A 111,949-nucleotide genomic window follows, 5' to 3' on the forward strand; every position below is an offset into this window, starting at 1 on the left:
CCCAGGATGTGCTTGGCGCAGTCCGCCAGGCTACGTCCCAGGTCCCCATGTGCAATTATCAGAACACCTACCATGCCCGAGTCTTCGATTTGGTGGGCCGGAACCAGTCCGGCCGCTTGATTTGAACCGCGCGGCGACGCCGGACAGACCGGCGCGCCGCGCATCCGCGAAATCAATCTTCCTGAATTGTAACAGCTGAATTCTCGCTGCGGCGGTACCAGGCCAGCTTGTCCGCCAATTCCACCACTTCTCCGACGATGATCAGCGCCGGCGACGCGATGCCGTGCGAGGCCATCAGACCGGGCAGCGTGGCCAAAGTGCCGCACACCGTGCGCTGGCGCTCGGTGGTGGCCCACTCCACCGCCGCCGCCGGCGTGGCCGCCGCGCGGCCGTTGTCGACGAAGGCCTGGCACAGCTCGGCCGCGGTGGACACGCCCATGTACACCACCACCGTCTGTTGCGGGCGGGTCAGCGCCTGCCAGTCCAGGTCTATGGTGCCGTCCTGCTTGTGGCCGGTGACGAAGGTCACCGACTGCGCGTAATCGCGGTGGGTCAGCGGGATGCCGGCATAGGCGGCGGCGCCGCTGGCGGAAGTGATGCCGGGCACCACCTCGAAAGCGATGCCGCTCTCGGCCAGCGTGGCGATCTCCTCGCCGCCGCGGCCGAAGGTGAACGGATCGCCGCCCTTGAGCCTGAGCACCCGCTTGCCCTGCCGCGCCAATTCCACCAGCAGCTGGTTAATGTCGTCCTGCGGCAGCGCGTGATTGGCGCGCGCCTTGCCGACATAGATCCGTTCGGCGTCGCGCCGCACCAGCTCCAGCAGTTCCGGCGCCACCAGCTTGTCGTACAGCACCACGTCGGCCTGCTGCATCAGCCGCAGCGCGCGGAAGGTCAGCAGGTCGGGGTTGCCGGGGCCGGCGCCCACCAGATAGACCGCGCCGGCGCGATCCGCGCCGCCGGCGGCGATGCGCGCTTCCATTTCGACCCGCGCCGCCGCCTCGTCGCCATTCATCACCGCGTCGGCCAGCGGTCCTTCCAGCACCGTTTCCCAGAAGCGGCGGCGGGCGTCGACGTCGGGAAAGCGCGCCTTGACCGCGTCGCGGAACGAGGAACCGAAACGCGCCAGCCGGCCGTAACCCGCCGGGATCAGGCTTTCCAGGCGCGCGCGGATGGAGCGCGCCAGCACCGGCACGCTGCCGCCGCTGGCCACCGCCACCATCAGCGGCGAGCGGTCGATGATGGCCGGGCTGATATAGCGCGACGCTTCGGCGTCGTCGACCACATTCACCAGAATGCCGCGCGCCTCGGCGTCGGCCGCCACAGCATGGTTGACCTCGGCGTCGTCGGTGGCGGCCACCACCAGCCGCAAGCCGTCCAGCAGCGCGGGCGAGTAGCGCCCGGGCAGATGCTCCAGCTCGCCGCTCTCGGCCAGGTCAGCCAGCTCCGGCGCCAGCTCCGGCGCGACCACCCGCAGCAACGCGCCGGCCGCCAACAGCAGCCGCGCCTTGCGCAAGGCCACTTCGCCGCCGCCCACCACCAGGCAGCGCTGCTGCCGCAGCTTGAGAAATATCGGGAAAAACTCCATGCCACACTCCATGCCAGGGGCGATTGCCGCCTTGTCCGCGCGCCGCGCGCCAGGCGCGCCAATATCGTCCAAGCATACTGTATTTGTTGCATAAATACGACGCTAAACCGCGGCAAAGCCGACTCATACGAGGGCCTACGGTTCGCTGATGTCAAAATTCCCGTTTCGATTCGCCGCCGTCGCCGTGGAGCGCAGTTTGATTCCCCGTACCTTTGTCCGCCAATCGGCCATTTCCGCCCTGCTGTGCCTGCCGCTGCTGCTGTCCGCGCTGGCGGCCGACCAGCGCGCGCTGCTGCTGGGCCAGACCGGCTGGCTGGCCGCGCTGTGCTGCGGCGCGCTGTGGCTATACGGCCGGAATCAGCGGCGCAAGGCGCGCGCCACCCTGCAGGATGCCTGCCTGGGATTGCTGGAATTCGATCTGGCGCAGCAATACGTGCGCGGCAGCGTCCACACCCTGCAACGGCTGCTGGGGCTGCCCGCCCATACCCGCGGCATGAATTGCGCGCGCTGGCTGATGCTGCTGCACCCCGAAGACCGCCAGCTGTTCTCCAATCTGCTCCAGCATCCCCCCGGCACGCCGGAAACCGGCTACGAAATGCGCATCCGCCATCACAGCGGCCACTGGGAATGGCTGGAGATGAACCTGCAGCCCACCTGGCGCAACGGCAAGGTGCAGCAGCTGACGGCGATCTGCCGCGTGATCACCGCGCGCAAGCACGACGAAGCGGCGATGCTGCAGCGCGAGCAACAATTCCGCACCCTGGTGGAGAACGCCGAGGACATCATCGCCCGCTACGATCTGGAGCTGCGCTGCCTGTTCATCAACCGCAGCGTCAGCCGCTTCTCCGAGCTGCCGCTGGAAGAGCACCTGGGCAAGACGCCGCGCCAGAAGGGCTGGTCGGACGAGGCCAGCGCCCGCTTCGAGCAGGAATGCCAGCTGCTGATCAACAACTGGGAGGCGCGCCGCTTCGAGCTGGAGCTGCAGCACGGCCAGCAACGCCACATCTTCGAAATCCGCCTGTTCCCCGAGTTCGACAAGGCCGGCATGCTAAAATCCATCCTATCGGTGGATCGCGACGTCACCGCCACCCGCCAGGGCGAGCGGCTGCTGGCCGAGGAAAACGAGGTGCTGGAAATGATCGCCGGCAACCATCCGCTGCCGCAAACCCTTGAACAGATCTGCCAGATGATGGAGTCGCAGCAGCCCGGCGCGATGTGCGCCGTGCTGCTGCTGGAAGAAAACGGCCAGTCGCTGCGCTTCGCCGCCGGCCTGAGCCTGCCGCCGGCCTACCGCAAGCTGTCCGAGCGCGTGGCGGTCGGCCCCAGCGTCGGCTCCTGCGGCACCGCCGCGCACTGGAAGCGCACCATCGTCGTCGACGACATCCTGAACAGCCCGCTGTGGGCGCACGCGCTGCACAAGGTGCAGCCGTTCGGCCTGCGCGCCTGCTGGTCCATGCCCATTTTCTCCAGCGACCGCCAGTTGCTGGGCACGCTGGCCACCTACTACCGCGAACCGCGCAGCCCGTCCCAGGAAGAATTGGCGCTGGCCCAGCGCATCACCCGCATCATCGCCATCGCGCTGCAGCGCGACGGCCACGAAAAACAGCTGTACCGGCTGGCCACTCAGGACGGTTTGACAGAACTGAACAATCGCCGCCAGTTCATCGAGCTGGCCGACCGCGAGATCGAGCGCAGCCGCCGCCACGGCGGCCGGATGAGCGTGCTGATGATGGATCTGGACCGCTTCAAAGATATCAACGACCACTACGGCCACGCCATCGGCGACGAAGTGATACGCCATTTCTCCCAGGTTTGCCGCGAAGTGCTGCGCGCCAGCGACCTGTGCGGCCGCCTGGGCGGCGAGGAGTTCGCCGCGGTGCTGCCGGACACCGGCCTCGACGACGCGCGCCAAGTGGCCGAGCGCCTGCGCGGCCTCGCCTCCTCCGCCAGGCTGGCCACCGTCACCGGCACGCTGGGCTACACCGTCAGCATCGGCGTCGCCGAGCGCCGCGCCGATGAAACCAACATCGATGAAGTGCTGGGCCGCGCCGACAAGCAGCTGTACCAAGCCAAACGCGACGGCCGCAACCGCGTCAGCGGCGCGGCGCTCGCCCATTCGGGCTAGAATGCCGGCTTCAACCGCTCATCCCCGCTTTACCGTGAACCGCTGGCATACCGATTACCTGTCCCATCCGCTGTACCGCCCCGCGCGGCGCTTCGTCCCTCCGTTCGCAGACTGGCCGGACCAGGCCGGCTACGATGCGCTGCGGGACCGCGCCCGCGCCGCCGGCGCGCCGCTGCCAGCCGGCCTGCGCTTCGTCTGCGAACTGGAGCCGGACGCCTATTACGAGACGCATATCGGCGCCACCGGCGAAGTCCCCACCCGCGCGCGAAACTGGCACGACTGGTTCAACGCGCTGGCCTGGCTGGCCTGGCCGCGCGCCAAGGTGGCGCTGAACCGCCGCCACGTCCGCGCGATCGCACGCGGCGAGGCGAAGCGCGGCCCGCTGCGCGACGCCGCCACCCTGTTCGACGAATGCGGCGTCATCGTGGCCGTCGCCGATCCGCGGCTGGGCCAATTGCTGGACGATATGCGCTGGCGCGAGCTGTTCATCGAACGCCGGAACGACTGGGGGCGGCGCATCGCCGCCCACACGCTGGGACACGCGCTGATGGAGACGGGGTTGGCGCCGCACCTGGGCTGGTGCGGCAAAGCGCTGATCATGGAAGTGGAGGCAGGTTTTTTCGAGCTGCCTAGCGAAGAGCAAACGGACAGGCTGGACGCCGAACTGGCCGCGCGGCTGGACGACGACGGCTTTCTCGCCAGCCCGCGCGCGCTATGCCCGTTGCCGCTCCTGGGCATTCCGGGCTGGTGGCCGGACAACGAAGACCCGGCCTTCTACGACAATACCGATTATTTCCGGCCGACCCGCCGCGCCAAATCGGCCACCGTCACCGCCTGAAGCTGGTCGGTCAAGGGCCCCAAAAGTTCGGCCAGGGTCTGGTCCAGCGCGTCGCCGCCGCTGGCGTCGCGGCGGTAGACGAAGATCTGGAACAGGTCCGACAGATTGATGGCCGACGCGCGCCGCATCAGCACCCAGGCGTCGCCATGGCCCTTCTGCACATAGCCGCGCAGCGCCAGCCGGTCCAGCACCAGGCCCAGTTCGTCGTAGCCCACCTTCACCTGCTCCCGCAGCTGGCGCGGCGTCATCGCCTCGCCGCGCTCGTGGGCGGCGTCCAGCAGCAGCAACAATTCCAGCGCGTCCTGGAAGCGGCGGTGCGGCTCGTTGCGGCGGCGCCACGCGCCGCCTTCCCAGTAGGACAGCGCCGAGGTGAACACCGCGCCGGCCAGCACCACCAGCCACAGGCAATACACCCACAACAGGAAGATCGGGACGCTGGCGAAGGCCCCATACACCAGCTGGTAGCTGGCCACCTGGCCGATGTAGAAGCCGAAGCCCATCTTGGTGAGCTCCAACAACACCGCGGTGACCAGCGCCCCCCACACCGCGTGGCGGAACGGCACGAAGCGGTTGGGCACGATCCTATACAGCAGCGCCAGCACCAGCGCGGTCAGCACGATGGTGCCGCCGGCCTCCAGCAGGCTGGCCAGCAGCGGCAGGTTCTTTTCCAGCCGGGTGGCCTTGAACAGCCAGCGCCAGGACAACAGGCTGCCACCCAGCACCAGCGGGCCCAGCGTCAGCACCGTCCAGTACACCATACTCTGCTGCAGCCATGGCCGGCCGCGGCGCACGCTCCAGATCGCGTTGAAGGTGCGCTCGATGGTGGACATCAGCATCAGCGCGGTGACGCCCAGCATCACGATGCCGGCGGCGGTGAGCTTTTCCGCGTTGTCGGCGAACTGGCGCATGTAGACGGTGATCACCTTGCCGGCGAACTCCGGCACCAGCGTCGACAGCAGCATGATCTTGAAGCGCGCGCTGTAGTCGGAAAACACCGGAAACGCCGACAGCACCGTCAGCGCGATAGTGAACAGCGGCACCAGCGCCAGCAGGGTGGTGAAAGTCAGGCTGCCCGAGATCTGCAGCACGCGCAGGCAGCTCATGCGGCGGGCGAGGAAGCGGGCGAAGCCGAAATAGGGTTCTAGGCGTTGGACTTGCATGGCGGCAAAGGTAAAGCCAAAGAGCCGATGAGGCAAGAAATGGCGCTTTGCCCTATCATGCGGCGATCAAAACCGACACACGAGGTCAAGCATGCTAGACATCCTGGTGCTGTATTACAGCCAGCACGGCGCCACCCGCGAACTGGCCCGGCTGATCGCCCGCGGCGTGGACGGCGTGCCCGGCTGCCAGGCGCGGCTGCGCACCGTCCCCAAGGTCTCCTCGGTATGCGAGGCGGTCGAGCCGGCCATCCCCGACGGCGGCGCGCCTTACGTCGAGCGGCAGGACTTGATCGATTGCGCCGGCCTGGCGCTGGGCAGCCCCACCCGCTTCGGCAATATGGCGTCGGCGATGAAGTACTTCCTGGACGGCACCAGCGGCGAATGGATGCAGGGCGCGCTGTCCGGCAAGCCGGCCTGCGTGTTCACCAGCACCTCCTCGCTGCACGGCGGCCAGGAAGCCACGCTGCTGACCATGATGATCCCGCTGCTGCACCACGGCATGGTGATCGCCGGCCTGCCCTATTCCGAAGCCGCGCTGCTCGCCACCCAGACCGGCGGCACGCCTTACGGCGTCAGCCATCTGGCCGGCCCGCAGAGCGACCGGCCGATCAGCGAGCATGAGAAGGCGCTGGCCTTGGCGCAGGGGAAGCGATTGGCGGAATTGGCGGTAAAACTGGCCGAGAAATGATCTGGGGCGCGGGAGCAACCTCAAGCGGCGGACGCCGGGACAAGTGACGCTGTGCGGGCATCGCCATTCCCGGCCTGCTGGAAAGCAGGCAACTTGAAGCGGCTACGGGTCAACGATGTCTCGGACAACGAGACGATCCGCCAGCGGCCAAAGACAAGCGGCCCTGGTTGTCGCGCGCGGCGGAGGCAACGCTCATCAACGCGGCAAGCGCGCCAGGCATAGCGCGGCCAGCCGCAGCCCATGGGCGGCGATTGGTGCAATGACGCGGACTCAAGCTGCTGCGGGAAAGTGCTTGGACTTTCCCCTGCCAAGCCTGCGCGCTCAGCAATGGCAAAGGCATAAAACTTGATCGATCCCGAACCATTCTTATGATAATGTGATATTCCATCAAAATCGCAAGGCTGCTCGCATGAAGAGCTTGGAAATCCATCTGATACGCCGCCCCGCCGGCATCCCTACCGCCGATCTATTCGCTCTCGAAGAAATTCCGCTTCCCAAGCTTCAGGCCGGACAAGCGCTTATTGAAAACCTGTACTTATCCGTTGATCCCTATATGCGGGAGTGCATGGATCTGGAAGAAGAATGGCCATTGCATGCCCCGCTGGAAGGCCGCAGCATAGGCCGCGTCATCGACGCCGGCAGCAGCGGCCTGAATGTCGGCGAGCTGGTCTTCCATCGCGAAGGCTGGCGCAGCCATGCGGTCGTGGCAGCGGAGGAGCTGCGGGTATTGAAGGAATATCGCGGTGTTTCTCCCAGCGCCTTCCTGAGCATTATGGGAGGCACCGGACTCACCGCCTATGTGGCGCTTACCCGTATCGCCAAACTGCAGGCTGGCGAAGACATCTTCGTCTCGGCGGCTGCCGGCGGCGTCGGCAGCGCCGTCGCTCAATTGGCCCGGCTAATGAATGCAGGCCGCCTGATAGGCAGCACCGGTTCCCCGGCCAAGGCTCGCTATCTGACCGAAACGCTGGGCTATGACGTGGCGATAGATTATCGCAGCCAAGACCTATCCCAAGCCCTGGGCCAAGCCGCGCCGGACGGTTTTGACATCTATATCGACAATGTCGGCGGCAAGCATCAAGAGGCGGCGATCCGACATATCCGCGAGAATGGCCGGATCACCTGGGTAGGCGCGGTTGGGCAATACAACCATTCGGAATCACCCGAGCTGGCGCGCAATCTCTACGATATCGTGGGGAAAAGCCTGCGGCTGGAAGGCTTTCTGGTACGAAACTACCGCCACCTGCAAGACGAGCTGGAAGCCTTCATCGTTCCGCATCTGCAATCGGGCCGGCTCCAGCCGCAGCAGACTGTCAGAGAAGGGCTGGAAAATATGGCCCAAGCCTTTGTCGACATGTTGGCAGGATCCAACCAAGGCAAAATGCTGATCAAACTGGCTTGATGAAAAACGCCGCGCTTCGCCCCGGTCTCGGAGCGCGGCGCGGCTCTATTCATGGCGTTTTCTCAAACCCGGGTATCGATTACCGGCTTCACCTTGCCGCTGACGCTGTTGCGCGGCAACTCTCCCTCTCCCAACGACTCGACAATCACTTCCAGCTGAGCATTGATGTCGGCATCGCCGCGCAAGGTCTCGAAACGCTCCAGCAGATGCAGGCGCATGGCGTCCGCGTCGGCGCGCTGCGGCGACTCCGTGCGCAAGATCAGCGATTCGCAGCGCGCGACGCTGGCGATCTCCACTTGCAATAGAGAAACGCCAAACGGCTGCAATGACTCGAGCAGTTCGCTGTACAGCACCGTATTGGTCTGAATCTTGATCAGGCCATCGCTGCGGCCGATATAGTCCAATACCCGCCCCGACGCGCCGCATGCGCAATCTTCGTGGACGATGCGGCCGTAATCGCCGATGCGGTAGCGGATCAGCGGACCTTCCTGTTTCTGCAGGCTGGTGATCAGGATATGGCCCGGCTGGCCATCCGGCAGCGGCTGGCCGTCGTCATCGACGATCTCCAGCAGATTGTAATCGTCGCACAAGTGATGAAGGCTGCCCTTCAGGTGGCCGCACTGGTAGCCGATCTGCGCGCCGTCGTTGGCCGCCAGAACGCTGGTGATGATTTGCGCGCCCAACTCCTCGCGCAGCCATTGCTTGTCCACCTCCGCCATCGGCGTGCCGCCATACAGGATTTTTTCCAGCCGCAATTGCGGGCGCTGCGCCTTGGCTTCGCGCAGCAGAGGCAGGATCAACGCGGGAATGCCGATGATGGCATTGGCCTGGAAGCAGTCGGTCAACATCAGCAGAGTATCCAGCGTAATCGCCTGGCCGGTGCTGTAGGTTTCCAGCGGCATGCGGGAGAATTCGCAGATGGTTGTCGTGAGCCCTCCGTACATGGCGCCGCCATACAGCGTATTGATCAGTTTATCGCCGCGCCGCAGCCCCAAAGAATAGAACAAGGGAATCGCTTCGCGAATCATATTGTTCCAATCCGTCTGCGAATAAACGATGTAACGCGGCTGGCTGGAGGTGGCGCCGCTGCGCAGCACTTCGCCGCTGGGCGCGGCGCCGCTGCACAGGTTTCGGCTGAATGGCAGCGACTGCGCCTCCAGCGCGGCCTTGTCCAAAATGGGCAATTCGCGCAAGGACTGCGCGCCCTGGATATCGGGCAAAGCCAGGTAATGCGGCGTGCGCTTGGCCTGTTGCACCAGATAGCGCAATTTCGCGTCCAGCCTCGCGCGCGATCCCTCCTCCCCCTGTTCGGCGCGCGCGCGCGCCAAGGTCACGCCAGGGCGGTGGCGGCGACGGTAAAGCTGCCCCAGCCACGCGTCGTGGCTATCCAGTTGCCAGACGCGGGACAAGCAATCCGCAGGCGATGGCTGCGCCGCTCCGGCCAACACCAATTGCCGCTCCGCCTCGCCACCGGCAGGCGCGGCGATCTCGCTCCAGCCCTCAGCCGGCGATTCGCCTTCCAGCGCCAGATCCGGCACGCTCACCGCTAAAGCCGGCGCCGGCGCGGCAGCCGTCCCGGAAGCTATGCGCGGCAACGGCCAGCCTCCCGCGTTCAACAATGCCGCCAATCCCAACCAGAAGGCCGGCCGCTGGCTGCGGATGTATACCTCATTGCCGAAAGCCAACGCCCAGATCAAGCCGCGCAGCGTGCTGGCGGCCACGCCATCCTCCAGCGATACGCTTCCCGCCGGCAGCCATTCGGACACATCGTTGCTATGCGGATGGGCCTGGAATGGATATTGGGCGACGCCGTCCAGCAACGCGTCCAGCGCCTCCTGGAAGGCCTCGGCATCCAGCAGCGGGGCGAGCTCGGTCAATTGATGGCTGGCCAGCAAGCCTTCCCAATCCGGGCGCTGACGGTCGAGCGAGCCCAGCGCCAGCAGCAAATCGCTTGGGAAATGAATCATGTCGGTTTCCTGTCTATTTGGATGCGTTGCATGCAATCGCTGAGAAAAGCCGCCAGGGCCTGGGGAGTTTCCGCCGAGGCCTCGACAAACACCGGCACCTGCCATTCGTGGTAAGTGATGTTCTGGTTCAGCGCCTGGCCGGCTGGCAGGGTGTGCAAACGATCCACCCTGCGGTCATTGGCCAAATCTTCCGGCACGCGCAGGTCCGCCTCGCCTTCTCCCAGGTGATGGCCGGGGAAAACCAGCCAGCCATGGAAACGGCCGCTGCCGGGCTGCGGCTGCGGCCTGGGCAGCCCGAGGCGGATGGCGATTTCATGGCTGGGCAGATGAATGCCGCCATGCCGCCAATGCGCGTCGACCACCCCCGCCCCGCCCATGCGGTTCGCCACCTCCAGGAAAACCAGCCGCTGATCGGCGGTTTCAAAAAACTCCAGATGCAGACAGCCGTCGCGGATGCCCAGGGCTTGCACCACATCCGCGGCAAAAGCGAGATGGCGCGGATCCGTCGGCAGCTGATAGGAGCCGAGCGGATGCCCTTTGGCAAAATCGACAGGCTTGTTGAGATAGCGGCTGACGGTCAGATCAAGCAGCTGGCCGGCTTGCACCAAACCATCCGCGTGATGGATGCTGCCTTCTATGTATTCCTCCAGCTGCCAGTCGTCGCCATCCTGCAGCTCGGCAAAGGCGGTCCAAGCCTGATCCCGCTCAGGGAAAATCATCACCCCGTCGCTAGAGGCGCCTTGCCGCGGCTTGAGCACCGTCTTGCCTTGCCAGTCCGGCGCGGCCAAATCCTGCGCGGGAAAGAAGCGCGGAAAGGCGATGCCAGAGCCGCGCAGCGCGGCCTTCATCGCCACCTTGTCGCGCACTCGCTGCAGCATGGCCAGATCGTCGCCCGGCACGCCCAAATGCAGGCGCACCCGGTGCGCCTCCAGAATGCCGAATTCCGATAAAGACAGCACCGCCTGGTAACCATCCTGCGGCGAGGTCCGCCGAATGACGCCTTCGGCTAAATCCTCGCCCTCATCCAGCAACAGGCGCTGCGCCCGCAATGAGGCGGGCAGATCCGCCATCCGCGCCGGATAGCCGATATACGTGATGTCATGCCGCTCATGATCCAAACCCAAGTGGTACTGCATTTTGGGATAGGGCACTTGGTGGATGATCAGGATTTTCATGCTTGGTACTCCACTGCGCTAATGCCCCAGCTGAAACCCATCGCGCTGCTGGCCAGCAAGATCAGATCGCCGGCCTGCAGCCGCTGGCCGCGCTCGAGTTGCTCCAGCGCGATCAAGGTATCCGCGCTCCCCATATGGCCCAGCCGGTGATAGTTGAAGACGGTGCGCTCCTCGCCCAGGCCCAGCCGGTCCAGCAAGCTGCGATGCATGTCTTCGTCGCCATGGTTGATAAGCAGATAGCGCACATCGGACATGGACTTCCCCAGCGCCGCCAGCGTGCGCTGGACCAGCGCGGCGAAATTATCCAGGTAGGCCTGGGCCAGGCCGCGGCGATGCGGCTGCCGCTCGATCCGGACCTTGCCGTCCCGCCAGGCGCCGGCATAGTAATCCACCCACTCCGGATCGGTTCGCATGGCGCTATGCAACAGGCGATATCGCCCCTCACTCTTCTTCACCAATACCGCCGCCGCCGCATCGCCAAAATTGAACAGCGACAGCGAATCGGCGCTGTCGCGGTCCACTAGACGGCTGAGCTGATCGGCGGTGACCACCAGCACCAGATCGGCGCGGCCGGCCTCCAGCTTGTCGCAGGCCAGGCTGATCGCCGTCCAGGCGGCATTGCAAAAATTGGTGACCTCGAAACAATGGGCACCATGAATGCCGATGGCCTGGGCGATTTTCGCCGCCGGAGACCAAAACGGCTGGTCCCAACAGCCGGTGCCGGCATAAATGACATGGCTGATCTGGTCAGGCGCGACGCCCTCTCTGCGCAGCAGGTCGCTAGCCGCCTCGGCGGCCAGCTGCCAGCTTTGCTCTGCGGCGTCCAAGGCCGGAAATCCATCGCAGCGGGTGATGTTCAGCACCTCGTCCAGCGGCGCTCCGCTGGACAGATGCAACTGCCTGGCATCGACTCGGCCCTGCGGATAGCGTATGGCCGGCGTAACGATGCCCGGCATCAGGCGCGCGCCTTGATGCTGGCCCGGTGAACCGTGCGGCTGAACCCCGGCTCAATGGCCGTGGCGGCATGCAGCGCAACGCGGGTCTTCCAGATCAGCAGGTCGCCCGGCTGCCAGCGATGGACGTAAACATGCTCAGGGTCCTGCGTCAGTTGATCGATCAGATCGAGAAACTCATCGCTGCTGGGCCGATCCAGCCCCACAACCGCATCCACATATTCCTTGGACGCATAGAGATAGGGGTCGCCGGAGTCCTGATCGATCTGCACCAAAGGATGCAGCACATTGGGATGCTCTTGGGCGATCACCTCCTGCAGCTCCGCAACCGACAAGCCGACATGCTCTGCGCGGATGCGGAAACGCTTGCTGACGGTATGGCGCGCTTGCAAGCCCGCGATGCGCTGCTTCCACTCCTCGGGAATGCGGCGATACACATCAATGGCGCTGGCAAACAGCGTGTCGCCGCTGCGCGGCGGGATATTGATGCCGTACAACATGGTGTAAGCCGCGGGGTTCTGCGTAAAAGTGGAATCCTGATGCCAGAAATTGCCAACACGCGCCACGCCCAGCGGCTTGCCGTCTTGCACTTCGTTAGACGAGATCATCAACTCGGGATGATCCGGGTGGTGATAACGGCTCATCACGAACGGCACCGGATGGCCGAACTTCCGCGCCAGGGCCAGCTGCTGCGCCGGCGTCAGCTGCAAGCCGCGGATCACCAGCAATTGATGCTGCTGCAGCGCCTGCTCCGCTTCGGGAAACAAAGCATCGGACAAAATATCGTTGAAGGTCGCGCCGGTCAGTTCAGCGCCGATAGTCGGGGAAAGCGGGGTGAATCGCATGGTGTCGTGTCTCCGGAAGCCATCAGGCCAGGCAATGTTTCAGGGCTGCAACAAAACGCTGAATCTCTTCATGACTGCGGCGAGGCCCAACGGTCAGACGGAAGCGTTCCCCGCCTCGCGGCACGGAAGGGTAGTTGATCGGCTGCACATAGATATCAAACTCTTCAAGCAAGCGCCGAGCGACTGCTTTGATGCGCTCCGCCCCCGCCACCGGCACCAGCACCAGGTGGCTTTGAGCCGGCAGATAGGGAACTCCCGCCGCATCCAGCTGCGCGCGGAAGTAAATGACGTTGTTGTGCAAGTCCTGCACCAGCTGCCGGTCCGCGCGCACTCTCTCGAAGCTGCATAGCGTGGCATCCAACAAGGCTTGCGGCAGAGCGGTGGTGAAGATGAAACCAGGCGCGCTGGAGCGGACAAAATCCACCACCGAGGCCGGACCGGCGATATAGCCGCCCAGGGTGCCCATGGCCTTGCCGAATACGCCTTGAATGAATGTGGCCCTGGTTTCCTCTATCTCCTCGCAAAGACCGGCGCCGCTTGCGCCATACAGGCCGATGGCATGGGTTTCGTCCAGGAAGGTCCAGGCTTGATAACGATCCGCCAAATCCAGGATGGCCTGGATTGGCGCGACATCGCCGTCCATCGAATAGATCGACTCGAAAACGATCAGCTTGGGTTGCGATAGCGGCACGCTGGCCAACTGCTTTTCCAGCGCCTCCACGTCGTTATGCGGGAAAATGAATTTCTGGCACGGATGACGGCGTATGCCCTCGATCAGCGAGCGGTGATTCAAGCTGTCGGAAAATATCGCCAGATCAGGCGCGGCGGCGATCAAGGTGCTCAAGAACTCGAAATTGGCGGTATAGCCGCCATTGAAAACCAATGCCTGCTCCTTGCCGTGCCATTGCGCCAGCTGACGCTCCAGCTCGACATGGGAAATGCTGGTGCCGGCTATATTGCGGGAGCCGCCAGTGCCCGAGCCGTGCAAGGCCGCGGATTCGCGCAAGCGCTCTATCACTTGCGGATCCTGGCTCAGCCCGAGATAGTCATTGCTGCACCAAACCTCAACCTGACGTTGCTGATAGCGCGTAGTGCCAGGATGGCTCGCATCATGCTCGCAGGGCATGAAACTGCGGTACAGGCCTTCCGACTTAAGCTGCGTCAGTCGATTTTCAAAAAGGACGCGCAGTTCCCGGTCCAAGTTCAGCTCAATCGTAGCGTTGTCAGTGCTCATCACAGACTCCCGTCATATGGATTTTTGGATTGCCGATCATGCGTTTCCTGATTGACGGCGCCACGATAATGACAAATGCAAGTACAGTCAAATATAAAATTCGTATTAGATAATTATCTTGACGGACCTTCTTTGCATGGATACACTCCGCGCAATGCAAATGGCATCAAATATATAAATTATGTCAATATTCAAAAACCGTTCAGCAAAGAGCCTTTTATTCGCGATTCTGTGCTCCAGCATTGGCGTTGGCGTGCATATCCTCGCAATGGGACAGTTGCTATTCGAACTAACTGGCAGCATTACCGCCATGGCAACGATTTTGAGCTTCCAGGGCTTGGGAGCCATCTGCGTTTTGCCCTTTGCCGGTCCGCTGGTCGATCATCTGGATGCTAAAAAGGTTTATCTGGCGTGCGACCTGTCCCGCGCCGTTACCATGGCCATCATCATCCTGCTGGCCGCCTCCAGAATAGATGGCATGGTCCTGCTGATTACCATGGCCGCGATCTTTCTCGCATTGATAGACAACGTCCATCGCAGCGCCTTATTCAAATTCACGGCGCTGAATATTCCAGATGAATTGCAGGGGGAGTTAAACGCCAAGATCGGGGTAATGTTTCAAATTGGCGTCTTGAGCGGCATGGCATTGCTCGGGATCATCCTGTATCGCTCCAGCCCTATTTACGCGCTGATTTTCGATGTCCTGGGCTCGTTGATTTCCGCGTGGATCATGGCCCGGCAACCGTCGGCCTCGGCAGTTACGCGGCACAACGCAACGCAACCCAGCTGGCGGCCTGGCGCGCTGTTGCAGCAAGTGCTGCATGGCTGGCTGCGCCTGCTTAAGCAAGCAGCGAAACAGACGACCGTGCTGATCATGCTGGCGCTTTGCTCTGCAGACTTCATTTTGTCCTACAGCCTCAACGTATTGGTCGTGCCCTTGGTGGCGAAATATTACGCCGGCGCGAGCTGGCCTATTTCCGCCATGGAAGGAACCATGGCGATCGGCATGATCGCGGCCTCATTCTTCACTCGGCACACCTTGACGCAAAAAATGCTGCCGGTCTGGCTATTTCTGCAAGCCGGCTCGACTTTGCTGCTATCGTTCGCAACGACTCCGCAGTGGCACTTCGCCGCTTTCTTCATCGTTGGTTTCGCCAGCCTGAACAGCATCACCTGGCTTTTAACCGCCCTGCAACGGCAAGCCTCGGAAAGCGACAAAGGGAAAATGGCCTCGTTACGCTTGCTTTCGATCGGGGTGGGAACCGCCGTCTCCATGCCCGTGGTCAGCAATATGTCGCACGTGTCCTTCACCTTCGCCTTGCAAGGGTGCGCGCTCATCATGATGTGCTTTTTCATTCTATCGCTATGGGTTGCCTACCGATTTCAGCCTATCCGCGCCTGAAACCACATAGCCATCAACAAAACCCCGCCAATCGGCGTCCTTGGCGGGGGGTGCTTATCTCCCCCAGCCAAATATCGAAATGGGGATATACCCCCCGGCCAGGAAGGCCGCACTCTTTAAACACATGCATATGGCAAGAATCAGGAATCAGATTTTGAAATCAAAACTCAATTCCATAACGGTTCATATCGCAATAGTACGCAACCAATAAAACCAAAACTTGCTCGCCCGCACTCTTCAGCTTTATTTCCTGGCCGCGTGGCTTCCATTCGAAACCTGGGAAAAGCGCGAAACTTTCCCCTCAACCCGTCCCTGACAGGAGCCCCTTCATGAAGGCCTCGCCGTCCCTGTTGTTTCTCATTGCGCTCATCGCCATGCCCGCGCCAGCCGCCGTCATTCCTGCCGGCGTCAGCTTGGCGGAGCGCCAGGAACTAACCCGCAGCAACGGATCGGAACCCGCGACGCTCGATCCGCAACTGGCGGAAGCCCTGCCTGACAATATGATCACCCACGACCTATTCGAAGGTTTGACCTCGATAGACAATGCCGGCCATCTTCAAGCCGGCTTGGCGACGTCATGGGAGAGGAAAGGCTCGAATACGTGGATCTTCCATCTGCGCCCGGATGCGCGCTGGAGCGACGGCGTCCCCATCCATGCCTCCGACTGTGTCTACAGTGCCCGACGATTGCTGGATCCGGCCTTGCACTCGCCTTACGCCAGCGGCTTTGGCAGCGTGCTGAAGAACGGCCAGGCGGTAGCGGATGGAAAAATGCCGCTGGATGCCCTCGGCGTGCGGGCACTGGATGACAATACCGTTGAGTGGGTTACGGCCTACCCCGTGGCGATCTTTCCCGAGTTGCTGGCCAATGCGCAGTGGGGACCGGTACCCCGGCATACGATCCAACAATGGGGCAAAGACTGGCTCAACCCAGGCAAACTGGTTTCCAGCGGAGCCTTCCGGCTAAGCGCATGGACGCCAGGACAAAGCATCGTTCTGGAAAAGAATCGGCAATACTGGGATGCCGCATCGGTCGTATTGCAACGGGTGAACTATCTTCCGGTGGAGGATTTGAACCAAGATGTCGCGCTCTATTTCGCAGGCAAAACCGATTTCGTATTCCAGCTGCCGCCAGGCGACTTCAACAAGCTGCGACTATCCCATCCCGATGAAGTCAAGAATAGCCCGCTGCTGAGCTTGCGCTATTTCAGCCTCAATCTACGGGACCCGCTACTCCGCGATGCGCGAGTGCGGCAGGCTTTGTCCATGGTGGTGGACCGCGACAAGCTGGCGCAATCCATCACCGCCGATGGCCAGTCCCCTGCTTACAGCGTGATCCTGCAGGGGCTGAGAGGCGCGACGCCGTCGCGCTACGACTGGCAATCATGGCCTATGGCCCAAAGAGTGGCGACCGCCAAACAGTTGCTGCGAGATGCGGGCGTGGCGCCGCATACCCCATTGCGGATGATTTACAACACCAGCGAATACCAGAAAACCTTAAGCGAGTATCTCGCCAGTGAATGGCGAACCAAGCTGGATCTGGATGCCACGCTGGAATCCACCGACTACCCCACCCTGATGCAGAAGCGGCATCAAGGACAATTCCAGATCGCCCGCAATGGCTGGACGGCGGATTATAACGATGCGATCTCCATGCTCAGCATCGTGCGCTGCGGCGACGCCGAGAATGTGTCCGGCAGTTGCAACCAAGCCGCCGAAGCCTTGATCGAGCGCGCCAACCTCTCGTCAGACTCAGAACAGAGAAACACCCTGTTATCAGAATCCAATCGCCTGATCATGCAGGACTACTCCATTATCCCCTTGCTGCAGTATTCCGACTCCCGCCTGGTAAAACCTTATGTGGGCGGCTACGGCCAGAATCCGCTGGGACGATATCGCAGCAAGGACATCTATATAACCCTCCATTGACGACATCCAAGCCGCTATCGTTCTTACGTCGCCAGAACCAAAGCGCGATTTACGAAAGCGCGAAGAAGCTGCTCGGCGGCGCGCCCAGCTCGCGCTTGAACATGGTGGCGAAGGCGCTGGGGCTGGCGTAGCCCAGGTCCAGCGCCACCTTCAATACGCTGTCGCCGCAAGCCAGCCGCTGCAGCGCCAGCATCAGCCGCGCCTGGCGCCGCCACTGGCCGAAGCTGAGGCCGGTTTCGCGGCGGAAGCGGCGCTGCAGCGTGCGCGGGTCCAGCGCCAGCTCGCGCGCCCACTCGGCCGCGCCGCGCGCGTCGTCCGGATGCACGAGCCACACGTCGCACAGCTGGCGCAGCGCGGCGGATGCCGGTTGCGGCAGCGACAGCGGCAGCACCGGCGCTCGGCCGATTTCCGCCAGCAGCAGATCCATCACCTTCTCGTCGCGCGACCCGGACTGGCAAACGCGCCCCACCGCCACCGCGGCCACGATCAGCTCGCGTAGCAGCGGCGACACCTCCAACACGCAGCAATCGGCAGGCAGGCCCTCCAGCCGGTCGCCGCGCACGTAGATGCTGCGCATCCGCACCGGGCTGACCATGCTCACCTGGTGCCAAGTGCCGATCGGCAGCCAGATGGCGCGCGTCGGCGGCACCACCCACTGGCCGCGCTCGGTGCCGACCAGCATCAGGCCCTCCACCGCGTACAACAATTGGGCGGTGGGATGGCGGTGGCGTTCGGTTTCCTTGCCGGCCGGGTAGTCGCGCGGCTTGCCCACCACCGGCTCCTCTCCCAGGTCGAACTCGTCTCGGGGCTCCAGGCTGTCCACTCTGCCTCTTTCGATAAGATGGTTGCCTCATTTTCGCAGGACTGGCGGGAATGTGCTTGCTAGCATGGTTCCACCACCCCGAATGAGTATCGCACGATGACCACCAGCAGTCCCACGCTCGCCGCCCCGCAGGACACCCGCTTCCGCGTGCTCGGCGCGATCAGTTTTTCCCATTTTCTCAACGACATGCTGCAGTCGCTGCTGGTGGCGCTATACCCGCTGCTGAAGGGCAACTACCACCTCAGCTTCGCCGAGATCGGCCTGATGACCTTCACCTACCAGTGCACCGCCTCGCTGCTGCAGCCGCTGGTGGGCATCTATACCGACAAGCGTCCGCAGCCCTACTCGCTGGTATTCGGCATGAGCTCGACGCTGATCGGCCTGCTGTTGCTGTCCAGCGCCTCCAGCTTCCCGCTGCTGCTGCTGGCCGCCGCGCTGGTGGGCACCGGCTCGTCCATCTTCCATCCGGAATCGTCGCGGGTGGCGCGGATGGCGTCCGGCGGCCGTCCCGGCCTCGCCCAGTCCATCTTTCAGGTGGGCGGCAACGCCGGCAGCGCCACCGGACCGCTGCTGGCGGCGTTGATCGTGATTCCGCTGGGCCAGCGCAGCGTGGCCTGGTTCGGCCTGGCCGCGCTGCTGGCGATGTACGTGCTGTTCCGCGTCGGCCAGTGGTACGCGCATCAGCAGCGCCAAGCCAAGAAAGCCAGCGTCGTCGCCGCGCCCGACCTGTCCTCCGCCCGGGTCAAGCTGACGCTGCTGCTATTGCTGCTGCTGGTGTTTTCCAAGCATTTCTATCTGGCCAGCATCACCAGCTACTACACCTTCTACCTGATCCACCATTTCCAGGTGGGCATGCAGTCGGCGCAGCTATATCTGTTCCTGTTCCTGTTCGCGGTGGCCGCCGGCACCGTGCTGGGCGGCCCGATCGGCGACGCCATCGGCCGCAAGCGGGTGATCGGCTTCTCCATCCTGGGCGTGGCGCCGCTGGCGCTGGCGCTGCCGCACGCCAACCTGTTCTGGACCGCCGCGCTGTCCATGCCCATCGGCTTCATCCTGGCCTCGGCCTTCCCGGCCATCTTGATCTACGCTCAGGAACTGCTGCCGGGCAAGGTGGGCATGGTGTCCGGCATGTTCTTCGGCTTCGCCTTCGGCATCGGCGGCATCGGCGCCGCAGTGCTGGGCGAACTGGCCGACCTCAGAGGCATCGAATTCGTCTACCAGCTGTGCGCCTTCCTCCCCTTGCTGGGCATCGCGGCGGTGGCGCTGCCGGACCTGCATCGCAAGGCCAGGGTTTGACACCGTCCGGCGGCGCGCCGGATACTGCGCGGCATTGAAAACCCAAGCGGGGCGCCTGGCCGCCCCGCGCGTTTGGAAACGCAGTCATCATGTGTGGAATCGCCGGTTTTTTCTCGCGCCGCCCCGTCAATCCCGCCGTCCCGCAAGCGATGCTGGACGAGTTGCGCCGCCGCGGCCCGGATGACGCCAGCCGGCTGCTGCTGGACGCGGCGCTGAATCCGACCGGCGACGACACCATCCACAACGCGATGCTGCACGCCCGCCTCGCCATCATCGACCCGCGCCCGGCGGCCAACCAGCCGATGGCCAGCGACGACGGCCAGGTCTGGATCTGCTACAACGGCGAGGTCTACGACTGGGAGGCCGGCAAGGCCGAACTGGAAGCCGGCGGCGCCGTTTTCCGCACCCATTCCGACACCGAATTCATCCTGCGCGGCTACCAGGCCTGGGGCATCGAGGGCCTGCTCGCGCGGCTGCGCGGCATGTTCGCCTTCGCCATCCTGGACAAGCGCAGCGGCAAGGTCCACCTGGCCCGCGACCGCATGGGCGAGAAGCCGCTGCTGTACTCGCTGCGGGATGGAAACTTCGCCTACGGCTCGCTGGTGCGCGCGGTGCTGCCTTTCCTGCCGGCCGACCAGCGCGATTTCAACCCGGCGGCGATAGACGCCTACCTCGCCCACCGCTACATCCCCTCCCCGGCCACCGTGTTCAGCCACATCCAGCGGCTGGAAAACGGCTACCGGCTGGAATTCGACCTGAACAGCCGCCAGTTGAGCAAGCAGCGCTACTGGCAGCCGAAGGCGGAATCCGGCGACTGGCTGCCGGAGCTGGACCGCGCGGTGGCGATGCGCACCGTGGCCGACCGGCCGCTGGGCGTGCTGCTGTCCGGCGGCATCGACTCCACCGTGATCGCCAGCCGGCTGGCCACCCAGCAGCTGACGCAATTCTCCAGCTTCACCGCCGCCTTCCCCGGCTCCAGCCTGGACGAATCCGGCGACGCCGCCGACTCCGCCCAGTGGATGGGCCTGCCCAATGTGCGAGTGGAAATGCCGGAAAACCTGGCCGCCGATTTCGATCGCATCGTCGCCGACCTGGACCAGCCCTTCGCCGATCCGTCCAGCTTCCCCACCTGGTATCTGGCGCGCGAGGTCACCAAACATGTCAAGGTGGTGCTGGTAGGCGACGGCGGCGACGAGATGCTGGCCGGCTACAAGCGCATGGGCAAGCATCTGCGCACCCGCTGGCGGCGCAACATCAAGCTGCCGCTGCCGATCCAGCCGCAGCTGGACAGCAAGCGCGGCAAGCTGGCCACCGAGCTGGCGATGGACTGGAAAAGCGCCTATTCGCTGCGTTTCTCCGGCTTCACGCCGGGACAGCGCAGCTTCCTGCAAGGCGGCCGCAAACTGGAAAGACTGTGCCACTGGCGCGCGCCCGACGACATAGGACCGGAGCCCAAAGACGGCGCGCCCGGCCTGCACCAGCTGCTGGAGCTGGACTTCGCCAACTATCTGCCCGACTACATCCTGCAAAAGTCCGACCTGTGCACGATGGCCCACGGCCTCGAAGGCCGCGCGCCGCTGCTGGACCACGGCTTCTATCAACGTCTGCTGGCGACCTCCTCCGCCGAACGCTACACCAAGCCGGCCAAGCTGATCTTCCGCCGCGCGATCCACCCGGCGCTGCCGGCCGACTTCTTCCAGCGCAAGAAGCGCGGCTTCAACCCGCCCTTGTCCGGCTGGCTGCAAACCAGCCTGGCGCCGCGCTTTGACGGCCTGGGCGCGCGGCTGGCCGCGGCCACCGAGGGACAGCTGGACGCCGCGGCGGTGGGCGCCTTCGCCCAAGCCTATCGCGACGGCGCCGGCCATCTGGCCGAGCAGATGCTGCAGCTGCTGATTCTGGACCAGAGCCTGGCCCAGCTGCGGCAGCTGCGCCTAACCCTGCCCTGATCATCTCCCCTCCTCCCGGCGGCGGCCAAATCCGGCCGCCGCCGTAGTCGACAAGACATCCGGGACGCCATTCAGGAAATAAATTGACGAAGTCATATATATTGATGATTTTTCAAGCCATTTCCAGCCGGTCAAGGTTTGCAAACGATAATTACTAGCATTATCATGCAGTTCAGCGGCCGGTACTGCCGCCCTACTTAATAAGGAAAACATGATGCGTCGCTTTGTCTGCCAGCTGGCTGTCGCCAGCATCGCCCTGTCCGCCTCCTTCGCCGCCATGGCCAAGGAATACCCGATCGGCAAGCCCGCCCTGAAAAACGGCATGGAAATCGGCGCCGTCTACCTGCAGCCGACCAAGATGGAGCCGGAAGGCATGATGCTGAAGCCGGAAGCGTCCGACGTGCATCTGGAAGCCGACATCCACGCCACCAAGAACAATCCGAACGGCTTCGAAGAAGGCGCCTGGATGCCGTACTTGGTGGTCAAGTACGAACTGACCAAGGTAGGCGGCAAGACCCAGAAAGGCGAACTGATGCCGATGGTGGCCAACGACGGCCCGCACTACGGCGACAACATCAAGCTGCAAGGCCCGGGCAAGTACAAGCTGAAGTACACCATCATGCCGCCGACCGCCAATGAGCACGCCCACTTCGGCCGCCACGTCGACAAGGAAACCGGCGTCGCCGCCTGGTTCAAGCCGTTCGACGTCAACTACGAGTTCACCTTCGCCGGCATCGGCAAGAAGGGCGGCTACTGATCCGCATAGTGAGAATGTGAACGCAAAGCATTCTTGACTGCGATACAATTGGAGACGGCGCGGGCCTGCCGCGCTGTTTCTCATTCCGGGACTCCGAAACGATGACTGTTCTGCGCCTGATGGCCGCCGCCCTGCTGGCCGGCCTGCTCTCCTCCCCGGCGTTCGCCGAAGACATGCCGGTGTTCAAGCTGCAAATGAAGGACGGCCAGTTGATTCCGGCCCGCCTGGTGGTGCCGGCCAACAAGAAATTCAAGATCGAAGTGATAAATATCGGCAAGACGCCGGCCGAGTTCGAGAGCACGCCGCTGCGCAAGGAAAAGGTGCTGGGCCCCGGCGCCGAATCCTTCCTGGTGTTCCAGCCGCTGGCGCCAGGCGAATACAAGTTTTTCGATGAATTCCACATGAAGACCGGCCAGGGCGTGATCGTCGCCAAGTAACACAAAAGGTAAACGCGAATGGGACAGGTACTCTTCATCGTCTGGCGCGAAAGCGTCGAGGCGCTGCTGGTGGTCGGCATCCTCAATGCCTGGATGAACCACAACCCGGCCGGCCGCGCCGGCAAGCCCTATCTGTGGGGCGGCGTGGCGCTAGGCCTGGCGATGGCCGTGGCATTGGCCGTGGCGCTGTTCACCGCCGGCAGCCTGATGGCCGGCGCGCAGGACTACTTCCAGACCGGCATGGTGTTCATCGCCGCCGCGCTGATCGTGCAGATGGTGCTGTGGATGCGCGAGCACGGCCGCACGCTGAAGAAAGAGCTGGAAAGCGGCTTGTCTGAAAAAGCCGCCAGCAACAACTGGTGGGGCGTGACCGTGCTGGCCGCGCTGGCCATCGCCCGCGAAGGCAGCGAAGCCGTGGTCTTCCTCTACGGCATGCTGGCCGAGGCCCAGGGCATGGAACTCGCCAAGATGGGCGCGGCCGGCCTAATCGGCCTGCTGCTGGCCTTCCTCACCTTCTACCTGCTGCAGCTGGGCGGCAAGATCCTGTCCTGGCGGCTGTTCTTCCGCGTCACCGAGATCATGCTGCTGCTGTTGGGCGCGTCGCTGTTCCTGTCCGGCGTGGAGAAGCTGATCTCGATGGACGTGCTGCCGGCGCTGGTGGACCCGCTGTGGGACAGCTCGGCGCTGCTTGACGACATGAGCCCCTTCGGCGGCGTGGTCGCCGCGCTGACCGGCTACCGCTCGCACCCGGCGCTGACCAGCCTGATCGCCTACGCGCTGTTCTGGGCGGCGATCTGGTCGCTGTTCCAGTGGCGCAACCGCCGCCAGGCCGTCGCCGCATGAAATCCGGCCGCGCCCAGCGCCCGCCGCAACGGGTGATTCCCATCGTCGCCGCCCCGTCGGGCGGCGGCTCCTGTAGCCCTGAGCGGCAGCCGCGCGGCCTGCTGGCGCTCGCGGGCGCCTGGCTGCGCGACCACGCCGCCCTGCTGCGCAAGCTGCAATGGGCGGTGGTGCTGGTCTACGCTTTCCTGCTGATCGTCCCCGCCTGCCTGTCCTTGCCTGAAGACACCGCGCGGATGTGGGACAACCTGACCATCTTCGCCCAATTCGTGTTCTGGGGCATCTGGTGGCCGTTCGTGCTGCTGTCGATGGTGCTGTTCGGCCGGCTGTGGTGCGGCGTGCTGTGCCCGGAGGGTGCCTTGTCGGAATGGGCGGCGCGCAAGGGCATGGGCAAGCCGATCCCGCGCTGGATGCGCTGGGGCGGCTGGCCTTTCGTCGCCTTCGTCCTCACCACCGTCTACGGCCAGCTGGTCAGCGTCTACCAATACCCGAAAGCCGCGCTCTTGGTGCTGGGCGGCTCCACCGTAGCCGCCATCGCGGTGGGCTTCGTCTACACCCGCGGCAAGCGCGCCTGGTGCCGCCACCTGTGCCCGGTCAACGGCGTGTTCGGTCTCTTGTCCAAGCTGGCGCCGCTGTACTACCGCGTCGACGAGGCCGCCTGGAAAGCCTCCCATGAGCGGACCCCGGCCGTCGACTGCGCGCCGCTGCAGCCGCTGCGGCATATGCAAGGCGGCAGCGGCTGCCATATGTGCGGCCGCTGCAGCGACCACCGCGGCGCGATCGAACTCAGCCTGCGCTCGTCCAGCGACGAAGTGGTGCGCGTGGCGGAGAAAGAAGCCGATGGCTGGCAGACCGCGCTGATCGTCTACGGCCTGCTGGGCGTGGCGATGGGCGCCTTCCACTGGACCATGAGCCCCTGGTTCGTCGCGCTGAAACAGGCCGCGGCCGAATGGCTGGTGGACCGCGACATCATGTGGCCGCTGGACACCGAAGCGCCGTGGTGGCTGCTCACCCATTATCCGCAACACAACGACGTGTTCTCCTGGCTGGACGGCGCGTCGCTGATCGCCTACGTCGCCGCCACCGCGCTGGTGCTCGGCACCGGCATCCTGGCTTCCCTTGCCTTGTCGGTGGCGGTCTCCGGCCGCTGGCGCACGCAACGTCTGCACCACCTGGCGCAGGCGCTGATTCCGCTGGCCGGCTGCGGCGTGTTCCTCGGCCTGTCGGCGCTGACGGTGACGCTGCTGAAGGCCGAAGGCTTCGGCATGCACTGGGTCAACGACGCCCGACTGGCCCTGCTCGCCGGCGCCAATCTGTGGGCGCTGCGCCTGGCCTTCGGCATCCTGTCGCGCTGGAACGGCGGCCTGCGCCGCTGGGCCGCGCTGCTGCCGTTCTGCGGCGCGCTGGCGCTGGTCGACTGCGCCTGGGGCTTCATGTTCTGGTGGTGGTGAGCGCTTGGTTGAGGCGGGAGGCTGTGCGATAACACAGTATCCCCGCCTCTTCGAGGAGTCGCCATGCGGCGTCTGCTGTTGTCCGCTTTTGCCCTCCTGCTGGCGCTCCGCGCGCCGGCGGCCGAGCAAACCGTGGATCTGGCCACTGGCGAATGGCCGCCTTATGTCTCCCAGCAGCTCCCCGCGCAAGGCGTGTTCACCGAAATCGTCCGCGAAGCCTTCCGCCGCGCCGGCTACCGGGTGCAGCTAACGTTCCAGAGCTGGCCGCAGACCGAATGGCTGACCAAATCCGGCAAGGCCGCCGCGGCCTTCCCCTACCGCCCGACGCCGGAGAGGGAAAAGGATTTCGACTTTTCCGCGCCGCTGATGCGCGCCAACAGCTACCTGTTCTATCACAAGCCCCACCTGCCCCATCCCCCGCAACAGTTCAAATCCCTGGACGAATTGCGCGGCTACCGCATCGCCATTCAGCTGGGCTACTGGTATATCCCGCTGTTCCAGCAACACCGGCTGAACACGCTGCTGACCCCGGACGAAGTCAACGCGCTGCGGCAGTTGCAGCTGGGACATATGGACCTGGTGCCGATGGTGCTGGAGCGCGGGCTATACCTGATCCACAACACCATGCCTGAACACGAAAAAGAGTTCGGCTACATCCCGACGCCGATGGACAAGGATACGCCGCTGGGACTGATGTTCTCGCGCAGCTATCCGCAGGCGGAGCGCATACGCGAGGACTTCGGCCGGGCGCTGGCGCAGATGGAAAAGGATGGTAGCCTGAAAGCGATCTATCAGCGCCACTTTCCCGAGGCTACGCCGCCGCGTTGACCAGGGTGGGATTCAGCACGCGGATCACGTCGCGCGGGCTGACGCCGATCAGGAAGCCGCGCTTGCCGCCGTTGATGTAGATGGTATCGAGCTCGGCGATGCCCGCCTCCATATACACCGGCATCGGGTGGCGGGTGCCGAAGGGACTGGTGCCGCCCACCTGATAGCCGCTGTGCTTGTCGGCGGTTTTGGGATCGCAGGGATGGATCTTCTTGGCGCCGATCTGCTTGGCCAGCATGCCGGTGCCCACCTCGCGGTCGCCGTGCATCAGCACGATCAGCGGGCGCTTGTTCTCGTCCTCCATGATCAGCGTCTTCACCACGCAGTGCTCGTCGACCCCCAGCTCGCGCGCCGACACCGTGGTGCCGCCCTTGTCCTCGTACTTGTACAGGTGTTCGGTGTAATCGACCTTATGCTCGCGCAGCACGCGGACGGCCTGGGTGACGGGGGCCTTGCTGGACATGACGTTCTTTCCAATGCGAAACGCCACACTTTAAAACCCGGCCGCCCCCTTGCCAAGCGGCGGGATCAAGCCTTGCGCGCGCGCCACCACAACCGCAGCCCCAACAGCGCGGCCAGCGCCGCGGCGTAAATCAGCGGCTGGGTGATGTCTTTCTTCACCAGCCACCAATAATGGGTGACCGCCAGGATGGCCACCGGGTAGACCAGCCGGTGCAGCTTGCCCCAGTTGCGCTTCAGGCGCCGCATCCAGCCCTGGGTGGAGGTCAACGCCAGCGGCGACATCAGCACGATGGCGGCGAAGCCGACGGTGATGAACGGCCGCTTGGCGATGTCCTTCAGGATGTGATGCCAGTCGAAGAACTGGTCCAGCCAGACATAGGTGGTGAAATGCAGGCTGGCGTAGAAAAAGGCGAACAGGCCCAACATGCGCCGGCATTTCAGCGGCCAGGCCTGGCCGGTGAGACGGCGCAGCGGCGTCATCGACAGCGTGGCCAGCAGCCACACCAGCGTCCAGGTGCCGGTGGAGCGGGTGATGAACTCCACCGGATTCACCGCCTCGCCCGACAACACGATCCACGCCGCGCGAGAGAGGGGCAGCAGGCAGGCGATGAATAGCAAAACCTTGCCGACGGCGAGGCGGCGGTCTGCCGCGGAGGCAGGCAGTTTCATGCGCAGCGTCGTCATCAAAAGTTCTTCCTCAGGTCCATGCCGCGGTACAGGCCGGCCACCTGCTCGGCGTAGCCGTTGAACGGCAGCGTCTTGCGCTTGAAGAATTCGCCGATGCGGCGCTCGGAAGCCTGGCTCCAGCGCGGGTGGTCGACATCCGGATTCACATTGGAATAGAAGCCGTACTCATGAGCGTTGGCCATATTCCAGCTGGTGGCCGGCATGGTTTCCTGCAGCCGGATGCGGACGATGGACTTGATGCTCTTGAAGCCGTATTTCCACGGCACCACCAGCCGGATCGGCGCGCCGTTCTGATTGGGCAGCGCATTGCCGTACAGGCCGACGGCGAGGATGGCCAGCGGATGCATCGCCTCGTCGATGCGCAGTCCCTCGCGGTACGGCCAGTCCAGCACCGCCTGGCGCTGGCCCGGCATTTCGCTGGGCCGCTGCAGCGTCTCGAACGACACGTACTTGGCGCGCGAGGTGGGGTTCATCTGCTTGATCAGGCTGGCGAGCGGAAAACCCACCCAGGGAATCACCATGCTCCAACCCTCGACGCAGCGCAGCCGGTAGACGCGCTCTTCCAAAGGAAACTTCAGTAGCTCCTCGATGGAGAAGCGGCGCGGCTTGGCCACCTCGCCGTCCACCAGCACGCTCCACGGCCGGGTGCGCAGCGTATGCGCGTTCTCCGCCGGATCGGACTTGTCGGTGCCGAACTCGTAGAAATTGTTGTAGCTGGTGATGTCTTTCAGCGGATTGGGCTTGTCGTTGGCGGCCAACTGCGACAGCGGACTCTTCTTGGCGGCCAGGCCGGCCAATGTCTCCGCCGACAGCAGCAGGCCGGCGGCGCCGGCCATGAACTGGCGGCGATTGAAATACACCGATTCGCTGGTGATGTCCGACGGCAAATGGTCGGCGGGTTTCCTGATCAGCATGACGGCTCTCCTGTCGTTTCCATTTGGTCGGATCATCCTCCGGATTCTGACAGTAGCGCATGTAAACAGTTTTGTCCGGCCAAGCGCCGCTAACACAAGCTCGCAAAATACTTGAGCCAAGGCCAGCCGGTACGAGCCAAGCGCGATGCTAAGGCCGCCACTCGCGGCCGAGCGCGCTGCCCTGGCCGCCGCTCCGCGCCAAGCGCTTGCCTATCGCCTGCAAGGCCGCCCAGCGCGGGCCGCACCAATCGGGCGCGATCAGCGTCGGCGCCTGGGCGGTGGCCGAAATCCGGTGATAGACCACCTCCGGCGGCGTATGGCGGATCAGATCGGCCGCGAGATCGGCATAGGCGTCCAGATCCATCGGCGCGATCTCGCCGCGCCGGTATTGCGCGGCCATCCGGCTGCCGCGGACTATCATCAGCGGGTGCAGCTTCAGCCCCTCCGCGCCGATGTCCAGCACCGTCCGCAGAGTCTCATGCGCGTCATCGGCACTCTCTCCGGGCAGACCCGCGATCAGATGCGCGCACACCTTGAGGCCTCTTGCGTGAGCGCGGGCGACGGCGTCGCGGTAGTCGGCCAGCCCATGGCCGCGGCGGATCAAGGCCTGGGTGCGGTCATGCGCGGTCCGCAGCCCCAGCTCCAGCCATACCTCGGCGCCGCCATCCTGGTACGAGGCCAGCAGGTCCAGCGCCGCGTCCGGCACGCAGTCCGGCCGGGTGCCGACGCACAGGCCCGCCACATCGACCGCCGCCATCGCCTCGTCGTACAAGGCCCGCAGCGTCTCCACCTCGGCATAGGTGCTGGTATAGGCCTGGAAATAGGCGAGATAACGCCGGGCGCGGCCGGTCTTGCCCTTCTCCCGCTCGATCTGCGCGGCGATGGACAGGCTGGCGGCCTCGCGGCCGAAGCTGCGCACATTGCAGAAGGTGCAGCCGCCGCGCCCCAGCGTGCCGTCGCGGTTGGGACAGGTGAAATCGCCGGCCAGCGACAGTTTGTGCACAGTCTCGCCGAAGCGGCGTTTCAGATAATGGCCGAAAGTGTGGATATCGCGGGTGAGGTCCATCGCGCTGCCGACAAAAGGCCGCAGTCTAGCGCCGAGCCGCCGGCGGCTGAATGCGCGCGATCAAGGACTGGTTGATTCAGATATTGTGCCAGCCCAGCCAGTACAGCACGCAGAACAGGCCGGCGCTGATCAACAGCGCGATGGCCAGCGCGGAAATGAGCTCATGCAGGTTGCGCCGCTGGCTGGGCTTGAGGAACCAGCGGGCGACCACCCAGGCCAGCAGGCACAGCGCGAAGAATTTGAACAGACGTCCGAACATGATGGGGACCGTGGCGGAAACCCGGCCGATTATCCCGGCGCGCCATACTCCCGCGCAAGCTTATGTTATGGATATAATCGACCGGTAGCCGCAGGAGACCGCATCCAGACCAGCCCCGGCAGAGGGCGGCGGACGCGGACAAATAGAAGAGGCCCTAATGACCGACACCAACTGTTCGGTAGGCATCGTCGCGGCCCAGGATGCCGCATTCGATGCCCCCTTGCCGCTCGCCAGCGGCGCCGCGCTGCCCGGCTATCAGCTGCGCTTCGAAACCTATGGCGAACTCAACGCCGACAAGAGCAACGCCATCCTGATCTGCCACGCGCTGTCCGGCCACCACCACGTCGCCGGACGCTACCGCGACGACGACAAGGCGCTAGGCTGGTGGGACAATATGATCGGCCCCGGCAAGCCGATAGACACCCGCCGCTTCTTCGTCGTCGGCGTCAACAATCTGGGCGGCTGCCATGGCAGCACCGGCCCCTCCAGCGTCAACCCGGCCACCGGCCAGCCCTGGGGCTCGGCCTTCCCGGTGGTGACGGTGCCGGACTGGGTGACGTCGCAGGCGCGGCTGGCCGACCGCCTGGGCATAGACCGCTGGGCCGCGGTGATAGGCGGCTCGCTGGGCGGCATGCAGGCGCTGCACTGGAGCATCGCCTATCCGGAACGCGTCGCCCACGCATTGGTGATCGCCTCTGCCCCCAAACTGTCGGCGCAGAACATCGCCTTCAACGACGTCGCGCGCCAGGCCATCCTCACCGATCCCGAATTCCACGGCGGCGACTTCTACCAACACAGCGCCATCCCCCGCCGCGGCCTCAGACTGGCGCGGATGCTGGGCCACATCACCTATCTGTCCGACGACGGCATGGGCGAGAAATTCGGCCGCATGCTGCGCTCTGGCGAATACCGCTTCGGCTACGACGTGGAGTTCGAGATCGAGAGCTATCTGCGCTATCAGGGCGACAAGTTCTCCGACTACTTCGACGCCAACACCTATCTGCTGATGACCAAGGCGCTCGATTACTTCGACCCGGCCAAGGACTGCGGCGGCGACCTGGCCGCGGCATTGAAGCCGGCCCAGGCGCAATTCATGGTGGCCAGCTTCACCAGCGACTGGCGCTTCTCGCCGGAGCGCTCGCGCGAAACGGTGAAGGCGCTGATCGCCGCCGGCAAGCGCGTCAGCTACGCCGAGATCGAATCAGCGCACGGCCACGACGCCTTCCTGATGACCGATCAACCCTATGTGGACCTGATGCGCGCCTACCTGGACCGCGTGGCCAAGGAGGTGAACGCATGAAACCACTGACTCTCCGTCCCGATCTGCGGATGATCTACGACTGGATATCGCCCAGCAGCCGGGTGCTGGACCTGGGCTGCGGCCGGGGCGAACTCTTGGCGGCGCTGCAGGACGGCAAGCAGGTGCAAGGCTACGGCGTCGATTTCGACGTCGCCAACGTGGTGCGCTGCGTCGCCGCCGGCGTCAACGCGGTGCAGGGCGATCTGGAAACCGGCCTGTGCGAGTTCGGCGACCAACGTTTCGACCACGTGGTGCTGTCGCAGACCATCCAGGCGATGCGCCACACCGAGGCCATCCTCAACGAGATGCTGCGCGTCGGCCGCGAAGCCATCGTCACCTTCCCCAATTTCGGCTACTGGCAAAACCGGCTGCAGATCCTGAAGGGCCACATGCCGGTGTCCGACACCATCCCCTACCAGTGGTACGACACCCCCAACATCCACTGGTGCATGCTGGGCGACTTCGAGGAACTCTGCGCCAAGAACAACATCCGAGTGGTTCAAAGGGTGGTCATGGACAAGGGCAAGCGGGTATCCTTGCTGCCTAACCTGCGCGGCAGCCTGGCGTTTTACCGGGTGGCCCGCGACTGATCCCGCCTCGCACAAGGAGAGACGCATGCGCCTGTTGCTGGCCATTTTCCTGCCCTGGCTGCAGTTTTTCACCATAGGCCGGCCGTTCGCCGGACTGATCTGCCTGGTCCTTCAGCTGACGCTGATCGGCTGGATTCCGGCCGCGCTGTGGTCGGTGTACGCGCTCAGCCAGTACAAGACCGACCAAAAGATAGCGCAGGCGCTGCGGCGCTGAAGCCATTCCCGACGGGCTCCGCGCCCGCTCCGACCTCCGCCCGCTCGTCAGCGCGGGCGGCCCGTCCACCACCACGACAACAAGCACATGACCCTGGCCACCATCAATTGGCGGCGCGACGTGTTCTCGCGCACCATGCTCGTCTGCGTGTTCACCGGCTTTGCCTCCGGCCTGCCGCTGTACACCCTGATCAACCTGCTGCCGGCCTGGCTGCGCAGCGAGGGCGTCGATCTCAAATCCATCGGCCTGTTCGCGCTGATCGGCCTGCCCTACACCTGGAAATTCCTGTGGTCCCCGCTGCTGGACCGCTACGCGCTGCCGCTCTTGGGCCGCCGCCGCGGCTGGATGCTCGCCACCCAGCTGGCGCTGCTGGGAAGCCTGGCGCTGCTGGGCCTGTTCGATCCCAAACAAGACATCTGGAGCATCGCCGGGCTGGCGCTGGCGGTGGCTTTCTTCTCCGCCAGCCAGGACATCGTGCTGGACGCCTTCCGCCGCGAGATCCTCAGCGACGTCCAGCTGGGTCTGGGCAACACCGTGCACATCAACGCCTACCGGCTGGCCGGCCTGGTGCCAGGCTCGCTGTCGCTGATCCTGGCCGACCACCTGGACTGGGGCAGCGTGTTCGTGGTCACCGCGCTGTTCATGCTGCCCGGCGCGCTGATGACGCTGATGGTGAAGGAGCCCGCCCAGGCTCCCGGCAGCCCGAAAACGCTGCGCGAAGCGGTGGTGGAGCCCTTCCACGAATTCCTCACCCGCCAGGGCTGGCAGGGCGCGCTGTGGATACTGGGCTTCATCTTCCTGTACAAGCTGGGCGACAGCATGGCCACCTCGCTGGCGACGCCGTTCTACCTCGACATGGGTTACGCCAAGTCGCAGATCGGCCTGGTAGCCAAGCACGCGGCGCTGTGGCCGGCGGTGATAGGCGGCCTGCTGGGCGGCCTGTGGATGATCAAGCTGGGCATCAACCGCGCGCTGTGGGCCTTCGGCGTGGTGCAGGTGGTGTCGATTCTGGGCTTCGCCTGGCTGTCCAGCTACGGACGCTTCGGCAGCGTCGGCGCGACGGAGCTGTCCATGCTGGCGGTGGTGATCGCCTTTGAGGCGCTGGGCGTCGGCCTCGGCACCGCGGCCTTCGTCGCCTTCATCGCCCGCAGCACCCATCCGGCCTACACCGCCACCCAGTTCGCGCTGTTCACCAGCCTGGCGGCGGTGCCGCGCACGCTGGCCAACGCCGCCACCGGCTACATCGTCGACTCGGTGGGCTGGACCTCGTTCTTCTTCCTGTGCACGGCGCTGGCGCTGCCCGGGATGATGCTGCTGGTCAAAGTGGCGCCGTGGGGCGATGACCCCGAACCGCAGAAAGCCTGAGCCGCCGGGCTACAGCCTGCAAGTCTCGGCGCCATCCTCCTGCCGGCACTGGCGGATGTTGCCGTCCTGGTCCAGCTTCAGCAGCCACTCCTCCAGGCCCGATCCGGTTTTGGGCCTGGCCTCGATGATGAAGCTGGCCTGATCGATATTGTCCGAGGACGGTCCGGCGCTGCTGAAGCCGATCACGAAAGCGCCGGTCTCCAGCACTGGCAGCGGCGGCCAGGACAGCGGTCCCTCCTGGTGGTAAACGCCGCGCAGCTGGTACCAGCGCTGCATGAAATGGCCATTCTCCAGCAAGGCCGCTCTGGCCTCCTCCATCCGCGCCCGCTGCAGATACTGCCGATAGCTCGGCACCGCCAGCGCCAGCAGGATGGCCAGAATGGCCATGCAGCCGGCCAGCTCCATCAGGCTGAACCCCTGCCCCAGGCCCCGCTTCACTCCGCCACCTCGCGCCAGTCCAGCCGCCGCCCTTCGTCCGCATCCTGGCCCACCCGGTACCAGCTTTGCAGCGTCACCACGCTGAGCGGATGATGGCCCCAGGCGCGCACCGTGATCCTGTACAGCCTGTCCTTGGCCGCATCGCCGAAACGCGGGTCGACCAGTTCCACCACGTAGCGCGGATTGGCCCAGCTGAGCGCGCCGCCGCGCACCCGCTGCGGGCAGCCGGTTTGCGGCAGTCCCGGCTCCAGCGCGTACTCGCGACTGTTGCCGCAGGGATGCAGCAACGGCTGTCCGCCGACCAGGCGCCGGTGAGGCGGAGCCATCGGCTCGCACAGGCCCTTGCCCTCGGTCCCCTCGCAACTGGGCGGGAACAGCCTGCCCTCCCCATATAGCTTCGCCGGATCCGCGGCATCCAGCCCCAGGCGGCGGTCCATCCGCCACACCCACTGCTCCGCGCCCGACAAGGCCTGGCGGGCCTGCATTTCGGCTCGCTGCCTGTCCTGGGCGTTGGCCGCCAGCCGGCCCGCGCCGGTCAGCTGGCGCGACGAAGTCAGCACCAGCAAGCCCAGCACAGCCAGCAGCGACATCACCAGCGGCAGCGCGCCGCCGCCCTGGCGCCGCGCGTTCACCGCGACACCCCGCAGGGCGGAACCGGCTCCAACGCCAGATCCAGACTCAACAGACTCACCTCGTTCTCCTTGTCGTCGGGATACCATGCCAAACTCACGCGTGCGGCCTGCGGCGATAGCCCGGAAGGCCACTGCGACGCTTCCAGCCAGCTCCAGCGGGCGGACTCGCCGCAACCGTCCCGCGCCAACAGCTGCAAACCCAGGCGCTGCACGCCGTCCAGCAAAACCCTCTCCTCGCCATCGTCCAAACCGCCCTCGGCGTCCCGCGCCAGCAACCGATGGCCGCGCGCAGCCGCCTCCAGACGGTAGCGCCGCTCCCGCGGTAGCCACAGCTGCAACGAGGCCAGGTGCACGCCCTCCGCCCGCGGCGACACCGGCAACGGCGGCGTCAGCGCCAGTTCCGGCGCGCCGGCTCCGCCCTTCCAGTGGGCGCGGCTCCCCTGCAGCGCATAGCCGCCGCCGCAACTGCCCAGCCAGACGCTGGACCACGACCGCCAGGCCTCTGACGGCTGCGGCGCCACGCTCACGCCGGCCAAGTCGTCTCCGGACCGGTTGACGCGGATGATCTCCAGTTCCCGCCCCGGCAATTGCAGTCGCCATTCTCCGGCGGCGAAATCGCCGGCCCGCCACGGCCGCGATCGGCAGCCCAAACGTCCATGGCCGGCGAGATCACGCGCCAGTTGCCCCAACGCCCAACGCGCGTCCTGGCTCCGGCCCAGCCGTTGATCGGCGACATGCACGCTGCGCTGCACCGCGGCCACCGCGATCAACGACAGGGCCAATACCAGCGAGGTCAGCGCCAGCCCCAGCAGCACGCTCAGCAACAGGGCGCCGCCTTGCCGCTCACGGCCGCAGCGGCCAGACACCCGCATGCTCCTGCCAGCCGCCATCCAGCCGGGTGCGCCAGGCCACCCGTATCGCCAACTCTCCCTTTCCGTCACAACCCGGCCTGTCCCGCGTCGGCCGAATCCGGCTGTCGCCGCGGCAAACCACGCCGCGCGCCTGCTCACTCCTGCCCGCCTGGCGCAGCTCGCGTTTGAAGCGGACGAGATTGGCATCGGCAAGCTGTTGCGCGGAGCAGCCCGCCTCGCACGCACCGCCGGCGAGATGGTCGTCGTAACCCTGCTCCAGATACAGCGGCCACAGGTTTTCCGGACTAGCTAGGATGGCGCTGGAGAGGTTGGCGACCGCGTCGCCGATGCGGCTGCCCAGCTCGGCTTCCCGCGCATGGAGCAAGGCGCGCGCCTGAACGCCGCTGAAGGCCAGTACCGCCATCATCCAGATCAGCAATGCGACCAGCGCCTCCACCAGGCTGAATCCCCGCTCAGGCGCAGGCATCGCCCACCTCCCCCAGCCGAGCCCGGCCATTGGCCGCCACGGTCAGCGTCAGACACTGGCTGCGGCCGCGGAGATAGAAATGCATCGCCTTCGATGCCTGCAGCCGTCCCTCCGCCGTCAGCGCCAGTTGCCTGGCGTCCGCGCGCACCGCCACCCGCTCGCCGTCGAACATCGCCAGGCGCAAGCGCTCGCCGCTGTCGTAATAGCCATTAGCCGCGCCCTGATCCGCATACACCAGCGCGCCCTCGGGCCAGGATTGTCCGCTGCCTCCCTGCTGCGGCAGGCAGCCCTGCAACTCGCGGTTCACTTTCAGATTGGCCGCGCACAGGTATACCGGCCGGTTGAGCCGCAAGGCCTCCGCGCGCGCATGCTCCAGGCAGCCCATCAAAGCCATCGCCTGGCCGCGCAGTCGTTGCCGCTCCACCGCCTGTCCCAACGCGGGCAGCGCCAGGCAGGCGCCGATGGCGGCGATCGCCAATGCGATCATCATTTCCAGCAAGCTCAGTCCATCCTGACGCGGCTTGTCCATCGCGCGCCCCGTTCCGATATGGGAAGTCGCCAGTCTGCAAGCTCGGAACCCCGCCTTCCCACGCCTCCTGTACCAAAGCCGGAGCAGCCGCGCGCGCCCATATCCGAAAGTGCAGGTCGGCGCTGACGCAAAAACAAAACGGCGCCATTCGGCGCCGTTTCAAACAAGGTCGATCCCACTATCAGTGCGCGGCTTCCCAGCTGTCGCCGGCGCCGACCTCGGCCAGCAGCGGCACCTTCAGTTCAGCCGCTCCGGCCATGATTTCCGGCAGCCGGCGCTTGACCAGCTCCAGCTCGGCCTGCGGCACTTCCAGCACCAGTTCGTCGTGCACCTGCATGATCAGCTTGCTCTGCAAACCGTCGCGCTCCAGCCAAGCCTGCACCGCGATCATCGCCAGCTTGATCAGATCGGCGGCGGTACCTTGCATCGGCGCGTTGATCGCCGCGCGCTCGGCGCCGGCGCGGCGGCCCGGGTTGCTGAGTTTGATGTCCGGCAAATACAGGCGGCGGCCGAACACGGTTTCGACATAGCCCTGCTCGCGCGCCTTCTCGCGCGTGGTCTGCATGTACTCGGCCACACCCGGGTAGCGCATGAAGTAGCGGTCGATGTACTGCTGGGCGGCGCTGCGCTCGATGTCCAGCTGAGCGGCCAGGCCAAACGCGCTCATGCCGTAGATCAAGCCGAAGTTGATCGCCTTGGCGGCGCGGCGCTGGTCGGACGTGACCGCGCCGAGATCGACGCCGAACACCTCAGCCGCGGTGGCGCGGTGGATGTCCTCGCCGCTGGCGAAGGCCTTCAGCATGCCCTCGTCGTCGGACAGGTGGGCCATGATGCGCAGCTCGATCTGCGAATAGTCGGCCGACACGATCTGCCAGCCGGCCGGCGCGATGAAGGCTTCGCGCACGCGGCGGCCTTCTGCGGTGCGCACCGGGATGTTCTGCAGATTAGGGTCGTTGCTGGCCAGCCGGCCGGTGATCGCCACCGCCTGTGCATAAGTCGTGTGCACACGGCCGGTCTGTGGATAAATCAGCGTCGGCAACTTGTCGGTATACGTGGACTTCAGCTTGGCCAGCCCACGGTATTCCAGGATGCACTTCGGCAGCGGGTGGTCCAGCGCCAGCTGTTCCAATACCGACTCGTCGGTGGAATAACCGCCGCTCGGCGTTTTCTTGACGCCCTTGGTCGGGATCGCCAGCTTGCCGAACAGGATTTCCTGCAGCTGCTTAGGCGAGTTCAGGTTGAACGGCTGGCCGGCCAGTTCGTAGGCCCGCTGCTCCAGCTCCAGCATCTGGCTACCCAGCTGGTGGCTCTGCGCGACCAGCTTGTCGCGGTCGATCAGCACGCCGTGCCGTTCCATCTTGAACAGCACCTCGGCCACCGGCAGTTCGATGTCGCGGTAGACCTTTTCCAGATCCCCGGACAATTCGCCGGCGAAATACTGGTTGAGCCTGAGCGTGATGTCGGCGTCCTCCGCTGAATAATTGCCGGCGATGTCGACGTCCACCTCGCCGAAACCGATCTGCTTGGCGCCCTTGCCGCAGATGTCTTCGTAGCTGACGGTGTTCTCGCCCAAATGGCGGCGCGCCAGATCGTCCATATTGTGGCGCTGATGGCTTTCCAGCACGTAGGAAGCCAGCATCGAATCATCGGCGATGCCGCGCAGGGCGATGCCGTGGTTGGCCAGCACGTGGCTGTCGTACTTCAGGTTCTGTCCGCACTTTTTCTGGCTTGCGTCCTCCAGCCACGGCTTGAGCTTGGCCAGGGTCGCGTCCAGCGGCAACTGCTCCGGCGCGCCGGCGTAGTGATGGTCCAGCGGCAGATAGGCGGCATGGCCGGCCTCCACCGAGAAGCTGACGCCGACGATGCGCGCCTGCATGGGATCGAGGCTGGTGGTTTCGGTGTCGAACGACACCACTTTGGCCGCCGCCAGCTTGGCCAACCAGGCGTCCAGCTGCGCGTCGGTGAGAATGGTTTCGTAGTGGCGCGCCAGCGCGCCTTCGGCCAACGCGGCTTGGACCGACGGCTCGGCGAACATGTCGCCTTGGGCCTGATCGCCGCGCGGCGCGGCGGGCGCGTCCTCGCCGCGCTGGGCGACAGCCGGCATCTCCGAACCCTCGGTCACCTCGCGGTAGAAGGTGCGGAAACCCAGGTCCTGGAACAGCTCGGCCAGGCGCGGCTTGTCCTTCCGGCCATGCTGCAGGCCCGGCAGGCCGTGCGGCAAGTCAGTCGCCAGGTTCACCTCGCAATCGATGGTGATCAGCCGCTTGCCCATCGGCAGCCAGTCCAGCGCCGCGCGCAGATTCTCGCCCACCTTGCCGCCGACGCTATCGGCCTGGGCGACGATGGCGTCCAGGCTGCCGTACTCCTCCAGCCACTTGACCGCGGTCTTCGGCCCGCATTTGTCGACGCCAGGCACATTGTCGACCTTGTCGCCGATCAGGGTCAGGTAGTCGATGATCCGGTTCGGCGGCACGCCGAACTTCTCCTTCACCCCGGCCTCGTCCAGCAGCTCGTTGGTCATGGTGTTGACCAGGGTGACGTCCGGCGTCACCAGCTGCGCCATGTCCTTGTCGCCGGTGGAGACGATCACCTTCATGCCGGCCGCCTCCCCCAGCCGCGCCAGCGTGCCGATCACGTCGTCAGCCTCCACGCCCGGCACCACCAGCATCGGCCAGCCGGAGGCTTGCACCACGTCGTGGACCGCCGTAATCTGGGAAGCGAGTTCCTCGGGCATCGACGGGCGATTGGCCTTGTATTCGGGATACAGGTCGTCGCGGAAGGTCTTGCCCTTCGCGTCGAAGACGCAGGCGCTATAATCGAATTCAACCTCCTTCTCCAGCCGCCTGAGCATGTTCACCATGCCATAGACAGCCCCCACCGGGCGGCCATCCGGGGAACGCAAATCGGGCATCGCGTGAAAGGCGCGGTACAAATAAGAAGAGCCGTCGATCAATAACAATGTTTTCATAAAGAGGCAGAAGTATGAGCTTGTCCGATAAGTTGCCGCAGACCAGTGACCGTCACGCCATGATGCAGCGCTTCCGTTCCCGCGAGGCCTGGCACGTGATGAAGATATTGTCGGAGTTTGTCGAGTCGGCCGAGGAACTGCAAGGCATTACCCCGGCGGTGAGCATATTCGGCAGCGCGCGCACGCCGCGCGATCACAAATACTACAAATTGACCGAGGATGTGGCGCGGCGTCTGTCCGACTCCGGCTTCTCGGTGATATCCGGCGGCGGCCCCGGCATCATGGAAGCCGCCAACAAAGGCGCATTTTACGGCAGAAGTCCGTCGGTGGCGCTCAACATCGTGCTGCCGCACGAACAAAAGCCCAACGACTACCAGGACCTGTCGGTCAAGTTCAACCACTTCTTCAGCCGCAAGGTGATGTTCGTCAAGCACGCGATCGCCTATGTGGTGATGCCCGGCGGTTTCGGCACGCTGGACGAGATGTTCGAGGCGCTGACGCTGATCCAGACCGGCAAGAGCCGCAAGATTCCCATCATCCTGTGCTGCAGCGAGTTCTGGACTGGTCTTCTGGACTGGGTGAAAGACCGCCTGGTCAGCGAAGGCATGATCAATCCCGACGACCTCAACCTGATCCAGCTGATCGATGATCCGCAGCAGATCGTCGACACCATTTTCAAACACTACGAAACCCGCGGCTTCGACGCGCTGCCCGAAGAACGCGAACAACTGCTCAACCTGTAGTCTGCTTGCGGTCTTTTTCCGACAGCGGCCGTTTGCCGCCAAACACGGGGTTCTAAAACGCCCGTCCGCAGTATCATGGGCGTCTGACGTAGCCACGCGCCGACGAACCACCGCGGCCCAGCCATCAAAACCAGGCGGCTGGGCTGCGCCGCTGGCGACAAAGACCGTAAACAAACGCCAAGAATCGCATACGAAAAAGGATAAACCATGCGCCGTCTCACCGCCCTGCTTCTCCTCCTGCCATTGGCGCCCGCCCTGGCCGCCGAAGCGCCCACCGCCCCGCCCAAGGCCATAGTGCCCCCGCCGCCTGCGATCAGCCCGTCCAATGCCGCCGAGGCGGAACCGGAAGTGCGCCTGATCCAAAAGGGCGATGAAAAGATCGAGGAGTACCGCCTGAACGGCCAGCTGTACATGGTCAAGGTCACGCCGGCCCATGGCGTGCCCTACTACCTGATAGACGACAACGGCTCCGGCAACATGAGGCAGATCGACCCCGCCACCCGCATCGTGATCCCCCGCTGGGTCTTGGTGCGATTCTGACGGAGGCGGCATGTCGGTTTACACCACGGTCAGCCGGGAATCGCTGCAACACTGGCTTCAAGGCTACGCGCTGGGACAATTGCAGGAGCTGCAAGGCATCGCGGCGGGCATCACCAACACCAATTACTTCGTCACCACCACGCACGGCCGCTACGTGCTGACGCTGTTCGAAACGCTGCATCTGGACGAGCTACCCTACTACCTGACGCTGATGAGCCATCTGGCCAGGCACGGCGTCGCCTGTCCGGCGCCAATCGCCGACCACACCGACAGCTTCGCCTCGATGCTCGCCGGCAAGCCTGCCTGCCTGGTCAGCTGCCTGTCAGGAAAAGACGTCGGCCATCCCAACCCCGATCAATGCCGCGCGGTTGGCGAGATGCTGGCGCAGATGCACAAGGCTGGCGCCACCTTCCCGCTGCAGATGGCGAATCCGCGCGGCCCGCGCTGGTGGAGCCGGACCGCGCAGCAACTCTATCCGCACATGCAGGCCGATCAGGCCGCGCTGCTGAGCGAGGAAATCCAGTTCCAAGATGGCCATCGCTTCGACCATCTGCCCAGCGGCGTGATCCACGCAGACCTGTTTCGCGACAATGTTTTGTTGGATGGAAACCACATCAGCGGCTTCATCGACTTTTATTACGCTTGCAACGACATCCTGCTGTATGACGTGGCCATCGCCGTCAACGACTGGGCCCGGCGCGACGACGGCGGACTGGATGATGAGCTGGCGAAAGCCTTCCTGGAAGGCTATCAGTCCGAGCGGCCGCTGGAAGCAGCCGAACGCGCCTGCTGGCCTGTCATGCTTAGGGCTGCCGCGCTTCGGTTCTGGGTATCGAGGCTGCAGGACCTGTACCAGCCTGCAAGCGGGGAGCTGACCTACACCAAGGATCCGGCCGTGTTCCAGCGAGTGCTGCTGGCTCACCGCCAGCGGCAGGATTTCTGGCTGTCTTGACACTGTCCAATCGCCGTATTGCGCGAAGCCAGCATGGGATTCACGATAACGTCATCAGATCCTCCTTGAAAAATGTGAAGATTCACATATCATCAAAGACGAGTAGTAGCCTGATAACTGAATTTCTGTGGCTCAACTTTTGAACAAAGGGTTCACCATGCTGCTGAAAAAAATCGTCATCCTCGCCCTCGCCTCCATGTTGGCCACCTCGGCTTTCGCAGCTGAGGAAACCGGTGCCGCCGGCACCACCGGCACAGCCGGCACGGCCGGCACCGCAACTGCCGGCACCGCTGGCGTCGCAGGCACCACCGCCGGCATCGCCGGTCTCAGCGTAGGCACCATCGCCGCCATCGGCGCCGCCGTCGCCGCTGCTGTTGCCGTTTCCAGCAACAGCAACTCTTCGTCGAGCCACTCGGCGGCTACCCACCACTAAACGGCCAAGCTGTATCGGCAAGTCAAGCGGCCCGACTTGAGAAAGTCGGTTCGCTTGGCTTGGTTTGGCTTTCGCTTTAAAACCCTTCTCCTTGATTGGCTTGCCCTGCAAAAAAATAATGGCAATGTCATAAGAAATAATAAATCAGTCCGTACTTATAAAACCGCCAAACCTTGTATCTAGCTTCACTTGGCATTAGGGGGCCGCCTTTGGGCGCGCATATTAAGTAGCACCAGCTACATCCAAGCTTGGACCGCGGTACATGCATAATAAATCCAGGTTTTATCTGGTCACGGGGGCTTTATGGGGAGGACTGCCGTTATTCCTCGCCTGCAACGCGTTTGCCCAACCATCGCTGACAGGGCAAATCGGCTATATCAATATGCCATCCGCCAGAGTTGGAGAGGACGGCACTTTCAGTCTCGGCTATGGCTACGACAAACCATATGGCATTCTCTGGACCTCCACTACCGTATTGCCATGGCTTGAAGTGTCGGGGCGCTATACATCCATTGCAGGCGTGCCTGGCTTTGCCGATCCGCAATATGGCAGCGGTTACGGTCGTTTTAAAGACAAGGCGATCGATCTGAAATTCCGGTTGCTGGAAGAATCGTCGTTCCTGCCTGAAATTGCACTTGGCACTACCGATATTCAAGGCACCCGGCTATGGAAAGGCACTTACCTCGTAGCGAGCAAAAATGTGTTGCCTGGGTTGGAAACCTCTGTTGGCGTGGGCTCAGGCCGCATCCAGGGCGCATTCGGCGGTATCCGATTCACTCCGTCCATTCTGCCCAGCTGGTCGTTGGTTGCAGAATACGATGCCAATAATTACCGCCAGGACCCCGCACCCTTCGGTATCGAGTCCTTTGCGGCACAACGCAACAAAGGTCCCGCTGTCGGCGTGGAATACCAATGGGGTTGGCTCGGTTTGCAGGTTGCACGGCAAAAGACTCACTCCAGCATCAATGCCAGAATAGATATCCCACTCAATCTCAAAGAATTCGTTCCGAAAATACAGGAGCCCGCCTATTTCAGCGGCGGCCCGGATCTTCCTGAGCGTCCCACGCTCGCCCAATGGAAAAACGAGCCCGATCGAGCCCGGAACCTAGCTACCGCGCTTGGCAAGCAAGATTTCAAGAACATCCGTATTGCGATGCAGCGCGACAGTCTGATCATGGAACTGAGCAACAGCCGCATCTCCAATGTCGGCCGAGCCGTCGGCCGGGCCGTGCGGACAGCACTCTATTTCGCGCCTTTGGAAACTCGCGAAATCAAAGTGGTTTACACCGAGCTGGAGCAACCCGTCGCAACTTACAGCTTCTACGATCTGGCGACGCTTAACGACTATCTGCTGGGAAAAGTAGACCGCACCCGCTTCTTGCAGACCGTCAACATCAAACCGGGTCGTGACGAGGAAGTTCAGCCTTTGGACAGCAGTACACTGGCGCAAACTCTCCGGGAAAGCATCGATGTCAGTCTTCTCACCAATCCAGAAGGCGATTTGATTCAAGTCACCAGCGACGATACCGAAGACAACCGCTTCCACCTCGCGCCCAAAATGGGCGCCTATTTCAACGACCCCAGCGGCGCATTCCACTACGACATCATGGCGGAAGCCACCTATAAACGCCGCTTGGGCAAAGGCCTGTATCTGGACAGCGCCCTGAGCGCCGACCTGTACAACACCATCACCGAGGTTAAACAACCTTCAAACAGCCTGTTGCCCCACGTCCGCTCCGATATTGCCGATTACAAGCGCGTCAAAACTCCCAAGCTCAACCGTCTGCTGTTGAACCAATACATGAGCATGTCGCCGAATACTTACGCCCGCGTCTCCGCCGGCCTGTATGAGGAAATGTTCCGCGGCGCCGGCGGACAGATTCTGTACTACCCCGGTTTCAACAAAAACTGGGCAGTGGATCTGGCAGTGGACGCACTGCAGCAACGCGGCGTGCAGGGCTGGTTCGATAAACGCGACTATCAAACCGTCACGGCGTTGGCCTCGCTGCATTACCAACTGCCGATGGGTGTCACGGCGACGATGCGCGCCGGTCGCTTCTTGGCCAAAGACGATGGCGTCAGGCTGGAAATCAAGCGCCGCTTCCGCTCCGGGATCGAAGCAGGCTTTTGGTACACCAAAACCAATGGCAACGATATAACCAACCCTGGCTCGCCGGCCCAACCCTATAACGACAAGGGATTATTCTTTTCCATCCCGCTGAACAGCCTGCTGACTCTGGACAACCGCACCGTCGGAAGCTTTTCTCTTGCGCCATGGACCCGCGACGTAGGGCAAATGGTGATGTCGCCGGGCGATCTCTACGAGATCATGAGCGACCCCAAACGCGACATCGACAGCTATGACGGCCTTGGCAATTTCGCTGAGCGGCCAGACGAGCAGAACCTGCCGCAAATCACGCCGCCTCAGCCCAGCTACCAACCCTGGCCTGCGATCCGGCTGCGGCTGGAAGACAGCGGCAATCGCTGGCTGGAATTGGACGACAAGGGCGCAGCGCTGGCCGCCGCTGCCGTCGCCACCTTCGCCGCCGCCGGCCTGGATCGTCCAGTGGACCGGTTCTTCAGCAAACGCCAGGACAATCGCCTGGTGCGGGACTGGGGCAAGTTGGGCAAAGGTCTTCCCATCGCCACAGTCGCGCTGTCCGGCGCCGCGTTCGCGCTGGGGGACGATAGATTGAGCAATACCGGATTGATCGCCCTGGAATCCAGCGTCGCCGCCGTCGCCGGCAGCTCGGTGCTGAAAATGGCCGTCAATCGCGCTCGTCCAGGCAGCGGCGGCGACAGCACATGGCGCTCTCAAGAGCCGGGAGAGTCACGGCTGCAAAGCAGCTTCACCTCCAATCACTCCGCCGTGCTGTTCGCATCCGTCACGCCTTTCGCCAAGGAATACGATCAACCCTGGCTGTACGGCGTGGCCGCGCTAGGCGCGGCGGGGCGCACGGCCAGCCGCGACCATTGGCTGTCGGATGTCGCGGCTGGCGGCCTGCTCGGCTACGCAATGGGCAGCTGGCTGTGGCAAGCCCAGCGCAATGACAGCCGATACCACAGCAGCCTGATCGCAACACCCAAACAGCTGGGCATGCAAATAGAAGTCCCTCTCCGATAAGTCTGAACAATAGGAACTCCGACCATGACTGCGCATATTCTGAAATCGAGTGGCAAACCCCTTCTGGCGCTCTGGCTGCTGAGCTGCAGCCTTCACTTACATGCGGCCGGATCCGGAACCGTCAATTATCCGAACCCCAGCATGCCCAGCTACGAGACAGACAGTTCCAACGGCCTGCCATCCATAAACAGCCTCCCCTCTCAAAACCAGACTGACAGGAAGGCCGCCGACAGCCGCTCGATGCCGGGCTACCCCCAGGCCGGCTACCCGCAACAGGCTGGCCAACCCTGGCGTCTGCTGGACGACAACGACTACACGATCAATCCTCTCGACGGCAAACCCAAGCTTCCCCCGTTCACTGACTATGTCCGAAAAGCCACGGAACAGACGCTGCCGATATTCGGCAGCCGTCTATTCCGCAACCCCGGCAACGCCTTCGAAGCATCGGACGGCGTGCAGGTCAATCCAGACTACATCATCGGCAGCGGCGACCAGTTGCAGGTCAAAGGCTGGGGCATGGTCGACATCGATCTGACGCTGACGGTCGATCGCAATGGTTCGATTTACCTTCCTCGAGTCGGCAGCGTCGCCGTGGCTGGCGTGCGTTATCGGGATCTTCAGGCAACGTTGAAAAAAAGCGTCAGCCGCGTCTTCAACAATTTCGACCTCAGTGTCAGCCTGCTGCAAACCCGGGCCGTTCAAGTCTATGTCGTCGGCCACGTGCGCCAGCCCGGCAGCTATACGCTGAACGCGATGAGCACGCTGTTCAACGCGGTGCTGAAAGCGGGAGGTCCCGACGACAGCGGCAGCCTGCGCAGCGTGACGCTGATGCGGGATGGCCGCGCCGTATCCAAAGTCGACTTGTACGGCATTCTGGTGAACGGCGACAAGTCAGCCGATCAGACCTTGCGCGACGGCGATGTGATCCAGATCCCGGCGACCGGTCCGCGTGTCGCGCTGCTGGGCGACGTCAAGACGCCGGCCATCTACGAATTCCGCCCCGGCGAAACCGCAAGCGACCTGCTGCACTGGGCTGGAGGCCTCGAATCCGCCGCCGAAGGCAAAGAGTTGCTGCTGGAAAAGAACGTGGACAACCGCTTCGTCAACCTGGTTCGCAACCAGAACTCCACTCAAGGCTTGGGCGCCATCGCCCTGAACGCGGGGGACATCTTCCGCCTGCATGTTCCAGGCGCGCAGGCTGTCGGCGTGCAGAGAGGAGATGAGTTCGTCACCGTCGGAGGAGAGGTCAAGCAAACCGGCACCTTCCAGATCCGCCGTGGCGAAACGCTGCGCCAACTGATCATGCGATTGGGCGGCGCGGACGACGACGGCTATGTCTTCGCCACTTCCATGAAGCGGGAAAGCATACGCCAGATGCAGCAGCAGAAACTGGATGAAGTCGCCAATCGCTTTGAAAAGGAATTGGAACAAACCGCGTCCTTGAAACTGGCCAAGCTCACCGACAAGGACACCATCGCCGCCGTCAACGCCGAAGTCGAAGGCCAACGCCAGATCGCGAAAAAAATGCGCGCGATCAAGTCGGAGGGACGCGTGGTGCTGGAGCTGAAAGACGCCGATGCACAAACCAAGGATTTGCCCGATCTGGAACTTCAGGACGGTGACCAAATCGAGATCCCCCGCCGTCCAGGCACCGTCTACGTGCTGGGGGCCGTCTATCAGAACAACGCCTTCATCTATCGTCCCCAGCGTTCGGTCGGCGATTACCTTTCGCTCGCTGGAGGCGTGACCAACTCGGGCGACAAGTCGTCCACCTATGTGCTGCGCGCCGACGGCACCGTAGCCAGCAACGATAGCGGCGGCTGGTTCTCCGGCGTCAGCGGAAAACGGGTCAATCCGGGCGACACCATTGTGGTTCCAGAAGAGCTCAACAGCGGTAGTTGGACCCAATCCCTGAAGGAATGGACCAGCATTCTGTACCAGTTCGGTCTCGGCGCTGCCGGCCTGAAGGTATTGAAATAAGTCCCAATATCCAGCATGAGGGAAAGAAAATGACGAACACGACAAATATTCAGACCGGCGATGAGATCGACCTGCCGGCACTGCTGTCGATGCTGCGTAAATACAAGTTTTGGATCACCCTCAGCACCTTGTTGTTCGGCAGCGCCGCATTAGCCTACTGCCTGCTGGCCAAACCTGTCTTCACCGCCACCAGCTCCATCATGCCTCCCCTGCAGCAAAGCAGCGGCATGAGCTCCCTACTGGGGCAATTGGGGGGTCTGGCGAGTATAGCCGGGGCCGGCAGCGGCTTGAAAAACCCCAATGACCTCTATATCGGCATGCTGCAAAGCCGCACCGTTGCCGACCATCTGATCAAGCGCTTCCAATTGAAGGAGCGTTATGAGCAACAGACGCTGGACGGGACCCGCAAGACCCTGAAAAGCCGGGTATCCATCGTTACGGGCAAAGATGGGCTGATCAACATCAATGTCGACGATCCCGATCCGCGATTCGCGGCTCAGCTCGCCAACGCCTACATTGATGAGCTGAAACAGTTGAATCAGGTTCTGGCCATGACCGATGCTGCCAAACGACGCCTATTTTTCGAACAGCAGTTGAAACAAACCAAGGAGCAATTAGCCAACGCCGAAACCGCTCTGCGCCAGACCCAGGAAAAAACCGGCCTGATCCAACCGGAAGGCCAATTGTCGGCCATCGTGGGCTCGGTGACTCAGCTGCGCGCCAACATCGCCGCCAAAGAGGTTCAACTGGAAGCGATGCGCAGCTACGCCACGCAACAGAATCCGCTATATATCCGCACAGAACAGGAGTTGAGCGGACTGCGCGAGCAACTGACGAAACTGGAAACCGGGAGAGAAGGCAGCGGCGATCTGTTGGTTCCCACCGGAAAAGTCGCGCAAAGCGGCCTGGAATACCTTCGCCGCCTGAGAGAGGTCAGATATCAGGAAACCATTTTCGAACTATTGGCCAAGCAATACGAACTAGCCAAGATAGACGAAGCCAAGGACTCGTCGCTGATCCAGGTATTGGACAGCGCGGTGCCTCCTGAGCTGAAAAGCAAGCCCACCCGCAGCCTGATCATGGCTGCAGGACTGCTGCTAGGCTTTCTGTTCGGCGCCTTGGGCTCCTTGCTGCACGCCAAGCTCTTCGACAGACAAGCTTTCAAACGCCTGGGACCCACACCTTCCCTAGCGCTGCGCAACGAGCATTGAAAGGCGCAACCGGCCGTTTCGCCGGCTCACGCCCTCTCCGCCGCCTGAATCCGCCGCCGGTACCCCATCCGGCAGATGAAGCCCAATACCAGCAGCAGATTCATCACCAGGGCCAGCCTCAAGGGGCTGGCCCAGGCCAGGGGCGCGACCACGCCGGCCACCAGGCTGGACACCATGGTCTGGCAGAAGCCTTGCAACGACGACGCGGTTCCGCGCAACTCCGGAAACTGGTCCATCAGATTCAGCGTGATCGACGGCGCCGCCAGCGACATGCCCGTGGTGTACAGCGCCAGCGGCAGCACCGCCCACGGCAGCGTCTGCTCCGGAGCCAGCAGGTTGTACGCCAGATTGGCCAGCGCCGCGGCGAACATCAGCCAATAGGCGCGCGACACCACCTCCCGCGACGAGAAATGCCCGGCCATGCGCCCCGACAGGTAAGCGCCGAACATGATCCCCGACACCGCCGGCCCGAACAGCCACAGGAACTCGGTCGGCCCCAGATGCAGATGCTGCATCAGGAACACCGGCGCCGACGGCACATACAGGAAAAACCCGGCGAAATTGAACGACACCGCCGCGGTCAGCAACTGGAAATTGACTGTGCGCCCCACCCTCCAATAACTGGCCAGCAACGGGCGCGGATGCAAGGGCTGCCGCGCCGCCTTCGGATGGGTCTCCGGCAGGCCGAACCAGCACAGCGCGAACAGCGCGAAGCCGATCAGCGCCATGAACGCGAAAATGGAATGCCAGCCGAAAGCGCCGAACAGCCAGCCGCCCACCACTGGCGCGATCGCCGGGGACAGCGAAAATAGCATGGTCACCTGCGACATCAGCCGCTGCGCCGCCGCGCCTTCCAGCCGATCGCGGATGATGGCCCGTCCGACCACCAGGCCGGCGCCGCCGCACAGCCCCTGCAACGCGCGGAACAACAATAGCTGACCCAGAGTATTGGACAGCGCGCAGCCGACCGAAGCCAGGCCGAACAGCAGCGTGGTCGCCAATATCACCGGCCGGCGGCCCACCGCGTCGGAAATCGAGCCATGCCACAGCATCATCAGCGCGTAGCAGAACAGATAGACCGTCAGCGCCTGTTGCATCTCCAGCGGCGACGCGGACAGCGAAGAACCGATGGCCCGCATGGCCGGCAGAAAGGTGTCGATGGAAAACGGGCCCAGGGTGGACAAGCCAGCCAGCAGCGCGGCCAAGCCGAAGTGTGTGCGGGAAGTGCGGGACATGACGTAAGAATCTCGGATAATGTTCGAATGGTAACGGTTGATGCCGCGCTTGCCAAACCCTGTCGGGAAACTTGGCAGGCCGGCGCTTTCATGCCACGATGCGCGCCCCTTCCCAACCCACCAGCAGCGGGTTATGCTGCCCATCATGCCGCAGCAGCCCGGATCAACGACAAGGGAGAAGCCACATGATCCGTCTCTATCACAATCCCAAGTGCTCGAAGTCCCGCGCCGCCCTCAGCCTGCTGGAGGAAGCCGGCGCCGATATCGAAGTCATCGAATATCTGAAGCATCCCCCCAGCTATGAAGAACTGGACCAGTTGCTGGGCATGCTGGGCCTGGAGCCTCGCGAACTGATGCGCCAGAAAGAGGAAGAATACGCCGACCTCTATCTGGACGACATCACGCTGGAGCGCAAGCATCTGATCGCCGCGATGGTGGACAATCCCAACCTGATCGAACGCCCCATCGCCATCGCCGGCAGCCGCGCCGTGATCGGCCGCCCGCCGGAGCAAGTCCTCAAGCTTCTAAGCGAGTAAATCCGCAGCCCAAACCACGGCGGCGTTTCCGATCGCCGCCGCTCGGCCTTTCCCCCTTCCGCTCCTCCCCCTTTTCCATCAAACCCATTGTCATTTCGCCACACTTTCCCCGCCCACTTCATTAGCAGGATTATTATTACTTGAAAAATAATACCGCACGTTACTAAAATAGCGGCATGAGTCCAAACAAGTCCTTTTCCCAGTTGGAGCAAGCGATCAGCCGCGTCGAGGCCCGCTTCCCCGGCGTGCCCCGCCAGGAAGTGATCCTGACCCGCCTGATCTTCCACATCGTGCCGCGGCTGACCTCCCATCTGTGCGAGTGCCTGAAGCAGCATGGCCTGAACGAGACGGTGTGGATGGCGATGCTGGCCTTGTACGCCTGTCCGAACCAGATGCTGAATCCATCGGATATCAGCGAGACGCTGGATTCCTCGCGCACCAACGCCACCCGCATCGCGGACGAGCTGGTGAAAAACGGCTGGGCCGCCCGCTCGGCCAGCGCCGAGGACAGGCGCAAGATCGTCCTGGAGCTGACCCCCGCCGGCGTGGCGCTGGTGGAAGGCCTGCTGCCCTACTCGCGCGAAATCCATCGCTCGCTGTGGACGGACTTCGACGCCGATGAGAAAGCCGAACTGGAACGGCTGATGCGCAAGCTGCTGAGCAAGCTCGGCGGCTGAGCCTGCGCTTTTTCGCTCACATAATAACTTGGGTGATTATCTACTGGATTAATCAGCCCAGGACCGACACGCATCATTGATGGAGACCGACAAGGTGAACAAGAAATCCTGGCCACAAGCCGCCGGGGTGTTGCTGATCAGCGCCGTGCTGAGCGGCTGCGCCAGCTTCGGCCCAGACGCCGCCCCCGACCAGATGGTGGGCGCCGACCAGCTCAAGCTGGCCGTCGCCGGCCAGCAGAATGTCCGCGCCGACTGGTGGCGCCAATTGAACGACCCCGAGCTCGACCGCCTGGTGGAGGCGACGCTGAAAGATTCTCCGTCGCTGAAGCTGGCCGACGCGCGCCTGCGCCAGGCGCGCGCCGCCGTCGGCATCGTGGAAAGCAAGGACGGCCCGCAGCTGGACGCGCTGGCCAACGCCGTGCAGATCCACGCCGACCCGCTCAAGGCCATCCCGCACAACGACAAGGACTACATCAACGCCTACACCGCGGCGCTGATGGGCAGCTGGGAATTCGACTTCTGGGGCAAGAACCACGCCGCAGTCAGCGCCGCCCTCGGCCAGCAGCAGGCCATCGCCTTCGAAGGCCAGCAGACCCGCTTGCTGCTGACCCAGGCCGTGGTCGCCCAATACACCCAGCTGCAACGCGGCCTGGCCCAATCCAAGCTGCTGTCCCAGCGCCTGGCCATCGCCCAGAGCCGCCAGAAGCTGACCCAGGCCCGCATCAACGCCGGCCTGCTGCCGGGCGACAACCAGCGCGGCAACGAAGTGTCCATCGAGCGGCTGCAGCAGCAGCAAAGCGCGCTGGATAACGACATCGCCCGCAGCCGCCACGCGCTGGCCGCGCTGACCGGCCAGGCGCCGCAACAGCAGGACGGCCTGAATCCCGGCCTACTGGACGCCGCGCCGGAGCCGGTGCTGGACAAGCTGGACGCCAACCTGCTGGGCCGCCGTCCCGACATCGCCGCCCAGCGCGCCCGCGTCGAATCCATGTCCGCCTCGGTCAAGGAGGCGCGCGCCGAGTTCTACCCCAACGTCAAGCTGACCGTGTTCGCCGGCCAGAGCTCGCTGCAGATGGACCAGCTGTGGAAGAGCGAATCGTCGCTGTGGGGCTTCATGCCGGCCATCAGCCTGCCGATCTTCCACTCCGGCCAGCTGCAGTCCAACCTGTCCAAACAGCAGGCCGGCTACGACATGGCGGTGCAGCAATACAACCAGGCCGTGTTCGACGCGTTGCGCGACGCCGCCGACGCGGTGTCCGGTTGGCAAAACAGCCAGCGCCAGCTGCGGCAGACCGAACGCGCGCTGCAAAGCAGCCGCAAAGCCAATGACTCGATGGCCGCCCGCCTGCGCGCCGGCCTGATCAACAAACTGTCGCTGCTGGACTCCCAGGACGCGCTGCTGAGCCAGCAATCCTCCAGCATCGACGCCAAGGCCGCCAGCCGCCTGGCCTGGGCCACCCTGAACACCGCATTGGGCGGCGGTTTCGACAACCAGACCGCCACCCGCTAAGGACACACATCAAATGGATCAGAAACTGGAAACCGCGAAGAGCCGCAAACGCAACCTGCTGGTGGCCACCACCCTGTTCGCCGCCATCGCCATCGGCTACGGCGCCTACTGGTCGTTGGTGCTGAGCCACCAGGAAGACACCGACGACGCCTATGTCGGCGGCCATCTGGTGCAAGTCACCCCGGAAGTGGGCGGCACCGTCGCCAAGATCCTGGTCGACGACACCGTGGCGGTGAAAGCCGGCCAGGTGCTGGTCAGCTACGACAACAGCGACGCCCAGCTGGCCTTCGAGCGCGCCCGCAACGAATTCGCCCAGACCGTGCGCCAGACCCGCCAATTGATGGCCAACAGCCAGCAATTGGACGCCCAAGTGGCGCTGCGCCAGGCCGAGCTGTCCCGCGCCGAATCCGACCTGAAACGCCGTAAACAGCTAGCCGGCAGCGAAGCGATGTCCGCGGAAGAGCTGGGACACGCAAGCGACGCCGCCGCCGCCGCCCAGGCCGCGCTGGCCGCCGCCCAGGAGCAGGCCAAGGCCGGCCTGGCGCTGGTGGGCAAGGACGAGCTCGCGCACCAGCCGGCGGTCAAGGCCGCCGCCAGCCGCCTGAAGGAAGCCTGGCTCGCGCTGCAGCGCACCGAGATCAAGTCGCCGGTGAACGGCACCGTCGCCCGCCGCAACGTGCAGGTGGGCCAGCGGGTCGCCGCCGGCACGCCGCTGATGGCCGTGGTGCCGCTGGAGCACCTGTGGGTGGACGCCAACTTCAAGGAAGGCCAGCTGGCCAAGATCCGCATCGGCCAGCCGGTGGAGCTGAAGTCCGACCTGTACGGCGGCAAGGTGGTCTACCACGGCAAAGTGCAGGGCCTGTCGGCCGGCACCGGCAGCGCCTTCTCGCTGCTGCCGGCGCAGAACGCCACCGGCAACTGGATCAAGGTGGTGCAGCGCGTGCCGGTTCGCATCGCGCTCGACCCCAAGGATCTGCAGGAGCACCCGCTGCGCGTCGGCCTGTCTATCGACGCGGTGGTGGACACCAGCAACCAGGATGGCAAATCGCTGGCCGAGGCCGCCCCGGCGACCGTGGTCAGCGAACACAACGGCACCCTGCCCGACCTGAAGCAGGCCGACAAGCTGGTCGCCGAAATCCTGGCCGCCAACGCCGGCAAGTAAGGACCCCCACCCATGAACCATCCGCCACTGAGCGGCTCGAAACTGGTCTGGATCACGCTGGCGCTGTCGATGTCGGTGTTCATGCAAGTGCTGGACACCACTATCGCCAACGTGGCGCTGCCCACCATTTCGGGCAACCTCGGCGCCGCCACCAGCCAGGGCACCTGGGTGATCACCTCGTTCGGCGTCGCCAACGCCATCGCAGTGCCGCTGACCGGCTGGCTGGCCAAGCGCTTCGGCGAAGTGAGGCTGTTCACCGCGTCCACGCTGCTGTTCGTGCTGACCTCCTGGCTGTGCGGCATGTCCAACAGCCTGGAAATGCTGATCTTCTTCCGCGTGCTGCAAGGCGCGGTGGCCGGTCCGATGATTCCACTGTCGCAGAGCTTGCTGATGTCATGCTACCCGCCAGCCAAGAAGAGCATGGCGCTGGCACTATGGGCGATGACGGTGATCGTCGCGCCGGTGTTCGGCCCGATTCTGGGCGGCGTGATCAGCGACAACTGGCACTGGGGCTGGATCTTCTTCATCAACGTGCCGGTGGGCCTCGCGGCTGCCTTCATCTCCTGGCGCATCCTGAAGAGCCGCGAAACCGACACCTTCGACCTGCCCATCGACAAGCTCGGCCTGGCCTTGCTGGTGATCGGCGTCGGCTCGCTGCAGATGGTGCTGGACCGCGGCAAGGAGCTGGATTGGTTCAACTCCGCCGAGGTCGTCACCCTGGCCGTGATCGCCTTCCTGGCGCTGACCTATCTGGTGATCTGGGAACTGGGCGAGGAGCACCCCATCGTCGACCTGTCGCTGTTCAGCCAGCGCAACTTCACTGTCGGCACCGTCGCCATCAGCCTGGGCTTCATGCTGTACTTCGGCGCCGTGGTGCTGCTGCCCTTGATGCTGCAGACCCAGCTGGGCTACACCGCCACCTGGGCCGGCCTGGCCGCCGCGCCGATCGGCCTGATCCCGGTGGTGCTGTCGCCGATCATCGGCAAGAATGCGCACCGCTGGGATATGCGCTGGGTGGTGACGGTGAGCTTCAGCGTCTACGCCATCTGCTTCTTCTGGCGCAGCAACTTCAACACCGACATGGACTTTTCCTACGTGGTGTGGCCGCAGGTGGTGCAGGGCATAGGCGTGGCCTGCTTCTTCATGCCGCTGACGACGATCACGCTGTCCGGCCTGCATCCGTCGCGGATCGCCAGCGCGTCCAGCCTGTCGAACTTCCTGCGCATTCTGGCGGGCAGCATCGGCACCTCGATCACGACGACGATGTGGGACCGCCGCGAGGCGCAGCACCACTCCAAGCTGACCGAGCATGTGACGCAGTACGATCCGGCTTCGGTGTCGTGGTTCGACACCATGGGCAAACTCGGTCTGGGGCCCAGCCAGCAACAGGCGCTGACCCAGCTGCAGATCACCAAGCAGGGCTACATCATGGCAGCCAACGAGATCTTCTGGATCTCCGGCATCCTGTTCGTGCTGCTGATCGCGCTGGTCTGGTTCGCCAAGCCGCCGTTCACCGCCTCCGGCGGCGACAGCGGCGCGCACTAGGACAAGCCAAGCAAAGCCCCGATGCCGCGTTGCGCCGCCTTGGAGCTTTCTTGGTCCCTGGCGATGATGAAAACGGGCAGGACCTGACGGTCCTGCCCGTTTTTCATTGCAGGTGCCGGCCGAAGGCCTCCATGCCGCGGCCTATCGCCTTGTCCCGGTGCTGGATGCGGTACAGCGTCCGGGTCAGCCGCGGCAGATCGGCATCCACCTCGACGATGCTGCCGGCCGCCAACAAATCGGCCGCCACATGCCGCGACAGGCAGCTGACGCCCAGCCCCGCCGCCACCGCGTGCTTGATCGCCTCGGAATGGCCCAGCTCCATGCTGATCGATAGCCGCATCAGGTGCGGCAGCAGCACCCGCTCCACTTCCTCCCGGGTGCCGGAACCGGCCTCGCGCAGTATCCACTCCGCTTCGGCCAGCTCCGCCGCCGCCACCTTGCGGCCGGCCAACGGATGCGACACGGCGGCGAACACCAGCAGCTCATCCTGCCGCCAAGGGCTGGCCAACAGCTCCGGATGGTGACAGGGCCCTTCTATCAGGCCGAAATCGACGCGAAACGCCGCCACCGCCTCGACGATGTCGCGGGTATTGGCCACCTCCAGCTCCAGCCGCGCCTGCGGCCAATCCCGGCGGAAAGCGGCCAGCAGCGGCGGCAGCAGATAATTGGCGATGGTGGTGCTGGCGCCGATGCGCAAGGCCAGCCCGCCGCCGTCGAACAGCCCCTGGACATCGCCGGCGGCGTCCAGCAGCGCGCGGGCGCGCGGCAGCAACAGGCGGCCGTGCTCGTTGATCAGCAGCCGCCGCCCGACGCGATCGAACAGCTTGGCGCCCAGCCCCTGCTCCAGCTTGTCCAGCGCCTGGCTGGCGGCAGACTGCGTCAGCGCCACCCGCTCGGCCGCGCGCGTCACCGTGTCCAGCTCCGCCACCGCGACGAACACCTCCAGCTCTCTCAGGCTGATGCGCAGGCTCATGCCGGCTCCTAAGCAGTTTTATTAATGATATCTATTAATTTTATCCGTTTTTTTACTTATCAACAGTGGCGTATCTTGGACATATACTAAAGAGGCATTAGCATATGACTAATTATCGCAACCTGATTCCCGGCCTGGCGTTGTCGCTGGGCCTGGCCGGCGCGGCCATCTGGGCCGCGGAGCTGCCGGCGATGAAAAGCCTGGGCCTGTCGGCCCTCACCCTCGCCATCGTCGGCGGCATGATAGTCGGCAACACCGTCTATCGTTTCATCGCCGAGCCCAGCCACCATGGCGTGACTTTCTCCAAGCAGAAGCTGCTGCGCGCCGGCATCATCCTGTTCGGCTTCAAGCTGACTTTCCAGGACATCGCCGCCGTCGGCTTTTCCGGCGTGCTGATCGACGCGCTGGTGCTGACGTCCACCTTCTTCCTCGCCTTCTGGCTGGGCCGCAAAAAGCTGGGACTGGATGAGCAGAGCGTGATCCTGATCGGCGCCGGCAGCTCGATCTGCGGCGCGGCCGCGGTGCTGGCCACCGAGCCGGTGATCAAGGCCCATGCGGAGAAAGTGGCTGTCGCGGTGGCCACCGTGGTGGTGTTCGGCACCGCCGCGATGTTCCTGTGGCCGCTGATGTACGACGCGGTGCGCCACCTGGGCATCTCTGAGTTCAGCTATGGCCTGTTCGCCGGCTCCACCATCCACGAGGTGGCGCAAGCCGTCGCCGCCGGCAAGTCGGTCAGCGACGCGGCGATGAATACCGCGGTGATCACCAAGATGATCCGCGTGATGATGCTGGCGCCGTTCCTGATCGCCCTGTCCGCCTGGCTTGCGGCCAAGCACAGCGGCGGCAAAGCGCAGAAGCAGCCGATCTCCATCCCCTGGTTCGCCGTCGCTTTCCTCGTCGTGGCCGGCTTCAACTCCTTCGACCTGCTGCCGCGCGCGCTGCTGCAACAGATCATCTCGCTGGACAACCTGCTGCTGGCCGCCGCGATGGGCGCGCTGGGCCTGACCACCCACATCTCGGCCATCCGCCAGGCCGGCGCCAAGCCGCTGCTGTTGGCCAGCGCGCTGTTCGGCTGGCTGATCGTCGGCGGCGGCCTGATCAACGCCGGCGTCGCGGCGCTGCTGCACTGACGCCCCTCCACGCCAAGGAAGCACGCATGAAAAAACGCCCGGCAAAACCGGGCGTTTTTCTATGCAGAACCATCAGGACTCAGCACGGACACTTCTTCACGCTCTTGCCGCCGTAACGCTGCTCCTGGCAGTAGCGGAAGAACGCCTCGCGGCTCATCACCTGGGCCTCGGGGTCGAAACGGCGGCGGCTGCTGACATAGACGTCGTAGTCGCGCTGCCCCACCATCAACCGGGCGGTACGCACCGCCGCCCGCCACAATTCAGCCATTGGCGCCTCCCTGTCGGTATACCGCCGGCACTTCCTTGGCCGTCACCCACTTCACCGCCAGCGACTTGCGGATCACGTGGATGCCGAACACCAGCATCGCCAGCACCACCGCCATGAACAGCGCGGTCAGCGTGGCGTCCACATAATCATTGAAGATGATCTGCTGCATTTGCGCCATGTTCTTGGCCGGCGCCAGCAGCTCGCCCTTGGCCGCGGCGGCGGAGAACTTGTCGGCGTGGGCCAGGAAGCTGATCTTGGGGCTGGCGTCGAACAGCTTCTGCCAGCCGGCGGTCAGCGTGGCCAGCAGCAGCCAGACGGTGGGCAGCGCGGTCACCCACACGTAGCGCGTCTTCTGCATTTTCACCAGCACCACGGTGGCCAGGGTCAGCGCGATGCCGGCCAGCATCTGGTTGGCGATGCCGAACAGCGGCCACAAGGTATTGATGCCGCCCAGCGGGTCCACCACGCCCTGGTACAGGAAGTAGCCCCAAGCCGCGACGGCGAGGCCGGTGGCGACGAAGTTGGCCGCCCACGACTCGGTGTCGGCCATCGGCTTGATGAACACGCCCAGCAGGTCCTGGATCATGAAGCGCAGCACGCGGGTGCCGGCGTCGACGGTGGTGAGGATGAACAGCGCTTCGAACAGGATGGCGAAGTGGTACCAGAACGCCATCATGGTCTTGCCGCCGATCACGCCGGACAGGATGTGGGCCATGCCCACCGCCAGCGTCGGCGCGCCGCCAGCGCGCGACAACACAGTGTGCTCGCCGACGTCGGCCGCCAACTGGGTCAGCGTGTCCGGGGTGATGACGAAGCCCCAGCCGGAGATCACCTGGGCGGCGTCCGCCGCGGTCTTGCCGATCAGGGCCGCCGGGCTGTTCATCGCGAAATAGACGCCCGGGTCCAGCACGCAGGCGGCGATCAGCGCCATGATGGCGACGAAGCTCTCCACCAGCATGGCGCCGTAGCCGATCAGGCGGGCGTGGGATTCGTTCTCGATCAGCTTGGGCGTGGTGCCGGAGGCCACCAGCGAGTGGAAGCCGGACACCGCGCCGCAGGCGATGGTGATGAACAGGAAGGGGAACAGGTTGCCGGCGAACACCGGACCGCTGCCGTCGATGAATCGTGTGACCGACGGCATGTGCAGCGGCGGCGCCACCACCAGGATGCCGATGGCCAGGCCGACGATGGTGCCGATCTTGAGGAAGGTGGACAAGTAGTCGCGCGGCGCCAGCAGCAGCCACACCGGCAGCACCGAAGCGATGAAGCCGTAGCCGATCAGCAGCCAGGCCAGCGTGGTACCCTTCAGCGTGAACAGCGGCGCCAGCGTCGCGCTCTTGGCGACATCGCCGCCATAGACGATGGCCAGCATCAACAGGATGAAGCCCAGCACCGACACCTCGCCGATCTTGCCCGGACGGATGAAGCGGGTGTACACGCCCATGAACAGCGCGATCGGAATGGTGCAGGCGATGGTGAAGGTGCCCCACGGGCTGTCGGCCAGCGCCTTGACCACCACCAAGGCCAGCACCGCCAGCAGGATCACCATGATCATCAGCACGCCGATGGAGGCGATCACGCCGGCGATGTCGCCCATTTCCTGGCGTATCATCTCGCCCAGCGACTTGCCGTCGCGGCGCATCGACAGGAACAGAGTCAGGAAGTCCTGCACCGCGCCCGCCAGCATCACCCCGACCAGGATCCACAAGGTGCCCGGCAGGTAGCCCATCTGCGCGGCCAGCACCGGGCCCACCAGCGGGCCGGCGCCGGCGATGGCGGCGAAGTGGTGGCCGAACACCACCCACTTGTTGGTGGGCACGTAATCGAGCCCGTCGTTGAACTTCTCGGCCGGCGTCAGCCGGCGCGCGTCGAGCTCCAGCACCTTTTCGGCGATGAAGCGGCCATAGAAGCGGTAGGCGATCGCGTAGACCGACAAGGCGGCCACCACCAGCCACACCGCGTTGATCGTCTCGCCGCGGTTGAGCGCCACCATGGCGAAGGCCGTCGCCCCCGCCAGCGCCACCAGCAGCCAGACCACGCACTGTTTGACCTGTTGCATAAGGAAGTCCCTGTTCTCTCTCTATTTCTCCCGGCGCTTGCGGCGGCAGCCCATCTGTCCGCCGCGATCCGGCTTGGGTACTGCTGCTTTGATTCTGTCGGCATAGCGGCCGAAACACAAGCCTGCCAGCCCGAACGGCCCGTGTTACTATTTTTGCTGGGAAATCGGGATACCTCGCAATGCCACAACACATTCTGATTGTCGAAGACGACGCCAGACTGGCCGAACTAATCGCCGCCTACCTGACCAAGCACGGTTACCAGGTCAGCCTGCACGGCCGCGGCGACACCGCGCCCGCCTTCATCCTGGAGACCCGTCCGGACCTGGTGGTGCTGGACGTGATGCTGCCGGGCAAGGAAGGCTTCGACGTCTGCCGCGATGTCCGCCCCCACTACGGCGGCCGCATCCTGATGATGACTGCCCGCGACGAAGACGTGGACGAGATTCTGGGCCTGGAGCTGGGGGCCGACGACTATCTGGCCAAGCCGGTGGAGCCGCGCCGGCTGCTGGCCCGCATCCGCGCGCTGCTGCGCCGCAGCGGCGGCGCCCGCCAAGAGAGCGGCGGCGTCGCCATCGAAAACGACGGCATCACCTTCGGCCAGTTCAGCATCAGCCAGGCCACCCGCGAAGCGTTGTTGGGCGACGAGCAGATCGAGCTGACCACCGCCGAGTTCGACCTGTTGTGGCTGCTGGCCACCCACGCCGGCCAGGTGCTGTCGCGCGACGACATCATGAGCGAGCTGCGGGGCATAGGCTTCGATGGCCTCGACCGCTCGATCGACGCCCGCATCTCGCGGCTGCGCCGCAAGCTGGGCGACAATCCGGACGCGCCGGCGCGGATCAAGACCGTGCGCGGCAAGGGCTATTTGTTCTCGCGCAGCGACTGGGAATAGGCAATGCCGTCCAAGAACCTGCGCGGCTGGCTGCGCCCATCGCTGGGAACGCTGTTCGCCCGCTACTTTCTGATCACCATGCTGATACAGCTGTTGATCATCATCGGCTTCGGCTTCCTGGTGACCAAGCTGTACGAGAAAAGCGACCAGGCCGGCAAGACCCTGTTCATGCGCGGCACCGTGACGCTGATCCAGGACAGGCTGCGTGAGCAGCCGCCGCAGCGCTGGAACGCGGAGCTGGCCTCCATCGCCAGCCGCTTCAGCTACCCGATCCGGCTGCTCGACCAGCCGCCCGCCGAGCTGGACGACAAGGCGCTGGCGGTGCTGGGCCACGGCCAGCCCTATCTCGACGCAGACAATCAAATCCTGTACGCGTCGACGCCGTCCCGCCCCGGGCTGCTGGCGCTGGGCCCGCTGGACATGCAGTCCAGCGACAACACCTGGATCAGCGAAGACATCGAGGTGCTGCTGATCTGGATGCTGCTGTCCGGCGCCACGCTGGGCACCTTGCTGTACTTCATCCTGCGCCCGCTGTGGACCGACTTGCTGGAAGTGCGGCGCACCGCCGAAGTGTTCGCCGAGGGCGACTTCAGCGCCCGGGCCCGCTCGGCCAAGAGCCGGTTGTTCGCGCCGCTGCCGCTGGCCTTCAACAGCATGGCCTCGCGGCTGGAGCGCCAGCTGGAAACCCGCCAGGCGCTGTCGCACGCCATCGCCCATGAAATCCGCACGCCCATCGCCCGGCTGCGCTTCGGCCTGACCATGCTGGAAGAGGAAGAAGACCCGACGGAATGGAAGCGCTACCGCGACGGCATGGAGCGCGACATGCTGGAGCTGGAGGAACTGATCAGCACCAGCATGGAATTCGCCAAGCTGCGCCGCAGCGAGGTGCCGCTGCATCTGGAAACCGTGGACCTGTTCGACTGGTTCGACGACCTGATCGACCTGGTCACGCCGCTGAAGCCGCCGCACTTGTCGCTGTCGCTGGAATGTCCGCGCGAAGACGGCGCCTTCGACCGCAAGCTGATGTACATCGCCACCCGCAACCTGCTGCTGAACGCGTTCAAGTACGCCCACTCGCAAGTGAGGATGCGGGTCTATCACCAGGGCTCTCAATTGATCATGGAAGTGGATGACGACGGCTGCGGCATCCCGGAGGAAGACCGCGACAAAGTGTTCGAGCCCTTTCTGCGGCTGGACCGCAGCCGCGACCGCGCCACCGGCGGCCACGGCCTGGGCCTGTCCTTCGTGCGCTTGATCGCCGAGCACCACCACGGCCACGCCAGCGCCGGCTCCAGCGAGCTGGGCGGCGCGCGTTTTCGCATGATCATTGCGCAGCCGGCCCCTTGCGGGCAATAAGTCACTCATTGTCACAAAGCATCGACAGGAAGCCCACAGACCGCTTGCCGCCATTTGCCGATAATCCCCATCATTAGTAATGATAGGAATATGCAGAATGGTTTCCTCACGACCGGCGGCGTTGCTGGTGCATGGACTCGGCGGCACTGCCTATGATCTGGGCGCGCTGGGCCGCACGCTGGAAGACGCCGACATCGTTACCCACTCCCCGGTGCTGCCCGGTCACGGCGGCACGCCGGAAGACCTGCTCGGCGTAGGCTGGGAGGATTGGGTGGAAAGCATTCGCGCCGAATACCGCGCGCTGAAGGCCAAGCACAAAGTGGTGCACCTGGCCGGCGTCTGCCTGGGCGGCCTGGTGGCGCTGGAAGTGGCGCGCCGCGAGAAGCACCAGGACAAGCTGGCCCTCTACGCGCCGCCGGTGTTTCTGGACGGCTGGAGCCTGCCCAAGCTGACCTGGCTGCGCCACGCCGTGTATCACGTCCCCCGGCTGGCCAAGAAAATGCGCGTGCCCGAGGTATCGCCGTTCGGCATCAAGAACGCCCGCATCCGCAAGGCGATCCAGCAGCGCTTCGAGCGCGGCGACCGCTTCCACTACGCCTACATCCCGCTGATGTGCATCCGCGAAGTGGACCGCCTGCGCCGCCAGTTGCTGCCGCGCCTGGCCGAGATCACCTGTCCGACACTGATCGTCCACGCCGACGAGGACGACATCACCAGCCCGCGCTCCGCCCACCACCTGATGCAATATCTGGGCGGCCCGGTGGACTTCATGCCGCTGTCCAACAGCTATCACATGGTGATGGTGGACAACGAGCGCGCCGAAGTGCTGCAGCGCAGCCTGAAGTTCTTCAACAGCCAGCCCAAGCCGACGCAACCGGTCGAGCAGGCCTGCGGCTGGACCGCGTTCGCGGCGGCCTGAGGCCTCCTTTCCCTGTCAATCAAACCGCCCGCCACCCGCGGGCGGTTTTGTTTGCGGCCGGATCCTAGAGACAAGTTCCGGCCAACCTCTTCATGACAAATTATTCATGTAAGTCCTGTTTTACATTTAGTTACAGAACCTACTCTCACCCCCATCACAAGCCAGACAAATCAGCCGCGCTCTTCCTAGAGAATGTTTACTCTATTAATAAAACCTAATGATTAAAATGAAACACATCATTATCGCATCCGTGTTGAGCCTGTCCGCCCTGACCGCCCACGCCGCCGACAACGGCGCCTACGTGTTCGGCAATCTGGGATACAACACCAGCAAAATGAAAATGTTCGGCGATACCGGAGGCGCGCAACTGCAAAACAACAAAGCAGCCGGCACCAGCTGGGAAATCGGCGCCGGCTACCGCATCAACCCCTATCTGGCGACTGAACTGTCCTACGCCGATTTCGGCAAGATGCAAGGCGACATCTCCGGCAACGGCGACAAAACCACTGCGTCGATGGCTCTGCGCGCCGAGCGCGTGGCTGTCCTCGGCATTCTGCCGGTGGCGGACAATCTGGAAGTGTTTGGCAAACTCAGCCTGAACAATGTACATGCCAACGCCAAGTTCCAGAACTCCGAAGGGTCAGGCTCCGAAAAGAAAAGCAATGTCAAAGCCGGCGTAGGCTTCGGCGCCAGCTACGCCGTCAACAAGAACTTGTCCGTGCGCGGCGAATACGAATACATCGCCGCCCGTTACCAGGCAGGGGACGATGCCGGCCTGAAAACCAATGGCATCAATCTGTTCAAAGCCGGCCTGAGCTACCAGTTCTAATAAGCCATACCGATTGCCCGCCGCCCGGCGGGCAATTTTCATTGCCCCTCCGCCTCATCGCCGCGATGTCGCCTCTGCTACAATCTGCTCCAACTTTCTTGCGAGACAGATCCCACCATGAGCCATCCGCACAGCGACGCCGTGAAATCCTTTCTGCTGGACCTGCAAGACCGCATCTGCGCGGCGCTGGAACTGGCCGACGGCAGGGCCCAGTTCGCCGAAGACGCCTGGAGCCGCGAGGCCGGCGGCGGCGGGCGCAGCCGGGTGCTGAAGGATGGCGAGGTGTTCGAGCAAGCCGGCGTCAATTTTTCCCACGTCCACGGTGACGCGTTGCCCGCTTCCGCCACCGCGCACCGGCCGGAGCTGGCCGGCCGCCGCTTCGAGGCGATGGGCGTGTCGCTGGTGATCCATCCGTCCAATCCGCACGTGCCCACCAGCCACGCCAACGTGCGCTTCTTCATCGCGGAAAAGGATGGCGAGGCGCCGGTGTGGTGGTTCGGCGGCGGCTTCGACCTGACCCCGTATTACCCGCAAGAAGAAGACGCCGTGCACTGGCATACGGTGGCGCGCGACCTGTGCGCGCCGTTTGGCGGCGAGGTCTATCCGCGCTACAAGAAATGGTGCGACGAATACTTCCACCTGAAGCACCGCAATGAGGCGCGCGGCATCGGCGGCCTGTTCTTCGACGACCTCAACGAATGGGGCTTCGACAAGAGCTTCGCCTTCACCCGCGCGGTCGGCGACGGCTATCTGGACGCCTACCTGCCCATCGTCGCGCGACGCAAGGAACAAGCCTGGGGCGACCGCGAACGCCAGTTCCAGCTATACCGTCGCGGCCGCTACGTCGAGTTCAACCTGGTCTGGGACCGCGGCACGCTGTTCGGCCTGCAGTCGGGCGGCCGCACCGAGTCCATCCTGATGTCGATGCCGCCGCTGGTGCGCTGGGAATACGGCTACCAGCCGGAGCCGGGCAGCCCGGAAGCCAGGCTGCACACCGACTTCCTGCCGCCGCGCGATTGGGTGTGATCAGGCCGGCGTGGCTGGCGGCTTGGGAATTTGCCGCAGCCAGCGCAGCGTCCTGTCTTTCTCCTCAGGCGAGCACCCCCGGCGCGCTCCGGTAATCGTGATGACGCAGCCCTGCTCGGTCCATTGCAACTCGCTGCGCCGCCCATTTTCCTCCACGCTCATCGCAAGCCAGGCGCCAGTGCCAAACCGCGGGGCGGCGCCTGCGGCGTCCACTTTTCCCTGCACGGACAGCGTGATCTGCCGGCCATCCGCCTGATAACGGTACTCCTGACTCGCGGCGCGCTGCTCCGCGGGCACCGGCGGGGGCAACGGGGGGGGATTGCCGATTGCGGCCATCTATCTCTCCTTGTCTTATGCTTAAAAAACGCCCAGGCGATCAAAGCCCAGATTGAACTTGGCGAACAACACATGGCTACGGACGGCGCTTTCCGCTCCGCCCATTCCGGCCTGTACGCCATCCAGGCCTTGCCCCACGCCCAAATACAGCGATGAGCGCGGTGTCGGCAACCAGGTCAGCATCACTTGCCAATCCCGGCTACGCTCGCTGGCATTGAATCCGCCCGGAGCCTCGTAGCGGGATAGAGAGCGCTCTAGTTGCCACCATCTGACAATTGCGCGCAGATACAGCCTGGGGCCCCAGAAGTAATAGCCGCGCACATCATTCGCCGTTTCGCGGCTCACCTTGCTGCCCGCCACGTGGAGCTCGCGCCAGTTGCGCTGCCATTCCAGCCGCACCGACTGCCAGGGGGCGACGCTCAGATCGAACTTCCATCGCTGCTGTCGTCCCTGGCGCGCATTTTCGCGGTCGATATCCCCGCTGAACACCGCCCCACCGCTCAGGCTCCAGTGTTCGCTGGGCGCGGCCGCCGCAGCCCACTCCACACCGCTGAGCGAATAATCCTGCCCCTGAAAACGGCGCCGCTTGTCCATCAACCATACCGTGGCGTTGCTTTGACCTATGCCTGACATTGACAGCCACAACTGCGCGTTTCGCTCGATAGGCTCATCCTCCAGCGTCCGCCGCCGCGACCAATCCAGGCCGGCATCGTACTCATTGATCGCCGCGCCAGGCTGCTGCCTGAAAATGCGCTTGAGCGCCATGCCTTGCTGCTGCATGTCCACCCGGGGCATATACCCCAGGTCGGCACGGAAGTCCGGCGTGATGCGCTGCCACCACAGCTTGTTGTCCCAGTCATCCGTCGAGTAGCCCAGCCGGGCATGCCAGGCCCTGCCTGCATGGCTTTGCGCATCTCGCCACGGCTCTTCGCTGCGCGAAGCCAGCACAGAGCCGTCCACCCAGAGCGAACGACCCAACCCTGCTTTGCCATCCATGCCCAACAGCCGGTTGCTGTAATCCCCGGCCTCTCGTCCCGTCAAGGTCAGCCCGAGCCAAGCGTCGTTATTGACAACCTGGCGATAGCGCACGGCCAGGTTGCGGCTGGCCTGCTCAGTGCCGTCCATTTTCCGGTAAGCAAAATTGTTGGAGCCAAACGGCCCCGGCTGCAGCATCTGGGTATGCTTGTCATCGGCGTAAAACCAGGCGAGCGATTGCCTCTGCAGATTCAACTGCCCGGACAAGGCCAGCTCTGGCTCCCCGATCGCGCGCGAGTAAAAAGGCCGCAGCAGCTGCGCGAACGGCTGGCCGGCATCGACGAAAAAAGCCCGTTTCTCGTCATAATCGAAGGCATCGATCGCACCGCCCGATAAACGCAAGGAGTCCGACTCGATCTGCGAAAAATCCGGCCGCCAAGTCAGCGCCGCATTAAAACCGGGTCGAGGCCGCCAGTTCAGGTCAAGCCCGCCATGCCAACGATTGCTCGCTCCCATGCCGGAACCGTCGTCTCCGCGTTGGCCCAGCAAGGAAAGCCTGCCCTCAACCTGCCCCATATCCCAATCATCGCCAAGCCGGACCGGCACGGACTGCATGGCACAGACAAAACAAGAGTCACCCGGCTGCCGGGATATGCTGGATAGGCGATGCCGCACTTCCCGCGGCCACCAGCGGACCAGCTCCACAGCCCACTGCGGTTCTGTTTCCGCCGTTAACGGCAGCTGCGACAAGGGTATGCGGAAACTAGCCCGCCAACCGCTGGCTTCGCGCTCCACGCCGGACCACCACTTGCCATTCCAATCGGCGTTCCACTCCCGGCGCGCCTCGCTCCAATGCTCATCCATCTGCACACCGCCCGCCGATACGTAAAAAGCGAACGCCTCTCCGCCGGTGCGGCCCGCAGGCGCGAGCACGATGCCTACCGCATCTTCTCCATCGATGTTGTCGCGCTCCCGCGGATGGGCGCGCAGCAAAGCCATGTCGCGCTCCTCCGCCTGGAAACGCAGCCACAGAACCCCATCCTGGACCTTGAACTCCCCCCGTGTTGCCACGGCTGCCGGAATATTGACCCCCGGCTCAGTCTCGTAGGCCAGATCGAACGAACGGGCATCGGACCAATCGACAGCCAGCCCCGGGGCCTCCTCCCCTTGGACAGCACAAGATAAAAGCGACATAAGCATCAGCGCGCGCCATTGCAGGCCGCGCCTCACCCATGCCCCCCCGCATCCGCCACTGCGCACCGCTGCTTATCGCAGAATGCCCTCAACAGCGCATCGAATCGCCCTGTATCCCAGGTGCTGGATATGAAATGGCTGAACGAGGCAAAGCAAACGCTTTCGCCATTGATAAAATAGAGAATTTCCCCGAAACAGCCGCCCAATGCGCGCGTGATCGCCACACTCGCCTCGCCAAGCCAGGAAGGAATGGCGATGTCACCGCAAGGCTGGAATAAGACGCCGTCGCCCAGCACCGCGCATGCCACCGGAACGCCTTCGGGACGCTCTACAGAAAAGGTATGCCACAAGGCATCCGGCTGCTTATTCGGTTTCCAGCTGCGCGAATCGAATGGCGACTTGTACACCACAGAAGAAAAATCACGGACCTCGGGATACGATCTGCCAAACGCATAGTCATATCGCGGCGTGGCCAAAGGAAACGGCAGGCTCCGCGCTCGCTTCCACTGCAGGAATAACGGCAAATAATCCCCGCACAGCGCATACATGCCGGGACGGGAGGAACAAGACGCCACCTCGGCCAACGCCTGCCGAAAATACACCTCGATTTCCGTCTGCGCGGCCACCGCATCGCCCGACGCCAACTCAAACAGCTTCTGGCTCATGAAAAGCCGGTTGATCAGAAAGACGCCATCCGGGACGACGGCTCCTGAACGCGCGCCCCGCAGGAAAGACAGCCCGCGGTCGTCAACCTCGCATGACACGCCTGCCAGCATGTCCTCCGCCGCCAATGCTTCCAACTCCCACGCGACATCCATCCGCAGCAAGGAATTGACTACCTCATCCTGCGCATGCCGCGAGAAAAGAACTGCCATTCTTTTCATACCACGTCCTCTTTCAAGATTTCATTCAGGCATACGCGGCGCGGACATCGTCAGACATCACCCGGTACAAATCAAACAGCCAGGAAGGAGACTTGCCGCACTCGCGCAGGCAAGCATCCAGATGCTCCAGACGGAATCCGCGCGCGCATTTCGCCAGCAGGCTTTCCACCCGGCGCCTGTCGAATTCGGCGCTCGTCCGATACAACTTGAGATAAAAATGGAACAGCGCGAAGTAAATCAGAATGGCATGCGTGAACGCATTGTAAGGAATGGGGTTGCCCGACCAAGGCGAAACCGGTCGCAACTGCGCGGACTGCTCGTAAGCGACGAAAGAGCCATGCTGCAGCTCATACATCGCAAAAAAATTATGCAGCGACTCATGAATCAACGTATCCACAAGATCCACCACGGTATAGCGATCAAGCTGCGGATTCAGAATCCTCAACTCGCCGATATCGTTCGGATCGGTTTCCGCCGCCAGGATATCCAGTGAATGCTTTCTGCAAATGATTGTCCGCGTCGCATTGCGAATCAAACGCCCAGCCAAGGGGGCCGCGGCATCGATCATCGCCAGCGCGGCTTGCAGCTTGTCAAAAACCCGCTCGCGCTGTTCATCGCTGAACGCCTCGGCCGGCAATGACATTGTGCTGCTGCCTATTTCCATTCGACGGCAGATGTCGCTATCGAAATCCACCTCTATCGAATCGCCCAGCATCCGTGGCGCGCGATCCCGCTTCTCCGCGGCGGCAATGGCCTGGATCGCCGCCCGGCAACCATGCTCGTTCAGCCCTGATGTCGCCTCCTTGAGCTGATGGAATACCCAAGGATCCAATAGCGTTCGCTCATCAGGTTCGACATCGCGATTCGTCTGCCAGGCATGGTCCAAACCATTGCAGGATGCGAACCAGAAGAGCTCTCTGGTCCAAGAACGCATCTTATGCAGATGCGCGACCAGCACATCGTCCACCATAGGAGGTGTGCCCGCCTCCCATTTCAATAGGTAAAACAGCTGCGTAGCGCTCAAGTTCCAACGTCTCCAGCCTAAGAAATCAAATGGGCCACATGAAGGTGGCCCACTCTCAGTTACTTCTCGGCCTTAGGCGTCAAAGCCGCTGTTGCTGACGGATTGCAACAGCACGCCGCCGTCCTCTCCAATCAGCGATTGCTGCTGCTGTTGTTGCTGCTGTTGCTGGTTTTCCTGAGCGCCGTGGTGCACGGCTTGCTCCACCGAGGCGACCACCGTGCTCTTCGCGGCAGCTTGCGCCGGGGCAACGCTCATAACGGATGCAGCCGCCAGCAATGCGGGAATCAGTACTTTTTTCATGTATTTCTCCTAAGTTTTTCGAATTATTCACACTGTGCGCAATCAATAGCGCAAAAAAATACTAATTTATGACATATGACTAAGTCAACGAATTTCTTACTGCTTCAAACTGCATCAGTGCGGAAAGCCTTCACCCTTGAAAGTGCAATCCAGTTACTCCAGGCAAAGCAGCAAGCCGGCAGCAACGACAACTACGATCGCATCGCCATGCGCCGCCGCCAGAAGCAACGAACCCAAGCGCAAGCTTGTCTCGTCACACAGCGCACACTTACAAAGGGTGGGGGATGAGGTATCCTAGCGGATTGGTACAACCACTAAGCACACGCCATCCTCTCATTTACGATGAGCCAGACTTCCGCTATTCATCCCTGCCCCATTTCCCGCAAGATCGAGACCGCGCTATGGCTGCTGTTCGCGCTGATCTGGTTCGGCAGCCTGGGCTACCGCGGCCTGATCCATGCCGACGAGGGCCGCTACGCGACGATCTCGCTGTTCATGCTGCACAGCGGCGACTGGATCACGCCCCGCCTCAACGGCCTGCTCTATTTCGAAAAACCCATCCTGCAATACTGGATGGGGGCGTTGAGCTTCGCCGCCTTCGGCGTCAATGAATTCGCCGCCCGCTTCTGGCCGGGACTGACCGGCTTCCTCAGCGTGGCGGCGGTGTCGCTGACCGCGCGGCGGATGTGGGGAATCGACGCCGGGCGCTACGCGGCGCTGGCCGCCGGCGGCATGGCCTGGATCGTCGCCAACAGCCATTTCCTGTCGCTGGACATGGGCGTCAGCTTCTTCCTGACCGTGGCGCTGTGCGGCTTCCTGCTGGCGCAACGCGAGGAGGCCGGCCGCGAGGAAACCCGCTGGGCGATGTGGCTGGTATGGGCCTCGATGGCCGGCGCCACGCTGAGCAAGGGCCTGATCGGCCTGTTGATCCCCGGCGCCACCCTGGTGCTGTACAGCCTGGTCAACTGGCAATGGGCATTCTGGAAACGGATGCACTGGCTCAGCGGCCTCACGCTGTTCTTCGCGCTCACCGCGCCGTGGTTCGTGCTGGTTTCGGAGCGCAATCCGGACTTCGCCCACTTCTTCTTCATCCGCGAGCACTTCGAGCGCTTCCTCACCACCGAGCACAAGCGCACCGGCGCGCCGTGGTACTTCGTGCCCTATTTGATCCTGGGCCTGCTGCCGTGGACCACGCTGCTGCCGCGCATGGTCAAGGATGCCTGGACCGACCGCGCCGCCGGCCTGCGCATCGGCCGCCTGCTGCTGATCTGGTGCGTGTTCATCTTCGCCTTCTTCAGCAAGTCCAGCTCCAAGCTGCCGTCCTACATCCTGCCGATGTTCCCGGCGCTGGCGCTGATGCTGGCCCATAGCCTCAGCCGGATGCAGCCGGCCGAGCTGAAGAAACACATTCTGCTGCCTGCGCTGCTATGGCTGGCGTTGCTGGCCGCCTGGCCGTTCGCCGGCCGCTTCGCCAGCGTCGACTCGCCGCCGGACGTGATCCTGCCCTTCGCCCATTTCATCGCCGCCGGCGCGGCGGCGTTCCTGATCGCGGCGGCCTTGGCCTGGCGCGCGCTGGGGAAGAAGCGGATGCTGGCGGCGCTGGCCGCGCTGTCCTTCGGCAGCCTGATCGCGGTGACGCTGGCGGCCAGCGGCCACGACAGCTACGGCCGCCTGAAGGGCAGCAAGGAAATCGTCGCGCAGATCCAGCCCTACCTGACGCCGGATAGCGAAATCTACTCGGTCCGCTACTACGATCAGACCTTCCCTTACTATGTCGGCCGGCCGGTGACGCTGGTGGACTTCGTCGACGAGTTCGAGTTCGGCGAGGGGCAGGAGCCGCAACGCTGGATGCCGCGCCTCGAACAATTCGCCGAACGCTGGCGCGCCGCGCCCAAGGCGGTGGCGATGCTGGGCGACGACACCTACCGCGAGCTGCAAAAGCAGGGCCTGCCGATGAAGGTGATCTACCAGGATCCGCGGCGGATGGTGGTGGCCAAGCCTTAACTCCTCTCGGAGAGGGGAGTCTGTTCTGGAAATGAATGCATGAAACTGATTGAATTCGGATTGATACTGTTCGGCGTGCTGCTCAACGCCGCCGCGCAGCTGTGTTTGAAAGCCGGCGTGCGCCAGATCGGCCACTTCGACTTCTCGCTGGCCAACGCTTGGCCGACCGCCTGGTCGCTGGCCACCAACCTGCCCATCATCGGCGGCCTGTCCTGCTACGCGATCAGCGTAGTGGTGTGGATCATGGCGCTGTCGCGGGTCGAGGTCAGCGTCGCCTACCCGATGCTGTCCATCGGCTACGTGGTCAACGCGCTCCTGGCCTACTGGATGTTCGGCGAAGCGCTGGCCGCGCAAAAACTCGTCGGCATCGCCGTCATCATCGTCGGCGTGGTGCTGGTCGCCCGCAGCTGATTTTCGCAAAGGTCCGACATGGAATTCCTGCCCTTTACCCGTCCCGCGATAGACGAGGACACCATCGCCGCCGTCGGCGAAGTGCTGCGCTCCGGCTGGATCACCACCGGCCCGCGCTGCCAGCAGCTGGAGGCCGAATTGTCCGCCTTCTGCGGCGGCCGCCCGGTGCGGCTGGCGGCATCGGCCACCGCCGCGCTGGAAATGGCGCTGCAAATCGCCGGCATCGGCCCCGGCGACGAGGTCATCACCTGCCCGCTGAGCTGGATCGCCACCGCCAACGTCATCCTGAAGGTGGGCGCGACGCCGGTGTTCGTCGACGCCGATCCCGCCACCCGCAACATCGACCTGGCCAAGATCGAAGCCGCGATCACGCCGCGCACCCGCGCCATCATCCCGGTGGACCTGGCCGGCCTGCCGGTGGACCGCGACCGGCTGTACGACATCGCCCGCCGCCACAAGCTGCGCGTGGTCGAAGACGCCGCCCAAGCCATGGGCGCCAGCTGGAACGGCCAGGCCATCGGCCGCGGCGGCGACCTGGTGTCGTTCAGTTTCCACGCCAACAAGAACATGACCAGCGGCGAAGGCGGCTGCCTGGTGCTGAACAATGCGGAAGAAGCGCGGCTGTTCGAGAAACTACGGCTGCAGGGCGTCACCCGGCTGCCGGACGGCACCATGGACGTGGACGTGCTGGGCGGCAAGGCCAATATGACCGACATCGCTGCGGCGATCGGCCTCGGCCAGCTGAAACAGCTGGACGGCTTCAACGCCCGCCGCCGCGAGCTGGCCCGGCTGTATTTCCAGCATTTCGACCGCTCGCTGGGCTGCGAACTGCCGCCGGAAGACTTTGTGAACAGCAACTGGCACATGTTCCAGCCGCTGTTGCCGCTGGAGCGGATGAGCGTCAGCCGCGGCGAGTTCATCGCCCGGATGAAGGCGGAGAACATCGGCGTCGGCGTCCACTACCCGGCGATGCACCTGTTCGCGCTGTTCCGCGACAAAGGCTACGCCGAAGGACAATACCCTGCAGCCGAAGACATCGGCGCGCGCACCGTCACGCTGCCGCTGTTCCCCGCGATGAAAGACGAAGACGTGCTCCGCGTCTGCCAAACCTTCAGCGCCGCGCTGCGCGCCGTTTTACACTGAGATACATGAATACCGACATCCACCTTTCCGTCGTCATCCCGGTCTACAACGAGCAGGACGTGCTGCAGGCGCTGTTCGACCGCCTGTACCCGGCGCTGGACGCGTTGAACCTGCGCTACGAGATCGTGTTCATCAACGACGGCAGCCGCGACAAGAGCGCGGCGATGCTGGCCGACCAGTTCGCCCAGCGCCCCGACGTCACCCGCGTGGTGCTGTTCAACGGCAACTTCGGCCAGCACCGCGCCATCCTCGCCGGCTTCGAACACAGCCGCGGCGAGCGCGTGGTGACGCTGGACGCCGATCTGCAGAATCCGCCGGAAGACATCCAGCTGCTGCTGGCCGAGATGGACAAGGGCCACGACTACGTCGGCTCCATCCGCCGCCAGCGCAACGACAGCATGTGGCGCCACCTGGCCAGCCGGGCGATGAACCGCCTGCGCGAGAAGCTGACCCGGATCAAGATGACCGACCAGGGCTGCATGATGCGCGCCTACAGCCGTCGCATCATCGACACCATCAACCAGTGCAACGAGCTGCACACCTTCATTCCGGCGCTGGCCTACCAGTTCTCGCAGCACCCGACCGAGATCGTCGTCGGCCATGAGGAGCGCTTCGCCGGCGAATCCAAATACTCGCTGTACAGCCTGATCCGGCTGAACTTCGACCTGATGACCGGCTTCTCCATTGTCCCGCTGCAATGGTTCTCGCTGATGGGCATGGCGGTGTCGGCCGGCTCCGGCCTGTTGGTGGTCTACCTGCTGCTGCGCCGGCTGATCCTGGGTCCGGAAGTGGGCGGCGTGTTCACGCTGTTCGCCCTCGCGTTCTTCCTGATCGGCCTCGCGCTGTTCGGCATCGGCCTGCTGGGCGAATACATCGGCCGCATTTACCAGGAAGTGCGCTCGCGTCCGCGCTATGTGATCCAGGCGGTGCTGGAGCGGAAAGAGGGCCAGGCATGAGCCGCGCCGTCGTCTTCGCCTACCACAACGTCGGCGTGCGCTGCCTGAAGGCGCTGATCGGCCGCGGCGTCGAGGTCGCGCTGGTGGTCACCCATCAGGACAACCCGAACGAGAACATCTGGTTCGCCAGCGTGGCTCAGACCGCCCGCGACTACGGCATCCCGGTCATCACGCCGGACGATCCCAACGCGCCGGAAGTGGTGGAGCAGGTCCAGGCCTGCCAGGCCGATTTCCTGTTCTCCTTCTACTACCGCCACATGCTGAAGGCGCCGCTCTTGGAAGCCGCGCGGCGCGGCGCGTACAATATGCACGGCTCGCTGCTGCCCAAGTACCGCGGCCGGGTGCCGATCAACTGGGCCGTCATCCACGGCGAGACCGAAACCGGCGCCACGCTGCACCAGATGAACGTCAAGCCGGACAACGGCCCGGTCGTCGACCAGATGGCGGTGCCCATCCTGCCGGACGACTCCGCCGACGAGGTATTCGCCAAGGTGACCGTCGCCGCCGAAATGGTGCTGTGGCGCAGCCTGCCCGGCCTGATCGCCGGCGACGCGCCGCACGTCCAGCAGGACCTGAGCCTGGGCGGCTACTTCGGCGGCCGCAAGCCGGAAGATGGCCGCATCGACGCGCTGGCCTCGGCCGAGCGGCTGCACGATTTCGCCCGCGCGCTGACCCGGCCGTTCCCCGGCGCTTTCGCCGACACCGCCGCCGGCCGCCTGCTATTGTGGAAAACGCTGCGGGCGGGCAGCGCAGTACCGACAGAACGCGCCGAGCTGCGCTGCGCCGACGGCCGCCTGTGGCTGCATTGCGCCGACGGCGGCCGCCTGGCGGTGCTGGAGGCCGAGCTGGCCGGCCAGCCGCTGACCGCCGACAACTTCGCCGCCCGCGTCGCCGCCGACGCGCTGGCGTTGTGAACCGATTACCGAATTCGATTTTCCGCCCGCGGGCGGTTGAGGACATCCAATGAAAAAAGTACTGATCCTGGGCGTGAACGGCTTCATCGGCCACCACCTGACCAAACGCATCATCGAGACCACCGACTGGCACATCTACGGCATGGACATGCACGATGACCGCGTGGCCGAGTGGAAGGACCACCCGCGCTTCCACTTCTTCGAGGGCGACATCACCATCAACAAGGAGTGGATCGAGTACCACGTGAAGAAGTGCGACGTGGTGCTGCCGCTGGTGGCCATCGCCACCCCGTCCACCTACGTCAACAACCCGCTGCGCGTGTTCGAGCTGGACTTCGAGGCCAACCTGCCCATCGTCCGCCAGTGCGTGCAGTACAAGAAGCACCTGGTGTTCCCGTCCACTTCGGAAGTCTACGGCATGAGCCAGGACGCCGAGTTCGACCCGGAAAACTCCCAGCTGATCTACGGCCCGATCAACAAGCCGCGCTGGATCTACGCCTGCTCCAAGCAGCTGATGGACCGCGTGATCCACGCCTACGCGATGGAAGAAGGCCTGAACTACACGCTGTTCCGCCCGTTCAACTGGATCGGCGGCGGCCTGGACAACATCAACACGCCGAAGGAAGGCTCCAGCCGCGTGATCACCCAGTTCCTGGGCCACATCGTCCGCGGCGAGACCATCAAGCTGGTCGACGGCGGCCACCAGAAGCGCGCCTTCACCTATGTCGACGACGGCATCAGCGCGCTGATGAAGATCATCGAGAACAAGGACGGCAAGGCCTCCGGCCAGATCTACAACATCGGCAACCCGGTCAACAACTACTCGATCCGCGAACTGGCGCAAATGATGCTGGATCTCGCCCGTGTCTATCCGGAATACCAGCTGAACGCCGACAAGGTGCAAGTGGTGGAAACCACCTCCGGCCAGTACTACGGCAATGGCTACCAGGACGTTCAGAACCGCGTGCCGAAGATCGCCAACACCATGGCCGATCTGGACTGGAAGCCGACGGTGACGATGGCCGACGCCTTGCGCGGCATCTACGACTACTACCGCGACCAGGTGGCGGCCAGCCGCGACCTGTCGGAGTAATATCGAGCAGGCCGAACTTCGGCCTGTCGAAATGCCGCTCATTCCCGCAAGGGGTGGACGGCATTTTTCATGCCTGAACAACCCCTATTGTGTCCGCTGCGCGGACAGATATTTGTATGGCGGGGCTACCCGCCAGGCAGGTCAGGGAGCTGTCTCGCCAGCTCCCCGACACTCTGGCCTAGGGCTGCTAACGCGGCCTGCCAAGACAGTCAGTCCCGGGAAACGCCGCCGCTCATGCCATGCTCGGTATAACAAGCGGTTGATCGGCCCGCCAATTGATCCCCTTCGGCCCGTGCCGGCGAAGCAATCTTGGGCCAGGGGCTGTTAAGCCGCCGCTTTTTGATCGGCGGCGCCTGGCGCAAGACTGGTTCGCCGGGGTTTCTCGGGCCGCAGGGGTCGCCTAGGGGTGCCGGGGAGCTGGCGAAACAGCTCCCCGGCCTGCCTGGCGGGCAGCCCCGCCGTGAAAATCATCATCCGCGCAGCGGATTCCATTTCGTTCTTCCATCAAGCGGGCAATCGTTTACCCTGCTGAAAGCAGGCTCACCACACCGACAGAAACGCTCCTTCATGACTCGCCGTATCCACGTCGCGCCCTACTCCCCAACCTGGCCGCAACGCTTCCAAGCCGAGCGTCAGTCGATCCTGTTTGCCCTCGGCCCGCTAGCCGACGCCTGCGTGATCGAGCACATCGGCAGCACCGCCGTGCCCGGCCTCGCCGCCAAACCCATCATCGACATCATGCTGGGACTGCCCGCTCTCAACGACATCCCGCCGTATATCCAGGCTCTGAAATCGGCAGGCTTCCATCTTCAGCCGCAGATGGCCGCCGCCATGGCGGATCGGCATTACTTCGCCAAACCGGCCGCCCATCCACGCGCAGTCCATCTGCACGCGGTGGCGCTGGGCAGCGCCTTCCGGCGCGACAAGCTGGCCTTCCGCGACGCGCTGCGCGCCGATGAACGGCTGGCCGGGCAATATGCCGATCTGAAGCGGCGACTGGCTTACGATCACAGTGGCAACCGCGCCGCGTACACTGACGCGAAGAGCGGATTTATCGCCTCCGTGTTGGCGATGGCGGCCGGAAAACCGCACGGCAAGCCCGCCGCGCGGTAAACTCGCCAGCGATTCCGAATACTTGAACCTGCCATAACAATGAAAAAACTCGCCCTGAAGATAGACGTCGACACCTGGCGCGGCACCCGCGAAGGCGTGCCGCGGCTGATGGAGGCGCTAAAGCGGCATGACGCCGGCGCCACCTTCCTGTTCAGCCTGGGACCGGACCACACCGGCCGCGCGATCAAGCGCGTGTTCCGCCCCGGCTTCCTGTCCAAGGTGTCGCGCACCTCCGTCGTCGAACACTACGGCATCCGCACGCTGCTGTACGGCACCGTGCTGCCGGGCCCGGACATCGGCCGCCGCGAAGCGGCCCTGCTCCGCGGCGTGCGCGACGCCGGCTTCGAGGTAGGCATCCATTGCTGGGACCACATCAAGTGGCAGGATCACGTCGCCGGAAAGGACGCGGCCTGGACCCGCGCCGAGATGCACAAGGCGGCCAGGCGCTTCCGCGAAATCTTCGGCGAAGAGGCCCGCACCCACGGCGCCGCCGGCTGGCAGATCAACGACGCGGCGCTGGCCTACCAGCAGGAGCTGGGCATGCGCTACGCGTCCGATGGCCGCGGCAGCCACCCGTTCCAGCCGCTGGATGCCGCCGGCCGGCCGCTTGGCGTGCCGCAGCTGCCCACCACGCTGCCGACGCTGGACGAGCTGATCGGCCTGGACGGCCTGAGCAACGACAACGTCCACGAGCATCTGCTGAAACTGACCGAGGCCGAGACCGCCACCGGCCATGTCTACACGCTGCACGCGGAGCTGGAAGGCATGCGGCTGATGGAAGTGTTCGACCGCCTGCTCGACGGCTGGAAGCGGCAAGGCTACCAGCTGGTCAGTTGCGTCGATCTGTTCGACAGCCAGGATCTCGCCAATCTGCCGTCCGGCCGGGTGGTGATGGGAGAGATTCCCGGCCGCAGCGGCACGCTGGCGCTGCAGGCCTGAGCCATCGTCCCGAACGCCCCGCCCGCGCGGGGCGTTTCGCATGGAAGGGCTATGCTGAAAGCCTCCTCCAGTCGGAAACGCCGCCATGGACATCCTCTACGCCGAACGGCTGCTGCTGGCCAGCCTGGCCTTCCACTACGCCGTACTGATTCTCTGGTTCTGCCTGTTTTTCTTCCGCCGCGGCTGGATGTACCGGCTGCACTCCCGCTGGTTCAACCTATCCGAGCCGGCGTTCGACCTGCTCAACTACGGCGGCATCGGCCTGTACAAGATCCTGGTGTTCGTGTTCAACCTGGCGCCGCTGCTGGCGCTGTGGCTGGCATCCCGCTGACATCCGCCCCACTGGCATCGCCCAAGCCAAGCCCTTGCATCCATTCGCGGGCCGAGCCGCTCGCGCCATGGAGGACGCGGACGCCGGAAGGCGCGGGCCGACGGTGGTCTACACTTCAGCCATGTCCTTCGGTCGAGCACCGCCGATGCGCGCGCTTTGCGGCTTCCTCCTCTGCCTGGCCGGCCCCGCCGCCCACGCGATCTCCCTGCTCGGCGGCATCGCGCCGCCGTATGTTCTCGCCGCGCCGCCGGCTCAGGGCTTTGCCGTGGCGGTGGCGCAGGAAGCCGCCAGACGCCTGGGCCAACCGCTGCAAATCTCGGTGCAGCCGCTAAGCCGGGTGCTCACCATAGGCTCGGCCCAGGCCCGCGCGCTGATCGTGCCGCCCTGCCGCACCCCGCAGCGGGAACCGCTGCTGCGCTGGGTCGCTCCGCTGGTCGACGAGGAGTTTCTGCTGATAGGCCCGGCCGTCGGCAAACCGCCATCCGGCGGCGGACACATCGGCGTGGTGCGGGACTCCGTCGGCCTGGAACTAGCGAAGCAGCTGCCCGGCGCGACGATAGAATTGGCCGGCGACGAAACCCTCAACGCCCGCAAGCTGGCCGCCGGCCATATCGACGCCTGGCTGGCGGCATGGAACAGCGCCCGCTACGCCCAGCAGCAAGCCGGCCTGCCGCCGAGCGGATTGCGGCGCGGCCAGGTGCAGCTGCGTTGCACCACCTATCTGGCTGCCACCCGCAATATTCCCGAAGCCGAGCTGGCACCCTGGCGGCTTGCCATCGAGGCGATGCGGCGCGACGGCACCTTGCTGAGACTGGCCCAACGCTACGACATCGTCACGCCAACCCGGCTGCCGGCCGGGGACGCGGCGCGATAGCCCCGACGCTCCTCCGTCTCCCGCAGATACCTGCCCCAAACGCCAAGATCCCACGCGGCCGGCCAGCGCTCCTGTTCGCCAGATTGCAATATTCACAAAAGCTAAAAATGCTTAATAATTTATGACAAAATGGTCATTGATGCTCAAAACCATCATGAGGCCCGCCATGATCACGCTCAATACCGTCCGCGCCGAATCCGCGTCGTCCGCCACGCAGGCCCCCAACGCCCCGCGCCCGCAGACGGATGGCGCCGCTCCGCCGGCCGCCATCGCCGCCGCCACGGTCGGCATCTCCCCCTTGGCTCGCTTGCTGGCCGACAGCGCGCAACTGATGGAAAGCAGAGCGGCCGGCATGAGCGCCGCGGAGAGGCAAGGTCTGGCCGAGCAAGCGATGAACGAGATCAGCGGGCCCGCCTATCATGCCCGCCAGGACGAATACAACAGCCAGACGCCCAAAGGCGGCGATGCGGAACGGCTGCAACTGGCCGCCTCCTCCACGGCCTTCCTGCAGGCCCGCCAGGGAGGCGCCATGAGCGCCGCCAATCCCTTCTCCGGCCTGAGCCGCGAGCAGCTGGCCGCCATCGTCAACGACGACAGCGGACGCTATACCGTCAATGAGCGGCGCGCCGCCGACTATGCCGCTTCCGACCAGGAACAAGCCTGGCGCCGCCAGGCCGTGCAGGCCGCCCGCGCCGAATACGCAAGCACCGGCACCCGCCGCGGCTTCTTCGAAGAAGTACTGCGCCACTACCAGGGGCTGCCGCTGTTCGAACAGGCGCGCTATCCGTCCGACTACGCCGAGCAATTGCAGAACCGCATCCGCCAGGAGCCCAAGCTCGGCAATGCCGAACAAGACGACGCCCTGTGGTTCCCGGTCCGCCAGCTGGACACCCCGCCGATTTCCAACCCGCAAGCCACACAAGCATGACACTCAAGCACATTCTGACCGCGCTCGCGCTGTCGTCCGTCGCCGCCGGCGCGCTGGCCGGCCCGGCCGTCACCATCACCTTCAAGAACCTGGGCCAAAAGGACGTGACCTACCAGCCCATCGGCAAAAACGAGAACGAAACCTACGCCAACGCCGCGCCCAAGCCCATCAAGGTGGTCAAAGCCCAGTCCAGCGACACTTATCTGGTCAGCAGCCCGCTCAGCCCCGACGTCAATTACGCGATGGTCCGCTATACCGACGGCGCGCGCCGCTGCGAGTTCGGCACCACCTTCGTCAATATGCCCAAGCCGGGCGGCCTGTTGAACAATGGCGTGATTCCGAAGGTGCCGCAGTGGAACAAGACCGCCACCGGCAGCGGCGGCGCGTTCTGCAATGCCGAGATCACCTACTACAATATGGCCACGCTGGAGTGGTCGGTCGAGCTCACCATGCGTTGAGGCGCATCGCCGAGCAAACAAAAACGGCGACGGTCTCGCGACCGCCGCCGTTTTTGTTGTCGCCGGAACCGGCTTACAGCTCGCGCTTGTTCAGGAACAGGGTCAGGCTGAGCCCGCCCTCGCCATCGTTCTGCGACTGGATATTCTTCAAGGTGATGCCTGAAGGCAGCAGCACGCTGATACCGTGGCCGACGCCGTAGCGCGACAGCGTCTTCTCCAGCTGCTTGGCCACGCCCTTGGCCGGCAGCCTGGCTTCGTCGTCCAGCTCGAAGCCGTACGATTCCGCCGCGGTGCCCAGCGCCACCTCCACCTGCTCGCGCGGCACGAAGCGCTCGGCGGCGGCGGTCAGCGCCTTGGCCTGCACCTCCTCCGGCTGGCTTTCCACCAGCGTCAGCAGCTCGTCCTTGAAGCGCGCCTGCTGCATCGGATCTTCAATCTCGCCCGACAGCTGCTCGACCACGCTGGCCAGCATCTTGCTGCTGGACGCCTTGTCCGGCACCCGCAGCGCCTTCAGGAAATCGTCCAGCCAGAACTTGGCCTCGCGGCTCAGGCGGTCCACCGCGTACACCGTCGGGCCGTGCTCCAGGATCAGCGCGCCCTTGTCTATCAAACGCGGATTGATGCCGGAGGCGTGGCTGATGTCGAACACGCCGGCGCCGTCGATGATGGTGAGGAAGTCGTCTCGGATCTCGGACTTGAACACGCCCAGCGCGCGCATGTCGCGGTCGCCGTCGGACAGCCCGGCGAACTGGATCACCAGCAGGTCGCCGGCGCTGATGTTGGGATGCTGCGAACGGCCGTACAGATGCTTGGCGATGCGCTGCGACACTTCGAGAAAATCCACCTCGCCGCGGAAGAACTGACGGGTGTAATGGTAGATCTCGTTCAGGTTGAGATCGGTCTCGTGGACGAACTGGTGCTTCTTGCGATCGGAGACGATGCCCTTCAGATAGCCGTCCAGCAGCAGGCCGGAGACGGCCTCGTCCACCATCGTGGTGCGCTCGGACAGCTGCAGCGGCTCGCCGCGCGTCGGGTTGCCCACCCGGTGCACCACCATGCATTCCACTCTAGATTCCGCTATCACCATCGCCGCGCTCCCGCAAAAGAATGCGCGATTATTGTCGCGCCCCGCCGGCTTGGCAAGCGCCGCCGGCCAGACTGTCGGCGAGAAAATCCACCAGCAGCCTCACCTTGGGGCTGAGCTGGCGGTTGTGCGGGTACAGCGCCCAGATGCCCTCTTCCGGCTCCGCGTAGTCGGCCAGCACCTCCACCAGCGCGCCGCTCTCCAGGTAGGCCGCCACGTAGTAATCGGGCAGCTGCGCCAAGCCCATGCCCCGCATCGCGGCCTCGGCCAGCGGCGCGGCGGTGCTGCAGCGCATCCGGCCCTGCACCCGGAAGGTCTGCCGGCGGCCATTCACCTGCAGATGCCAGCCGTCGTTGCCGATCTGCAGGCACTGGTGCTGCAGCAGCTCCTGCGGCCGCCGCGGCGCGCCGTGGCGGGCTAAGTAATCCGGCGACGCGCAGACGTGGTGACGCCGCTGCCCCAGCTTGCGCGCCATCAGCGAGGAGTCGGTCAGGCGGCCTATCCGTATCGCCAGATCGTAGCCGTCGTGCACCAGGTCTTGCACCTGGTTGGACAGATCCAGGCTCACCTCCAGCAGCGGATAGCGCTGCATGAACTCCAGCACCAGCGGCGCGATATGGCTGTGGCCATAGGCCAGCGGCGCGGTCAGCTTCAACTGGCCTTGCGGCTCGGCCTGCAACTGCGACACCGCCTGCTCGGCGTCCGCCAACGATTCCAGCAGCTGGCGGCAGTGCGTCAAATACAACTCGCCGGCCTCGGTCAGGCTGAGCTGGCGGGTGGTGCGGTACAGCAGCCGCGCGCCCAGCCGCTCCTCCAACTGCCCCACCTGGCGGCTGACCTGGGCGATGGAGATGCCCAGCCGCCGGGCCGCCCGGGTAAAGCTGCCGCTGTCGGCCACGGCGGCGAATTCCTGTATCCCTTCCCAACTGGCCATTTTTTCTCCATGGAAAAAATCATTTACCAATCTGGCCGATTATCGACAACCGGCAAAAAAATACAATGGTCGATTACCCAGAAACCCGTCAACGTGGAAAAGGAATCGCTGATGAGCCAGGACATCATCCGCTGCAAGGCCGCCGTGGCCTGGGCCGCCGGCCAGCCGTTGAGCATCGAAGAAATTGAAGTGCATCCGCCCAAAGCCGGCGAAGTGCGGGTGAGGATGGTGGCCACCGGCGTCTGCCATACCGACGCCTTCACCCTGTCCGGCGCGGATCCGGAAGGCGTGTTCCCCAGCATTCTCGGCCATGAAGGCGGCGGCATCGTCGAATCGATCGGCCCCGGCGTCACCAGCGTGGCGGTGGGCGACCATGTCATTCCGCTGTACACGCCGGAATGCCGCGAGTGCAAGTTCTGTCTGTCCGGCAAAACCAATCTGTGCCAGAAGATCCGCGCCACCCAGGGCAAGGGCCTGATGCCGGACGGCACCAGCCGCTTCTCCAAGGACGGCAAGCCCATCTACCACTACATGGGCACCTCCACCTTCAGCGAATACACGGTGCTGCCGGAAATCTCGCTGGCCAAGGTGAACCCAGCCGCCCCGCTGGAAGAAGTGTGTCTGCTGGGCTGCGGCGTCACCACCGGCATGGGCGCCGTGGTCAACACCGCAAAAGTTAAAACCGGCGACAGCGTGGCCATCTTCGGCCTGGGCGGCATCGGCCTGTCCGCCATCATCGGCGCGCGCATGGCCGGCGCCGGCCGCATCATCGGCATCGACATCAACGAGAGCAAATTCGAGCTGGCGAAGAAGCTGGGCGCCACCGACTGCATCAACCCCAGCCATTTCGACAAGCCGATCCAGGACGTGATCGTGGAAATGACCGACGGCGGCGTCGACTTCTCCTTCGAATGCATCGGCAACGTCAAGGTGATGCGCGCGGCGCTGGAATGCTGCCACAAGGGCTGGGGCGAATCGGTGATCATCGGCGTGGCCGGCGCCGGCCAGGAAATCTCCACCCGCCCGTTCCAGCTGGTGACCGGCCGGGTATGGCGCGGCTCCGCCTTCGGCGGCGTGCGCGGCCGCACCGAGCTGCCGGAATACGTGGAACGCTATCTGAAGGGCGAATTCCGCCTGGACGATTTCATCACCCACACCATGCCGCTGGAGCGCGTCAACGAGGCCTTCGACCTGATGCACGAGGGCAAGAGCATACGCTCCGTCATCCATTACGCGCCGGTGCCGGCATGAGCGGGCTGGAGAAGATAGCCGACAACCTGGCCTTCGGCGGCCGCCAGCAGCAATGGCAGCATGACTCGGAAACGCTGTCCTGCCGGATGCGCTTCAGCGTGTTCCTGCCGCCGGCGGCCGAGCACGGCAAGCTGCCGTGGCTGCTGTGGCTGTCCGGCCTCACCTGCACCGACGAGAACTTCAGCCACAAGGCCGGCGCTCAGCGCCTGGCGGCCGAGCTCGGCATCGCGCTGGTGATGCCGGACACCAGCCCGCGCGGCGAAGGCGTGGCCGACGATCCGGCCTACGATCTGGGCCAGGGCGCCGGCTTCTACGTCAACGCCGAGCGCGAGCCGTGGCGCGGCCACTATCGGATGTACGACTACGTCAGCCAGGAGCTGCCGGCGCTGCTGCGCCGCCATTTCCCGCTGAACGGCCGCTGCGCGATCGCCGGCCATTCGATGGGCGGCCACGGCGCGCTGGTCTGCGCGATCCGCCGTCCGCAGGACTACGTGTCGGCATCGGCGTTCAGCCCGATCTGCCAGCCCACCCAGGCGCCGTGGGGCCGCAAGGCCTTCGCCGCCTACCTGGGTAACGACGAGGCCGCCTGGGCCGAGTGGGACGCCAGCCTGCTGCTGGCCGAGCGCGGCTGCCCGCTGCCGCTCAGGGTGGACATCGGCCTGGCCGACGCCTTCCTGGCCGAGCAGCTGCGCCCAGACGCGCTGCAACAGGCGGCGCGCCGCGGCGACGCGCGGCTGGAGCTGCACCGCCACGCCGGCTACGACCACAGCTACTATTTCGTCGCCAGCTTCATCGACGAGCACCTGCGTTTCCACGCCCGCCACCTGCTGGCCTGAGGCCGGATCCGGAACGCAAAAAAGCCAGGCTCGAGAGCCTGGCTTTTTTGTTTGAGTCTGGTGGAGGGAGAAGGATTCGAACCTTCGAAGGCTTAGCCGCCGGATTTACAGTCCGGACCCGTTGACCGCTGGGGTAACCCCTCCAGAGCCGCGCATCTTATCGGCTCGCAATATAACTGTCAACCATCCGCGGAAAATGGCAAGCGCGACAATCTCCCAGCCCCGGCGACTTCTGCCGTGAACCAACCGCGCAGCGCCCCGCCCATTGCCAGGAATGCCCGGCGGAATGGATAAAGCGCGCAGCAGCTTCTAGGCAAAACCAGCAAGACATCCGCCCTCCCCGGCAAGCATGCCATGGCGGAATCCAAATTTTCCCATAGCCCAGTCCTTTGCATGTCGCGCCCCCATCAGGCGAGTCGCCTGAAAATGATCACGTCATCCATTCACATTCCCCCTTGCCCTCCGTTTTCCCATTAGCCACCGCCAAAAAAATGCCGTCAACATTCACCAAGGGCTTTATCGCCGCGAAGTTGTCGCCGTCATGCTCGCCGACTCGCGCCCTTAGGCCCATCGCGGAAAAAAGATGCACAGCCATATCGATGTTTCGAACGGCCGGCAACGGCCATCCACCCGGCTTGCCGACTTCCCTCTATTGGACAATCTGTCCCCCGGCCTGCTGCGGCATATCGAACTTCACGCCGCGCCCATCAAGGGCAAGCAGCGCAAGCTGCTTTTTCTGCGCGGCGACCCGGAAGACTTCATCGGACTGGTGCTGCAAGGCAGCGTCTACCACACCCTGCAGGAGCCGGATGGACATGAGGTCATCATCGACTACTCATGTCCCGGGGAACTGGTGGGGGAGAGCGCGCTGCTGCATCCCGGCCTGCGCAACTGTACCGCCCAACTCAGCCGAGACTGCCTGCTGCTTGCGCTTCACCGGCAGCATTTCCGCGATCTGCAGAACGATCCGCTGCTGATGTCCCGCATCCAGCAACAACTGTGCAGGCGGCTGCAACGCATCAGCAGCTTCGTCGAAACCGTCTGTCTGTATCGGCTGGAAGCCAGGCTGGCCCGCCACCTGCTGACTGAAATCGACCAGCACGGCCATCCTGGCCCCGATGGCCCCACTCTTCCATTGACCATCAATCAAACCATTCTGGCGGCCATGCTCAACGCCAGCCGCCCCCGGCTGAACGCGCAATTGAAGCAATGGCAGCGCGCAGGGCTGATCCAGCTCACCCGCCATGCGCTGAAAGTGTGCGATCCGGCCCGGCTGCGCCAGATCGCCCAACACTCAAATTAGTCCAAATAAGTATTTTTAATAGAAAATATATTCAGATGTCACAAAGGTAACAGATCAATTTCCGCGCCTTCGCCATCCTGCAATCCCGATTGTCATGACATGAATGGATGGCGAAATGCTGAACCACAATACGGTTTCTCCTTCCGACCTCGGCCGCTGCCTGGAGCCGGTGTGGCGCGAGGTCTACTCCAAACTGCAGCGCCGGGCGCGTCATTTGTGCAAAGGCGATGTCCACCGCGCCGACGAGCTGTTGTCGGATACCGCCCTCAAGGTCCATCTCTACCTTCAGCATTCGCCGGGCAAAGTGCAGAACCTCGCCGGCTTCCTGTTCCTGGCGCTCAACCACGCCTTCCTGGATTTCGTCCGCCGGCAGCGTCGGGAAATCCGCGTTCTGGATCCGGATGCCGACCTGGACAGCGATTCGATACATGCGCGCGCGGGCAGCGCGCCCACCCCGGAGCAGTGGCTGACTTTGCAACAGCAACTGGCTCGGCTGGAGGAAATCGTCCACGCCTTGAAACCGGAGCAACAGCGCTTGTTTCAACTGAAGTTCGAACAGGACCTGCCCTACCCGCAAATCGCAGCGCAGCTGGGCATCAGCGAAACGCTGGCCCGCAAGCGGGTGGAACTGCTGCGCAAGGCGCTGCGCAAGCAGCTGGAAACCGGTTTCACGGCGGCGGCGAACGGCCGTTCCTCAAGCAAGCATTCAGCGGTTAACCGTAAGCAAAGGATTGCAGCGCCATGACTAATCCGTTCCCCGCCTCGCTCCCCGGCATCCTGGCTCTATGCGCTTTGTTGGCGCTGCTGCTGGAGCGAATGCTCATCGTGATTCCTTCCCGCGCCGCCTTGAAGTTGCCGCTATTCGACCTCTGCTGCATCGGCGCCGCCTTCCTGCTGTGCGATCTGCTGCAATTGCGCCCAGTCGCCGCGCTGCAACCGGCCTTACTGCCCGCGGCGGCGGATAGCGGCCTGGCCGCCTTGCTCGTCGCGGGCATGGCCTTATTGCTGAGGCAGGCGTCTGGCCGAGAAAAAACAATGCCGCGCCCTGCAGCGCCTCCCCCGCGTCGCGCCTTCCGGCTCGGCAATCTGACCACGTCGCCGTACCACGCTCCCCCGGGCCGGGGAGCGAAGAAATGACAGCCACGCTGGGCAGGCTGATCAGCGGGCTGAAGCGAGCCGTGATCGAGGCGCAGCGCAGCGTCTGCCATCAGCACATCGAGGAGCTGCAGCAGTTCTTCGTGCCGGATCAAGAACAAGACCCCTCGCTCAGTTTCCCGGAAGGCGCCTGGACCGCCCGCATGGTGGGCATGAACGTGCCGCGCGAAGTCAGCCGCAACGGCGCCATCGCGCTGGAGCATCACGAAGTGCAGGTGCCGCTGATCACGCTGCTGCCGCTGAAAAGCTTCGCCATCGAACGGGTCGAGATACTGACCACGCTCAACCTGGCGCTGGCCGAACCATCGGATGGCGAGGAAAACGGCGACGCGGCCGACGTGCTGGTTTCCATGCGCCGCCAGGACGAACAGACCGCCGAGCTCAAGATCGTGATCCAGGGGCTGGAGCCGCCAGCCGGCTATCAGCGCGTGGTGGCCGCCTACGAAAAGCTGCTGAACGCCCAGTTGCCCACCTGAACCTCATAAGAAAGCCAGGAGAAAACCATGCCCAACCCATCCGACGACGCGCTGCTGAGCATGGCCCAGCAGTTTTCCGGCCTGCCGATGAAAGCACTGATAGGCGGCCCCTTGCAGGCGGCTGTCCAGGCCCAGCACAGCCTGGCGTTGACCCAGACCCAATCCATGCTGGAAAGCGGCTTCAGCCGCGTCATCGGCAGCGACGGCAAACTGGCCGGCTACCGGCCGCTGACCGTCGCCATCGAACTCTCCGCCGGACGCCCGCCGGAGAATGGCGCGCCGGCGCAATCGGCGCTGACGCTGAACCTGCCGGTGCTGACCCTGCTGCAACTGCCGGCGCTGGCCATCCGCTCGGTGGACATCGCCTTCGACATGGAGGTGAAGTCCAGTTTCGAACGCGCAAGCGACGAACAAAGCGCCAGCAAGCAGGAGGCCGACGCCAGCTGGGACGGGCGCGCCGGCTGGGGGGCGTTCGGCGTGGAGCTGAAAGGCTCGGTCACCCATTCATCCTCCCAATCGCGCGCAGACAAACAGGGCAGCAGCCAGGACAACAACGCCCACTACCACGTGGAGATCAAGGCGGAACAGCAAACCATGCCGGAGGGCATCAAGCTATTGCTGCAAGCGTTCGCCAGAAACATGGAAGCCTCCCCGCAGCCCATAGGCGCCAAATCCTAGCCTGGACGCCGTCCAACTGCGCCCACCCGCCGCCGGACCTTCCGCACCGATTCCCTGGCCCCTAGCCATGGAGACATCAAGGATGAACTTCATGCTGTTGCACTTCATTTCCATGCCATCATCGCTGCAGATCGCGGCCTGGGCCGCGTCCGGCTGCGCGCTGGCTGTCGCCATCCACTTCTTCATGCGCAAGCTGGCGCCGTCGCACATCACCCAGCTGCAGAGCGCGGAGGTTGGCGTCATCATCGCCGTAGTCGGCATTTTCTATGGCCTGATCATCGCCGCGCTCCTGGTGCGCGCCATCGCCCATTTCGACACCTCGATTGAAGTCGCCGAACGCGAAGCCGGCCTCGCCGCCTCGCTATACCGGCTGAGCGCGCAAGGTCTGCCCGGCTCCCGCCTCAAGATGCAGGACGGGCTGCGGGATTATCTCGACGTCGTCATCCAGCGCGAATGGCCGCTTCAGCAACAAGGCGAAACGGTGCCGGTGGCGTCTCCGCAGCTGGGGCGCCTGAGCCAGGCGCTGTCCACGGTCTATCCCGCCAACCGCAAAGAAGCCCAATACCTGGCCCTGGCGCAAGGCGCGCTCGACGAGCTCTACGCCAGCCGCCACACCCGGCTGTTCAACCAGGCGATGACCATTCCATGGGAGATCTGGTGCATCAGCCTGATAGGCGAAGTGCTGCTGGTGTTCTTCGCCTGGCTGATGCACGTGCCCAGCAAAGGCGTGCATTTCTTCCTCAGCTGCGCGATGGCCACCTCCATCTCCATCGTGCTGGCCATCATCCTGATCTACGACACCCCGTTCTACGGCGACATCTGCGTGTCGCCGGAGCCCTACCTAAAAGCGCTGGCAGCCATCCGCGCCGGCAGCCTGGATTTGTAACGCCGGAAAAACTTTTCACACGCTTCCTGACGGCGCGTCCCTATGGCAAGCGCATGCCGCGCCCTCATCAACCTCACCCGCGATCCAGGAGCAAACATGGCAGACAACGCCTCAGTCAACGGACAAATCACCGACGCCGTCACCCAGACCAACGTCAAGGTCGTGGCCGAAGCCCCAGCCCAGGCCATGGCCGCGCTATACCAGGTGGCCAGCCACTCCGCCGGCCTGGCGCTGCAAAACTCTGTGCACAGCCAGCAGGCGCTGAACCAGATCAACAGCGCGGTGATTTCCAAGGCGGTGGCGATGATTCTGTCCGTCGGCGAGAAGAGCTGACCCGATAAACCAGGGAGGATGGAAGCATGGGCCTGACAGACCTGATCAAGAACAAGTTTGGCGGCGGCGACAAAACGCCGGCGTCGCCAGCGGACAGCCCGCAAGCCGCAGCGGATGCCGCGCCCCCCACCGCCGGCGCAAGCGACGCGCAAGCCGCGCCAGATGGAGACAAGGCGGCAGCGGCATCTCCCGCCGACGCGGCGAGCCCCAAGGCACCGCCATCCGCCTCCGCGCCCGAACCGCCGCCCCAGCCCGCCTCCCCGCCCCCTTCCTCCAGCCCGCTGCGCGGCTTCACCGAAAAACTCAGCACCGCGCCCGCCGGCGGCGGCGGCGGCACCGACGCATTGAACAGCAAGATCGTGCAGGCGGTGCAGCTCACCAACAGCGAAACCGCCGCCTACGCCGGCAATCAGATCGCCGTCGCACCCAACATGATGATCACCCAGGCCAGCGGCTTGGTGGCCCAGGCCGGCGCCAACTACTTCGACGGCGCCAGCAAACTCGCCCTGGCCAGCAAGAGCGTGCTGCTGAAAAACATGACCGAGAAATTCGCCGCCGAGGACGTCAAGGGCGGCATCGAGGACGCGCTGGGGATATTGATCACCGATCTATTGGTCGGCACCGCCGCGGCGGTGGCGGCGGCGGCCGGCGCGATGGAGGGGGAGGCGGCGCATTTTGCGCTAGATAAGATTGATCAGAGTTTGATTAAATACCAATCCTTGCTAGATAAAAAGTAATACTTAACTAAAACTGAAAATTCCGTAAAAACAGAATAACGACCACCAACAAATAGCATCAAAAAAGCTCAATTCAAAAAAACATGACAAACATATCAAACTTACACACAAATCACACAATAAAATTCATCTCTCCATCAGAGTTAAATTAACCCAAGGAGTGTTGTTTACCACTAACACCATGCAAACACCCCATCAACTATCTCAACTCAAAAGGGAAATAAAATGGCCATCTACGTTTTCGATGCTCATGGCTCCATAGACAGCAGAACTGAAAAATTCGAAATCCCCTTAGGTGTCAACTTAGTCACTTTTGCAAAACCTGCAGCTGCGATAGCAGAAGAAATACCCGACTACATTTGGAATCACAAAAATAGGCTAATCACAAGCCCAGAGCAATTCCTTGCCGAAATTCAAATCAGAGTTGAAGGAAGAACTAGCAAAGGATTATCACGCGATGATACTCCTGAAGTCGGATATATTGAAGGCCCATTAATACTCCCAGGCCCCCGAACAATACCAAACCTCATACTGACAGGCGATTCAAAACTTTCAAGGTCTAAGATTTACAAACTACATGGAAACAACCAAATTGAGGAGTTGGAAATCCCCGACAACCAAGCATGCAGTTTAAATACTTACTTCCAAGGAAGAACATTAAATGCGGGGGACTATATCATTTGGGCATCATGCCTATCTGTACACTTTGATGGCCCCATAACAAGAGGAAACGTAGCTGGACTTGGAAATGAAGGACCAAATAGAACTGGAACCGGTGGAACCACCTATGGCTTCAAATCTAGATTAGAATGAACGTAATTATTCACGGCCTTACGGTGCAATCGTAGGGTGCGACACCCGGCTTCGATCTTTCCTACCTCCGACCTTACCCACCGGGCATCGCACCGCGCCAACGCCATACGGCCATCGGTGCGATGCCCGCCGGGTGGGTGGTCTCGGTTGATACGGCGGTTGCCGGGTATCGCACCCTACCTGTTCCATTGGCCGGTTGGTGGGTACGGAGTGGCGGTTGAAAATGGCGCTTTCCTTGTCCCGGGGGCTGTATGCCGAACTACCGCCGCACCAGAATGCCGGGAGCCAGGTAGCACGGGTTGGCTCAACGGGCCATACCCGCGATCCACACGATCACCGCCCTTCATCGCCTTTGCTCCCTTTCCACGACGCCGGTTACCCACCACTTCTCCGTCGCATCCCGCGGGTATGGCCTTTGGCCAACCCGCGCTACGGTTTACCGCCCCAATCGGCGGGATATCGTCCGGCCTGGACGTAACGATGGAAGGTGGAATACGGCCATGCCGCCACGTTGGCGACCAAACCATGTTTGACCGGGTTGAAATGCACGTAATCCAAATGCGCGGCGAAATCGGCCTCGTCGCGGATGCGGTGTTCCCAATAGCGGTGCTGCCACAAGGTGCCGCATCCCTTGGCGGCGCGGCGGGCGCTATGCCATTCGACCCGAAAATACCGTTGCCCTACCGCGCGGGTGACACGCCGCTTGATCTCGCGCCACCGCATCGCGTAATCGGCGTCGCCGTCCGGCAAGGTCCAAATCGCGTGCAAATGGTCCGGCAATAACACCCAACCATCGATGGCGAATGGCCGCTCTCGCCGCACCGCCTGGATGGCCTCGCGCAAGGCGGCGCGTACATCGGGCTCCAGCAGGATGCGCTGCCGGCGCTCAGCCACCACGGTGAAGAAATAGCACCCTCCGGGCAGGCGTTCTCGACGAAAGCGGGCCATATATTGATCTCGGCAAAAGAGTCCACTCTCGCACGCCATATGCGCCGGCGCGCCGGGCCGATAGACCAGCCTCGGCGCAGCGCGGCTTGGCCCAGCTGGCCATACCCGCGATCCTTCGCCGCCACAACTTATGCACCTTGTCCGCGGGTATGGCCTGCGGCCAACCCGCGCTACGGGTCCGACACCATTCACGACAAAGCCTAATCGCCGTCCCATCAACACCCACGGCGCGGCCAGGCCGCCGCTTGCGCCGCGCTCTTCATCAACCGAGACGCCATGCCATGGAAACCGCCGATCAGGACACCCGCTCCGCCACCCCGCAACCGGGCATCCTGCGCGGCAATATCCCGGAGTTGGGCAAAAGCCCGGTCCACCTCTTGTCCGCCATCGTGGCGCTGGCGTCGGACAAGTTGTGGGACGTGATGCTGCTGGACATGGCCAAGACGATGCCGTTGCCGGACAGGATTCGCTTCTTCCTGCTGGCCGGGCTGCTGCTGCTGCTGTTCACCACCCTCAGCGCCGCGCTGACCCAGCGCTGGGTGGACAAGGACGAGCCAGGCGCGGCCCTGGCCAAAGGGCTAGCCATGGGAGTCCTGGCGGGTCTGCCATACTCATTCGGTTCCACCGAACTAGGGCTGATCTTCATAGGCTGGTCAGGTATCAACGAGTTGCAGAAGTTGGAAAAGTAAGCTTCGCCACCACTCAGGAGAACCACACCATGCATCCTCATCACCCATTTTCCCTGCTATTGCGCGCCGCGCCGCTGCTGGCAGCCCTGGCCGCGGGACAGGCGCTGGCCGCCAGCGCGCCGCCTTTGCCGGCCTTGGGCGCCGATCCGGCGCAAAACACGGTGTCCGGACTGTCCTCCGGTGCCTTCATGGCCGCCCAGTACAGCGTTACCTATTCCGCCAGCGTGGCCGGCGCCGGCATCGTCGCCGGCGGCCCGTTCTATTGCGCCGGCCTGAACAAGCTGGGCGGCGCCAACCGCTTCATGATGACCGCCAGCAACCAGTGCATGCGGCCGCAGGGCGCGGCGCCGTCCGGCGCGGCCGCCTGGAAAGAAGCCCAGCAATTCGCCAAGCAGGGCGCGATCGACCCGGTGGACAATATCAAGCGCCAGCGGCTGTACATCTTCACCGGCGCGTCCGACAGCGTGGTCTATCCCAAAGTGGTGGCGCAAACCCGCGCCTTCTACCAGAGCGCCGGCGTGCCGGACGCGCAGATACGCTATGTGGACAACGTCAACGCCGGCCATGCGCTGCTCACGTCCAACCCCGGCGACGAGGCCTGCCCGGTCAATGTGTCTCCCGCCGCCGGCAGCACCAAGACCAACCTCAACAACTGCGGCTTCATGCAATCGCAGGACATTCTGCGCCAGCTGTACGGCAGCGATCTGAAACCGCCGACAAGCAAACTGGCCGGCGAGCTGCTGGACTTCGACCAGGCCGAGTTCTCCAAGGGCCGCTATACAGGCCTGTCCAACATCGGCCACGTCTACGTTCCGGCCGACTGCCGCAAGCAGAGCTGCCGCGTGCACGTGGTGTTCCACGGCTGCACGCAGGAAGACAGCCGCATCGGCAACCGCTACTACACCAGCACCGGCTTCAACGAAATGGCCGATCGCAACCGCATCATCGTGTTGTACCCGCAAATCCGCACCGACCCGAAACGCAACCCGCAAGGCTGCTGGGACTTCTGGGGCTATAGCAGCAAAGATCCGGCCCAGCCCGATTTCTACGCCAAAACGGCGCCGCAGATGTCCGCCATCCGCGCGATGGTGGAACGTCTGGACAGCCCACGCCAATGAAAGGAAAACCCGATATGGACGCGCATCCGCTCAATGCCTGGCTGCAAAACGGCGAAACCGGCTGGCAAGCCTGGCATCCGATGTTTCGCCAATTCTTTTTCGCCGGACTCCCCGCCCATGGCGACTGGAAAGCCAAATTGCAAACCGGGCTGGAGCAACGCCAGCGGCTGGACGAATGGCAGCAGGGCGAAAGCAGCCAGTGGCGCCAGGCCTGGAGGCAGCACATCGACGCCGACGGCTGGCTCGACTATTGCCAGCAATGCCAGGACATCAGCCAGCAGTTCGGCCACCAAGTGCTGAACTGGCAGTTGAAGCTGATCACGCTGTGGCGGGAACAGGGCTTTGAGCTGTTGCGCAATCTGCTGGACTCGCGCGGCGGCGCCGACGACTTGCTGGCCTTCAACGCCGTGCATCAAAGCGCAAAACAAAGCATGGGCGTTCACCAGGAAGACCTGCAGCAGCTGCTGACCGGCTTCTCTCCCGCGCTGATGGACTGCCTGCAGCAATTCCTGACGCCCAAGACCGACACCCCCGCCGCCTGACGCCTCCCCATCACGCCCAACGGTCACCGCTCGCGGTGACCGGCTTCAACTGCTCCGTCCCATCCTTCCGCGCCACACTCAAGCCTGCCCGCGGGCCCATCCGCGTTCACGACGCCCCTCCCTCCCCGTACCAGTAGGTATCCGCCCGCCGCCTGGCGGCGCTTCCCCGCGCAAAGGACATGACCATGAAAACCAATACCGCCGGCATCAATCTGATCAAGCAATTTGAAGGCGTTCGCCTGCAGGCCTACCAGGACGCCGTCGGCGTCTGGACCATAGGCTACGGCCATACCGGCCCGGAAGTGAAAGCCGGCATCCGGATCTCGCAGCAACAGGCGGAGCAGCTCCTGGCCGCCGATCTGACAAAGTTCGAGACCGGCGTCGGCAAGGCGGTGACCGTGCCGCTGAACGCCAACCAGTTCTCCGCGCTGGTCAGCTTCAGCTACAACCTGGGCCTGGGCAATCTGCAAAGCTCGACTCTGCTGCGGCTGCTGAACAAGGGCGACTACGCCGGCGCGGCCGGCCAGTTCCCGCTCTGGAACAAGGCGGGAGGAAACGTTCTGCCTGGCCTGAGCCGCCGCCGGCTGGCCGAACAAACCTTATTCCAGCTGCCGGTCGTCGCCTGACTCTTCACGCTGAGCCCTCCCGGGCGTTCCAGCAAACAGCCTGCCGGCCAAGCCGCGCAGGCTGTTTTCGCATTCATCCCCCGGAGAAACGCCATGCCAAACCATACGAACCCGCGACTCGCCAAGCCCGCCCATCCCTGCGGCAGGCAGCGATCCATCCTGTCCGCGCGCGCCGCGGCGCGCCGTCTCGCCATTTCATTGACCGCCGGAGGCTGCCATGGCTGACGGCACGCTTAATCCCAATCTGCGCCAAATCGCCGAGCAATATCTGGAACGATCGCTCGAACCCTCAGAAGAAGAGCAGCTGCTGACCCTGCAGCAAAACATCCAGAGCCAGCCGCCCGCCCCGCTGGGCGCCACCCAGCAGGCCAAACAGCAAGCGCAGCAAGCCATCAGCCAGAGCCAGGCCAAAGCGGGCGCCAGCGTGAAAGACATTCTGCAAACGATCCAGACCAGCTCGTCCAAGGCTTTGCAAGTGCAGGAGGCGGAGGAACAGGCCATTCTCAAGTTGCTGGAAGGCAGCAAAACCCTGTCCGAGCTGCGACCCGCCGCGATGCAGCCGATGGGCAATGGTTTGAAGCCCGGCAGCCAACTGGCGATGGCTCAGATCGCCGACCATCTGTCCAACTTGGCGCGCAAGGAAGTGGAGAACTGCTTCAACCAGTACTTTGGTCCGCTGAACCAGCAGCTACAGGCGCTGGTGGCGCGGCTGGAAGCGAAAGAAGCCGCGGAAGCGGCCGCGCCCGATGCGCCATCCACAGCCGGCGCCGCTCAAGCCGACGCGCAGAACGTTCACAAGCCGCAAGACCCGCCGTCCACAGAGCAGCACTGACAATCAGGGGCAAACCGCAGCAGCGCCCCGATTCATGTGCCTTTCATTCCCAATCCAAAGGAGTCAAACACATGGCTACCGTCGTAAGCGAACAAATCACCGATGCCGTCACCCAATCCAACGTCAAAGTGCTGGGCGAAGCGCCCGCCATGGCGCTGGGCTCCCTGTATCAAACCATGGCCCACTCCACCGGCATCCTGTTCGAAAACGCCATCTCGGCGCAGCAACAGCAAAACACGCTGGCGCAAGCCGCCTCCAATATGGGCGTGATGCAGATCTACAGCATGGACACCATGGCCGATGCCGCCGGCACCGAGAAGATGTCCCAAGCCGGCGTCGCCGACAATCTGACCAGCCTGCTGACCGTGCTGCAATCGTTCCGCCGCTAAGCTCCGAATCCATCCACCGAAAGGAATCCCGTTAAATGGCAAACACCGTCAATCCGCAAATCACCGACGCCGTCACCCAGGCCAACGTCAAGGTGCTGGCCGAAGCGCCCGCCATGGCGCTGGGCTCCATCTACCAGACCATGGCCCACTCCACCGGCATCCTGTTCGAAAACGCCATCTCGGCGCAGCAACAGCAAAACACGCTGACCCAGGCGTCCAGCAATATGGGGGTGATGCAGATCTACAGCGTGGACACCATGGCCGACGCGGCGGGCACCGAAAAGATGGCCCAGGGCGGCGTGGCCGACAACCTGACCAGTCTGCTGACCGTGCTGCAAAGCTATCAGCGCTGATCCCTTCCACCGCTAAACCAGGAGCTGTGCAATGGCATTAGACCAAATCACCGACGCCGTCACCCAATCCAACGTGAAAGTGCTGGGCGAAGCGCCGGCCATGGCGATGGGTTCCATCTACCAGACCATGGCCCACTCCACCGGCATTCTGTTCCAGAACGCGGTGGCGGCCCAACAACAACAAAACACGCTGGCGCAAGCGGCGGCCAACCAGGGCATCCTGCAGATCTACAGCATGAACACCATGGCCGCCGCCGCCGGCTCGGAAAAGATCGGCCAGGGCGGCATCGCCGACAACCTGACCAGTCTGCTGGCCGTGCTGCAAAGCTTCCAGCGTTAACCCCCTTCCCCGACTGTTTCTTACAGCCTCCATCGCCCCGGCAACGGGGCGTCTTTTTTATCATCCCCCCGCATCAAACACCGCCGCAATCGCCTCCACCGCCGCCCTCACCCGCGCCACCTGTTGCAGGTCCGGATGCAGCACCAGCCACATGTCCACCGGATCTACCCGACTCGGCCACACCCGCTCCAGCCCGGCGTCCTGATCGGCGATGAAGCAGGACAGCATGGCGATGCCCATGCCGGCCAGCGCGGCCTGTCGCAGGGTCAGCTGCGAATTGGCCTGCAGCGCGATGCGGGCCTGGTCCACGCTTTCGCCGCACAGCCGCTGCCAGTGGCGCGGCACGGTGTCGCGCGGGAACATCAGCAGCTCGTGGCCGGCGAAGCCGTCGCCGGGCAGCGGCCGCCCGCGCCGCGCCAGATAGTCCGGCGACGCGTACAGGCTCATGTCGATGGCGGCCAACTTGCGCACCAGCACCTCGCCCTTGTCCGGCCGCAGGCTGCGAATGGCGAAATCCACCTCGCCGGCCGCCACGTCGCTGAGCGACAAGCCGGTCAGCAGCGTGAACTCCAGCTCAGGATGCCGCCGCGACAGCTCGGCCAGCGCCGGGATGACGAAGGCCTCGGCCACGGTGTCGGTGGCGGCGATGCGCACCGGCCCGGCCAACTGGCGGTCGCTGTGCGCGGCCTTGCGGCTGAAGGCATCGGCGGCGGCTTCCATCCGCTCGGCGTCGGCCAGCAGCATCGCGCCGGACTCGCTCAGCTGGTAGCCCTGCGGCGTGCGCAAAAACAGCCGGCCGCCGATCTCGGCCTCGAAAGCCTGCAGGCGCCGGCCCACCGTGGCCTGGTCCACGCCCAGCTGCTGCGCGGCGGCGCGCAGCGTGCCCGCGCGGGCGAGGGTGAGAAAGAAACGGGCGTTGTCCCAGTTCATGCTGCGCCTGCCTACGATTGAATAGATGCGAAATTGCATCACGATTAATCATATTTGTCTATTTTTTCGCATCACATTATTGCTTAGCATGGCCGACATGATTCTTTACGGACAATCCATCCATGCCTGACTCCAAGCCTGCCCGGACCGGCCTGCCCACCCTGCTGGCGCTCAGCGCCGGCATGTTCATGGCGGTGCTGGACACCAATATCGTCAACCTGGCGCTGCCCGCGCTGCAACGCAGCCTGGACGCCAGCCTCAGCCAGCTCACCTGGATCGTGGACGCCTACGCGCTGGGCTTCGCCGGCCTGATGCTCAGCGCCGGCTGGCTGGCCGACCACTTCGGCCCCAGGCGGATGCTGGCCTGGGGGTTGGCCCTGTTCGTGCTAGCCTCGCTGCTGTGCGGACTGGCGCCCGGCGCGCAAACGCTGATTCTCTTCCGGCTGCTGCAAGGCATGGCCGCCGCGCTGTTCATCCCCAGCTCGCTCGGCCTGCTGCGCCACGCCTTCCCGCATCCTGCCGAACGCGCGCGCGCAGTCGGCCTGTACGGCGGCCTGTCCGCCAGCGCGGCGGCGGCGGGTCCGGTGCTGGGCGGCCTGCTGCTGGGGCCGCTGGGCTGGCGCGGCGCCTTCCTGATCAATGTGCCCATCGGCCTCGCCGCCTTGCTGGCCATCCCCTTCGTAGTGCCGTTCCGGGAAGCGTCGCCGTCCTGCGGCGCGGACCTGCCGGGCCAGGCCGCCGGCATGCTGACGCTGTCGCTGGCCAGCTACGCGCTGATCGAGGGACCGCGCCTGCCGGCGCCGGTCCTGTTCGCCCTGTTGCTGGCCGTCGCCGCCGGCGCCCGGCTGTTCTGGCGGCTGGAGAGCGCCAACCCGCAGGCGATGGTGCCGCCGGCGGTGTTCCGCCATCCGGCCTTCGCCGCCGCCAACTGGGTGGGCTTCGCCATCGGCGTCGCCTATTTCGGCAGCCTGCTGTTGCTCAGCCTCTATCTGCAGCAAGGGCTGGGCCTGGATGCGCTGCATGCCGGCCTGGCCATGCTGCCGCTGGCCGCCTGCCTGATCGCCGGCAACATCGCCGCCGGACGCCTGTTGCCGAGGCTAGGGGCCCGTCGCCAAATGCGCGGCGGCCTGCTGCTTTCCTCCGCCGGCTATCTGCTGCTGGCCCTCGCCGACGGCCACGCGCTGGCCTGGCCGCTGCTGGCCATGCTGCCGCTGGCGCTGGGCACCGCGCTCGCCATCGCGCCGATGACCGCCACCGTGCTGGAAAGCGCGCCGCCACATCTATCCGGCACCGCATCCGCCGTGCTGAACGCCATCCGCCAGACCGGCGCGCTGGTCGGCACCGCCGGCGCGGCGCTGGTGGTGGGCCACAGCGCCGACCCGCGCCAGGCGCTGCCGATAGGGCTCGCGCTCGCCGCGCTGGCGACGCTGGGCGCGGCCTGGGCGGCCAGCCGGATTCCCGCCGCGGAACGGGAGGCATCGCCGCTCGCAGCGACACGCTGACCGCGATGTCAAAACATCACGCGCCTCGCCTCCGCCTCCCAATGCCGGCGCCGGCTGAAACGGCAGCGCAAGGCAATCTCGCGTTGGAACAGCCACGGATATAAACGGTACAGATAACGCATCATGCGGCTCGCTTTCGAAATGCCGTTGGTATGCGTGTTAGGATAGTTCTCGAATTCTTGCGAATAAACACGCCATTTCGGAAAGATTGTCCTGATATGAAAACAATGCCGTCGCCAGACAACTTGCTGGCCTTCGACGCGCTGGCGCGCGCCGGCAGCTTCACCGCCGCCGCCGATCTGCTGGATTGCCATAAAAGCCTGGTCAGCGCGCGGGTCAAAGAGCTGGAGCGGGAAATGGGCGCGGCGCTGGTGTTGCGCACCACCCGCAAGATGGCGCTGACCGAGGCCGGCGAGCGGCTGCGGCCGCACGCGGCCAGGTTAAGGGAGACGATGGCCCAGGCGCGGATGGCGGTGGACGAGACCCAGCAAGACATGGCCGGCCCGTTGACGATCAGCACCACCTCGTCGCTGGCCCAATACGTGTTGGGCCCGATACTGGGAGACCTGGCCACGCTCCACCCGGCGCTGCAGCTGTCTCTGCAAGTGGACAACCGGCTGCAGGACCCGGTGGCGGACGTGCTGGATTTCTGCCTGCGTTCGGCGCGTTCCCATACCATTCATGATGACCGGCTGGTGGCGCGGCTAGCCGGATACGCCAGCGAGAATCTGTATGCGTCCCCCGCCTATCTGGCGCGCCATCCGGCCATACGGCAACCCTCGGATCTGGCAGCCCATCGGCTGCTGGTGACGGAGTCGGAGCATCAGAGCGGCCTCAAGCTCTCATGCGGCGAGCAACTGCTGCATCAGTCCGCAGGTGTGCTGTTTTACCTGAACCACTACCCTCTGCAAACGCATCTGGCGCTGGCCGGCCATGGCATCACCCTGCTGACCGACTACACGGCGAGCCAATATCTAGAACGCGGCGAACTCGTCAGAGTGCTGCCGGAATGGCTTTGCGATTATTGGCCGATTTATCTGGTCCACCCGTTCCGCTCGCCGCTGGCTCGCAAATACCAGGCCTTCATCGATTTCGTCCTCCCGAGAGTGGCGGCGGCTCTGCCGGAAAACCGCGCTCAAATAGGCAGCGACGGCCGCGCCAGCAGCACCCGGTAGAACTCGACGAAGGCACGCGCCGCCGCCGGCGCGTGGCGGCCCGGCGGAAACACCGCGTAGACGCCGCCCTTGGGCAAGGTCCATTGCGGCAGCAGATGGACCAGCCGGCCCTGGCGCAGATCCTCCTGCACGCTGAACGAATCCAGCACCGACATCCCCGCCCCGGCCAGCAGCAGCGAACGCAGCGAGGCGGCGGAATCCACCTTGATCCGCGCGCGCATCCTCACCATCTCCTCCTCTCCTCCCTTGCCGGCGAAGCGCCAGGTCAGCGGCGTCTTCAGCAGCGTCAGCGCCACCCAGTCGTGCCCGGCCAGCTCGCCGGGATGCGCCGGCATGCCCCGATCGCGCAGATAAGCCGGCGACGCCACCAGCTGCTGGGCGAACTCCCCCAGCTTCAGCGCCCTGAGCGAGGAGTCGCGCAGCGTGCCCAGGCGGATGGCCAGATCCATGCCCTCGGCCACCAGGTCCACCATGCGGTCGATCGCGTGCAGCTCCAGCTGCAAGCCGGGGTGCTGGCGGATGAACTGGGTGGCCGCCGGCGCCACCGATTCCGCCATATGGCTGACCGGCGCGGTCAGCCGCAGCGTGCCGGACAACTCCGCCGCGCCGTGGCCGGCCTGCAGCAACGCGTCGCGCAAGGCGGCCAGCGCCGGCTGCGCGTCCAGGTACAAGGCCTGGCCGGCCTCGGTCAGCTTCACCCGCCGCGTGGTGCGGGTGAACAGCGTCGCGCCCAGCTGCGCCTCCAGCCTACCCACCTGCAGGCTGACGTTGGCCTTGGTCATCCCCAGCCGCTCCGCAGCGGCGGTGAAGCCGCCAGCCTCCGCCACCGCCACGAAAATCTGCAGCCCTTCCAGATTGCCCTCTACGCCTCTCGCCATATCAACTGTCAATTTTTCAATAACAATCAATTATGGTTTCAGCCGTTTATCGAATCAATCGAAAAGCGCATGATGCATTCCATCAGCGCTGCGACGCGGCGCCTCAATCCGATATCAAACTAGGAGTCTCACCATGAAAATCGCACTGATCGGCGCCAGCGGCTATGTCGGTTCCGCCCTGTTGAAAGAAGCCCTGTCCCGCGGCCACCACGTCACCGCGCTGGTTTCCCGCCCGGAACGCATCGAAGCGCAAGCCAACCTGGCCGCCGCCAAAGTCGACGTGCAGGACAGCGCCCAGCTAGCCGAACAACTGAAAGGCTTCGACGCCGTGCTCAGCGCCTTCAGCGGCCACGCCCAGGCCGAACAGCTCGACTACTTCGTCAAGGGCATCCGCTCCATCATCGCCGCGGCCAAGGCCGCCCAGGCTCCGCGCCTGTTGGTGGTCGGCGGCGCCGGCAGCCTGGAAGTGGCCCCCGGCGTGCAGCTGGTGGACACTCCGGAATTCCCGGAACAATGGAAGGCCTCGGCGCTGGGCGCCCGCGAAGCGCTGAACCTGCTGCGCGCCGAGACCGAGCTGAACTGGACGCTGCTGAGCCCGTCGGCGATGCTGCAGCCGGGCCAACGCACCGGCCAGTTCCGCCTGGGCAAGGACCAGCTGCTGGTCGACGCCGAAGGCAACAGCCACATCTCGGTGGAGGACTACGCCGTCGCCATGATCGACGAGCTGGAAAAAGGCGAGCATCAGCGCAGCCGCTTCACCGTCGGCTACTGATCGCCCATCAACGGGGAGGCCAGACAGCCTCCCCGGTTTCCTGCAGATGGCGCCAGCGCCAGTTGGCGCCGTCCCGGAACAGCACGGCCGTCGCGTGGCGGCCGTTGCCGCTGCCGTCGCCCAAGGTCTGCGTTTCGTAGTAGGCCACCGTCGCGGCGTCTCCATCTCCCATCAGCAGCGTCATCCGCTCCAGCGCGATTTCCAGTCCCGGCCGGCTGCCTGCCGCGCCCTGGAAGAAGGCCCGCAGCCCCTGCCAGTCCAGCCGCGCGCCGCTTGGCGCCACCATGGCGAAGCCGGCGTCGAAACCCGCCATCAATTCCGCCAGCGCCTCCTCGCCATGCGGCCCGTCGCCCAGCCAGCCCGCGATCTGCGCCAAAGTGCCGCGAACCTGCGCCCATACCGCCAATTCATCATTTCTCATCATGCTTCTCCCGTTTGAGGACGATTCAATAAACGCAATACCTCCGCATTGCCTATCCGGCTGCCCAGCCACAAGGGCGGCAACATGGCCAAGGCGGCGGCCAGAAAACACAGATGGAAGGCCCGCGCCGCCAACTCTCTCGCCGCGGGCGCCGCCGGATCGGCGATGCCCTGCCCGGAAAGCAGCAGATTCAGCAGCACGCAAGCCAACGCCATGCCGACGCAGAAGCTCACCTGGCGATTGATGTTCCACAAGGCGCTGGCCTCGCCCATCCGCGCCGGCGCCACCCTCAGGAAGGCCGTGCTCTGGCTGGCGCTGCTGCACAAGGTGCCGCCCAGGCCCATCAACGCGTAGCTGCCGGCCAGCCAGGGCAGTTGCCCGGAGCGGTCTATCGCCAGCAAGCTCAGAAAGCCGATGCCCTGCGCCAGCGCGCCGGCCATCAGCAGCGGCCTCGGCCCCAGGCGGCGGTAGCCGCGCCCGGTCAGCGCGATCGCGGCGAACGCGCCCAGCGACCACGGCAGCATCAACAACCCGGCCGCGGAAGCCGACACGCCCAGCACCTGCTGCAGATACAGCATCGCCACCAGGCTGACGCCCATGAAAGCGCCCGGCACCAGCAGATACATCAGCATCGACATCCGCAGCAGCGGATCGCGCAGCAATTCCAGCCGCAGGATCGGCCGCGGATGCCGGCGGCTGTGCCGCGCGTAAGCCGCGCCCAGCGCCAGGCCCGCCGCCAGCAGCGCGCCGCCGCGCCCCCAGGTGGACGGCTGAGCCAGATCGCTCAGCCCCTGCAAGACAGACAGCAAGGCCAGGCTGCCCAGCAGCAGGCCGAGCCAGTCCAGGCCGGCGGCCGGCTCCGGCTCGCGCTCGTCCCGCAGCCAGCGCAGCGCCAGAACCAGCGGCACGGCGGCCAGCGGCAGGTTGAGCCAGAAAATCCAGCGCCAGCCCAACGCGTCCAGCGCCAGCCCGCCCAGCGTCGGCGACAGGGCCGGCGCCAGCTGGCCCACCAGCAAAATCATCGCGGTCAGGCCGGGCCGCTCCGCCGGCCGGTACAAGCGATAGGTCATGGTCTGGCCCAACGGAATCAGCAAGCCGCCGCCCAGGCCTTGCAGCGCGCGCCAGGCGATCAGCGCGCCGAGCGAGCCGGCCTGCGCCGCGCCGGCCGAGCCCGCCATGAACAGCAGCAGCGAGGCGATGAACACCCGCTTGCCGCCCCAGCGCGCCGCCAGCCAGTTGCCCAGCGGGATCACCGCGGTCAGCCCCAGGATGTAGGCGGTGCCCACCCAGGCCAGCTCCGCCACATCGCGATGAAAGGTGAGGGCGATGTCGGGAAAGGCGACATTGCCGACGAAAAGATTGGCCAGATCGATGAAAAACCCCAACAGGTACACCGCGGCCACGCGTTTGCGATACTCCATGCATCCAACCTCCTTGCTTGACGGAGGCCAGCTTAGTCTCGCCCGATCACCGGAAAAACCACCGACAATCGATTAAACTGTCAAAATCATTTTGACAATAAAGCCCACTCGGACATGAGCCTGCAACGCTTCCGCATCTTCGCCGCCATCGTGGAAAGCGGCTCGCTGACCGCCGCCGCCGAGGCGCTGGGCCACAGCAAGGCGGTGATCAGCTTCAACCTGAAACAGCTGGAGGCGGAGCTGGGCGTGGCGCTGCTGACCCGCAGCACCCGCCGGCTGCAGCTGACCGAAACCGGCAGGCGCTTCTACCAGGACTGCCTCCACGTGCTGCGCATGGCGCAATCGGCGATGGACGACGCGCGCCGCGGCCACGGCGGCCTGCAGGGCACGCTGAGCGTGAGCACCACGCCGGAATACGGCCGCCGGCGGGTGATACCGGCGCTGGCGGCCTTCTCCCGGCTGCATCCACGGCTGGCGGTGCGGCTGGAGTCGTCGTCGCGGCATGCCGACCTGATTTCTCAACAAGTGGACGTGGCTATCCGGCTGGGCTCGCTGAGCGACTCCAGCTACCGCGCGCGGCTGCTGGAGGAATTCGACATCTGGCCGGTGGCGTCGCCCGGCTATCTGGCGCAGCCGGGAAAGCAAGTGGAAAGCGTGGACGACCTCTCCCGCGCCGACTGGCTGGCGCACAGCCGGCTGGCGGCGCCGTTGCGCTGGAAGCTGGCGGGAAAAAATGGCGAGGCGATGCTGGACGCCGGCGACGCGCCGCGCATCGTCGCCGACACCTCGGGCGCCTTGCTGGACTTCGCGCGCCAGGGCTGCGGCGTGGCGCTGCTGCCGGACTGGCAGGTAAAAGACGATGTCGCCGCCGGCGCGCTGGAGAGCTTGCTGCCGGATTGGAAATTTCCGCGCCAAGGGGTGTACGCAGTCTACCCGGACACCCGCCACCTACCGGAAAAAGTGCGCGCCTTCATCGATTTTTTCGCCGACTACCTCGCGGCGCGGCAAAGGGAGAGCTGAACCTTCCCCCCTCCTACAACCTGTCTACGATCTTCATGGTTATGAATCCGCTACGCGGATGATGATTTTCATAGCCAGGGCTGCCCGGCGAGCAGAGAGGGGATATTTGCTTGGCCAAATATCCCCTCCACCCCTAAAAGCCACCCTTGAAGCCTGGCCTTCGGCTACCCGCCGGGTCCCGTCAGGCCCGAGGCGCGGCTGAACTCTCTGCGTGCGAATCTTCCAGATTCTCTCAGCCATGCGCGCTAACGTCGCGGGGCTCAAACAAACAGCCGCTTAAAACCTCGGGCCTGCCACCCGGCGACAGGCTTGAAGGGACTGGTGGCGCATCGGATACGCGGTTTCTAACCAGCCAAGCCTAAAAAACGGGCAGAAGATCGTTAGCAGATTCTTATAGCTTGAAGCGCGACACCACGCCCTCCAGCGACTGCGACAAGCGCTCCAGGTCGGCCACCACCTGGCCGGCGCGGCCGATCTCGGCATCCGACTGCAACGCCTGCGACGACATCTGCTCGGCGGTGCGCGCCATGTCCTCGGTGGCCTTGGACTGCTCGCTGGCGGCATCGCGGATCTCGGCCGCCTGGCGCACCACCAGCTGCATGCTGGACTGGATTTCGGCGATCTGGCGCTGCGCCTCCTCGGCCAGCTCCACGCCGTCCTGCACCGCGCCGTAGGTCTTCGCCACGCGCTCGCGCGCCTGGCCCGAGCCCTGCTGCATGCCGCCGACCATGTCGTCGATCTCCACCGTGGCCTGGCTGGTGCGCTCGGCGAGCTTCCTCACCTCGTCCGCCACCACGGCGAAGCCGCGGCCCTGCTCGCCGGCGCGCGCCGCCTCGATCGCCGCGTTCAGCGCCAACAGATTGGTCTGGTCGGCGATGTCCTTGATCACGCCGGCGATGCTGCCCACCTGGGCCGAGCGGCGCTCCAGCTCCTCCATCACCGTCTTCACCTCGTCCATCGACGATGCGACCGAGCCGATCTCGACGCTGACCTTGCCCACCGCCTCCGCGCTCTGCGACGACAGCGCGCCGGCCTGCTGCACCGCCTCGGCGGTGCCATGGCAGTTGCCGGCGATGTGGCTGACGCTGACCGACAGCTGCTCGATGGTGGCCGCCGTGGTTTCGCTGAGGTCGGCGTTGTGGCGCGAACCGGCCGACAGGCGCTCGGTCATCCGCGCCAGCTCGCCGGCGCTGCGGTGCAGCTGGCCGCTTTGTTCGCGCACCTGCTGGAACATGGCGCGCAGCTGCTCCATGAACTGGTTGAACGCCGCCGCCACCTGGCCGGTTTCGTCGCGGCTGTCGGCCGGCAGCCGCATGGTCAGGTCGCCATGGCCGGAGCTGAGCGCGCGCATCGCGTCGCGCAGCTGCACCAGCGGCCGGCTGATGAAGCCGGACACCTGCCAGATCACCAGCAGCGACAGCAGCAGCACCACCGCGTCAATCGCCGCCACCCACCAGATGGTGCGCGTCACCGCGCCGTACACCTCATTGGCGTCCATCTCCACCACCACGAACCAGTCGGCGTTGGGCATATAGCTGGAAGCGGCGATGGTCGGGCCGTTGGGACCGTCGAAATGCGCCAGGTTGAAGCCGGATTTGTTCAGCAGCTGCGGCGCGATCGCCGACAGGCCGGGCAGGTCGGCCAGCAGGGTTTTCTTCTGCATCGCCGCCGGATCGCGGTGCAGCCGCACTTGGCCGGAGGCGTCCACCACGTAGACCTGGCCGCGCTCGCCCACCGCCATCTTGCGCACGCGCTCGGCCATCTGGGTGACGTCGAAGCCCAGCGCCGCCACCGCGCGGTGGCCGGCCTGGCCCTTGTTGGCCAGCACGTTGACGAACATCATCACCTGCTGCTTGCCGGTTTCCGAACCCAGCGTGAACTGGCTGTCGCGGCCGGAGGCCAGGAAGTCGGCCAGCCACTTGTCGTTGCCCTTGGGATCGGCCTTGACGGTAGTGTGATCAATGTAGATGTTGAGCGTGGCTTCGGAGGTCCAGGAGATGATGGACGCGCCGGAGGTCTGCATCAGCGCCTTGGCGTAGCGCTGCCAGGGGCCGACGCCGGACTCGGGCTCGCCGGCTGCGGTCCAGTCCAGCAGATAGGTATTGGCGGCCAGCTGGCGGGTCTGGCTCAAGGGCAGCGCGATGGAGGCGTCCAGCTCGTTGCGTATGCCCTCCACCGTCGCCTTCAGTTCATGCTGCTCCAGGCGCTCGGTCAGCGCCGACTGGAACATGCGGGTGGACACCGTGCCGGCGATGGCCAGCGCGATGAGCAGGATCAGCGCGACGCTGACCAGGATTTTCTGTTTGACCGACCAGTTCTTGAACATGCTTGCTGGCTTTCCAGGAAGAGACGAAAAATGTCCGGCGCCGCCGGACCGCATATCCGCGCACGCTGCGCCCGCCAGACGGCGGCAACGCGAGCCGGAGCGGATTCCGTCTCTATCTGAAAAGCATGCCGCCGTAATGGCGGCGGCAATTGTAACAAGCCCTTATGTTTTCGCCATGAAGAATATTTTCAGCAACACATCTTCATGTGGAGTAATTGCCACAGCTCAGCCTGGCTGCCGACGCGCCGGCTGGCTGTCGTGCAGAAAACGGGTGTAGAGGTCGCGCGGCGGCTGCAGGCCGCATTCGGCCAGCACGCGCCCCGCCGCGCCGCGGTGATAGCCGCCGTGGGTGATCACCTGCATCAGCATCTCGGCCCGGCTCATCCGGCCATGGCCGCCGTCGGTGAAGGCGAAATCGACGCTCTCGGCAAGTTCGGCATCGCTCAGGCCGCTGGCATAGCCGATGTACCAGGCGTCGGTTTCGCGCGCCGCGGCCAGCAGGTCGGCCAGCTCCGGCGTGTCCGGCGTATTGGTGCCGGCGTAGCCGTGCGGCCGGCCGGTCAGATTGCCGGCGAAGATGCGATCCACCACATGGATGTGGTTGAGGATGCGGACGACGAGATGGCGCTTGTCCGGATGGGCTTCGCCATCCAGCTGGGCCGTCAGCGCGTACAGCTCTTCATCGGCCCAGGCCTTGTAGCGGAACAGCGAGGGGAACAGATCGGGAAGACTCATCTTGCGGCCTTTCGCGCCGGACGGCGCCTGCGTGGGACAAGTTTCCCATTGTCTCACAGCAGACTTCCCGATGTCATTTCACGCCATAGGCCGCCAGGAACACCCTGACCGCGTCCGCCACCCTGCCCGGCCGCTCCGACGCCGGCGCCAGTTCGTCGATCAGGCCGGTCATCATCGCCGCCTGGCATTCCGACTGCAGCAGGCCATGGAAATGCATGGCGGCGGTCCATGGCGACACCTCGCGCAGCCGGCCGGCCTTCATCTCCGCGGCCATGAATTCCGACAGCCGGGTCCAGCCGGTCTTCGGCCCGTTCTCATAAAACAGCCGCCCCACCTCGCTGCGGCTACCGCTGCCCATCACGATCGCGTGCAGCGCGCGCAGCTCGGGGCTGAACAGGCTGTCGAGAAAGGCGATGCCGAAAGTACGCAGCATCTCCTCCAGATCGCCGCCCGGCTGCAGCTTGACATAGGCCGACGACAGCTCCGCCGTCAGCGAGCGCATCACGTCCAGGAACAAGGCTTCCTTGGACGGAAAATAATTGTACAGCGTGGCCTTGGAGCCGCCGGCCCGGGCCGATATCTCGGACATCGACGCCGCCTCGTAGCCGCGTTCGACGAAGACTTCGGTCGCTGCCGCCACCAAGCCCTGGCGCTTGTTTTCGCTTTTTGTGCGCATATCCATCCTTAAAACTGAACCGTACGGTTCAATTTTTCTTGACAAGAAATCTCGCTCCGCCATATAACTATACCGTACCGTACAGTTAAATCAAACCATTACCGGACAGAGACGATGAGAACCGCATATTTTCGCTGGCGGCCGCTGCCAGCAGCCGGCCTCTCCGCAGCGTTGGCGCTGCTGGGAGGCTGCGCGATGGTGCCGGACATGGGCCCGGCGCCGCAGATCAAACCGCTGCAACAATACCAGAATACGCAAAGCCTGCCCGCCTCGGACGGCGTTTGGGCCAATGAGCAATGGTGGAAAAAATACGGCGACGCGCAGTTGAACGCGCTGATGGACGAGGCCCTGAGCCAGGCGCCGGACCTCGCCGCCGCCCGCGCCCGCATCGAGCGCGCCGAGGGCCTGGCCCAGCAGGCCGGCGCCGCCAGGCTGCCCGGCGTGGACCTGAACGCCTCGCTGAACCGCGACAAGCAAAGCTACAACAACGGGATGCCGGCGCCGGCTGGCTTCAACACCAGCGCCCGCGGCACGCTGGATTTCAGCTATGAGCTGGATTTCTGGGGCAAAAACCGCGCGTCTCTGGCCGCTGCCACGTCCGACCTGACCGCCGCCCGCGCCGACGCGGCCCAGGCCAGGCTGCTGCTGACCGCCTCGCTGGCCGCCGGCTACGCCGAGCTGGCGCGGCTGTTCGCCGAGCGCGACGCCGCCGCCCAGGCGCTAGACGTGCGCGAGCACACCGCCAAGCTGATGCTGCAGCGCTGGCAGCAAGGCATGGACACCCGCGGCGTGCTGCGCCAGGCGGAATCACGCGAGGCCGCCGCCCGCGCCGATCTGGCCGCCGCCGATGAAAGCATCGTCCTGCAACGCCACAGCCTAGCGGCGCTGATGGGCGCCGGACCGGACCGCGGCCTAGCCATCGCCCGCCCCGGTTCCGGCCTGTTTCGCGAGCAGAAGCTCCCGGCCGCGCTGGCGGCCGAGCTGCTGGGCCGCCGACCGGATCTGGCCGCCGCCCGGCTCCGCGCCGAAGCCGCGGCCAAGCGCATCGACGTCGCCGAGGCCCAGTTCTACCCCAACGTCAACCTCACCGCCTTCGTCGGCGCCCAGTCGCTGGGGCTGGGCCTGTTCGACAAGGCCGGTTCCGGCATAGCCGGCGTCGGCCCCGCGATCAACCTGCCCATTTTCCGCGGCGGCCAGCTACAGGGCCAATACCGCGCCGCGCGCGGCGACTACGACGCCGCCGTCGCCAGCTACGACGCCACGCTGAGCCAGGCGCTGCGCGAAGTGGCCGACGCCGTCTCCAGCCAGGCCGCGCTGACGCCGCAACTGCAACAGCGGCAGGAAGCGCTGACCGCCGCCGACGAGGCCTACCGCGTCAGCCAAGACCGCTTCGATGGCGGACTGGCCAATTACCTGGACGTGCTCACCGCAGAAGACAGCGTGATCGCCGCCCGCCGCGGGCTGGCCAATCTGCAAGCGCGCCGCTTCTCGCTGGACATCGCCCTGGTCAAGGCATTGGGCGGCGGCTACCAGCAAACCGAACAACAGGCCGCCCGCTGAGACCGCTGGCAAACCCACATCTGGACTACCCATCATGAGCGAAAACGCACAAGCCCTGCCGGCTTCCGCCGCGCCCGCCGCCGGCCATCCCCTGCAACGCAAGAAGCTGTTCACGCTGCTGTTCGGCGCCGTCGCCGCGGCGGCCGTCGCCTACGGCGGCTACTGGACGCTGGTCGGCTCCCACCATGTCAGCACCGACAACGCCTATGTCGCCGCCGAGATCGCCCAAGTGACGCCCGAAGTGGCCGGCACCATCCAGCAGGTGAAGGTGGTCGACACCCAGGCGGTGAAGGCCGGCGACGTGCTGGTGGTGCTGAACGACAGCGACGCCAAGCTGGCATTGGCTCAGGCCGAAGCCGACCTCGCCCGCGCCGAGCGCCGGGTGAAGGGCTACTTCGCCAACGACGAGGGCCTAAGCGCCCAAGCCCAGGCCCGCAGCGCCGACGAGGCCCGCTCCGCCGCGCAGCTGGCCTCGGCCCGCGCCGACCTAGAGCGCGCGAAGCTCGACCTGCAGCGCCGCCAGGCGCTGGCGAAAAGCGGATCGGTGTCCGGCGAGGAGCTGAGCAATGCGCAGAACGCCTACGCCACCGCGTCGGCCAGCCTGAAGGCCGCCGAAGCCGCCAGCCGCCAGAGCGAAGCCAACTACCGCGCCGCCGTCGGCAGCCTGAAAGCCAATCAGACGCTGACCGCCGACACCACGGTGGATGACAACCCGGAAGTGGCGCTGGCGCGCGCCAAACGCGATCAGGCCAGACTGGATCTCTCCCGCACGGTGATCCGCGCCCAGGTGGACGGCGTGGTGGCCAAACGCCAGGCCCAGGTGGGCCAGCGCGTCCAGTCCGGCACGCCGCTGATGTCGGTGGTGCCGCTGCAGAACGCCCACGTCGACGCCAATTTCAAGGAAGTGCAGCTGAACAAGGTGCGCGTCGGCCAGCCGGTGGAGCTGACCGCCGATCTCTACGGCAGCAAGGTGGTCTACCACGGCAAGGTCGCCGGCCTGTCCGGCGGCTCCGGCTCCGCTTTCGCGATGATTCCGGCGCAGAACGCCACCGGCAACTGGATCAAGGTGGTGCAGCGGCTGCCGGTGCGCGTCGCGCTGGACCCGGCCGAGCTGAAGGCCCATCCGCTGCAGGTCGGGCTGTCGATGGAAGCCACCATAGACGTCAGCGAGTGAGGCCATCATGTCTAGTGCGAATCCGGCAGCCGGCGAAATCCAGCGGCCGCTGACCGGCAATATGCTGTGGCTGGCGGCGCTGGTGCTGGCCGCCGCCAACTTCATGGTGGTGCTGGACACCACCATCGCCAACGTGTCGGTGCCCAATATCGCCGGCGGGTTGGCGGTGTCGTCCAGCCAGGGCACCTATGTCATCACCTCCTACGCGGTGGCCGAGGCCATCATCGTGCCGCTGACCGGCTGGCTGGCGGCGCGCTTCGGCACCGTGCGGCTGTTCGTCGGATCGATGCTGCTGTTCGGCCTGTTCTCCATGCTGTGCGGCCTGGCCGGCTCGCTGGAGACGCTGGTGCTGTTCCGCGTGCTGCAAGGCCTGGCCGGCGGCCCGCTGATGCCGATGTCGCAGACGCTGCTGCTGCAGATTTTCCCCAAACAGAAGGCCGGCGCGGCGATAGGCCTGTGGAGCATGACCACGCTGATCGCGCCCATCATGGGGCCGATTCTGGGCGGCACGCTGTGCGACCAGGCCAGCTGGCCGTGGATCTTCTACATCAACGTGCCGATCGCGCTGGGCTGCGGCCTCCTTGGCTGGAACCTGCTCAAGCGCTACCAGAGCCGCATCGTCAAGCTGCGCGTCGACGCGGTCGGCCTGGCGCTGCTGGTGGTGTGGGTGGGCGCGCTGCAGCTGATGCTGGACAAGGGCAAGGAGCTGGATTGGTTCGGCTCGCCCATCATCGTCGGCATGGCCATCGCCGCGTTGGTCGGCTTCGCCGCCTTCCTGATCTGGGAGCTGACCGAGGCCCAGCCCATCGTCAACCTTCGGGTGTTCCGCCACCGCGGCTTCTGGGCCAGCGTGCTGACCATCTCGGTGGCGTTCGGATCGTTCTTCGGCGCCACCGTGCTGACGCCGCAATGGCTGCAGGCCTATATGGGCTACACCGCCACCCAGGCCGGCTACGCCACCGCGATGAGCGGCGTGCTGGCAGTGATGGTGGCGCCGATCGCCGCTCAGCTATCCACCCGGATGGACCCGCGCAAGCTGGTGTTCTGCGGCGTGATGTGGCTAGGCTGCGTCACCCTGTACCGCAGCTTCTCCACCACCGACATGGGCTTCTGGCAAGTGGCGCTGCCGCTGCTGTTCCAGGGCCTGGGCATGCCCTTCTTCTTCGTGCCGCTGACCGGGCTGGCGCTGGCCAGCGTGGAGCCGGCGGAAGTGGCGTCGGCAGCCGGCCTGATGAGCTTCATGCGCACGCTGTCCAGCGCCTTCGCCACCTCGCTGGTCACCACCGCCTGGGACGACAAGGCCAATTACAACCATGCCGAGCTGGTCGGCATGGTGGACGGCGGCGGCGACGCGCTGCGCGCGCTGACCGGCGGCGGCCTGTCCGACAGCGTGGCCTGGGGCACCATGGAACAGACGCTGCAGGCGCAAAGCATCATGCTGTCCACCAACCAGATCTTCTGGCTGGCCGGCCTGTCCTTCATCGTGGCCGCCTGCGCCATCTGGCTGGCGCCCCGGCCCAGCCGCGTCGCCGACACCAGCCAAGCCCACTGAGTTTCTCAACCCGTGTTTCACCACTTGCCCCGCGCCCTTGTGGCCGGGGCCTTTTTTCGCCCTG

112 protein-coding genes, 1 tRNA gene and 1 pseudogene (1 of these 114 only partly in view) are annotated in these 111,949 nt (G+C 64.5%); 73 read left to right on the forward strand and 41 right to left on the reverse strand.

The features are described 5' to 3' along the window. Both ACX17K_RS03590 and cysG read right to left on the reverse strand, forming a co-directional pair. Positions 1–164: the 5' portion of a PTS sugar transporter subunit IIA gene (locus tag ACX17K_RS03590; RefSeq protein ID WP_493773726.1), read on the reverse strand. It extends 334 nt beyond the left edge of the window; 164 of the gene's 498 nt are visible here — the first part of the coding sequence; it begins with the start codon at positions 162–164; its stop codon lies off the left edge, out of view. A gap of 8 nt (positions 165–172) precedes the next feature. After that, positions 173–1,585, reverse strand: a complete 1,413-nt coding sequence (gene cysG, locus ACX17K_RS03595; protein ID WP_493773727.1) for a siroheme synthase CysG — start codon at positions 1,583–1,585, stop codon at positions 173–175. Between the two features lie 196 nt (positions 1,586–1,781). Here cysG and ACX17K_RS03600 point away from each other — a divergent pair, with 196 nt between their 5' ends. Beyond that, on the forward strand, positions 1,782–3,710 hold the full coding sequence (locus ACX17K_RS03600; RefSeq protein WP_493773728.1) for a sensor domain-containing diguanylate cyclase: 1,929 nt from the start codon (positions 1,782–1,784) through the stop codon (positions 3,708–3,710). A gap of 34 nt (positions 3,711–3,744) precedes the next feature. After that, positions 3,745–4,548, forward strand: a complete 804-nt coding sequence (locus tag ACX17K_RS03605) for a DUF3025 domain-containing protein (RefSeq protein WP_493773729.1) — start codon at positions 3,745–3,747, stop codon at positions 4,546–4,548. On the opposite strand, the gene ACX17K_RS03610 is transcribed toward ACX17K_RS03605, so the two are convergent. After that, positions 4,500–5,708: a YihY family inner membrane protein gene (locus ACX17K_RS03610; protein WP_493773730.1), complete on the reverse strand. Its 1,209-nt coding sequence runs from the start codon at positions 5,706–5,708 to the stop codon at positions 4,500–4,502. The genes ACX17K_RS03605 and ACX17K_RS03610 overlap by 49 nt on opposite strands. A 91-nt stretch (positions 5,709–5,799) precedes the next feature. Between ACX17K_RS03610 and wrbA the strand changes: the two genes are divergently transcribed. Together wrbA and ACX17K_RS03620 are read left to right on the forward strand one after the other, a co-directional pair. Further along, entirely contained in the window at positions 5,800–6,396 is a 597-nt protein-coding gene (gene wrbA, locus ACX17K_RS03615; RefSeq protein WP_493773731.1) for an NAD(P)H:quinone oxidoreductase, read from the forward strand. A 409-nt stretch (positions 6,397–6,805) separates the two neighbouring features. After that, the gene (locus tag ACX17K_RS03620) at positions 6,806–7,798 is read left to right on the forward strand and encodes an NADP-dependent oxidoreductase (RefSeq protein ID WP_493773732.1); all 993 of its coding nucleotides are present in this window, start codon (positions 6,806–6,808) and stop codon (positions 7,796–7,798) included. Positions 7,799–7,860: 62 nt separating this feature from the next. Here the strand turns inward: ACX17K_RS03620 and ACX17K_RS03625 are convergent, their stop codons facing one another. Genes ACX17K_RS03625 through hemA form a run of 5 tightly spaced genes read right to left on the reverse strand, consistent with a single transcriptional unit; the run spans position 7,861 to position 13,972 of the window. Beyond that, entirely contained in the window at positions 7,861–9,765 is a 1,905-nt protein-coding gene (locus tag ACX17K_RS03625; protein ID WP_493773733.1) for a phenylacetate--CoA ligase family protein, read from the reverse strand. Beyond that, complete coding sequence (locus ACX17K_RS03630) at positions 9,762–10,940, reverse strand: ATP-grasp domain-containing protein (RefSeq protein WP_493773734.1); 1,179 nt, start codon at positions 10,938–10,940, stop codon at positions 9,762–9,764. The genes ACX17K_RS03625 and ACX17K_RS03630 overlap by 4 nt, the downstream gene beginning before the upstream one ends. Beyond that, positions 10,937–11,896 (reverse strand): 3-oxoacyl-ACP synthase III family protein, encoded by a 960-nt coding sequence (locus ACX17K_RS03635; protein WP_493773735.1) that lies wholly within the window; start codon positions 11,894–11,896, stop codon positions 10,937–10,939. Before ACX17K_RS03635 ends, ACX17K_RS03630 begins: the two co-directional genes overlap by 4 nt. Continuing rightward, entirely contained in the window at positions 11,896–12,738 is an 843-nt protein-coding gene (locus ACX17K_RS03640; protein ID WP_493773736.1) for a TauD/TfdA dioxygenase family protein, read from the reverse strand. The genes ACX17K_RS03635 and ACX17K_RS03640 overlap by 1 nt, the downstream gene beginning before the upstream one ends. 22 nt (positions 12,739–12,760) lie before the next feature. Further along, entirely contained in the window at positions 12,761–13,972 is a 1,212-nt protein-coding gene (gene hemA, locus ACX17K_RS03645; RefSeq protein ID WP_493773737.1) for a 5-aminolevulinate synthase, read from the reverse strand. 181 nt (positions 13,973–14,153) lie between these two features. On the opposite strand from hemA, the gene ACX17K_RS03650 reads away from it, so the two are divergent. Both ACX17K_RS03650 and ACX17K_RS03655 read left to right on the forward strand, forming a co-directional pair. Beyond that, complete coding sequence (locus ACX17K_RS03650) at positions 14,154–15,374, forward strand: MFS transporter (RefSeq protein WP_493773738.1); 1,221 nt, start codon at positions 14,154–14,156, stop codon at positions 15,372–15,374. Between the two features lie 329 nt (positions 15,375–15,703). Continuing rightward, positions 15,704–17,302: a peptide ABC transporter substrate-binding protein gene (locus tag ACX17K_RS03655; RefSeq protein WP_493773739.1), complete on the forward strand. Its 1,599-nt coding sequence runs from the start codon at positions 15,704–15,706 to the stop codon at positions 17,300–17,302. A gap of 49 nt (positions 17,303–17,351) precedes the next feature. Here ACX17K_RS03655 and ACX17K_RS03660 read toward each other — a convergent pair whose 3' ends face one another. Then, the gene (locus ACX17K_RS03660; protein ID WP_493773740.1) at positions 17,352–18,125 is read right to left on the reverse strand and encodes an AraC family transcriptional regulator; all 774 of its coding nucleotides are present in this window, start codon (positions 18,123–18,125) and stop codon (positions 17,352–17,354) included. 96 nt (positions 18,126–18,221) lie between these two features. On the opposite strand from ACX17K_RS03660, the gene ACX17K_RS03665 reads away from it, so the two are divergent. From ACX17K_RS03665 to ACX17K_RS03695, 7 genes are all read left to right on the forward strand, one after another. Further along, complete coding sequence (locus tag ACX17K_RS03665; protein ID WP_493773741.1) at positions 18,222–19,421, forward strand: MFS transporter; 1,200 nt, start codon at positions 18,222–18,224, stop codon at positions 19,419–19,421. Between the two features lie 89 nt (positions 19,422–19,510). Further along, positions 19,511–21,367: an asparagine synthase (glutamine-hydrolyzing) gene (gene asnB / locus ACX17K_RS03670; RefSeq protein WP_493773742.1), complete on the forward strand. Its 1,857-nt coding sequence runs from the start codon at positions 19,511–19,513 to the stop codon at positions 21,365–21,367. A 211-nt stretch (positions 21,368–21,578) separates the two neighbouring features. Continuing rightward, the gene (locus ACX17K_RS03675) at positions 21,579–22,124 is read left to right on the forward strand and encodes an iron transporter (RefSeq protein ID WP_021476858.1); all 546 of its coding nucleotides are present in this window, start codon (positions 21,579–21,581) and stop codon (positions 22,122–22,124) included. Between the two features lie 101 nt (positions 22,125–22,225). Continuing rightward, entirely contained in the window at positions 22,226–22,561 is a 336-nt protein-coding gene (locus tag ACX17K_RS03680) for a cupredoxin domain-containing protein (protein WP_493773743.1), read from the forward strand. Between the two features lie 18 nt (positions 22,562–22,579). After that, on the forward strand, positions 22,580–23,404 hold the full coding sequence (locus ACX17K_RS03685) for an FTR1 family iron permease (protein ID WP_493773744.1): 825 nt from the start codon (positions 22,580–22,582) through the stop codon (positions 23,402–23,404). Beyond that, the gene (locus ACX17K_RS03690; protein ID WP_493773745.1) at positions 23,401–24,852 is read left to right on the forward strand and encodes a 4Fe-4S binding protein; all 1,452 of its coding nucleotides are present in this window, start codon (positions 23,401–23,403) and stop codon (positions 24,850–24,852) included. The genes ACX17K_RS03685 and ACX17K_RS03690 overlap by 4 nt, the downstream gene beginning before the upstream one ends. Positions 24,853–24,915: 63 nt before the next feature. After that, positions 24,916–25,680, forward strand: a complete 765-nt coding sequence (locus ACX17K_RS03695) for a substrate-binding periplasmic protein (RefSeq protein ID WP_493773746.1) — start codon at positions 24,916–24,918, stop codon at positions 25,678–25,680. Here the strand turns inward: ACX17K_RS03695 and ybaK are convergent. From ybaK to ACX17K_RS03720, 5 genes are all read right to left on the reverse strand, one after another. Continuing rightward, positions 25,664–26,143 carry a Cys-tRNA(Pro) deacylase gene (gene ybaK / locus ACX17K_RS03700; protein ID WP_070979876.1) on the reverse strand — a complete coding sequence of 160 codons (480 nt, stop codon included), beginning with the start codon at positions 26,141–26,143 and terminating at the stop codon, positions 25,664–25,666. The genes ACX17K_RS03695 and ybaK overlap by 17 nt on opposite strands. A 65-nt stretch (positions 26,144–26,208) precedes the next feature. Continuing rightward, complete coding sequence (msrQ, locus tag ACX17K_RS03705) at positions 26,209–26,826, reverse strand: protein-methionine-sulfoxide reductase heme-binding subunit MsrQ (RefSeq protein WP_493773747.1); 618 nt, start codon at positions 26,824–26,826, stop codon at positions 26,209–26,211. After that, positions 26,826–27,743 (reverse strand): protein-methionine-sulfoxide reductase catalytic subunit MsrP, encoded by a 918-nt coding sequence (gene msrP / locus ACX17K_RS03710; protein ID WP_493773748.1) that lies wholly within the window; start codon positions 27,741–27,743, stop codon positions 26,826–26,828. The genes msrQ and msrP overlap by 1 nt, the downstream gene beginning before the upstream one ends. A 148-nt stretch (positions 27,744–27,891) precedes the next feature. Next, positions 27,892–28,809 carry a tRNA modification radical SAM protein MnmL/YtqA gene (gene mnmL, locus ACX17K_RS03715; protein ID WP_493773749.1) on the reverse strand — a complete coding sequence of 306 codons (918 nt, stop codon included), beginning with the start codon at positions 28,807–28,809 and terminating at the stop codon, positions 27,892–27,894. Between the two features lie 76 nt (positions 28,810–28,885). Further along, positions 28,886–29,068: a protein MIGRI gene (locus tag ACX17K_RS03720; protein WP_231162317.1), complete on the reverse strand. Its 183-nt coding sequence runs from the start codon at positions 29,066–29,068 to the stop codon at positions 28,886–28,888. 157 nt (positions 29,069–29,225) lie between these two features. Between ACX17K_RS03720 and metX the strand changes: the two genes are divergently transcribed. The 4 genes from metX (at position 29,226) to ACX17K_RS03740 (ending at position 32,537) form a co-directional block, all read left to right on the forward strand. Then, positions 29,226–30,368 carry a homoserine O-succinyltransferase MetX gene (metX, locus tag ACX17K_RS03725; RefSeq protein WP_493773750.1) on the forward strand — a complete coding sequence of 381 codons (1,143 nt, stop codon included), beginning with the start codon at positions 29,226–29,228 and terminating at the stop codon, positions 30,366–30,368. Then, the gene (metW, locus tag ACX17K_RS03730; RefSeq protein WP_493773751.1) at positions 30,365–30,958 is read left to right on the forward strand and encodes a methionine biosynthesis protein MetW; all 594 of its coding nucleotides are present in this window, start codon (positions 30,365–30,367) and stop codon (positions 30,956–30,958) included. The genes metX and metW overlap by 4 nt, the downstream gene beginning before the upstream one ends. A 25-nt stretch (positions 30,959–30,983) precedes the next feature. Continuing rightward, the gene (locus tag ACX17K_RS03735) at positions 30,984–31,172 is read left to right on the forward strand and encodes a YqaE/Pmp3 family membrane protein (RefSeq protein ID WP_021476869.1); all 189 of its coding nucleotides are present in this window, start codon (positions 30,984–30,986) and stop codon (positions 31,170–31,172) included. A gap of 87 nt (positions 31,173–31,259) precedes the next feature. Next, positions 31,260–32,537, forward strand: a complete 1,278-nt coding sequence (locus ACX17K_RS03740; protein ID WP_493773752.1) for an AmpG family muropeptide MFS transporter — start codon at positions 31,260–31,262, stop codon at positions 32,535–32,537. Positions 32,538–32,546: 9 nt separating this feature from the next. On the opposite strand, the gene ACX17K_RS03745 is transcribed toward ACX17K_RS03740, so the two are convergent. From ACX17K_RS03745 to polA, 6 genes are all read right to left on the reverse strand, one after another. Then, positions 32,547–32,975, reverse strand: coding sequence for a type IV pilin protein (locus tag ACX17K_RS03745; RefSeq protein ID WP_493773753.1), 429 nt, complete (start codon positions 32,973–32,975; stop codon positions 32,547–32,549). Next, positions 32,972–33,607 carry a pilus assembly PilX family protein gene (locus tag ACX17K_RS03750; RefSeq protein WP_493773754.1) on the reverse strand — a complete coding sequence of 212 codons (636 nt, stop codon included), beginning with the start codon at positions 33,605–33,607 and terminating at the stop codon, positions 32,972–32,974. The genes ACX17K_RS03745 and ACX17K_RS03750 overlap by 4 nt, the downstream gene beginning before the upstream one ends. Continuing rightward, positions 33,604–34,473: a hypothetical protein gene (locus ACX17K_RS03755; RefSeq protein WP_493773755.1), complete on the reverse strand. Its 870-nt coding sequence runs from the start codon at positions 34,471–34,473 to the stop codon at positions 33,604–33,606. The genes ACX17K_RS03750 and ACX17K_RS03755 overlap by 4 nt, the downstream gene beginning before the upstream one ends. After that, positions 34,451–34,945 (reverse strand): hypothetical protein, encoded by a 495-nt coding sequence (locus ACX17K_RS03760; RefSeq protein ID WP_493773756.1) that lies wholly within the window; start codon positions 34,943–34,945, stop codon positions 34,451–34,453. The genes ACX17K_RS03755 and ACX17K_RS03760 overlap by 23 nt, the downstream gene beginning before the upstream one ends. Continuing rightward, on the reverse strand, positions 34,932–35,474 hold the full coding sequence (locus ACX17K_RS03765) for a GspH/FimT family pseudopilin (RefSeq protein ID WP_493773757.1): 543 nt from the start codon (positions 35,472–35,474) through the stop codon (positions 34,932–34,934). Before ACX17K_RS03765 ends, ACX17K_RS03760 begins: the two co-directional genes overlap by 14 nt. Positions 35,475–35,655: 181 nt before the next feature. After that, positions 35,656–38,442, reverse strand: a complete 2,787-nt coding sequence (gene polA, locus ACX17K_RS03770; RefSeq protein WP_493773758.1) for a DNA polymerase I — start codon at positions 38,440–38,442, stop codon at positions 35,656–35,658. 14 nt (positions 38,443–38,456) lie between these two features. On the opposite strand from polA, the gene ACX17K_RS03775 reads away from it, so the two are divergent. The 7 genes from ACX17K_RS03775 to ACX17K_RS03805 all read left to right on the forward strand — a co-directional run bounded on the left by ACX17K_RS03775 (position 38,457) and on the right by ACX17K_RS03805 (position 47,425). After that, on the forward strand, positions 38,457–39,185 hold the full coding sequence (locus ACX17K_RS03775) for an LOG family protein (RefSeq protein WP_021476877.1): 729 nt from the start codon (positions 38,457–38,459) through the stop codon (positions 39,183–39,185). 207 nt (positions 39,186–39,392) lie between these two features. Then, positions 39,393–39,725: a DUF2782 domain-containing protein gene (locus tag ACX17K_RS03780; RefSeq protein ID WP_493773759.1), complete on the forward strand. Its 333-nt coding sequence runs from the start codon at positions 39,393–39,395 to the stop codon at positions 39,723–39,725. A 10-nt stretch (positions 39,726–39,735) separates the two neighbouring features. Beyond that, entirely contained in the window at positions 39,736–40,677 is a 942-nt protein-coding gene (locus ACX17K_RS03785; protein WP_493773760.1) for a homoserine kinase, read from the forward strand. 157 nt (positions 40,678–40,834) lie between these two features. Beyond that, entirely contained in the window at positions 40,835–41,110 is a 276-nt protein-coding gene (locus tag ACX17K_RS03790; protein ID WP_493773761.1) for a hypothetical protein, read from the forward strand. Between the two features lie 262 nt (positions 41,111–41,372). Then, on the forward strand, positions 41,373–44,234 hold the full coding sequence (locus ACX17K_RS03795; RefSeq protein ID WP_493773762.1) for a YjbH domain-containing protein: 2,862 nt from the start codon (positions 41,373–41,375) through the stop codon (positions 44,232–44,234). Positions 44,235–44,258: 24 nt separating this feature from the next. Then, positions 44,259–46,214, forward strand: a complete 1,956-nt coding sequence (locus ACX17K_RS03800; protein ID WP_493773763.1) for an SLBB domain-containing protein — start codon at positions 44,259–44,261, stop codon at positions 46,212–46,214. Then, positions 46,154–47,425: a GumC family protein gene (locus tag ACX17K_RS03805; RefSeq protein WP_493773764.1), complete on the forward strand. Its 1,272-nt coding sequence runs from the start codon at positions 46,154–46,156 to the stop codon at positions 47,423–47,425. Before ACX17K_RS03800 ends, ACX17K_RS03805 begins: the two co-directional genes overlap by 61 nt. Before the next feature lie 26 nt (positions 47,426–47,451). Here ACX17K_RS03805 and ACX17K_RS03810 read toward each other — a convergent pair whose 3' ends face one another. Next, positions 47,452–48,660, reverse strand: a complete 1,209-nt coding sequence (locus ACX17K_RS03810; RefSeq protein ID WP_493773765.1) for a multidrug effflux MFS transporter — start codon at positions 48,658–48,660, stop codon at positions 47,452–47,454. Between the two features lie 185 nt (positions 48,661–48,845). On the opposite strand from ACX17K_RS03810, the gene arsC reads away from it, so the two are divergent. The 5 genes from arsC to ACX17K_RS03835 all read left to right on the forward strand — a co-directional run bounded on the left by arsC (position 48,846) and on the right by ACX17K_RS03835 (position 54,090). Next, positions 48,846–49,196, forward strand: coding sequence for an arsenate reductase (glutaredoxin) (arsC, locus tag ACX17K_RS03815; RefSeq protein ID WP_493773766.1), 351 nt, complete (start codon positions 48,846–48,848; stop codon positions 49,194–49,196). A gap of 176 nt (positions 49,197–49,372) precedes the next feature. Further along, positions 49,373–49,873 carry a MarR family transcriptional regulator gene (locus tag ACX17K_RS03820; protein WP_493773767.1) on the forward strand — a complete coding sequence of 167 codons (501 nt, stop codon included), beginning with the start codon at positions 49,373–49,375 and terminating at the stop codon, positions 49,871–49,873. A 94-nt stretch (positions 49,874–49,967) separates the two neighbouring features. After that, positions 49,968–51,383: an efflux transporter outer membrane subunit gene (locus tag ACX17K_RS03825; RefSeq protein WP_493773768.1), complete on the forward strand. Its 1,416-nt coding sequence runs from the start codon at positions 49,968–49,970 to the stop codon at positions 51,381–51,383. A 13-nt stretch (positions 51,384–51,396) separates the two neighbouring features. Beyond that, positions 51,397–52,545 carry an EmrA/EmrK family multidrug efflux transporter periplasmic adaptor subunit gene (locus ACX17K_RS03830; RefSeq protein WP_021476888.1) on the forward strand — a complete coding sequence of 383 codons (1,149 nt, stop codon included), beginning with the start codon at positions 51,397–51,399 and terminating at the stop codon, positions 52,543–52,545. A 12-nt stretch (positions 52,546–52,557) separates the two neighbouring features. After that, positions 52,558–54,090 (forward strand): DHA2 family efflux MFS transporter permease subunit, encoded by a 1,533-nt coding sequence (locus ACX17K_RS03835; protein WP_493773769.1) that lies wholly within the window; start codon positions 52,558–52,560, stop codon positions 54,088–54,090. 103 nt (positions 54,091–54,193) lie between these two features. Here the strand turns inward: ACX17K_RS03835 and ACX17K_RS03840 are convergent, their stop codons facing one another. Continuing rightward, positions 54,194–55,063, reverse strand: a complete 870-nt coding sequence (locus tag ACX17K_RS03840) for a LysR family transcriptional regulator (RefSeq protein WP_082107160.1) — start codon at positions 55,061–55,063, stop codon at positions 54,194–54,196. Positions 55,064–55,167: 104 nt separating this feature from the next. Here ACX17K_RS03840 and ACX17K_RS03845 point away from each other — a divergent pair, with 104 nt between their 5' ends. Next, positions 55,168–56,193: a YeiH family protein gene (locus ACX17K_RS03845; RefSeq protein ID WP_493773770.1), complete on the forward strand. Its 1,026-nt coding sequence runs from the start codon at positions 55,168–55,170 to the stop codon at positions 56,191–56,193. Between the two features lie 79 nt (positions 56,194–56,272). Here ACX17K_RS03845 and ACX17K_RS03850 read toward each other — a convergent pair whose 3' ends face one another. Continuing rightward, positions 56,273–56,461 carry a YbdD/YjiX family protein gene (locus ACX17K_RS03850; RefSeq protein ID WP_231150034.1) on the reverse strand — a complete coding sequence of 63 codons (189 nt, stop codon included), beginning with the start codon at positions 56,459–56,461 and terminating at the stop codon, positions 56,273–56,275. Continuing rightward, the gene (locus tag ACX17K_RS03855; protein WP_493773771.1) at positions 56,454–58,520 is read right to left on the reverse strand and encodes a carbon starvation CstA family protein; all 2,067 of its coding nucleotides are present in this window, start codon (positions 58,518–58,520) and stop codon (positions 56,454–56,456) included. The genes ACX17K_RS03850 and ACX17K_RS03855 overlap by 8 nt, the downstream gene beginning before the upstream one ends. Before the next feature lie 179 nt (positions 58,521–58,699). On the opposite strand from ACX17K_RS03855, the gene ACX17K_RS03860 reads away from it, so the two are divergent. The 5 genes from ACX17K_RS03860 (at position 58,700) to hemF (ending at position 63,543) form a co-directional block, all read left to right on the forward strand. Next, entirely contained in the window at positions 58,700–59,413 is a 714-nt protein-coding gene (locus ACX17K_RS03860; RefSeq protein WP_021476894.1) for a winged helix-turn-helix domain-containing protein, read from the forward strand. A gap of 3 nt (positions 59,414–59,416) precedes the next feature. Then, the gene (locus ACX17K_RS03865; RefSeq protein WP_347370904.1) at positions 59,417–60,769 is read left to right on the forward strand and encodes an ATP-binding protein; all 1,353 of its coding nucleotides are present in this window, start codon (positions 59,417–59,419) and stop codon (positions 60,767–60,769) included. 97 nt (positions 60,770–60,866) lie between these two features. Continuing rightward, the gene (locus ACX17K_RS03870) at positions 60,867–61,688 is read left to right on the forward strand and encodes an alpha/beta hydrolase (protein WP_493773772.1); all 822 of its coding nucleotides are present in this window, start codon (positions 60,867–60,869) and stop codon (positions 61,686–61,688) included. Positions 61,689–61,914: 226 nt separating this feature from the next. Further along, on the forward strand, positions 61,915–62,517 hold the full coding sequence (locus tag ACX17K_RS03875) for an outer membrane beta-barrel protein (RefSeq protein WP_493773773.1): 603 nt from the start codon (positions 61,915–61,917) through the stop codon (positions 62,515–62,517). Between the two features lie 117 nt (positions 62,518–62,634). Then, the gene (hemF, locus tag ACX17K_RS03880) at positions 62,635–63,543 is read left to right on the forward strand and encodes an oxygen-dependent coproporphyrinogen oxidase (RefSeq protein ID WP_493773774.1); all 909 of its coding nucleotides are present in this window, start codon (positions 62,635–62,637) and stop codon (positions 63,541–63,543) included. On the opposite strand, the gene ACX17K_RS03885 is transcribed toward hemF, so the two are convergent. The 5 genes from ACX17K_RS03885 to ACX17K_RS03905 form a co-directional block, all read right to left on the reverse strand. Beyond that, complete coding sequence (locus ACX17K_RS03885; RefSeq protein WP_493773775.1) at positions 63,544–63,879, reverse strand: hypothetical protein; 336 nt, start codon at positions 63,877–63,879, stop codon at positions 63,544–63,546. A gap of 21 nt (positions 63,880–63,900) precedes the next feature. Continuing rightward, on the reverse strand, positions 63,901–66,054 hold the full coding sequence (locus ACX17K_RS03890; RefSeq protein WP_493773776.1) for a DUF5916 domain-containing protein: 2,154 nt from the start codon (positions 66,052–66,054) through the stop codon (positions 63,901–63,903). A 26-nt stretch (positions 66,055–66,080) separates the two neighbouring features. Then, a complete protein-coding gene (locus tag ACX17K_RS03895; RefSeq protein ID WP_493773777.1) occupies positions 66,081–66,932 on the reverse strand; it encodes a hypothetical protein in 852 nt (283 codons plus the stop codon). Between the two features lie 25 nt (positions 66,933–66,957). Beyond that, on the reverse strand, positions 66,958–67,956 hold the full coding sequence (locus ACX17K_RS03900; protein WP_493773778.1) for a hypothetical protein: 999 nt from the start codon (positions 67,954–67,956) through the stop codon (positions 66,958–66,960). Between the two features lie 72 nt (positions 67,957–68,028). Further along, positions 68,029–68,256: a hypothetical protein gene (locus ACX17K_RS03905; RefSeq protein WP_493773779.1), complete on the reverse strand. Its 228-nt coding sequence runs from the start codon at positions 68,254–68,256 to the stop codon at positions 68,029–68,031. Between the two features lie 342 nt (positions 68,257–68,598). Here ACX17K_RS03905 and ACX17K_RS03910 point away from each other — a divergent pair, with 342 nt between their 5' ends. The 12 genes from ACX17K_RS03910 (at position 68,599) to ACX17K_RS03965 (ending at position 79,420) form a co-directional block, all read left to right on the forward strand. Next, complete coding sequence (locus tag ACX17K_RS03910; RefSeq protein ID WP_493773780.1) at positions 68,599–70,260, forward strand: phospholipid carrier-dependent glycosyltransferase; 1,662 nt, start codon at positions 68,599–68,601, stop codon at positions 70,258–70,260. Positions 70,261–70,299: 39 nt separating this feature from the next. Next, a complete protein-coding gene (locus ACX17K_RS03915; protein WP_021476900.1) occupies positions 70,300–70,671 on the forward strand; it encodes an SMR family transporter in 372 nt (123 codons plus the stop codon). An 18-nt stretch (positions 70,672–70,689) separates the two neighbouring features. Then, entirely contained in the window at positions 70,690–71,814 is a 1,125-nt protein-coding gene (locus ACX17K_RS03920; RefSeq protein ID WP_493773781.1) for a DegT/DnrJ/EryC1/StrS family aminotransferase, read from the forward strand. A gap of 5 nt (positions 71,815–71,819) precedes the next feature. After that, complete coding sequence (locus tag ACX17K_RS03925; protein ID WP_231150024.1) at positions 71,820–72,770, forward strand: glycosyltransferase; 951 nt, start codon at positions 71,820–71,822, stop codon at positions 72,768–72,770. Then, on the forward strand, positions 72,767–73,684 hold the full coding sequence (locus ACX17K_RS03930) for a formyltransferase (protein ID WP_493773782.1): 918 nt from the start codon (positions 72,767–72,769) through the stop codon (positions 73,682–73,684). Before ACX17K_RS03925 ends, ACX17K_RS03930 begins: the two co-directional genes overlap by 4 nt. A gap of 49 nt (positions 73,685–73,733) precedes the next feature. Further along, a complete protein-coding gene (locus ACX17K_RS03935; RefSeq protein WP_231150022.1) occupies positions 73,734–74,777 on the forward strand; it encodes a bifunctional UDP-4-keto-pentose/UDP-xylose synthase in 1,044 nt (347 codons plus the stop codon). Positions 74,778–75,086: 309 nt separating this feature from the next. After that, a complete protein-coding gene (locus ACX17K_RS03940; protein WP_493773783.1) occupies positions 75,087–75,890 on the forward strand; it encodes a GrpB family protein in 804 nt (267 codons plus the stop codon). 39 nt (positions 75,891–75,929) lie between these two features. Next, entirely contained in the window at positions 75,930–76,829 is a 900-nt protein-coding gene (locus ACX17K_RS03945; protein ID WP_347370895.1) for a 4-deoxy-4-formamido-L-arabinose-phosphoundecaprenol deformylase, read from the forward strand. An 85-nt stretch (positions 76,830–76,914) separates the two neighbouring features. Then, complete coding sequence (locus tag ACX17K_RS03950) at positions 76,915–77,160, forward strand: DUF6868 family protein (RefSeq protein ID WP_493773784.1); 246 nt, start codon at positions 76,915–76,917, stop codon at positions 77,158–77,160. A 145-nt stretch (positions 77,161–77,305) separates the two neighbouring features. Continuing rightward, on the forward strand, positions 77,306–78,034 hold the full coding sequence (locus tag ACX17K_RS03955) for a substrate-binding periplasmic protein (protein ID WP_493773785.1): 729 nt from the start codon (positions 77,306–77,308) through the stop codon (positions 78,032–78,034). A gap of 166 nt (positions 78,035–78,200) precedes the next feature. After that, a complete protein-coding gene (locus tag ACX17K_RS03960) occupies positions 78,201–78,962 on the forward strand; it encodes a hypothetical protein (protein ID WP_493773786.1) in 762 nt (253 codons plus the stop codon). Further along, the gene (locus tag ACX17K_RS03965; protein ID WP_493773787.1) at positions 78,959–79,420 is read left to right on the forward strand and encodes a hypothetical protein; all 462 of its coding nucleotides are present in this window, start codon (positions 78,959–78,961) and stop codon (positions 79,418–79,420) included. The genes ACX17K_RS03960 and ACX17K_RS03965 overlap by 4 nt, the downstream gene beginning before the upstream one ends. Before the next feature lie 73 nt (positions 79,421–79,493). On the opposite strand, the gene ACX17K_RS03970 is transcribed toward ACX17K_RS03965, so the two are convergent. Together ACX17K_RS03970 and ACX17K_RS03975 are read right to left on the reverse strand one after the other, a co-directional pair. Further along, complete coding sequence (locus tag ACX17K_RS03970) at positions 79,494–80,507, reverse strand: nucleoid-associated protein (RefSeq protein ID WP_231150014.1); 1,014 nt, start codon at positions 80,505–80,507, stop codon at positions 79,494–79,496. Positions 80,508–80,535: 28 nt separating this feature from the next. Next, a complete protein-coding gene (locus ACX17K_RS03975; protein WP_231162348.1) occupies positions 80,536–81,438 on the reverse strand; it encodes a LysR substrate-binding domain-containing protein in 903 nt (300 codons plus the stop codon). Between the two features lie 111 nt (positions 81,439–81,549). Between ACX17K_RS03975 and ACX17K_RS03980 the strand changes: the two genes are divergently transcribed. Together ACX17K_RS03980 and fghA are read left to right on the forward strand one after the other, a co-directional pair. After that, on the forward strand, positions 81,550–82,689 hold the full coding sequence (locus tag ACX17K_RS03980) for an S-(hydroxymethyl)glutathione dehydrogenase/class III alcohol dehydrogenase (protein WP_493773788.1): 1,140 nt from the start codon (positions 81,550–81,552) through the stop codon (positions 82,687–82,689). 5 nt (positions 82,690–82,694) lie between these two features. Continuing rightward, entirely contained in the window at positions 82,695–83,525 is an 831-nt protein-coding gene (gene fghA / locus ACX17K_RS03985; protein ID WP_493773998.1) for an S-formylglutathione hydrolase, read from the forward strand. A gap of 58 nt (positions 83,526–83,583) precedes the next feature. Here the strand turns inward: fghA and ACX17K_RS03990 are convergent. Further along, positions 83,584–83,669, reverse strand: a tRNA-Tyr gene (locus tag ACX17K_RS03990). A gap of 439 nt (positions 83,670–84,108) precedes the next feature. On the opposite strand from ACX17K_RS03990, the gene ACX17K_RS03995 reads away from it, so the two are divergent. The 9 genes from ACX17K_RS03995 (at position 84,109) to ACX17K_RS04035 (ending at position 89,906) form a co-directional block, all read left to right on the forward strand. Beyond that, positions 84,109–84,828 (forward strand): Crp/Fnr family transcriptional regulator, encoded by a 720-nt coding sequence (locus tag ACX17K_RS03995; RefSeq protein WP_493773789.1) that lies wholly within the window; start codon positions 84,109–84,111, stop codon positions 84,826–84,828. 115 nt (positions 84,829–84,943) lie between these two features. Further along, the gene (locus ACX17K_RS04000) at positions 84,944–85,573 is read left to right on the forward strand and encodes an RNA polymerase sigma factor (protein WP_493773790.1); all 630 of its coding nucleotides are present in this window, start codon (positions 84,944–84,946) and stop codon (positions 85,571–85,573) included. Then, positions 85,570–85,965 carry a hypothetical protein gene (locus ACX17K_RS04005; RefSeq protein ID WP_493773791.1) on the forward strand — a complete coding sequence of 132 codons (396 nt, stop codon included), beginning with the start codon at positions 85,570–85,572 and terminating at the stop codon, positions 85,963–85,965. Before ACX17K_RS04000 ends, ACX17K_RS04005 begins: the two co-directional genes overlap by 4 nt. Beyond that, positions 85,962–86,459 (forward strand): DUF2589 domain-containing protein, encoded by a 498-nt coding sequence (locus tag ACX17K_RS04010; protein WP_493773792.1) that lies wholly within the window; start codon positions 85,962–85,964, stop codon positions 86,457–86,459. Before ACX17K_RS04005 ends, ACX17K_RS04010 begins: the two co-directional genes overlap by 4 nt. A gap of 27 nt (positions 86,460–86,486) precedes the next feature. After that, positions 86,487–87,137 (forward strand): DUF2589 domain-containing protein, encoded by a 651-nt coding sequence (locus ACX17K_RS04015; protein ID WP_493773793.1) that lies wholly within the window; start codon positions 86,487–86,489, stop codon positions 87,135–87,137. Positions 87,138–87,219: 82 nt separating this feature from the next. Next, positions 87,220–88,023, forward strand: coding sequence for a bestrophin-like domain (locus ACX17K_RS04020; RefSeq protein ID WP_493773794.1), 804 nt, complete (start codon positions 87,220–87,222; stop codon positions 88,021–88,023). Between the two features lie 96 nt (positions 88,024–88,119). After that, positions 88,120–88,356 (forward strand): RebB family R body protein, encoded by a 237-nt coding sequence (locus ACX17K_RS04025; protein ID WP_166439451.1) that lies wholly within the window; start codon positions 88,120–88,122, stop codon positions 88,354–88,356. Positions 88,357–88,382: 26 nt separating this feature from the next. Then, entirely contained in the window at positions 88,383–89,093 is a 711-nt protein-coding gene (locus ACX17K_RS04030) for a hypothetical protein (RefSeq protein WP_493773795.1), read from the forward strand. A 225-nt stretch (positions 89,094–89,318) separates the two neighbouring features. Next, positions 89,319–89,906, forward strand: a complete 588-nt coding sequence (locus ACX17K_RS04035) for a hypothetical protein (protein ID WP_493773796.1) — start codon at positions 89,319–89,321, stop codon at positions 89,904–89,906. A 429-nt stretch (positions 89,907–90,335) separates the two neighbouring features. On the opposite strand, the gene ACX17K_RS04040 is transcribed toward ACX17K_RS04035, so the two are convergent. Next, on the reverse strand, positions 90,336–90,854 hold the full coding sequence (locus tag ACX17K_RS04040) for an REP-associated tyrosine transposase (RefSeq protein WP_493773797.1): 519 nt from the start codon (positions 90,852–90,854) through the stop codon (positions 90,336–90,338). Positions 90,855–91,135: 281 nt separating this feature from the next. Here ACX17K_RS04040 and ACX17K_RS04045 point away from each other — a divergent pair, with 281 nt between their 5' ends. The 8 genes from ACX17K_RS04045 (at position 91,136) to ACX17K_RS04080 (ending at position 95,743) form a co-directional block, all read left to right on the forward strand. Then, entirely contained in the window at positions 91,136–91,543 is a 408-nt protein-coding gene (locus tag ACX17K_RS04045) for a hypothetical protein (RefSeq protein ID WP_493773798.1), read from the forward strand. Positions 91,544–91,572: 29 nt separating this feature from the next. Next, positions 91,573–92,661: an extracellular catalytic domain type 2 short-chain-length polyhydroxyalkanoate depolymerase gene (locus ACX17K_RS04050; RefSeq protein WP_493773799.1), complete on the forward strand. Its 1,089-nt coding sequence runs from the start codon at positions 91,573–91,575 to the stop codon at positions 92,659–92,661. A gap of 14 nt (positions 92,662–92,675) precedes the next feature. Beyond that, complete coding sequence (locus ACX17K_RS04055; RefSeq protein ID WP_493773800.1) at positions 92,676–93,203, forward strand: hypothetical protein; 528 nt, start codon at positions 92,676–92,678, stop codon at positions 93,201–93,203. Positions 93,204–93,388: 185 nt separating this feature from the next. After that, positions 93,389–93,829, forward strand: a complete 441-nt coding sequence (locus tag ACX17K_RS04060) for a lysozyme (RefSeq protein WP_493773801.1) — start codon at positions 93,389–93,391, stop codon at positions 93,827–93,829. Between the two features lie 217 nt (positions 93,830–94,046). Continuing rightward, entirely contained in the window at positions 94,047–94,661 is a 615-nt protein-coding gene (locus ACX17K_RS04065; protein WP_493773802.1) for a hypothetical protein, read from the forward strand. A gap of 71 nt (positions 94,662–94,732) precedes the next feature. Further along, on the forward strand, positions 94,733–95,050 hold the full coding sequence (locus ACX17K_RS04070) for a RebB family R body protein (protein ID WP_493773803.1): 318 nt from the start codon (positions 94,733–94,735) through the stop codon (positions 95,048–95,050). 35 nt (positions 95,051–95,085) lie between these two features. Beyond that, the gene (locus tag ACX17K_RS04075; RefSeq protein ID WP_493773804.1) at positions 95,086–95,403 is read left to right on the forward strand and encodes a RebB family R body protein; all 318 of its coding nucleotides are present in this window, start codon (positions 95,086–95,088) and stop codon (positions 95,401–95,403) included. Between the two features lie 31 nt (positions 95,404–95,434). Continuing rightward, on the forward strand, positions 95,435–95,743 hold the full coding sequence (locus tag ACX17K_RS04080; protein ID WP_166439625.1) for a RebB family R body protein: 309 nt from the start codon (positions 95,435–95,437) through the stop codon (positions 95,741–95,743). A 60-nt stretch (positions 95,744–95,803) separates the two neighbouring features. Here the strand turns inward: ACX17K_RS04080 and ACX17K_RS04085 are convergent, their stop codons facing one another. Continuing rightward, positions 95,804–96,397 (reverse strand): LysR substrate-binding domain-containing protein, encoded by a 594-nt coding sequence (locus ACX17K_RS04085; protein ID WP_493773999.1) that lies wholly within the window; start codon positions 96,395–96,397, stop codon positions 95,804–95,806. Positions 96,398–96,502: 105 nt separating this feature from the next. Beyond that, positions 96,503–96,712: pseudogene (locus ACX17K_RS04090) on the reverse strand (LysR family transcriptional regulator); the annotation flags it as partial. Positions 96,713–96,795: 83 nt separating this feature from the next. Here ACX17K_RS04090 and ACX17K_RS04095 point away from each other — a divergent pair. Together ACX17K_RS04095 and ACX17K_RS04100 are read left to right on the forward strand one after the other, a co-directional pair. After that, positions 96,796–98,175: an MFS transporter gene (locus tag ACX17K_RS04095; RefSeq protein WP_493773805.1), complete on the forward strand. Its 1,380-nt coding sequence runs from the start codon at positions 96,796–96,798 to the stop codon at positions 98,173–98,175. Positions 98,176–98,393: 218 nt separating this feature from the next. Further along, positions 98,394–99,350, forward strand: a complete 957-nt coding sequence (locus ACX17K_RS04100; protein ID WP_493773806.1) for a LysR family transcriptional regulator — start codon at positions 98,394–98,396, stop codon at positions 99,348–99,350. Here the strand turns inward: ACX17K_RS04100 and ACX17K_RS04105 are convergent. Then, complete coding sequence (locus ACX17K_RS04105) at positions 99,311–100,228, reverse strand: LysR family transcriptional regulator (RefSeq protein WP_493773807.1); 918 nt, start codon at positions 100,226–100,228, stop codon at positions 99,311–99,313. The genes ACX17K_RS04100 and ACX17K_RS04105 overlap by 40 nt on opposite strands. Positions 100,229–100,361: 133 nt before the next feature. On the opposite strand from ACX17K_RS04105, the gene ACX17K_RS04110 reads away from it, so the two are divergent. Then, entirely contained in the window at positions 100,362–101,000 is a 639-nt protein-coding gene (locus ACX17K_RS04110) for an NAD(P)-dependent oxidoreductase (RefSeq protein WP_115617601.1), read from the forward strand. Positions 101,001–101,007: 7 nt separating this feature from the next. Here ACX17K_RS04110 and ACX17K_RS04115 read toward each other — a convergent pair whose 3' ends face one another. Both ACX17K_RS04115 and ACX17K_RS04120 read right to left on the reverse strand, forming a co-directional pair. After that, complete coding sequence (locus tag ACX17K_RS04115; protein WP_493773808.1) at positions 101,008–101,424, reverse strand: hypothetical protein; 417 nt, start codon at positions 101,422–101,424, stop codon at positions 101,008–101,010. Next, positions 101,421–102,842: an MFS transporter gene (locus ACX17K_RS04120; protein WP_493773809.1), complete on the reverse strand. Its 1,422-nt coding sequence runs from the start codon at positions 102,840–102,842 to the stop codon at positions 101,421–101,423. The genes ACX17K_RS04115 and ACX17K_RS04120 overlap by 4 nt, the downstream gene beginning before the upstream one ends. A 114-nt stretch (positions 102,843–102,956) precedes the next feature. Between ACX17K_RS04120 and ACX17K_RS04125 the strand changes: the two genes are divergently transcribed. After that, positions 102,957–103,862 (forward strand): LysR family transcriptional regulator, encoded by a 906-nt coding sequence (locus tag ACX17K_RS04125; RefSeq protein ID WP_493773810.1) that lies wholly within the window; start codon positions 102,957–102,959, stop codon positions 103,860–103,862. A 391-nt stretch (positions 103,863–104,253) separates the two neighbouring features. Here ACX17K_RS04125 and ACX17K_RS04130 read toward each other — a convergent pair whose 3' ends face one another. The 3 genes from ACX17K_RS04130 to ACX17K_RS04140 form a co-directional block, all read right to left on the reverse strand. Then, positions 104,254–106,188 (reverse strand): methyl-accepting chemotaxis protein, encoded by a 1,935-nt coding sequence (locus ACX17K_RS04130; RefSeq protein ID WP_493773811.1) that lies wholly within the window; start codon positions 106,186–106,188, stop codon positions 104,254–104,256. Positions 106,189–106,413: 225 nt separating this feature from the next. Further along, entirely contained in the window at positions 106,414–106,923 is a 510-nt protein-coding gene (locus ACX17K_RS04135; protein ID WP_493773812.1) for a DinB family protein, read from the reverse strand. Positions 106,924–106,996: 73 nt separating this feature from the next. Then, positions 106,997–107,599, reverse strand: coding sequence for a TetR/AcrR family transcriptional regulator (locus ACX17K_RS04140; RefSeq protein ID WP_347751708.1), 603 nt, complete (start codon positions 107,597–107,599; stop codon positions 106,997–106,999). Between the two features lie 114 nt (positions 107,600–107,713). Between ACX17K_RS04140 and ACX17K_RS04145 the strand changes: the two genes are divergently transcribed. Genes ACX17K_RS04145 through ACX17K_RS04155 form a run of 3 tightly spaced genes read left to right on the forward strand, consistent with a single transcriptional unit; the run spans position 107,714 to position 111,885 of the window. Beyond that, positions 107,714–109,159, forward strand: a complete 1,446-nt coding sequence (locus tag ACX17K_RS04145) for an efflux transporter outer membrane subunit (RefSeq protein ID WP_493773813.1) — start codon at positions 107,714–107,716, stop codon at positions 109,157–109,159. A 34-nt stretch (positions 109,160–109,193) separates the two neighbouring features. Then, complete coding sequence (locus ACX17K_RS04150) at positions 109,194–110,333, forward strand: HlyD family secretion protein (RefSeq protein WP_493773814.1); 1,140 nt, start codon at positions 109,194–109,196, stop codon at positions 110,331–110,333. Positions 110,334–110,340: 7 nt separating this feature from the next. Further along, on the forward strand, positions 110,341–111,885 hold the full coding sequence (locus ACX17K_RS04155; RefSeq protein WP_493773815.1) for a DHA2 family efflux MFS transporter permease subunit: 1,545 nt from the start codon (positions 110,341–110,343) through the stop codon (positions 111,883–111,885). The last annotated feature ends 64 nt before the right edge of the window (positions 111,886–111,949 follow it).

Source organism: Chromobacterium sp. INPA-IVC (assembly GCF_059047085.1).

Bases quoted from the DNA above. Each gene is read 5' to 3' on its own strand.
- cysG (WP_493773727.1), bottom strand. From the start codon at position 1,585: ATGGAGTTTTTCCCGATATTTCTCAAGCTGCGGCAGCAGCGCTGCCTG.
- ACX17K_RS03610 (WP_493773730.1), bottom strand. From the start codon at position 5,708: ATGCAAGTCCAACGCCTAGAACCCTATTTCGGCTTCGCCCGCTTCCTC.
- wrbA (WP_493773731.1), top strand. From the start codon at position 5,800: ATGCTAGACATCCTGGTGCTGTATTACAGCCAGCACGGCGCCACCCGC.
- ACX17K_RS03620 (WP_493773732.1), top strand. From the start codon at position 6,806: ATGAAGAGCTTGGAAATCCATCTGATACGCCGCCCCGCCGGCATCCCT.
- ACX17K_RS03625 (WP_493773733.1), bottom strand. From the start codon at position 9,765: ATGATTCATTTCCCAAGCGATTTGCTGCTGGCGCTGGGCTCGCTCGAC.
- ACX17K_RS03630 (WP_493773734.1), bottom strand. From the start codon at position 10,940: ATGAAAATCCTGATCATCCACCAAGTGCCCTATCCCAAAATGCAGTAC.
- ACX17K_RS03635 (WP_493773735.1), bottom strand. From the start codon at position 11,896: ATGCCGGGCATCGTTACGCCGGCCATACGCTATCCGCAGGGCCGAGTC.
- ACX17K_RS03640 (WP_493773736.1), bottom strand. From the start codon at position 12,738: ATGCGATTCACCCCGCTTTCCCCGACTATCGGCGCTGAACTGACCGGC.
- hemA (WP_493773737.1), bottom strand. From the start codon at position 13,972: ATGAGCACTGACAACGCTACGATTGAGCTGAACTTGGACCGGGAACTG.
- ACX17K_RS03650 (WP_493773738.1), top strand. From the start codon at position 14,154: ATGTCAATATTCAAAAACCGTTCAGCAAAGAGCCTTTTATTCGCGATT.
- ACX17K_RS03655 (WP_493773739.1), top strand. From the start codon at position 15,704: ATGAAGGCCTCGCCGTCCCTGTTGTTTCTCATTGCGCTCATCGCCATG.
- ACX17K_RS03665 (WP_493773741.1), top strand. From the start codon at position 18,222: ATGACCACCAGCAGTCCCACGCTCGCCGCCCCGCAGGACACCCGCTTC.
- asnB (WP_493773742.1), top strand. From the start codon at position 19,511: ATGTGTGGAATCGCCGGTTTTTTCTCGCGCCGCCCCGTCAATCCCGCC.
- ACX17K_RS03675 (WP_021476858.1), top strand. From the start codon at position 21,579: ATGATGCGTCGCTTTGTCTGCCAGCTGGCTGTCGCCAGCATCGCCCTG.
- ACX17K_RS03680 (WP_493773743.1), top strand. From the start codon at position 22,226: ATGACTGTTCTGCGCCTGATGGCCGCCGCCCTGCTGGCCGGCCTGCTC.
- ACX17K_RS03685 (WP_493773744.1), top strand. From the start codon at position 22,580: ATGGGACAGGTACTCTTCATCGTCTGGCGCGAAAGCGTCGAGGCGCTG.
- ACX17K_RS03690 (WP_493773745.1), top strand. From the start codon at position 23,401: ATGAAATCCGGCCGCGCCCAGCGCCCGCCGCAACGGGTGATTCCCATC.
- ACX17K_RS03695 (WP_493773746.1), top strand. From the start codon at position 24,916: ATGCGGCGTCTGCTGTTGTCCGCTTTTGCCCTCCTGCTGGCGCTCCGC.
- ybaK (WP_070979876.1), bottom strand. From the start codon at position 26,143: ATGTCCAGCAAGGCCCCCGTCACCCAGGCCGTCCGCGTGCTGCGCGAG.
- msrQ (WP_493773747.1), bottom strand. From the start codon at position 26,826: ATGACGACGCTGCGCATGAAACTGCCTGCCTCCGCGGCAGACCGCCGC.
- msrP (WP_493773748.1), bottom strand. From the start codon at position 27,743: ATGCTGATCAGGAAACCCGCCGACCATTTGCCGTCGGACATCACCAGC.
- mnmL (WP_493773749.1), bottom strand. From the start codon at position 28,809: ATGGACCTCACCCGCGATATCCACACTTTCGGCCATTATCTGAAACGC.
- ACX17K_RS03720 (WP_231162317.1), bottom strand. From the start codon at position 29,068: ATGTTCGGACGTCTGTTCAAATTCTTCGCGCTGTGCCTGCTGGCCTGG.
- metX (WP_493773750.1), top strand. From the start codon at position 29,226: ATGACCGACACCAACTGTTCGGTAGGCATCGTCGCGGCCCAGGATGCC.
- metW (WP_493773751.1), top strand. From the start codon at position 30,365: ATGAAACCACTGACTCTCCGTCCCGATCTGCGGATGATCTACGACTGG.
- ACX17K_RS03735 (WP_021476869.1), top strand. From the start codon at position 30,984: ATGCGCCTGTTGCTGGCCATTTTCCTGCCCTGGCTGCAGTTTTTCACC.
- ACX17K_RS03740 (WP_493773752.1), top strand. From the start codon at position 31,260: ATGACCCTGGCCACCATCAATTGGCGGCGCGACGTGTTCTCGCGCACC.
- ACX17K_RS03760 (WP_493773756.1), bottom strand. From the start codon at position 34,945: ATGCCTGCGCCTGAGCGGGGATTCAGCCTGGTGGAGGCGCTGGTCGCA.
- ACX17K_RS03765 (WP_493773757.1), bottom strand. From the start codon at position 35,474: ATGGACAAGCCGCGTCAGGATGGACTGAGCTTGCTGGAAATGATGATC.
- polA (WP_493773758.1), bottom strand. From the start codon at position 38,442: ATGAAAACATTGTTATTGATCGACGGCTCTTCTTATTTGTACCGCGCC.
- ACX17K_RS03775 (WP_021476877.1), top strand. From the start codon at position 38,457: ATGAGCTTGTCCGATAAGTTGCCGCAGACCAGTGACCGTCACGCCATG.
- ACX17K_RS03780 (WP_493773759.1), top strand. From the start codon at position 39,393: ATGCGCCGTCTCACCGCCCTGCTTCTCCTCCTGCCATTGGCGCCCGCC.
- ACX17K_RS03785 (WP_493773760.1), top strand. From the start codon at position 39,736: ATGTCGGTTTACACCACGGTCAGCCGGGAATCGCTGCAACACTGGCTT.
- ACX17K_RS03790 (WP_493773761.1), top strand. From the start codon at position 40,835: ATGCTGCTGAAAAAAATCGTCATCCTCGCCCTCGCCTCCATGTTGGCC.
- ACX17K_RS03795 (WP_493773762.1), top strand. From the start codon at position 41,373: ATGCATAATAAATCCAGGTTTTATCTGGTCACGGGGGCTTTATGGGGA.
- ACX17K_RS03800 (WP_493773763.1), top strand. From the start codon at position 44,259: ATGACTGCGCATATTCTGAAATCGAGTGGCAAACCCCTTCTGGCGCTC.
- ACX17K_RS03805 (WP_493773764.1), top strand. From the start codon at position 46,154: ATGGACCAGCATTCTGTACCAGTTCGGTCTCGGCGCTGCCGGCCTGAA.
- ACX17K_RS03810 (WP_493773765.1), bottom strand. From the start codon at position 48,660: ATGTCCCGCACTTCCCGCACACACTTCGGCTTGGCCGCGCTGCTGGCT.
- arsC (WP_493773766.1), top strand. From the start codon at position 48,846: ATGATCCGTCTCTATCACAATCCCAAGTGCTCGAAGTCCCGCGCCGCC.
- ACX17K_RS03820 (WP_493773767.1), top strand. From the start codon at position 49,373: ATGAGTCCAAACAAGTCCTTTTCCCAGTTGGAGCAAGCGATCAGCCGC.
- ACX17K_RS03830 (WP_021476888.1), top strand. From the start codon at position 51,397: ATGGATCAGAAACTGGAAACCGCGAAGAGCCGCAAACGCAACCTGCTG.
- ACX17K_RS03835 (WP_493773769.1), top strand. From the start codon at position 52,558: ATGAACCATCCGCCACTGAGCGGCTCGAAACTGGTCTGGATCACGCTG.
- ACX17K_RS03840 (WP_082107160.1), bottom strand. From the start codon at position 55,063: ATGAGCCTGCGCATCAGCCTGAGAGAGCTGGAGGTGTTCGTCGCGGTG.
- ACX17K_RS03845 (WP_493773770.1), top strand. From the start codon at position 55,168: ATGACTAATTATCGCAACCTGATTCCCGGCCTGGCGTTGTCGCTGGGC.
- ACX17K_RS03850 (WP_231150034.1), bottom strand. From the start codon at position 56,461: ATGGCTGAATTGTGGCGGGCGGCGGTGCGTACCGCCCGGTTGATGGTG.
- ACX17K_RS03855 (WP_493773771.1), bottom strand. From the start codon at position 58,520: ATGCAACAGGTCAAACAGTGCGTGGTCTGGCTGCTGGTGGCGCTGGCG.
- ACX17K_RS03860 (WP_021476894.1), top strand. From the start codon at position 58,700: ATGCCACAACACATTCTGATTGTCGAAGACGACGCCAGACTGGCCGAA.
- ACX17K_RS03865 (WP_347370904.1), top strand. From the start codon at position 59,417: ATGCCGTCCAAGAACCTGCGCGGCTGGCTGCGCCCATCGCTGGGAACG.
- ACX17K_RS03870 (WP_493773772.1), top strand. From the start codon at position 60,867: ATGGTTTCCTCACGACCGGCGGCGTTGCTGGTGCATGGACTCGGCGGC.
- ACX17K_RS03875 (WP_493773773.1), top strand. From the start codon at position 61,915: ATGAAACACATCATTATCGCATCCGTGTTGAGCCTGTCCGCCCTGACC.
- hemF (WP_493773774.1), top strand. From the start codon at position 62,635: ATGAGCCATCCGCACAGCGACGCCGTGAAATCCTTTCTGCTGGACCTG.
- ACX17K_RS03885 (WP_493773775.1), bottom strand. From the start codon at position 63,879: ATGGCCGCAATCGGCAATCCCCCCCCGTTGCCCCCGCCGGTGCCCGCG.
- ACX17K_RS03890 (WP_493773776.1), bottom strand. From the start codon at position 66,054: ATGCTTATGTCGCTTTTATCTTGTGCTGTCCAAGGGGAGGAGGCCCCG.
- ACX17K_RS03895 (WP_493773777.1), bottom strand. From the start codon at position 66,932: ATGAAAAGAATGGCAGTTCTTTTCTCGCGGCATGCGCAGGATGAGGTA.
- ACX17K_RS03905 (WP_493773779.1), bottom strand. From the start codon at position 68,256: ATGAAAAAAGTACTGATTCCCGCATTGCTGGCGGCTGCATCCGTTATG.
- ACX17K_RS03910 (WP_493773780.1), top strand. From the start codon at position 68,599: ATGAGCCAGACTTCCGCTATTCATCCCTGCCCCATTTCCCGCAAGATC.
- ACX17K_RS03915 (WP_021476900.1), top strand. From the start codon at position 70,300: ATGAAACTGATTGAATTCGGATTGATACTGTTCGGCGTGCTGCTCAAC.
- ACX17K_RS03920 (WP_493773781.1), top strand. From the start codon at position 70,690: ATGGAATTCCTGCCCTTTACCCGTCCCGCGATAGACGAGGACACCATC.
- ACX17K_RS03925 (WP_231150024.1), top strand. From the start codon at position 71,820: ATGAATACCGACATCCACCTTTCCGTCGTCATCCCGGTCTACAACGAG.
- ACX17K_RS03930 (WP_493773782.1), top strand. From the start codon at position 72,767: ATGAGCCGCGCCGTCGTCTTCGCCTACCACAACGTCGGCGTGCGCTGC.
- ACX17K_RS03935 (WP_231150022.1), top strand. From the start codon at position 73,734: ATGAAAAAAGTACTGATCCTGGGCGTGAACGGCTTCATCGGCCACCAC.
- ACX17K_RS03945 (WP_347370895.1), top strand. From the start codon at position 75,930: ATGAAAAAACTCGCCCTGAAGATAGACGTCGACACCTGGCGCGGCACC.
- ACX17K_RS03950 (WP_493773784.1), top strand. From the start codon at position 76,915: ATGGACATCCTCTACGCCGAACGGCTGCTGCTGGCCAGCCTGGCCTTC.
- ACX17K_RS03955 (WP_493773785.1), top strand. From the start codon at position 77,306: ATGCGCGCGCTTTGCGGCTTCCTCCTCTGCCTGGCCGGCCCCGCCGCC.
- ACX17K_RS03960 (WP_493773786.1), top strand. From the start codon at position 78,201: ATGATCACGCTCAATACCGTCCGCGCCGAATCCGCGTCGTCCGCCACG.
- ACX17K_RS03965 (WP_493773787.1), top strand. From the start codon at position 78,959: ATGACACTCAAGCACATTCTGACCGCGCTCGCGCTGTCGTCCGTCGCC.
- ACX17K_RS03970 (WP_231150014.1), bottom strand. From the start codon at position 80,507: ATGGTGATAGCGGAATCTAGAGTGGAATGCATGGTGGTGCACCGGGTG.
- ACX17K_RS03975 (WP_231162348.1), bottom strand. From the start codon at position 81,438: ATGGCCAGTTGGGAAGGGATACAGGAATTCGCCGCCGTGGCCGACAGC.
- ACX17K_RS03980 (WP_493773788.1), top strand. From the start codon at position 81,550: ATGAGCCAGGACATCATCCGCTGCAAGGCCGCCGTGGCCTGGGCCGCC.
- ACX17K_RS03995 (WP_493773789.1), top strand. From the start codon at position 84,109: ATGCACAGCCATATCGATGTTTCGAACGGCCGGCAACGGCCATCCACC.
- ACX17K_RS04000 (WP_493773790.1), top strand. From the start codon at position 84,944: ATGCTGAACCACAATACGGTTTCTCCTTCCGACCTCGGCCGCTGCCTG.
- ACX17K_RS04005 (WP_493773791.1), top strand. From the start codon at position 85,570: ATGACTAATCCGTTCCCCGCCTCGCTCCCCGGCATCCTGGCTCTATGC.
- ACX17K_RS04010 (WP_493773792.1), top strand. From the start codon at position 85,962: ATGACAGCCACGCTGGGCAGGCTGATCAGCGGGCTGAAGCGAGCCGTG.
- ACX17K_RS04015 (WP_493773793.1), top strand. From the start codon at position 86,487: ATGCCCAACCCATCCGACGACGCGCTGCTGAGCATGGCCCAGCAGTTT.
- ACX17K_RS04020 (WP_493773794.1), top strand. From the start codon at position 87,220: ATGAACTTCATGCTGTTGCACTTCATTTCCATGCCATCATCGCTGCAG.
- ACX17K_RS04025 (WP_166439451.1), top strand. From the start codon at position 88,120: ATGGCAGACAACGCCTCAGTCAACGGACAAATCACCGACGCCGTCACC.
- ACX17K_RS04030 (WP_493773795.1), top strand. From the start codon at position 88,383: ATGGGCCTGACAGACCTGATCAAGAACAAGTTTGGCGGCGGCGACAAA.
- ACX17K_RS04035 (WP_493773796.1), top strand. From the start codon at position 89,319: ATGGCCATCTACGTTTTCGATGCTCATGGCTCCATAGACAGCAGAACT.
- ACX17K_RS04040 (WP_493773797.1), bottom strand. From the start codon at position 90,854: ATGGCCCGCTTTCGTCGAGAACGCCTGCCCGGAGGGTGCTATTTCTTC.
- ACX17K_RS04045 (WP_493773798.1), top strand. From the start codon at position 91,136: ATGGAAACCGCCGATCAGGACACCCGCTCCGCCACCCCGCAACCGGGC.
- ACX17K_RS04050 (WP_493773799.1), top strand. From the start codon at position 91,573: ATGCATCCTCATCACCCATTTTCCCTGCTATTGCGCGCCGCGCCGCTG.
- ACX17K_RS04055 (WP_493773800.1), top strand. From the start codon at position 92,676: ATGGACGCGCATCCGCTCAATGCCTGGCTGCAAAACGGCGAAACCGGC.
- ACX17K_RS04060 (WP_493773801.1), top strand. From the start codon at position 93,389: ATGAAAACCAATACCGCCGGCATCAATCTGATCAAGCAATTTGAAGGC.
- ACX17K_RS04065 (WP_493773802.1), top strand. From the start codon at position 94,047: ATGGCTGACGGCACGCTTAATCCCAATCTGCGCCAAATCGCCGAGCAA.
- ACX17K_RS04070 (WP_493773803.1), top strand. From the start codon at position 94,733: ATGGCTACCGTCGTAAGCGAACAAATCACCGATGCCGTCACCCAATCC.
- ACX17K_RS04075 (WP_493773804.1), top strand. From the start codon at position 95,086: ATGGCAAACACCGTCAATCCGCAAATCACCGACGCCGTCACCCAGGCC.
- ACX17K_RS04080 (WP_166439625.1), top strand. From the start codon at position 95,435: ATGGCATTAGACCAAATCACCGACGCCGTCACCCAATCCAACGTGAAA.
- ACX17K_RS04095 (WP_493773805.1), top strand. From the start codon at position 96,796: ATGCCTGACTCCAAGCCTGCCCGGACCGGCCTGCCCACCCTGCTGGCG.
- ACX17K_RS04100 (WP_493773806.1), top strand. From the start codon at position 98,394: ATGAAAACAATGCCGTCGCCAGACAACTTGCTGGCCTTCGACGCGCTG.
- ACX17K_RS04105 (WP_493773807.1), bottom strand. From the start codon at position 100,228: ATGGCGAGAGGCGTAGAGGGCAATCTGGAAGGGCTGCAGATTTTCGTG.
- ACX17K_RS04110 (WP_115617601.1), top strand. From the start codon at position 100,362: ATGAAAATCGCACTGATCGGCGCCAGCGGCTATGTCGGTTCCGCCCTG.
- ACX17K_RS04115 (WP_493773808.1), bottom strand. From the start codon at position 101,424: ATGATGAGAAATGATGAATTGGCGGTATGGGCGCAGGTTCGCGGCACT.
- ACX17K_RS04120 (WP_493773809.1), bottom strand. From the start codon at position 102,842: ATGGAGTATCGCAAACGCGTGGCCGCGGTGTACCTGTTGGGGTTTTTC.
- ACX17K_RS04125 (WP_493773810.1), top strand. From the start codon at position 102,957: ATGAGCCTGCAACGCTTCCGCATCTTCGCCGCCATCGTGGAAAGCGGC.
- ACX17K_RS04130 (WP_493773811.1), bottom strand. From the start codon at position 106,188: ATGTTCAAGAACTGGTCGGTCAAACAGAAAATCCTGGTCAGCGTCGCG.
- ACX17K_RS04135 (WP_493773812.1), bottom strand. From the start codon at position 106,923: ATGAGTCTTCCCGATCTGTTCCCCTCGCTGTTCCGCTACAAGGCCTGG.
- ACX17K_RS04140 (WP_347751708.1), bottom strand. From the start codon at position 107,599: ATGCGCACAAAAAGCGAAAACAAGCGCCAGGGCTTGGTGGCGGCAGCG.
- ACX17K_RS04145 (WP_493773813.1), top strand. From the start codon at position 107,714: ATGAGAACCGCATATTTTCGCTGGCGGCCGCTGCCAGCAGCCGGCCTC.
- ACX17K_RS04150 (WP_493773814.1), top strand. From the start codon at position 109,194: ATGAGCGAAAACGCACAAGCCCTGCCGGCTTCCGCCGCGCCCGCCGCC.
- ACX17K_RS04155 (WP_493773815.1), top strand. From the start codon at position 110,341: ATGTCTAGTGCGAATCCGGCAGCCGGCGAAATCCAGCGGCCGCTGACC.